The sequence below is a fragment of the Halovivax asiaticus JCM 14624 genome (assembly GCF_000337515.1).
GTDB lineage: Archaea > Halobacteriota > Halobacteria > Halobacteriales > Natrialbaceae > Halovivax > Halovivax asiaticus.
The window spans coordinates 57672-171733 of record NZ_AOIQ01000008.1; the positions used below are offsets into that span (position 1 = coordinate 57672).

Below are 114062 nucleotides of genomic sequence, written 5' to 3' on the forward strand. Positions count from 1 at the left end.
CCTTCAGATTTCCGAGGCTGAGAATCAGATCCCTACCGAGTTTCGAATCCCAGACGAATTCGGGGTAGTGCTTCGGCTGTCGATGCCACTGCTGTGCGAGACCTTTTTGTCTCGATGGTGGATTTCGTAGCATGGTGACTAAACCCGGATGGGTTTGGAAGCCACGTCTCGGGTGCTACTATCACCCGGGACATTTCTGAGACGCATGTCCCCTGCGCAGTCAATGGAGAGCGTGGCTTCCGTTCAGCCCGTCGAAGCGAACCACCATATAATTATCGACAACTAGTAGGAAAGGATCTCTGTTTCACCGGTGGCCGATTCGTGGAGCGACGAGTCGCGGGAAACAACTCCACCGACGCCACCCAGCACACCACGGAACGCAACGGCCCCGGTTTAGTGCTAATACGAAATTTGAGATGAAAACACCCCTAATTCCATTTTAATACACATCCACAATCACAAAGAGGATGTAGATGAGAGATAATCTATGCGCTGGAGAGATCCGAAAGACTTCGCGATAATTATGGGTAAAATCCTTGGAGCATTAGCTGGAGCGATGCTCCTGACCGGTCTTCTGACAGAGATTCTTCCGTATAATGATTACGCTCCCAAAACCCCAGAGAGGGTTGTAGCCGTTAGCGTGTTTTATGCTACTTGGCTGCTTTTGATGTTCAAGCTTCTATTTGGGCAGTTTATTCCGCTAAAGGCATTCAAAATGAGCGAGTCGTAGTATTTAGTTAGTTAACTCATCCCGTATTGAGGGTCAAGACGCTCTACTCACCAGTAGATGGTAGTCCACTGTCTACCGCTTCAAGCGCTTCAGTTGCGATATCACCGAGTTCACCGGCTTCAATGTGAGAATATCGTTCACGACTCAACTCTTCACTCTTGTCGAGGTATCGTGCGGCGACGGCCCCGCATTTATTCATCTGGTTGGTGTAGGGGCCTCGAATGCCCACGACGATCGAACTCGACGACGACCTCGCCGCGCGGATCGAGGGCCACTTAGAGGAGGACGAGACGATCGAGGAGTTCCTCACCGAACTGGTGGCGATCTACGAGCAGGAGGGGCGATTCCTCCAGGAGGGAGCGTGAGCGACGCGTACAATCACGCGCTGTCGGTCGCCGACCAGCGGGGCGAGCTACGGGTGTCGAGTCCCGCCTTCGACGACGGGGACCCGATTCCGGACACCCACGCCTACGAGGGCGGGAACGTCAACCCGCCGCTCGAGATTTCCGGCGTCCCCGACGACGCCACGTCGCTCGCCCTCGTCGTCGACGATCCCGACGCCGTCGACCCCGCCGGCAAGATCTGGGTCCACTGGCTGGTCTGGAACGTCGATCCCGAGCGGGACGACATCCCGCGAGCGTGGGAGCCGACCGACGCCGTCGAGGGCGAGAACGACTTCGGCGAGGTCGGCTACGGCGGCCCGAAGCCACCGGACGGCGAACACACCTACCGGTTCAAACTGTACGCACTCGACACCACCCTCGACCTGTCCGAAGGCGCGCTGGCCGAGACACTCGGGAACGCGATCGAGGACCACGTCGTCGCGCAGACCCAGGTGACGGGGACCTACGCGCCGTGAATCACGACATCCAAAAGTCACGCACGGTGGGGCACGCAGACGGCGGGCGACGTCGCCGGTGGCGGCTTTAGGACGGTGGCCGACGTAGTCGCCGACGATCCCCCATGGCGTCGTTCTTCATCGTCTACGGCAGCGAAACGGGACAGACCGCGAAGGTCGCGCGATTCGTCGAGCGCGTCCTCGCCGAACGGGGCCACAGCGTCACCAGAACCGACGTCCGGGACGCGACGACCCTACCGGAGATCGACTACGACGGAATCGTCGTCGCCTCGCCAGTCGTCAACCGCGCGCACGTCCCGGAAATCGTTGACTTCGTCGGCGAACACGCGACGACGCTCCGCGAGAAGCCGACCGCGTTCGTCCAGCTCTCGTTCGCCTCGATCCTCCCCTCGGAGTGGGCCCAGAGCGGGGCGATCGAGTGGGTGGACGCCCTCGCCCAGGGGACGGACTGGGTCCCCGACCGAATCGGGCTGTTCCCCGGTGCCGTGACCTACACCGAGTACGACTGGCCGACCCGCGCGGCCTTCAGGCTCGTCTCGGCCGTGACGACCGGCGACACGGACACCTCGCGGGATTACGAGTATACCGACTGGGACGAGGTCGAATCCTTCGCGGCCGACTTCGCCGCGTTCGTCGAATCCGGCGCAGACGCCCAGGCAACCGAGAGCGACGCAGCCGTCGTCGAGACGGCGGCGGGCGGCGGGTCGCGAACCGTCACAATCGGCACGCCAACCCGTGACGGTACCCCCGTCGAACCCGTGGTCGGCGAGGCGGCGGCCGGACGGGCTCGCCTGATCGCGACGATCGCCGGAGTGATCGGGCTCGCGGGGATCGGCTACTGGCTCGCCCGGCGTCGTCGACGGCCCGAGTCGTAATCGAGTGCCGTCGTTTCGTGGCGGGTCTCGACACGGGCCGAAACGGCCGCACGACGAGCGGTCCGAAATCCTCCCAGCCCTCGCATCGGCGGCAGGGTATTTTATCGGTCGGCCGCATGACTCCCTCCACCGGAGCGCCCACCCATGCCCCACACGATAGAGATCAGCGACGACCTCAGAGAACGACTCGACGAGCACACCGAGACGGACGAGACCTACGAGGAGTTCATCGCCGAGCTGGTGTCGATATACGAGACGGAGGGAACCTTTCTTCAGGAGGGATACTCGGAGTGACGGTGTTCTCGGCGTGCCTCACTCCTCTAGTAACCAGCCGAATCGCTTCTCCCAGAACGCCTCGTCCGGCGGCTTCTTCGATCGGCCGCGGGTCTTCCGATCGCGGATCTGCCGCTCGAGGACGTCGCGCACTTCTTTCAGCGCCTGCGTCGCCCCGTAGCCCTCACCGGAGGCGATGTAGAGTCCGCGGTCAGTGTGCAGCCTGATCCGTGCGAGCAAAAGCGGGACGCCCCGACGCTTCTCGTCGTGTTCGTGCAGGTGGACCTTCGCGTCCAAGATCGACATGCCGTGATCCCGGTCGTCGAACCCGTCGACCATCTGGACGATGTCCTCGTAGGTTGTGTCGTCGATCAGATCCGTCCCGTAGACCTGGACCGCCCGATTGCCCTCGGCTTCCCACGTCAACGAGTCGAGCACGTCCGTCGTCGTGACGATGCCGTGGGGCGACCCGTCGGTCGTGACGACGAGCGACGAGCCGCCGACGTCGAACATCTCGTCGACGGCGACCTCGAGCGTCTCGTCGGGGTGAATCGTCCGGACCGGCGACGCCATCACGTCTCGGACGGGCAAATCGAGCATCCGATCGCTCTCTCCCTCACGGGCGCCGAATCCGCCGTGGGTCCGACCGGTGCTGTCCGCGAGTTCGCCGCCGAACGGGTCGACGCCACCCGCGTCGCCACCCTGGCTCTGCACCTCGGCCCTGACCGTCAGGTCGGTCACGTCGTAGAGGCTCAACACGCCGACAGCGGCGTCGTCCTCGACCACCGGAAGGTGTGTGATGTGCTCCTCGCGAAACAGGGAGAGCGCGTCGCCCAGCGTCGAGTCCGGGTCGAGCGTCACGAGGTCCGCCGAATACGCCTCCGCGACCGTCGCCGCGTCGAGAAACGGCTGGACCGCCCGCAGGATGTCGTCGGCGGTGACGACACCGGCCAGGTGCTGCCCGTCGAACACGGGGAGCAACTGCGAGTCGCTGTCGATCATCAACTGCGCCACGTGGCGGACGTCCTCGTCCGGTGTGAGTCGCGGGACGTGCCAGACGAGCGATCCGATCGTCTGTCCGGGCTGGACGTGCGAGCGAGCGAGTTGGCGTCTGGTGACGACGCCGTCGAACTCGTCGCCGTGCACGACGACCCCGGTGACCTCGGAGTCCGCGAACGCCCCGGCGAGCTTCGAGACGGGTGTCTTGGGGTCGAACTCGACGTACTCGGTCGAAACGATAGCTTCGATGTCCATGGATCTGTAAGCGGGTCGTTCGGAAGACGGTACACCGCTCGATCGCTCCCGGCAGCAATGGCACTGCCAGTCGCTCTCGACGACCGGACCGTGCGCGCAATCGAATCGATCTCACGTGAGCCGGCCTCGATCACGATCGACGGTCCGATACCCGTCGTAAGCGGGTTCTTTCGTCCGCCGTCGGACTGATCGAACGATGTCGAGGAGCATATAACACGACCCCGTTCGTCCCGCTCTGGTAGTGCCACCCGAATTCGATCGCCGATTTTCCTCCGTGACACGTTCGGCGGTTTCTCCCCGTTACGAGCGGAACGGAGACAACAGAAATCGGTGCCCAACTCGGTCGCGAGACGTTCGTTCGGCCCAACACGTACCACTAGCAGTGATGAGGGTGGTCGTGGGCGGTTTGCGTATGAACTTCAACGAGTTCACGGGCGAGGTACAGCACCGACTCGAACTCCCGGGAACCGGAGAAACCGTGCGAGCGATCCGGGCGACGCTGTACCCGCTCGGTCAGCGTATTCCCGCCGAGAACGCAGCCGATCTCGCCGCGTCGCTCCCGATGGAGATCAAGTGGTACCTGACCGGTGCCGTCGACGAACACGGGCAGCGATTCGACTGGGCGGAGTTTCTGGACCGGGCCAGCGAGATCGAGGGGCGTGACAAGGCCACCGTCGCCTATCACACCAGAGTGATTATCGATCTGGTCCGCGAGCAGGTGCCCGGCTCGGACTTCGAACAGCTTCGAAACCAGCTTCCGGAGAGCGAGGACACGCAAAACTGGCGAAAGCTGTTCGAGGTCGTCGACGCCGGCGGGTGGAGCGACGCTCACGAGGCCCAGACAGGCGGCGGGCCCCAGCCGGAGCGGCAGTGAGCGAACGTGCAATGGTGGGTTTTCGACGTAGTTTCCCTGGGACCCGCGAATGACCGGAGACGCCGTCGACGCACGATCGGTTCGCCGCCGACAAGGACTCACGACTGTCGAGGGCCAACTCGACGTGAACGCGACGGGCCGAACGTTCTCCCGAAGGTGCGAGCGGGCTCGCGGCGGGCAGCACAATCGAGGGCTTCACGTATCCGTTAGTGAGTCGATCCGACGAATACGCGATCAGGCGATTATGCGACAGTACTCAACTAGCTGGACGAAGTAGGAGGGAAAAGATGACCGAAGTACTGGTCCAGGCGGTTTCGTACACGATGCTGGCGGTCGTCGCCGCACTCGTCGGTGGCGTGATCGCAATCTACCGGTCGCCGTCGGCGCAGATGGAGAGCAACGTCCAGCACTTCGCTGCCGGCGTCGTGTTCGCCGCCGTCGCCGCCGAGCTCCTGCCAGATGTCCACACTCGCGCCCCGAGCGTGGTGGTCGTGGGGTTCGCGATCGGCGTCGTGACCATGCTCGGCGTCCACCGGCTCGGAACGTACGTCGAGAAGCGAGGCATCGGCGGGAAGATCGCGGGCGCGGCCAGCCTGCTCGTCACCGTCGCTATCGACATGGTGATCGACGGCGTGCTCATCGGGGTGGCGTTCCTGACGGAACCGGCCACCGGCGTCCTCATCGCGGTCGCGCTCGCCATCGAGGTCCTGTTCCTCGGCGTCACCGGCGTCATCGCGTTGCCCGAGGAGATGGGGACGTTCAGGAAACTCGCCGTACCGGGAAGTTTCGGATTGTTGTTGCTCCTCGGCGTACTCGTCGGTGTGTTCGCACTCAGCGGCGTGTCGGGAACGCCGATTGCGCTCGTGCTCGCGTTCGGGTCCGCCGCGCTCCTCTATCTGGTGACGGAGGAACTCCTCGTGAAGGCCCAGAAGGTGCCGGAAACGCCGACATCGACGACGCTGTTTTTCGTCGGGTTTCTCCTCATCTTCCTCCTCGATATGGCACACTGAGAACGGCTGGAACGGACTCCTCAACGAGACGGACCGCGACAGTAGTTCGTTGCCATCGACGGCCACGCGGTTCGCCGCCCCCAACGATCCGTTTCGTATGCGCGGCCAGACGGAGACGCGCTTCCATCGTCGGCTCCGTTGGATTCCCTGTTGCCCGCCAGGTTCCGCCGGTGAACTGCCTCACGTATCTGGAGAGACGCCAGGGTGAGACGGTGCCGAGACCCAAAGGGTAAACAGGCCCCGGTCCGCCACTCGATCCATGCCACGCGAGCTTCGAGACTATCTCTCCGCGCGGGAGACGAAGGCCCCGACCGTCGCGCCCGACGGCCGCCTCGCCTTCCTCGCCGACACGACCGGGACGATGCAGGTCTGGACGAGCGAGGAACCGGATGTCTGGCCAACCCAGCGAACGTTCTACGAGGACCGGGTTTCCGTCGCAGACTGGTCGCCCGACGGCGGAACGATCGCGTTCGGAAAAGACAGCGGCGCCGACGAACACGATCAACTCTTCGCGCTCGATCCCGAGACGAACGAGGTTACCCGCCTGACCGACCGACCCGACGCGATCCACCTGTGGGGCGGCTGGGGCCCCGCGGGCGAAAAGATCGCCTTCACCGCGAATCGACGAGACAGCGCCGCCTTCGACGTCTACGTGATGGACGTCGACGACATCGAGCCGGAGAAAACGGGAGCCGACGAGGAGACTGCGGCCGACGGCCCGGAGCCACGACTCGTCTGCGAGGGCGAGGGGTTCTACAGGATCGACGACTGGAGCCCGGACGGGGAACGACTGCTCGTGAGTACCGCGAATTCCAGTGCGGACACGGACCTCTTCGTCGTCGACGTCGAGACGGGCGAGCGCGACCACGTTACGCCCCACGACGGCGACGTTCGATACACACACGCGACGTTCGGCCCGAGCGACGACGTCTACTGCCTGAGCGATGCGAACGCCGACACGATGGAGCTCGTCCGCATCGACGAAGCGGGCGGCGACATCGCGACCGTCGTCGGAAGTGACGACGACATTCTCGAGGCCGCCGCGGCTGGCGACGCCGCCCTCCCGGACGACGACACCGTCACGGCCGCCGCGCACGACCGCGACTGGAGCATCGACGGATTCGCCCTCGACGCCGACTCGGGCCGACTCGTCTACACGTGGAACGTCGAAGGCTACTCCGTGACGGCCGCCGGCCGACTGGCCAGCGCGACCGACGTGGCCGCCGTCCCGGTCGACCACCCCGCCGGCGTCGTCTCCGAACTGACGATCGGCGCCGACGGCGAACGCGCCGCGATGACGGTCTCGGCGACGAACCTGAACTACTCGATCTTCGAGATCGACCTCGCCGACGGCGGCGTCGCCGGACCCGAGGCCACGCAGTGGACGACGCCCTCGCCCGGCGGCGTCACGCTCGATCGGTACCACGAACCCGAACTGATCCGGTACGAGACGTTCGACGTCGACGGGCAACGCCCGTCTGCTCGCGAGATGGGGTCTCGCGTTGGAAGGGAAATTCCCGCGTTCCTCACACTCCCCGACGACTACGACCCCGGCGAGACGCCCGTCATCGTCGACATCCACGGCGGACCGAGCGCCCAGCGTCGCCCATCCTGGCGCAACCGGCCGATCCGGCAGTACTTCCTCGACGCCGGCTATGCGCTCTTCGAGCCAAACGTCCGCGGCTCGACGGGCTACGGCACGACCTACGCCGCGCTCGACGACGTCGAAAAGCGGCTGGACTCGGTCCGGGATATCGACGCCGCTGTCGACTGGCTCACCGACCACCCGGCGATCGATCCCGACCGGATCGTCTGCTACGGCCGCTCCTATGGCGGGTTCATGGTCCTTTCATGTATCACCGAGTACCCCGAGCACTGGGCGGCCGCCGTCGACTTCGTCGGCATCGCCAACTGGATCACCTTCCTCGAGAACACCGGCGACTACCGTCGCTCCCACCGCGAAGCCGAGTACGGCTCGCTCGAAGCGGATCGGGAGTTCCTCGAATCCATCTCACCGATCCACGCGGTCGATCGGATCGAGTGTCCGCTCTTCGTCCAGCACGGCGAGAACGACCCACGCGTCCCGGTCGACGAAGCGCGACAGATCGCCGACGCCGTCGAATCACAGGGGATCCCTGTCGAAACCTGCATCTTCCCCGACGAGGGTCACCACACCACCTCCCGTGAGAACCGCATCGAGCAGTTCGAGCGCATCGTCGGCTTCCTCGACGAGCACGTCTGAACGTGGCGAGGTGGCCACAGTCGGAGACAGCCGGTGACGACGGTCCGATTACTGGGCCGGTTCGGACGGGCACATCGAACGACGATCGATCAACTGGTCGGCGACCCTGACAACAAATTCACCGCGACCGTTTTCAATGGTGAGTAAGAATGACCATCCAATGACCTGGGATCTGGAGGAGCTGGGAGACGAGGCGGTCACCCTCCGGCGGGAGGACGGTCTCGTCCTGACGGCCGTGCGCGAAGAGACACCGCCGGACGAGGAAGAACGCGCCAGCGGTGCTGTGACGTGGCGATTTACCGTGGACGACGGACACGGCGAATGCCTCGCCGACCACGGCTGGGAGATCGTCGACGACGAACACCTCTGGGAGGTCCTGGACGGGTTCACCCACCGGTTCCGTCGGGATGCTGCGGACGAGGAAAACCAGACCGACGAGGCGGACGAGAAGCAGGACGAACGGGCTGACGACAGCCAGGACGACAGGACTGCCGGCGATCGAGATGAGGAGTCCGACGACACCCAGGGAACCGACGAACCCGAGTCGGCGACCGTCGATACCGAATCTGGCGCTGGTGGCGAGGACTCCGACACCCCGCCGGATCACACACCGTCTCCCACGCACGCCGAGGAAGACGGGTCAGTCACGACAGACAGGGCTATCGCCGATGGGCCCGCCCCAGCCGGACAGGCATCCCAAGCCGGGACGGGCGAAGCGACCACTGGTCACGACGAAGGGAGACCGAATGCAGGCGCCGAACGCGATGAGAACCGACGCGGCGGGAGCGTGTCCGAAGACAGCCATCGCGACGAGGCGACCGACACCGAAGACGTCACAGATCGTACTCACACCGAGGAGACGACGAGCGACCAGGCCGACCCGACGGCCGACGAGCACGAGGCACCCGGCGATCCAGCGCGTGCTGACCCACCCGCCGAGACAGGTGGGGACGAAGACACGGAACCGACCGATCGGGACGAGACGGGCGTTCGTGAGGCGAGTGTCCGGATTCGGCAGGCGCGGCCGGACGATGCGGACCGGCTCGCGGCCGTGTACCGGAGTGCGTACGCGCGGAACCGCGAACTCGGCTTCCCGGCGAAAGCCGAGTCGGTGACGCCGGCGATGCTCGGCGCGTGGATCGACGAGAACGGCGTCATCGTTGCGACGGTGGAAGACACAGTTGTCGGAGGCGTCCGACTCGAAGCGACCGCACCGGATCGTGTCAAGGTGAGTCGACTCGGTGTTCACGCCGACTGGAAAGCGCAGGGCGTTGGATCGAAACTGCTGGCGGCGGCTGAGGCAGCCGTCGACGCCGGAAACGCGGACACGATCTGGCTGACGACACCGCCAGCGCATCCGTTCCTTCCGGACTTCTATCGCGAGCGAGGATACGAACGAACCGACGAGTATCCGTTAGACGAGCGCGACTACGACGAGATCGTCATGGAGAAACGCGTCGGCGAGTGAGGAGTCACGGGTCGACCGGCGCCGGGCAGACGGCGACGAACAGCGCGGTCTCACACAGCCGGCAGGTCTGTGGTGCTTCCAATCTGGCGTACACCAGGCCACAGGTTTCACACGCGTAGAACTGGCGAACGGCTTCGGCTCCGGAATCGTCCATGAGGCCCGTAGGTCCCCAGTGACGGAAGCCTCGTGCCGTCGGTCGCCTGCTCGAACGAATCGGACGCCGACGGACGGCTGGCGCTGATCGAGAGTCGGACAGCGAACCGACAGGCGTATCGAAGGCGAGCGGGTGTGTCGAAGCCAGCGGAAGTGGCTCTGCGCTCGCCGTGTGAAAAGGGCCGACGCCCGAGGGGGGACACGGGAATGGGATGCGAACCTGGGGCGTTGCGGCCGGGCTATAGTCGGTGGTAATTCCTCAAAAAGGTTCGGCAGACGGATGTCTGACGGTGCGGTATCGACAATTCGTTACGGTTCGAAACATATACGCCGGATCGGTCGAACCACCCAGCGTGGCCGAGTCCAGCACCCAGTTCCGCGCACTGTATCTCGCCAGGTTCGCCGAGGGCTTCGGCTTCATCACGCTGATCACGTTACTACCGGCGTACATCAACCAGCTCGACCCGTCGGGGGTCTCCGTGCTGGGCCTCACGATCAGCGCCGGACTCGTCGTCGGCCTCTACACGACCGGGTTCACCCTCGCACAAACGGTCGCGGTGATCCCGCTGGCCTGGGGCGGTGATCGATTCGACAAGCGATCCGTCCTGCTCGCCGTCCTCGGTGCCGGCGTCCTGGTCTACGCCGCGTTCCCATTCGTCGATTCCAGCGCGTCGTTCATCGCGGTACGGGCCCTGCAGGGGATCGCCGTCACCGGAGCCGGCCTCATGACCCTCTCACTGGTCGGCCAGCTCGCTTCGGCCGAGACGCGGGGAAACCACATCGGGAAGGCCAACGCGGCGAGCTTCGCGGCCTCCATCGTCGGTGGTATGAGTGCCGGCGGGATCTACGATGCCGTCGGGTTCGGCCCCGTCTTCGCGATCATCGTCGTCATCATGGGCCTCGCCTGGCTCGTGGTCTATCACTTCCTCGAGCCCGACGAAACCCGCATCGAGGGGTTTCCGTTCAGCGACCTCGCGGTCAACCGCCGAATCGTCACCCTCTCGACCTTCCGTCTTCAGTACGCGTTCGCGGTGACGCTCGTCCGAACGTGGATCCCGATCTTCGCCGGCGTCGCCGCGGCGCAGGGTGGACTCGGATACGGGGGCGGACTGGCCGTCGCGCTCACCGTAACGAGCGAGAAGTTCACCAACATGTGCTGTCAACCGTTTACGGGGCGCCTCTCGGATAGCCACGGGCGCGCACTGTTCGTCTTCGCCGGCGGAGCCGCCTACGGCCTCGTGGCGCTGATCGTCCCGTTTTCGCCGGCGATCGGCGCGGCACTTGGACTCCCGGGAGAGGTAGTGATCTTCGGCGACGTCTCGCCGGCGTTCGTCCCGCTCGTCTGCCTCTCCGCCCTCCTCGGCGTCGCGGACAGTTTCCGCGAACCCGCGAGTATGGCGCTGTTCGCCGACGAAGGCACCGAGGACGGCGGCGTCGCCTCCAGTTTCGGCATCCGCGAACTCGTCTGGCGCCCGGGCAGCGTGATCGCCCCGCTGCTCGGCGGCTGGCTCATGTACGAAGTGAGTATGGCCTCCGTCTTCTACGTCGGCAGCGCGTTCGCGCTGACCGGCGCAGGGACCTTCCTCGCCGTCCTCGTCTGGCTCCACGGCCCGCGGGCGCTGACAGCGTGGTAGGGTGGGAACGGATCAGCAGCCGAAGCAATCAATCTCCTGCGACGGGCGTCGCCACGTCGTCCGTGACGACGTTGTCCGTCCAGGTCCCACGGAGGAACCACAGTCCCGTGACGATCGCCGAGGCGACGAACGAAATGGCGACGGCGTACCAGACGCCGACGACGCCCATCTCGAAGGCGACGACGGCGACGATCGCGATCGGGATCCGCCAGACCCACAGCTCCTGGACGGAGAGGACCATCGCGGCCTTCGTCGACCCGCTCCCACGGAGTCCGCCCAGGAGGATCTGGAAGACGCCGAGGAAGACGTACGACGGGCCGGCGATGAAGACGTAGGCGGCGGCGTACTCGATCACCACGTCCGCGTTCTCGGCGTCGGGCGTGATGAAGACGCCTGCGATGGCCTCGGCGTAGGGATAGGCGATCGCGATGACCACGACGAAGACACTGACGATGACCACCGAACTCAACTTGACGGCTCGCTTCGCCCGGTCGACCTGATCGGCTCCGAGGTTCTGCCCGACGACAGTCTCTGTGCCGCGAGCGAGCCCCAATGCTGGCATGAACAGCAACGAGGACAGTCGCGTGACGATCCCGTACGCGGCGACCGCCTCGGTCCCGGCGAGAGCGATGATCGCCGTCAGAACGGTGATGCCGAACGCCCGAAAGCCCTGCTCGGTGGCGGTCGGCGCGCCGATATCGAGGATTTTCCGGACGGTCTCGCGTTCGAGCCACAGATCGGACAGCGACGGATCGAGCCCGACGCGCCCCGAAAAGAGCAAGAACAAGCCGATGACCGCCGCGACTGCCCGCGAGAAGATCGTCGCGATCGCCGCACCGTCGACGCCCCAGCCGGTGAAGCCCGTCGCGGCGTACAGCGACGACTCGAGATCGGTCAGCCCGAGCCAGGCGAACAGCGGGTTGCCGTCGAATCCGAGGATCAAGACGGGGTCGATCACGACGTTCAGGGCCACGCTGATCGCCATCAGGTACAGCGGCGTTCGGGTGTCGCCCCAGCCGCGCGAGAGCGCGTCGAAGATGAAAAACCAGAACATGAAGGCGATCCCGACGAACATGATCCGGGTGTAGCCGACCGCGAAGGCGTAGGCGTCGCCGCCCGGATCCGCACCCACCATCTGCATGAGCCACGGTGTCAGGAGGTAGCCCACCGTGGCGAACGCCAGCGCGACGACCGTCACGAACGCGAGTGTCTGGCCGGCGATGTGACTCGCGCGAGCCGTCTTGCCCGCACCTTTGTTTTGAGCGATGAGCACCGTCCCCGCGACGGTGAGTCCGCCGCCGACGCTGATCATCAAGAAGACGACCGCCCAGGAGTACGACAGCGCCGCGATGGCGTCGCCGCCGAGCCGGCCGACCCAGAACGTGTCGGCCATGTTGTAGCCGACGTTCAGCACCTGCGAGCCGACGATGGGCGCCGACAGCACCATCAGGGGCTTGAACAGGTCGCCGTCGGTGACGTTGACTGACCGGTCCGTCTCCGAGCTCATTCGGCGTCCTCGTGCTCACTTGCCGCGTCGGCCGTCGCGGCCTCGGTACGATCGTCCTGTCCAGCGCCATCCGGAGCATCTTGTTCGTCACCGGTATCCGCGAACCGTTCGTCCGGCGGAAACGTAACCGCCGGTTCGTCGGGATACGTCGTCTCCGGTGCCAGGATTTCGGTCTCGATGTACTCCCTGGTCGCCACGTAGGCGTGTTCGCTGTAAGTTGCTCGCCCCAGCGTGAAGTGACGTACCCGCGCCCCGACGAACGCGCCCAGGAGGAAGTCGGCCGCGGTCGACGGGTCGTGATCGACGAACGCGCCGGTCTCGATACCCGTCGTCAAGATATCGACCAGCGTGTCGCGTAACGCCTCGTCGCTCTCCCGTAACTTCTCCTGGAACAGTTCGTTGTACGGTGCCTGCGCGCGCAGTTCCAGCATCGCCGTGTGATGGCCGGTTCCCTCGGCCGTCGAGATGTCGAACCACCACTCGACGTACGCGGCGAGGCGCTCCTCCGGTGGGAAGCCGTCGAGCGCCTCGGCACGGTGCCCGTAGCCGGCGAGCAGATACTCGATGAACGATGCGAGCAAGTCGTCGACGGAGTCGTAGTGGTAGAACAGCGACCCCTTGCTCATCTCGGTCCGATCGGCGATCCGCTGGGCGGTGAGGTCACTGTAGCCCTCCGCACAGAGCGCCTCGTACGTCGCCTGCATGATCGCGTCGCGTGCGTCGTCAGTCACTGACTGACTGGTTGGTCAGGGACCGGTATACCCCTTTCGGCTCGAAACATTACCGTGTCGTGCGCACACGGCACACGATCGAACGTTGGCCAGCCGATCGGCGAGGCTGGCCACTCACCGGACCCGACTGGGCGTCACTCCGCCTCGCCGGTCTCGATCGGAGCCCGGATGATGTTCCCCCACTCCGTCCAGGATCCGTCGTAGTTCTGCACGTCGTCGAACCCGAGCAGTTCGGCAAGGACGTACCACTCGATCGACGAGCGCTCGCCGACGCGGCAGTAGGTGACGACCTCCTGGTCGTCCTCGATTCCGACGTCTCGGTAGAGTTCGCGCAGTTCGTCGGGGTCTTTGAACGTACCGTCCTCGTTCAGCACCGAGGTCGTGGGGACGTTCTGCGCGCCGGGAATGTGCCCGCCGCGCTGGGCCGTCTCCTGCAGGCCCTCCGGCGCGATGACCTCACCGGTGAACTCCTCGGGCGAGCGAACGTCGACCAGCGGGACGCCAGTGTCGACCGCCTGCTCGACGTCGTCCCGGTAGGCGCGGATGTCCTCGAACGGGCCGGACGCAGTGTACTCCTGGGGCGAGAACTCGGGGACGTCCGTGGTCAGCGGATAGTCGTTTGCGACCCAGTAGGGCTTGCCCCCGTCGATCACGCGAACGTCGTCGTGGCCGTAGTACTTGTACTCCCAGTAGGCGAAGAGCGCGAACCAATTGGGGACGCGCCCGCCGCCGTAGATGACGACCGTCGAGTCCTCGGTGATCCCCGCCTGGGCGTTCAGTTCCTCGAACGCCTCCTTCTCCAGGAGGTCTCGCTGGACCGGATCGCTCAGGTCCTCGTCCCAGTCGAAGAATGTCGCCCCCGGAATGAGGCCCTCCTCGTAGGGTGTGTAGTCCGAATCCGCCGTTACCGTCGGGTTGTTGACTTCGAGCAGTCGGTACGCGGGATCGTCCGACTGAAAGTCATCGAGGTGATCCTCGACCCAGTCCGCCGTCACGAGTGCGGTCGTATCGTGGTCCGTCATGCAGTCGGTCCTACGGAAGCCAGTCAAATAGTGCTGTCAGTGGGGTCCGGATTCACCGCGGGCGCTGACGCCGGCGAGAGCGAAATGTCGGACGGACGGGCGCGGACCGGACCGCACGGCCCATCAGCACCGATTCGGAGACGTCCGGCCTTCCGGAAAGTGTTGCCGAGTCCGGCCACACAGTCGGGCGGCCAACCGCACGATCACTCTCGATCGAGGACGATCGATCGGCTGTAGGCGCTAATCGAGCGAGCACCGGGCGTCGCGGTGAGTACGCTCACCCCGACGAAGATACCGTAGGCGACGAGGACGCCGACGAACCCGTAGTGCATCCCGAAGGTGTAGACCGGTGGGATGACCTCGAGGAAGAACAGGATCGTCACGCCCGGCCCGAGCACGAGCGACGCGACGCCACCGGCGACCGTCGCACCACGCCAGTAGGCACCGAGGAAGACGGGGGCGGTCGTCGTCGCGAAGCCGACGACGGCGAACGCGATCAGGTCGAAGATCCCCGCCGGTTGGGCGAGGGCGAGCAGGACCGACAGGACCACGGTGGCGATCAGGAACCCCTGCGTCACCGCCACCTCGCGCTCGTCGCTCGCGGCCGGCTCGACGACGACCCGGTAGACGTCCCGGCTAAGCATCGAACTCATCGTGAGTGCGACCGAGTCGGCCGTCGACATGATCGCCGCCGTCGCCGCTGCCATCGCGATCCCGAACACGACCGGGGACGAGATCGCCTCGATGAACACCGGGATCACGTGGGTGGTCGGATCCGGGACCGAGACGACCCCCAGCGCCCACGCACCCAGCAGCGTCCCGAAGAGATAGATGGGGATCGCAACCAGCGCGAACAGCACGCCCGACCGGCGCAGCGTCGTCTCGTCGGCGGCCGAGAAGTACCGCTGTATCGTGTGCGGGTAGCCAGGGACGCCGACCGTGAAGGCGAGGGCGGCGGTCGCGATCGCGAGCGGTGTCCAGGTCCCATCCGGGCCAGGGAGAGTGAAGAGCGACGGTTCGACCGTCGCCGCCTCGGCCGCGATGGACGCGCTGTCGAGGCCGATCATCACGTAGCCGACGACGCCGGCCAGGACGACGAAGAGGACCGTCGACTGGACGACGTCGGACCAGACGACGCCGCGGTAACCAGCCAGATGGACGTAGACGATCATGAACGCGGCCATGACCAGAATAGCGGCCGTGTACGGAATGTCGACCAGCGTATCGAGGGCGACACCCCCGCCGATGAGCTGGCCAGCCAGCATCGCGATCATGAAGATGCCCGTGACGGCGAGGTAGACGATGCCCAGGGCCGGACTCTCGTATCGGTCCCTGACGTACTCCGCGGGCGTGAGTACGTCACGTTCCCGACCGATGCGATAGAGCGTCACGCCGACCGACGCGAAGACGAACGTGTAGAAGACGGCCGCGAGGCCGAGAAACGAGAACGCGCCGAGCCCGGTCCCGACCGTCCGCGCACCGATGCCGAAGACGGTGAACGCACTCAGGACGGTCGCGACGAGCGTCAGCGCGAGTGCGAGCGGGCCGACCGTCCGGCCCGCGACGTAGAAATCGGCGGGCGTTCGCTCGGTAAACCGGCCGGCGTAGACGCCGATCACCAGCATCAGGGCGAGGTAGCCGGCGAAGGTCACCTGCGCGATCGACGCCGTCACGCGTCACCACCCGTCGTGGACGAGCCACCGTCCGACTCGGGCGAGGTACCAACCGACCCGGACGAGTTACCATCCATCGGCGTCGACGCCGCGGACGCGTCCCCACCGGCGATCAGCGAGATCGCGAGCCAGGCCAGGGCGAGCAACCCACCCAGGACGGCGAGTTGAACCCACAACCAGCCGGGAATCCCCCAGTACAGTCCCGTCACCGATTGCACGACGAAGAGGTGGCCGATTCCCACTACGAGTACGACGATCCCCAACCCCCACCCGACCAGCCGCCTGCGCGACCGATCGGCCGACGATTCCACGTCCGTAGATGTGCCCCGCATCGAGCGTGTCTCGCGGGCCAGCCGAGAAAGGTGTTTCCACCGGCGACTGACCGCGAAGGCGGCTGTAGCGCTCTCGTCGACGGGAGCCACGGCGAATCGCCAATCGGAGTCACCAGGCTACCGACGATCGGTCGGACCGGACCCAGCCGGGCACCGTGGCCGGCTCCGGCGATCACCTCATTCACACCCCGACGGTCACCCCGACCGGACCCCCTCGAGGGCCGCCGATCGGGATCGATAGCCGAAGCCGACGGCGTCACACGCGAGACACGACCAGCGGTACTCGCCGTGGAAGCCCCGAATCGTCACGGTCGAATCACACGTCGGACAGCGCTTCGACCGACGTCGGTCACGTACCCGTTCTAGCACCTCACCAACCGTCCGTCCGTTCGCCATTTCACCAGTTTCAGGGACGCCCGCACCATATGCTTTCTCTCTCGGAGCCGCGAGTGGCCAGGAGCCACGCAGCCGGCTCTCGGCGGGACAGGACGGACGAGCCTCAGATCGAGAGCGTCGTCTCCGCCTCGCACGAACAGTTTGCCGCCGTGAGTTCACCGACGGCGGTGTACGATCCCGGCTGCGGGTCGTCCCACGTCACTTCGAACGTCCGGGTCTCGCCCGGGTCGAACTCCTCGCTGCCGAGCACCTGTGTGAACATTCGCCCGTCGGTGTAGCGCCAGATCTCCGTCCCGTCGTCCACGACGGCCACGTCCGCCCGGCACCCGTTACGAAACTGTGCCGTGACGGGATCGTCGCCCGTGTTTTCGACGGCGAGCGTGAACTGGACGGTCCCATCGGCCGACGCCGCGTCGAGCCTTCCTTCGAGTGTCATACGGGGGATTTCCGGTACGTGTTCGTAAATCTTTGCCACAGTTGGGCCGAACCGCGGCGGATCTGTGGTCGACGGTTCCCCAGTGTAGAACGCAGTCGAACGGTCGGTCCACGACTCACCAGCGACGGAGCGGTGGGTCGGTAACTGCACCGACCGCCTCGGCGGCCACCGATCCTCGGGTGGCGGGGACGGCCTAAACGCCACGCCTATAGGAACCCGCGGCGTAGCGTTCGGCGTGCAGATCGTCGGCTACGAACGGTCGGGACGCGGATCCTCGCTGCTTGTGAGTGACGACGGCGACCTCTCTCGCACGGCGCTCGAGCGTGACGCGACCCTCGAGTTCGGCCTCGGTGATCGCCACTGTGCGGGGACCATCGATTACGAATCCGGCGACCACGTCCCGTGCGATCGCGACGGGGCGCCGTACTGCGACGCGCACACATCGACGTGGGTCTGTGCGCGCTGCACGGGGACCTGTCTCAAAGACGAGATGGACTGTTACGCGGACCACGCCGTCTATCTCGCCGCGTTCGCCCCGACGACGTTCAAGGTCGGCGTCACCCGGCTGGAGCGACTCGAAACCCGTCTCAGAGAACAGGGCGCCGATCGGGCGGCCCACATCCACACGGTCTCAAACGGCCGGATCGCCCGGGAGCTCGAGGCCGAGATCGCGACCGATCTCACCGACCGGGTCCGGATCGAGCGCAAGATCGAAGGACTCGCCGCCGACATCGACGATGCGGCCTGGGAATCGGTGCTCGCGACGTTCGACCCGATCGAGTGCTTCTCGTTCGACTACGGCCTCTCGCTTTCGACACAGCCGGTCACCGAACTCGTGGGAACGGGTACCGTCGTCGGCCTGAAGGGGCGGCTCCTCGTCCTCGAACGGCGTGGAACGACCTACGCGGTCGACCTCCGGGAACTGGTCGGACACGAACTCGACGCGGACGATGCGACGGCCGACCGACAGTCCTCACTCGGCGCCTTTGCCGGTGACTGAGTTCGACCCGCGTCCACCGACCACTCCATAGCCATGACAACGTTTTTCCGACCCGCAGGTGAATTCGCGGGCATGTCGGACGATCCTACCGAGGATGCGACGGACGAGGGAACGGGCGAGGACGACGGCGAAGAAAAGTCGTTCCGCGAGCGCGTCGAGGAGATCCGAGAGAAACGCGAGCAGGAAGGCGGCGACGACGCCCCCGAGAGTCCGTTCGGCGGCGGCGGCGGTGGCGGAATGGGCGGCGGTGGCATGGGCGGCGGTGGCATGGGCGGCGGCAACCCCTTCGCACAGATGATGGGCGGCATGATGGGGGGCGGCCCGGGCGGCGGTGGCCCAGGTGGCGAGGCCGGCAACGAAGAACTCACCCGCGAAGTCCGTCAGCTCCGCGACGAGGTTCGCGACGCGACGCGACAGCTCCAGCGCATCGCTGACGCCCTCGAAGACGACTGACGCGAACAGCCGTTTCGGTATTTTCCGGTCGATCGTGACCCAGTGCTCGCCGTCGAACGACGTGTGTGAGCGAGGCTGTGTACTGATCGGCTCCAGGCACGTTCTCGCGTCGATCGAAACCGGTCACCGACGGTCTACAGCCGCCGTAGCGGTTACGAGCGAACGAGCAAGTTTCCGTCGTCGTCGTACCGGTGGCCGATCGACCTGAACTCGTTTCGCACGGCGTCCACGTCGAGTTCGCCGTCTTCGCCGAGGAACGGCGTCACCGGGTCGACCCCGTCCCATGCGAGCGAGTCGGGTTGCCAGGGTTCGCCGAGCGGCGACGCCACCGGTGTGGCCGCACCGGCGAAGACCGACTCGACGAGCGATGGCTTGTCGAGGAGACCGGCGATCGTCCGACGGAAATTCGGGTTCAACAGTGGGGCGTTGCGGGTGTTGTACCCGATATAGTAAAGCGACTGGCTGGGGCGTTCGTGCGTGACCAGGGGTGGCGCCGCGGTGTACGAACTCGCCATCACGGGATCGAGTGCCGACAGCGTCAGGTCGGCCTCACCGTCTTCGATCGCCGCTACCGCCGCCTCGGTGTCTTCCGTAACGGTCACTTCGAACGTGGTGATCGGCGTCTCCGGAAGCTCGGCAGTCGTCGTGAAGTGGTCACCGTTTCGGGAGAGGGTGAGGCGCTCGCCTTCCTCACGGTCGTCGAACGAGAAGAGGCCGCTCCCGATCGGGGGAACGTTATCCGTGACGACGGCGACCGTCGCGCCACTCGGCGTCTCCACGTCGACGAACTCGGCCGACTCGGTCCGGTCCCGCCAGAGATGGGCCGGCAAGATCGGGATCGTGAACGCTTGCTCTGTGGCGGCCCTCCCGGCTTCAGGCGTGATCCGAACGCGGTGGTCATCGAGACGGGTGACGTCCGCAATCGCCGTCGCCAGGCCCCGGTAGAGTGGTGCGGGAATCGGCGCCTCGGCGGAATCCATCGACGTGTCCGCCAGAAAGTCGTACGTGAACGCGACGTCCTCGGCGGAAACCGGCTCACCGTCGTGCCACGACGTCTCGCGGAGTGTCAGCGTCGCAGTGCCGTCATTCCACGTCCAGGAGTCGGCCAACCACGGGCGTACGTCGCCGTCGACGGTCGTGGCGAGGGAGTCGTAGAGGAGATCGTCGATCGGCGAACGTGAGTGACGACCCCCGATTCCGAGCGGATTGAAGTGACGCGTCACGCGTTCGTCGGTCACGACGGCCCGAAGCGTCCCGTCGGCGGCGGTCGACTCGATGTCCACGAACGCGTACCGTTCGGAGAGTGGGTGGCGGTCGAAGCCGACGAATCGATCACCGTTCCAGACGTGACGCGACGTCGGCCGACACAGCGGACTGAAGGGTTGGTTGGCGGCAAACGATTCGAGCGTGTCTTCGACGGCCCGTTCGCGAGCGGCTCCCGTTCGGCGTCGCTGTCGGTCGAGATTCGTATCGAACGAGACGTTCGAGAAACCGTAGGGATTCTGCCAGCCCCACTCCGCGTCGAACCGGGTGTGCAACAGTCCGTACAGTGCCGACGGATCGGCGAGTCGCGGCGTTCGATCGACGAAGAGATCGAACTCGTGATCGATCAGAATCCGGCGGAGAAAGCGCGATTGCGGAAGCGTCTCTCGCTCGACGTCGATGCCGGCGGTCTCGAGCGCTGACTCGAGCCGGTCCGCCACGGCGGCTGCCTGGCGGTCGTCGGCGGGACTGACGCTCGCGACCGAGAGCGAGAACTCGTCGGCCGGGTCGTCGCGAAAGAGGTTCCTGAGTCCGCGCATACAGCCGGACAGTCCGAGGAGGCCACCAGCCGTCGCCGTCCCGAGCACCGTTCGCCGAGAGAGGGGAGACTCGAGGGTAGTCGAATCCATTCAGTTCGTTCACCGTTCGACGGGCTGACTATAACAGTATTACGCCCGAGCACGACGTGTGGACGATCACCCGACAATTCGGGGACTAATGGCCGTGCCAGCGCTTCGAAACTCGAGTGTCGCTACCGGTGCCTTCGTTCGTCAGCACTGTCACCGGTCGCTCTGACCCGATCGGCGACAGCGCCAAGACGGTCGTAGGCGGGCTGGAGGTGGCTGTCGACATCGTATCGGCCGATCAAGCGACACGAGAGCCAGACGCACGTCCCCGCCAGGAGCAGGCCTCCCAGGACGTCGATCGCCCAGTGAATGCCCAGATACATCGTCGAGAGCCAGACGCTCACGGCCAGGACGCTCGCCGCTGGGGTCCACGCGGGGAATTGCGATCGAGACCTGATCGCGAAGATCATGACGGTCGCAGAGAGCGACGTGTGAAGCGACGGAAACACGTTCGTGTAGTGGTTGATCTCTCTGGTGAGGAGCTGATAGGACGGTTCGAACGTATAGAGCATCGTCTCGACGTCGCTCCCGAAGTATTGTCGTGGGCCAAAGGCGTGGAACAATACGTACAGCGTGACGCCGATCGTATAGTTGAGTGCGTACGCACCGAGCAGACGCCGCAATTTCGTCGAGTCTTGCAGCGTGAAGTACATCACGACCGGGAAGATCAGCAAGAACACGTAGCCGTAGATGTAGATGAACGAGAAGTACTGTGTGAGCTGTGTCGAGGCGATCGTCTCGAAGACGAGAATGAACCGGCCCTCGATGACGTAGAAGAGGTCACCGACCCGGAAGCCGTACTCCTGGGAGATGGTGACGAGATCCTGCCTGGCGAGTTTGTTCACGATCAACACGGGGACGAGCGCGAGCGTCACGGGCAACGCAGCACGGACACGCGGTCGCCAGTTGCGAAGCGCCTGGAAGAGGGTACCGAACCCGATAACCTGCCAGATTGCGATCGCCAGCAAGAGCGCGACGATGACGGTAACCCGACTCAGGATACTGACGAGCATCAGTTGCCCACCACCAGTTCGTCCGAGTCGTTGTACTCGAAGCTCGCCTCGCGGAACAGATCCCGTGCGGCCTCGACGTCCACCTCACCGTCGGTGCCGACGAACGGCGTCTCCGGATCGGCACCCTCCCACGCGTAGTCATCCATCGCCGACGTATCGACTTTTGGGACCGAGAGTGGTTGTGCGTGACCGTGGAAGACGGTCTCCGCGAGCCACTGTCGATCGATCAGGGAGGCGACGGCCCGGCGGAATCGATGGTTGCTGAACGGGTGTTTCTGGGTGTTGAACCCGATCTGGTAATACGCCCACCCCGGATCGGTAATTCGGGTGGCCGTCTCCATCTCCTGGGTCTCGCCGATGACGTCGGCTTCGATCGGCGTAACGAGGGCCGAAGCGTCACCAGCGTCGACCATCTCGATCGCCACCGACCCGTTGGAGGCGTTTCTGAGGACGAGCGACTCGACGGGAACGCCCGGAAGGTCCGGATCCTCGACCGAGAAGTGTTCGTCGAATCGACCGAGCGTGAGCTGGTCCCCCTGTACCCAGCTCTCGAACTGGTATGGACCGCTCCCAACGTGGCTGAGCGACTCGGCCATGAGTTCCTCACGGAGCCAAGTGGCCGTCGAGGCCGTCTCCTCGTCGAGTTCGTCGACGAGCGGTCGCCAGACGTGCTCCGGGAGGATCGGAACGGTGAGGACGGACGTCGCCACCTCTCGGGAGGCGTCGACGGTACATTCGACCGTCTGGTCGTCGAGTGCCGTCGCTGAGGTGACCGCGGATGTCTCCCGGCGAAACCGGGGCGCCGGGACCGGGGAGTCCGCTCGCCCGAGCGAGAGGTCGGTGAGGAATTCGAACGTAAAGGCGACGTCTTCGGCAGTGAGCGGTTCGCCGTCGTGACACGTCAGGTCGGGCCGCATCGTCGCCGTGAGCCGTCCGTCCTGCCACTCCCAGTCGCGAGCCATCCAGGGAGACAGCCCGTCACCCGACTGGGTCGCCAGCGAGTCGTACAGAAGCGAAGTGATTGCACCCGTATGGCGGTAGTGAGTGGCGAGGGGATTCAGGTTCTGCGTCGGTCGGGCATCCGTGACGAGGCCGTCGAACTGATCGACGTCGGCGGCCGGATCGAGATCGACGTAGCCGAGTCGGGTCCGAAACGACTGACGATCCCAGCCGGTGAACTCCTCGTCGTTGACGGCGTAGTAGGCCGCAGGCGCACAGACCGGGACGAACGGCTTCGTGGCAAGGAAGCTATCGAAGACGGACTCGATCGCGGTGGTCCGGTCGGTTCCGGTCGCGTGTCTGAGTTGTTCGAGTCGCTCGTCGAGATCGATGTTCGTCACCCCATAGGGGTTCTGCCACCCGGGCTCGTACGCGAACGTCGAGTGGAAGAGCTCGTACAGCCCGTCAGGTCGCGGTGTTCCGGGATACCGACCGACAAAGATGTCGAAGTCTTGGTCTATCAAGACCTTCTTTTCGAACTGGGCAGTCGTCCTGAGATCCGGAGTGACGTCGATACCGGCCGCCCGAAGTGACGATGCGAGGTGTTTGAAGATCCCATTGCTCTGGCGATCGTCGTCGTCCGGAACCGTCGTGATCGTCACCGAAAGCTGATCGCCCCACGACGCGACCTCGGTGAACAGTTCCGTGCAACCGCTGGTCGAAAGGGTAACCCCGGTCCCGACGGTCGCGAGAAACGCCCGACGAGAGCGTCGACCGCTCGAATGCGGTCCGGTTCCGGTCATGCTGTCTTACCTCGGTTGTGTCTTTCGGCCCATAACTACATTACGACAGGCAGATAGCCGTGCGAACAATTCACAGAGTCCGGCCAGTGAACGGCTATCAAGCCAATTTCCCCCCGCAGAACGACCACGTGGGCCACTCGGCCAGGAGGGGCCCGGTCCGACTCGCTCGCGCGGAGAGTTGCGGCCGAACGCGCGGGCCGGTCGTCGCCTGCGACCGGCTACCGGCCGAGATGTGCGCGGTGAGAGACGGTGGCGATGGCAACCGAACTGCATACTACCATCCCCGTACTCGTGTCGACCCTACCAGTCTTGTGGTTCGGCTCGCAACCCCAGACCCAGCGGGATCACACGGCCCCGGAGAACGAAACACCGATTTACGTGGCCCGTCGCGGTGTACGTGTGAGTATTGCTGCGGAACGCCTAGAGCGGCTCGAAGCACTCGCAGCCGCGGCCGCAGCCGAAGGAAACGACGATCGGGCCCGTTCGTACGTCCGGCTGGCGAGGCGAATCGCAGAACGCAACCGGCTCGCACTGCCGCGATCGTTTACCCGGTTCACCTGCGACGCTTGCGACGCTTACCTCCGACCGGGCGCCAACGCCCGTGTCCGACTTCGAGACGGACACGTCGTCGTCACCTGCGACTGTGGCGAACAGGCCAGATATCCGTACGAGTGACGCCACACGACGGCTAATCGGCGCCGCGTCGCGAGACGGGCCATTCAAACCCCGGCCGACCGTTCGTCCGGTCATGGACGAGACAGAGCGCACGTCGCGCGCACACGATCTCGACGTGACCGTCTGGGTCGGGAAGCACGGCATCGAGTCAGTCGTCGACGAACTGAACGACCAGCTGGCAGATAACGACCTCGTGAAAGTGAAGTTCTTGCGCGCCGCTCGGGCCGGAACCGAGACCGACACGCTGGCGGAGACGCTCGCGGACGAGGTGAACGCATCACTGCACGGGGTCCGCGGTCACACAGCTGTCTTCTATCGATAGATATCGCGCCGACGAGAGACTGCTGCTAGTCCCCGGACGGATCGGTCTCGGTCCGCTCGGCGGTCGTTCGTGCTCCTGGCGACGAGGGGCGATCGGGCTGTCCCACCGACGTAAGGACGACACCCGCACCCATGACGATCGCCCCGACGACGAATCCGGGACCGAGTCGCTCACCGAGGAGCGTCGCTCCCAGCGCGGCGCCGACCACGGGCTGGGTGAAGAAGAACACCGAGACGACGCTCGCGTCGACGCCTTCCAACCCCTTGTACCAGAAATACCAGGCGCCGGCAGTCCCACCGACCCCGAGGTACGCGACGGCCGCCAGGACCGACGGCGTGACCGGCCCGATCGACGCCTCCGTCGCGAGGAGTTCGACGGGGACCGCAAGTCCCGTTATCGGGACGGCGACGGCGCAGGAATAGGTCGCCGTCTCCAGTGCCGAATACCGCTGAACGAGTGGTTTTCCCCAGACGGTGTACGCCGCCCAGGTCGCACTCGCTAGCAGGAGCATGCCGACGCCGCTTACCCCACCACTGCGGAGCGTCGATGCGTCGTGCTGGCCGTAGAGGACGATCCCGGTGCCAAGCGTCGCCAGCACGATCCCGAGGCCAAGGCGGCGGGAGAGTCGTTCACCCAGGACGGAGACGCCGAGGAGAATCGTAAACACTGGCGTGAGGACGGTAACGAGTGACCCCTGACTCGCCGTTGTCATCGCGGTCCCGAGAAACTGCGTCACGATCGACGCCGCGACTACGGTTCCGAGCGCGACGAAGCCGCGGACGTCCGCCCGCGAGAATCGCCGCTTCGGGGCGGCGTATCGAACGACGACGAGCAGCGTCGCCGCGCCGACGGCGATCCGACAGAACGCGAGCGTCACCGGCGGGACCGCGTCGAACCCCCACTTGCTCACGACGTAGAGGCCGCCCCACAGCGCGGCGGCTGCCATCGGGGCCAGCGCGTAACCGACTCGCGAGTTACCATTCCGAACGCGCGCCATTGCGGAGACGAACCTGCGTGTCACGTCTCTATCGAGGGACCGGAGCCCGGTGGACGCTCTCGTTAGGATGTTAACCGGGTGGCGAACGCGGAACTGACCAGCGATCGGCAGTTCGTCACCACTCCGACTCCGGGCCGGCCGGCCGACCGCGGTCGGCGACGGACGCGAGTTCGGCGACCGTCGGCGCGAGTAATTTCCGTTCGGCCCGCCTGAGCGTCTTCGAGACTGCCGCATCGGAGATGTCGAATTCGACCGCGAGGTCGCCGAGCGTGACACCGCGTGGAACGTCGTAGTACCCGGCGTCGACGGCCCGATGGATCGTCTCCCGTTCGGTCGACGTCAGCCGACGGGCGCCCGACAGCACCGTCGTTCCGACCGACTCGGCCCGGAGGTTCTCCAGTGCCGTCGCCGGGTCCAGTCGGGTTCGCTCGCGGATCTCGTACTCGTCCGGTTGCTCGTCCAGTTCCGCGAGGGTCGACTCGGCGGCACGTTCGTCGTCGAACCCGATCGTCCAGCGCTCGCTGCCGCCTGCGTTCTCGAACGGGCCCGTGAGATAGCCGTCGTTCTCGCGGAGGGTCCCCATCACGTCCGTCGTCCCCATCGTCACCCGAGCGCGCGCCGCTGGCCCCTCCTTCGCGAGTAGGTCGAAGCTCAGCACCGCCTCGTGGTCGCGAACCACGGACAGTCCCCGTTCGACGTCGGTCCGACTGGCCCCTTCCGCCAGCACTCGCATCTCGAGCCGGCCCGTCCCGTGGTCGTAGTGCCAGTGCGGTGTGACGAACGCCACGTCGTGGGCCCCGCTCGCGGCGCTCAGCGGACAGTCACACTGGCGAACCGAGAGCGAGAGACCGATCATACCCGAACCCACGCGACGAACCCATAATCGAGTTGCGGTCGCGGCGACACCTGACGAGGCGACCGATCGAGCGTGTAGAATTTCCGAGAGGCAGTGCTCACGTACAATGGCAGTGGCGGCCCGGAGCGCGTGATCGCGCCAGCGATCCGCGCGACGACGGGGAAGGGCAGGCCGTCTATAGGGGAGTTACCGTGAGCGAGGGCGCTAGCCGAGCGAGCGGGCCGACAACTGACTCGGAGCGAACGAAGTGAGCGGAGAGGAAGGCGGAGTGCTTTTGATCGACCGTTTACCGAGTGACGGCACGCTGTGCAGTAGCGGAGCTACTGTCAGCGTGCCAGAGCACAGCGTAAAAGGTCGGTATGAATGCGGACGGCCACGCTTGCCCGGCGTTCCGGCCGGGGGAATCCCGGTTGCCTCCTCCACCCCGCAACCCGACGAGCGACAGGTGTCCGACGGTCCACTGCTCGCTTCCGCGCCTGATGGGCTGTCGCCGGCTAACCGCGATGGGACGTCCCTGCGGACGATCATCGCGGACCGCTGTCCCCGATGGACGAGGCTTCCACGTTGGCTCCCGGGGCCCCGGTCGGGCTGACCGGACGCCCGCGGTGTTCGGTCCCCGCTAAAGGCCATATCGCGGGTGACGAGCAGGGCCTAGCTGCCCGACCTAGTCCGGGCGATCCTAGGCAGGTCCGACTTAAGGACCTTTCGCCTCTACGATCACCAGACTGCGGCGACGTTCCCACTCCCGAACGGAGTGGTATCCGCGCAGGACATGCGGGCGTGTCACTCAGCGGCGACACGCAACCGACCCAACGCTGGTACCATCGGAAATCCGAGTGGAAAGAACCAACTGGCTGGATCACACAGGTGGACGTATGGGATTAGGCTCGACGGCGAAGAAGATCCAGCTCGTCTCCGAGAAGGCCGAGCAGATGTACAATCAGGTCCAGCAGCTCCAGCAGCGAATCATGAACCTGGAGGGCGAAGTCGACGAGACCCACGACACGGTCACCGATCTCGAAGCCGACGTCGCCGAACAGCGCGCGCTCCTCGAAGCGATCGCGGAGGACCGCGGCCTCGACGTCGAGGCGATTCTGGCCGAAGTCGCGACCGACGATGGAACGGAACCGGCGGGTGAGGACGACACGGAGACGGCACAGACCGACGGCGATGGAACGGCGGGAGACGGGACCGACGCCACGGCCGCGTCCGAACCGAACGCCTGATCGACCGCCGGGTGGGTTCCGCTCGATAATAACAGCTATCACCCGGGGCAAACGTTGCCTCGAACATGACCGAACACGATCGAGCGCTGTCGTCGGTGCTCGACACCGTGGGGAACACGCCGCTGGTCTGTGTGCAGGCCGGGCCAGCAGACGTCTCCATCTACGCGAAGCTCGAATCGTTCAACCCTGGCGCGAGCGTCAAGGATCGAATCGGCGCCTACATGCTAGAGCGATTGCTCGAACGAGGCGACGTCGGCGAAGGCGGCACCGTCGTCGAACCCACTGCTGGGAACACGGGGATCGGGTTCGCCGTCGCCGCCCAGCAGCTGGGTCTCGACGCCGTTTTCGTGGTCCCCGAGCGATTCAGCCTCGAAAAACAGCAACTCATGCGGGCGCTGGGTGCCGAGGTCATCAACACGCCCACCGACGACGGCATGGGTGGCGCGATCGAGCGCGCCCACGAACTCGCCGACGAGCTGGACGACGCGGTCGTCCCCCAGCAGTTCTCGAACCCGCTCAACACGGAGGCCCACTACGAGACGACCGGGCCGGAGATCTACGACGCGCTGGACGAGGTCGGCGCCGTCGTCGCCGGCTGTGGAACGGCAGGGACGCTCATGGGAATCGCCCGCTACGCGCGCGAACAGAACCCCGACACCTACGTCGCGGCGGTCGAACCCGAGGGCTCGCTCTACGGCGAATTCCTCGGCGAAGATCGATCGGAAGGCGAGTACAAGATCGAGGGAATCGGTACCCACAATACCGACACGAACGAGCTATTCGAACCGGAACTCGTCGACGAGGTCTACCCGATCCCGGACGAGCGCGCACACGAGGAACTCAAACGACTCGCCGCCGAGGAGGGCCACCTCGTCGGGTCGAGCGCCGGTGCGGCGAGCGTCGCGGCCCGACACGTCGCGTCCCGAATCGCCGACGGCGAGATCGACGCCCCGCACGACTCCGTCGTCACGGTCTTTCCCGATTCCAGCGAACGCTACCTCTCGAAGGGAATCTACGGCTCGTTCGAGGAGTGGAGCGGGTGAGCCGCCCCGAATCAGCGCCTCGTCGGCTCGCCCGAATTGCAGGACATCTCTGACACGCCCGAACGGTTACGGCCATCGCGGACGATGGACACACATGCAACTTCCGGTGACCGACTCGTGACCGCCAGCGCAGACCCGGGTTCAGGACCGCGAACCGTCTACATCACGACCGGGATGGTCGAAGCGTTGCTCGAACTGGCGAGTGTCAACGATCCCGACCCGGTCTCGACCGGCATCTCGACCGTCCCGGCCGGCGAGCTCGACGGCGACCGCGTCGAATCGTTCGACCCGGCACAGCCCGTCTTCGCCGAGTATCTGCTCCCCGATCCGGGGAACTCGCTCACGCACGTCTTCGGCGTCGAACTCTCGACGCCGAACCGGAGTACGCAGGGCCGGTTCGTCTCGCATCCCGACGGCGTCCTGGACGTGACGCTCCGCGACGATCTCGGCGCGGTCGTTCTCGTAGCCGTCCCGCCGTGGGAACCCGACGAAACGTCCCTTCGTGCCTTCGATCGGTCGGGCGACCGGCTGACGCTCAAGGTACTCGACGCCGAACCACCGGAACGGCCGTTCGAGGACTGAATCGACGCCGCCAGCCGCGAACCCACCGCCTTACTCCAGGTAGCCCAGGCCGCGGAGCTGTTCGGCGATCTCCTCGAACTCGGATTCGGTGAGTTTGCCGGAGCGCTGGTGCTGGATGACGATGCTCCGAAGCAAGAAGCGGACCAGATCGCTCGTCGACGTAAAACTCGTTCCCTCGATCGTCTCGTCGACGCGTTCGGCGAGCTCCTTCGGAATCGAGACCGTCGTGTACTCGGTCATGGCGGGATATCGCCGTGGATTCCCAAAGAGATGTCGACAACCGGCGTTCACAGACCGCCGCGGAATCCACCCCGTCTGCCGACCGACGGGTCGCCGTCGACCGGCGTCGCGCAGCGTAGCGGTTTTTTGTGGGGAGTCCCCTACCTTCGACCATGGGAGTTCGGCCGCCACAGGGAGGCGACGATACGGAGCCCGAAACGATCGAATTCGGCATCGCCGCAGTCGACGCCCGATTGCGCGACGCCGACCTCGACTTTCCGGCCTCGGCCGACGCCGTCGACAGTGCGCTCGGCGACCGGCCGGTCCCGTACGACCCAGCCGGTTCGACGGTGTCGCTCTCGGAAGCGCTCGCCGAGGTGGACGCGAACTCGTTCGACTCCCGGCAGGAACTATTGAACGGACTGCATCCCGTGTTCGAGGCGTATCGAGCCAATCGTGGCGCGTCGCTGGTCGGCCGGCTTCGTGGTCTCTTGCCGTTTTGAGTGGAGGATCGGGTGGCCGCGTTGACGGATTGGGTAACTGCGTCGCCGGATCGGGCAACTACGCCGTCGGTTCACTTACTCGTCGTCGCGATCGTGCTCCCCGTGAGCGGGTCGATCGGCCGAGTGCGTCCGTTCGACGCGACTGAGACGCTGGAGTTGCCGGCGCTGATCGCGGTGCAACGAGACGATCATATCGGAGAGGACGCCGAACATGAGCAACTGCACGCCGAGCAATATTGCGGCCGCGCCGACGAGGGCGAGGATGTTGTGACCGACGTCGTTGACGAGCCACTGCGTGAGGACGAACAGCGCGACGGTCGCGCCGACGACGATGCTGGCGAGCCCGAGACTCCCGAAGAAAAAGAGCGGGTTGTTGGTCCGGGCCAGCGAGTACAGCGAGACGATGATCCGCCCGCCGTCGCGGACGGGGCGTAAGTTCGTCTCCGAATCGTCCGGCCGGGCGCCGTAGCTGATCGGGACGACCGTCGTATCGATTCCCTGCTTGACACACTCGACGGCCAGCTCGGTCTCGATCGTAAAGCCGTCCGCCGACGGCGAACAGCGTTCGAACGAGTCGACGGTGAATGCCCGGTAGCCCGAGAGGATGTCGGCGTACTCGGCGCCGTGGATCGTCGTGAACGAGCGGTTGATGAGTCGGTTGCCGACGCGATTGAGACGGGTCATCGCGTCCGGGTCGATGTCGGCGAATCGGTCGCCGATAACGTGTTCGTAGCCGCCGGCGAGCGGTTCGAGCATCCGTTCGGCGTCCGCGGGGTCGTACGTCCCGTCGCCGTCCAGCATGAGGACGTAGGCCACCTCGACGTACGCCATGGCTTCGCGAATCGCTTGCCCCTTTCCCTCACCCGATTGTTCGACCACGCGAGCGCCTGCCTCGCGGGCAATGTCTCTGGTCTGGTCGGTCGATCCACCGTCCATCACGAGGACGTTGTCGTACCCTCGCGCTCGAAAGTCGCTCACGATGTCGCCGATGGTCGCCGCTTCGTTCAACGTCGGGAGGAGAATGCAGACGGACGATTTCGGAACGCCGGGCGACTGCGTTGGCGCCGGCTGGTGGGCGCGCGTGCTCGCTCCGGCCGCCTCGGGGGACATTGGCGGGACCTCGGGCCGGCGACCCAAAAAGGCTACTGGTCGGTGGGTGCCCGCCGGGAACGGCGTCGTCCGCGGCCAGGACGACATTCGCCGATCACGACTCCCGCCGGTCACTCGCGGGCTGTCGATCGAGACGCTCTTGTTCCGTCCCGCCGTCGTCCGCCTCGCCGACCGGCCGTGGCTCTTCCTTCGCGGCTGGCGCCCATCGAACGTCGATCCGGAGGCGCTCCTGATCCCCGCGGACCATCCCCGACCGTTCTAACACTTCGACCTCCGTCGTGACGTCGTCGGGCGGACGCAAGGCAACGGTCTTGTTTCCGACAGGGATCGACACCGTCTCGCCGCCCCGCTCGAACTCGTCCGCGAGTTCGCGAAAGAGCGCCGCGACGTCCGTGCGCCCGAGTTCCCGGCTGTCGTCGGTTCGTACGACCATAGCCCCTAAAACGGGCTTCTCGGGTAAAATGGTACAGGGTGAGTGTGACGGGCAGTCGCCGGCACGCAACGGGGCAGGACAGTTCGCTCTCACCGACCCACTCGCGGCTTGTCCACCGACCGATGGGTGTCAGTTCTGCAACGCGTCGACAGTTGCCACGGCGAACGGAACGAGCATCTCGGCCCGGGTGAGCCCGCCGTGCATCCCGCGATTCGAGCGATCGTCGGCCCGCCAGCACAGGCCGCACTCGCGATGGATCGCGACGAGGTCACCGCACCGGCGTTCGAAGCGTTCGGTGGGCTCACCCACGCCGAACAGGCCCGAATCGACGGCCTCGGCGCACGTGTACACTCGTCCGTCGACGGCGTCTTCTAGTTCGGCGTGGGCTGCATCGAGCTCCTCGGGTTCGACGTGAAAGTGCGTGTTCCGTGGACTGCCCGTCGGGCGGCGAGGTCCTCCGGCCGCGTCGCGACGGAATCGGCCCTGAAGGGTATCCCAGTGTGACCACTCAGTCACGTCGACGTTTTCGGCGGGCGGCGTGTCGACGAGGCCGTGGTCGGCCGAGACGACGAGGAGCGTGTCCGCGGCGGCCGACGGCGAGAGCGCATCGACGAGATCGGCCTGCAATCCGGTGAGGACGTCCGCCATCGTCTGTCGGGCCGACCGGCTCGTCAACCCTTCCTCGTGGGCGACCGCGTCGATCGACGGCTCGTAGCCGAAGACGAACGTCGGCCCGGACGCCGCCTCGACGCGGTCGCGAAGCCGAGTCGCGAACGTCTCCCGTTCCTCGTAGCCGGTCCGTCTCGCGCCGTCGAAGATCGCCCGGCTGTACGGCGAGTCGGCGATCGACGCCGGGAGGACCGTCTCGAACGAGACGTCGGTCTCGACCGCGCGGGCCGAGAGCGGGTCGGCGTCGAAGAGGGCCGTCCCGTCTAGCGACGGGTCGACCTCGTCGATGGGCGTCCCGTCGAGCGTGGTAAACGGTAAGGTGACGACGTCGCGATCGATCGGCGCCAGATACTGGAACCAGCCGAGGAGTCCGTGTTCGACGGGGTTCGTCCCGGTAGCGATCGACGTGAACGCCGCAGCCGTCTCCGAAGGATAGATCGACGTGAGCGGACGGACCGCTCCCGACTCGGCGAATCGACGGGCGAGCGTCCGGCGCGTTTCGAACCGCGTCCACTCGTCGTAGCCGAACCCGTCGAGCAAGACGAAGACCACCGTCTCGACGTCGGTCTCGGCGCCGCAAAACGCTTCGTCCGGCAGGGTACGCTCGAACGCCGGGTTCAGGAGAGCGAGTGCCGACTCGGCAGCGTTCGTCACGCAGTCGCCGCCGTAGGCCGGTTCGACGACTCCCTCCTCGCCCCTGGCACACAGCTCGTCGACCAGTTCGTGCCGACGCATGCCACAGTCGAACCCGTCCGACATCCTAACACTTTCGGCGACGATAGCCGACCGGTTCCGCAGCCACTTCCAGCGTTCGCGAGACCCTCACTCGTGGCGATCGACCACGACACCGAGCGATTCGAACGCATCGAAGAAGTCCGGGAAGGAGACGTCGACGTGCTCGGCGCCCCGGATCGTCGTCTCACCGTCGGCAACCAGCGCGGCGACGGCAAGCGCCATGACGATGCGGTGATCGCCGTGGCCGTCGACCGTCGCCCCGGTGAGCGTCGACTCGTCGCCGTGGACGGTCAGCGAGTCACGCTCTTCGGTCGTCTCGACGCCGAGTTTCGCGAGTTCGCTCGCCATCGCATCGATCCGATCGGTCTCCTTGTACCGGACGTGCTCGGCATCGACGATGCTGGTCTCGCCGTCGGCGACCGCACCGAGGACGGCGAGCGTCGGGAGCAAGTCCGGAGTGTCGGCGACCGAGACCTCGATGCCAGACAGCGGCGCGGGGTCAATCGTCAGCGTGCCGTCGTCGCGATCCCACTCGACCGGCGCACCGAACTCGGCGACGTGTTCGACGATGGCGCTATCTCCCTGGGCACTGGGTCGTGCGCCCGTTATTTCGAGCGTCCCCTCCCCCGTTCCCGCAGTAGCACCGCTCGCGTCCCCGCCGGCCACGGCACCCGCCGCGAGGAGGTACGAGATCGAGGAGAAGTCACCGGGGACGGCGTACGTGTCGTCGGCCGGGTGGTACGACTGGCCGCCTGCGACAGCGAAGCCGTCGGCCGTCTCACGCGTCTCGACGCCGAAGTCCGCGAGGAGTTCGCGCGTCACCTCGACGTACGGTGCGGACTTCAGTTCGGTTTCGAGGCGAAGGTCGATGCCAGCGTCGGTGAGTGCGCCGGCGACGAGCAGCGCCGTCACGTACTGCGAGGAGACGTCGCCCGGAATCGAGACCGTCCCGCCCGCCATCGACCCGTCGACGATCAGCGGCGCCTGGCCGTTTCCGCGGGTGCTACGGGCCGTCGCACCGAGTTCCGAGAGCGCGTCGAGAAGCGGGCCCTGCGGCCGGGATCGGAGCGACTCGTCACCGGTCAGGACCGTCGTCCCGTCGGCGAGGGCGGCAATCGCCGTGACGAGACGCATCGTCGTGCCCGAGTTCGCACAGTCGATCACGTCAGCGGGAACTGCGGGTGTTCCTTCGAAGCCCTGAATCTCGAGCGCACCGTCCGTCCGTCGCTCGACGGCTCCGCCGAACGCCTCGACGGCGCGGGCTGTGGCCCGGGTGTCGGCGCTCCAGAGCGGGTCCGCGACGACGGCGCGCTGGCCACAGCCCGCGGCGAGGATCGCCCGGTGCGTGTAGCTCTTCGACGGCGGAGCGGGAACCGTGCCACCGACGGGACCTGGGGAGATCGTGACGTCCATACAGACGGTGTCGGCCGGTTCGCCTATCACGGTACCGGTCGCGACAACGGGGGGTCGCCACAGCCGAGCGGTGGCGAAGACGGGTCCGACGTCGGGCCGGCCCGATAGCCCCCTACGATTCGAACGGGACCGAATTCCGTCCAAATAGACCGTATCGACCCACGAACCGGCACGATTCCGCCGGGAAGCGGGGGATTAAGGTCGATCCCGCGAAACGGACGGGTATGCCTAGTGAGCTTGCTGCCCTTCGATCGGCGCTCGCGACGACCGGCGTCGACGGCTACCTGATCGACGCGGCTGGCGACGAACCCGAACAGCGCTACGTCTCCGGATTCAGTGCACCTGACCCGTTCCAGACGCTCGTCACCGACGACGGCGTCCACCTCCTCGTCTCGGGCCTCGAATTCGGTCGGGCCCAAAGCGAGGCCGACGCGGATTCCGTCACCAACACGGCGGCGTACGACGCACAGGACCTGCGGGACGAGTACGGCCCTCGCGAGGGACGGCTCCGGACGATCGAGGCATTCCTCGCCGACCACGACGTCGCCTCGATCGCGGTCCCTCAGCACTGCCCCATCGGAACGGCCGACGGATTGCGCGACCTCGGCGTCGACGTCACGGTCGAAGCCGACGACGTCGTGGGCGAGATCCGCGCGACGAAGTCCGGCGCCGAAATCGACGCCATCCACGAGACGCAGGCGGCGAACCAGCGGGCGATGTCCGTCGCCGAGGGGCTGATCGCAGCCGCCGAGGTTCGCGACGGCGTCCTCTACCACGAGGACGAGCCACTGACGAGCGAGCGCGTCACGACCGAGATCGAGATCGCGCTCCTGCGCGAGGGCTGTGCGTTAGACGAGACGATCGTCGCCTGCGGCGCCGACGCCGCCGATCCCCACGACCGCGGGAGCGGCCCGCTCGAAGCCGGCGAGTCGATCGTGATCGACATCTTCCCACGCGACAAGGAGACTGGCTACTTCGGCGACATGACCCGGACGTTCGTCCGCGGCGAGCCAAGCGACGAACTCAGTCAGCGGTACGACGTGACCTACGAGGCGTTCGAGGCCGCCCTCGACGCCATCGAGCCGGGCGTCACCGGCGACGAGGTCCACGGGATCGTCTGTGACGTGATCGAGGACGCGGGCTACGCAACCCTGCGGAGTGACCCGGAGACCGACACCGGCTACATCCACGGCACCGGCCACGGCGTCGGCCTCGACATCCACGAGGGACCGCGCCTCTCGTTCGGCGGCGAGGAGCTCGAACCCGGCCACGTGGTCACCGTCGAACCCGGGATCTACGACCCCGCGGTCGGCGGCGTCCGGATCGAGGACCTCGTCGTCGTCACCGAGGATGGTTACGAGAACCTCACGGACTACCCAATCGCCATCGAGCCCGAAGATCGACGCTGATCGGACCCACGACCGACAGTCCAGTCACGGCGACGCCCACCCGGCCATCTCACAAACAGTAATGGCGGTTGCCAATCGAATGTACGTATGCGCGATCGAATCGATCCAGCACTGTGGTTCCCCGAACGGGCGCCGAAACGGAGCGAGGCCCTCTCCGCAGGGAGCGGCGTCGCGCTCGGCCTCCTGTTTGTACCGATATTGGAGTCACCGTGGTGGCCGGGCATCGGCGCCGGGTTCGTCGCTGTCCTCCTTGCGCCCGGTCCGATTGCCAACACTGCACTCGGGGACACCATCGGTCGCTGGTTCCGGGCGATCGGGGTGGGTGGTCGGTTGACAGTCATCGCGCTGTATTGCTGTGTGATGGTCGTGACCGTGGTTCTCATGCCCGTTCCCTTCGCGGAGGTTACAAGCACGTTGCTCGGTGGACTCCTCGGAATTACGGTGTACGTCGCTTCGTTCTTCGTGTGGGCCAGATCGGGCCCCAAGACCCTGCAAGAAGGAACTCGCTGAGCGGTGTCACGGTTCGTGTGGCAGCGGAGCAGGGTACCGACACCCTGCATCGACCGAACTCCTTTTGCGGGGGCGCCGGATACCACCCGCCAATGGACGTACTCGTCGTCGGCGCCGGCGCGATGGGACGCTGGATCGCCGACGTACTCGACGCGGACGTGGCCGTCGCCGACGTCGACGAGGCCGTGGCACGGAAGACGGCCGCGGCCGTCGACGCCCAGGTCGTGCCGCTCGACCCGGCCACGGGAACCGGCGAGGCCGACGGTGATGCGGATGGTCCGTCGGCCGAATTCGACGTGGTCTGTCTCGCCGTCCCGATGGCGCTCGTCGAGGAGGCGGTCGCGACTCACGCAAACCGTGCTCGCGGTGCAATCGTCGACGTCACTGGCGTGATGGAACCCGCGCTCGAAGCGATGGCCGAGCACGCCCCGGACCTGGAACACTGCAGCCTCCACCCGCTGTTCGCTCCCGAGCGAGCGCCGGGCTCCGTCGCCGTCGTAACCGAAGGCCGGGGGCCGCTAACCGACGGCATTCTGGCGGACCTCGAAGCCGCCGGCAACGACCTCGTCGAGACGACGGCCGCCGAGCACGACGCGGCGATGGAATCCGTCCAGGCTGCGACACACGCGGCCGTCCTCGCGTTCGGACTGGCCGCGGAACGCGTCCCGTCGACGTTCGAGACGCCTGTGTACGCCGCCCTTCGTGAGCAGGTCGAGCGGCTGACCGGTGGGACACCGCGCGTCTACGCGGACATTCAGGCGCGATTCGACGGCTCGACCAGCGTGGCCGCGGCCGCCGAGCGGGTGGCGAGCGCCGACCACGACGAACTCGAAGCGATCGTCGCCGAACTCGGTGACCGATGGGCCGGCGACGGAGGTGATGGCGCGTGACGGATCGGCGCGAAGCGGTCCGTCAGAACGCGTTGTACCTCCAGCACGTCCGCCCGATCGACCCCGAAGAGATCGCCGAGTACGTCGAGGGCCAGGCGCACCCGGCCGTGGTCCGCCAGCTCCTTCGCGAGGAGGCACCCGATCTCGGCCTGATCGAGCGCGACGACGGCACCTTCGTCCCCGTCTCCGACGAACCGGTTCCCCAGCGCACGGACGCGATTCGCGAGTTCCCCCCTCGATACGTCCGGCGGCTGGACGACTGGCTGGCCGAGCGCTACGGGCCGAACTGGCATGAAGGAGCCTCGGGCGACCTTCTCCGCTCGACGCTCCGCCGGACGAAGGCGCAGTACCTGGAGGGTGGCCCCGTCACTTACGACGAGGACGTCGCGGCGAGTTACGCGATCTACCACCTCCCGGGCTACTACGCGGCGATCCAGTACGCGCTCGACGACCTCGCCGAGCGGGGTCTGTTCGAACGGCACCTCCGGGTGCTCGACGTGGGCGCCGGCGTCGGCGGGCCCGCCCTGGGCCTGTTCGACTACCTGCCAGACGACGCCCTGATCGAGTACCACGCCGTCGAGCCCAGCGCCGCCGCGGACGTCCTGGACGCGATGCTCGAAGAGACCGGCCGCAACGTCCACGCGACGGTCCACCGGACGACGGCTGAGGACTTCGAGCCGACCGACGGCACCGACGACGGGACGTACGACCTGGTCCTGGCGTGTAATGTTCTCAGCGAACTCGACGAACCGGTCGCGGTCGCCCGGCGGTACATAGACGCCCTCGCCGAGGACGGCTCGCTGCTCGCGATGGCGCCAGCCGACCGCGAGACGGCCATCGGCCTGCGCGAGATCGAGCGCGCCCTGGAAGACGGGAGTTCGGGAGGGAGAGCCGACGACATCGACGCCGACGAACACCGAAGCGTCACCGTCTACGGCCCCATGGTCCGGCTGTGGCCGGGTGAGCACCCGACCGATCGCGGCTGGTCGTTCGACGTCCGCCCCGACCTCGCCGTTCCCTCGGTACAGTCACGGCTCGACGACGCCGCGGACGACCCCGATCACGCGCCTGGCGAGTTCGAGAACGTCGACGTGCAGTTCGCCTACAGCATCTTGCGGACGGACGGAACGCGACACACCGACGTCTCGCTCGATACGGGCCAGTGGGCGAAGATGGCCGAGATGGACCGCCACGTCTCGAACCGCATCGACCTCGTCGCGGCCAAGGTGAGTCGGTCACTGAGCGAGGGCGGAGCGTTGTCGGAGGAAAACGCGACCCAGCGCGGTGGTCAGGCCGACGACCCGAATCCGCTCTTCAAGATCACGGACGGCAGTGAGTCGCGCGACCACTACGCCGTCGTGACGAAAGAGACGGCGCTCAACCGACCCCTTATCGAGGCCGACTACGGCGACCTGCTCGCGTTCGAGTCCGTCCTGGCGCTGTGGAACGACGACGAGGCGGCGTACAACCTCGTCGTCGACGAGGAGACGATCGTCGACCCGCTCGCGTGACCGGATCAGGCGGCCGATGGGCCGTCCGGCGACCGGCCGACTACCTCGGGCCCACCCGCGACCGGTCACCGACTCGGGCACGCCAGCGACAGGTGGACCGGTTGGGCGACCGGAAAGCGCCAAGCGAGTCGAGACTCCGACGCGCTTTTCGCAGTCCGCGTGAACGACACCTGTATGGACGACGAGCTGGAGATCCTGGTGACGAACGACGACGGCATCGACGCGCCGGGAATCCAGGCCATGGCGGACGGGCTCGCGGCCGTCGGCGACGTCACGGTCGTCGCGCCGGCGGACGACCAGAGTGCCGTGGGGCGGCGCCTCTCGGAGGAGGTGACGGTCGAAGAACGGTCGGACGGCTACGCCGTGAGCGGGACGCCCGCAGACTGTGTCGTCGCCGGTTTCTCCGAACTGGTCCCGGATCCGGATCTGGTCGTCGCGGGCTGTAACGAGGGGGCGAATCTCGGCGCGTACGTCCTCGGGCGCTCCGGGACGATCAGCGCCGCCGTCGAAGCCGCCTTCTTCGGCGCGCCGGCGATCGCCACCTCGATGTACGTCCCCGTGGGCGAGGGGACGCTCGACGACGTTCAGACGACGCCAGACGACTTCGCCGAACCGGCGCGAGCGACGCGGCACCTGGTCGAGCAGTCGATAGCAGGCGGCGTCTTCGAGGAGGCCTCGTATCTGAACGTCAACGTCCCGATGGACGCCGGCGCGGACCTCCCGATGGACGTCACGTACCCCTCGACGCGCTACGAGATGACCGCCGAGCGCGACGGGACGACGATCACGGTCGAGGATCGCGTCTGGGAGTCGATGGATCCGGAGACCATTCCGGACCCGCCGGGAACCGATCGGCGCGCAGTCGCGGAGGGGCGGATCAGCGTCTCCCCGCTGGTCGCACCCCACACCTCGGGGTCGCTCGACGCACTGGAGTCGATCGTCGCCGCGTATCCGTGACGCAGGTGACGAAGAACGTCCGAGCGACCGCCACCAGTGGTCGCGACGTGATCTGTCGGCCGAGTCCCGGACTGGAAAACCGCGTGGCACCGCCCTGCCCCCGCAAGCAGGGCGTTGAATCCGGCCACCGGCGTCGTGTATATCGACTGGTGACACCCGCCACCGATATGTGAGTCCGGGCACAAGGGAAAGGTAGGAGGGCGTCGAAGGACGACCAATTGCGAACGGTGATCTCATACATGGGACTCAAGAACATCTGGTCACAGTTGTCCGCCCGATTCGCCGGCGACTCCATCGACGAGAGCGAGTCACGGCCGGCGAATCGCGAGGCGGACGACGAGGAGACGTTGAGCTACGCCGAACAGGTCGAGTACGGCGTTGACGAGAACGACCTCGCCGACGAGGATCGCGTCCTGCGGCTCCTGGTCAAGCGCGGCGGGCGGGTCGATCGCGAGACCGTCATCGAGCAGACCGGGTGGACGTCGGAGCGACTCGAGAGCGTCGTCTCCGAGATGGAAGACGACGACCAGATCAGTGCGATCACCGTCGGTCGACAGCGCATCATCTGCCGACGCGGTTTCGAACCCAAAGGCTATCGCTCGCATCTGAACGAGTGAACCATCCGAAGCGACCACCAACGCCGAGGACCCGACCGACGCAACGCCGGGCCACTTCTGCACCTGGTGTCGATAGACTTATTTCACACATTTCGTATAACTATCATCATGGGAGGAATACGCGTTCGGACGGTAGTCGGAGTACTCGCACTGTGTCTGCTCACAGCCGGGTGCCTCGGCCCACTAAGCGATACGAGCCCCGAGGAGACGGAATCTGAACTGACCGGCGATTACTCGACGGAGGAGTTCGATGCCCTCCTCTCGGCTGCGACGACGGCAAACGAGGAACTGGACAGCTTCTCGTTCGATATAGCGATGGAGATGAGCGGTGCGGGTGAGCAGGTCACGATGGACGCATCCGGCGCCACAGACCTCGCAGCCGAGGAGATGAGGATGGACTTCGATACGAGTGGGATGGGGATGGTCGGCCCCAGCGAATTCGTCATGTACATCGACGGGCAAGACGCGTTCGTCGACGCCGACGGTGAGTGGATGCAAATGCCAGCCGACCAGGCAAATCAGAACGTCTGGGACGTCGAGGGACAGCTCGCTATCGCCGAAGCTCAGTACGAACACGGTGACGTGCACGTCGATGAAGGACCGGACATCATCGAGGTCACGACGACGCTCGACAGCGACGAGATGGCCGCGTTCATCGACGAGGCCGAATCGGCCGACCCATCCGTCGCCAACGCCGGATCCGTCGAGTGGCGAGACGTCGAGATCGTCGAGCGCTTCGACGCCGAGAGTAACCGCCTCCGATCGACCGAGATGACGGCCGAGCTGATCCAGGGTGAACAGACTCTCAAGTACGCATTCGAAATGCAGATCGACGACACCAACGAAGAACTCGATACGGCCGTCCCCGACGAGGGACGCGAGGAAGCCGAGTCGGCGAGCGGTTCGACGGTCTGAGCACTCGAGTTTCGAGACAGCCTGCGTTTTTCGATCGACGTGAGCACACGTCGGTACAGCGAGCAACACATCGACTCACAGTCCAACCGGCAGCAATCGACGTTAGTTACCACAACCCTCTTTGTTAGCCCCGTCTAATTCCGTCCCGTTCAAATGGACGAGACTGGGGCAGCGATGCGACGAGCGTGGGCTGGTCTCCAGCGACGGACCCAACCCGAGCGAACGAGGGGGCGTCGACGATGAGCGGCTTCGTCGACATCGTCTGGATCGCGTTCGTCGCCCAGCTCCTCGCGCTCCCCGGTGAGAAGGGGCAACTCGTCATCGCCAGTCTCGCAACCAAGTACAATCCGTACATGGTCGTCGCCGGCGCGGCGACGGCGTTCGGCGGCTGGACCGCGATCGAGATCCTTCTCGGAAGTGCCCTCGAAGGGGCCCTTCCCGCCGGCTATCTCGACGCCATCACCGCCGGCCTGTTCGTCGTCTTCGCCGTCTGGATCCTGTACGCCTCGAACGGGAACGAGACCAGCGACGCGCAAGCCGACGGGGCAGACGCGGCCAGCGACTTCGCCACGACCGACGGTGGCGTCCAGGCCGGTGCGAATCCACACACCGATGGTGGCCACGCCGGCTCACGGCTCGAATCGGTTGTCCCTAAGGGGTACCGCGGATTCGGTCCGGCGTTCTCCCTGATGGTCGTCGGCGAGTTCGGCGACAAGACCCAGCTCGTCACCATCGGGCTGGCCGCCCAGTACGGCGTGACGTCCGCGATCTGGATCGGCGAGATGCTCGCGATCGTCCCGGTGAGCCTGGCGACGGCGCTGCTCATCGACCGGAGCGCCCACCGGGTCGATCGGACGTGGCTCCACCGGATCGCGGCCGGGATCTTCCTCCTCTTCGCCCTCGACATCGTCGCCAGTTACACGATCGGGGTCTCGTTCTTGCCGCTGTGAGTTATCGGGGTGGTCACGCGTCCCTCCAGCGGGCATCCTTCAGGGGAATCGTCCGCGGGTGAAAGAGCAGTCGAAAGTGCGTCGAGTGATGGCAGTCACCGACACAAGCGGCACTCATCGGGACCCGATTCAGACCGTCGCGACGACGTCACACGCCCCAGATGGCGACGATACCGATCGACGTGACGACCGAGAGCAACAGCTGGAGCGGGCCGCCGACCCGAAGGAAGTCGGTGAACTCGTACTGCCCAGGACCGTACACCATCAGGTTGGTCTGGTAGCCGACCGGTGTCGAGAACGACGTCGCCGCGGCGAACGTCACCGCGAGCAAGAACGGGTACGGTGCGGCGCCGAGGCTCGTCGCGGTATCCACGGCGATCGGCGCCATCAAAACGATCGTCGCGACGGGCGTGATGACGTTCGCGAGCACCCCGGTCGCGAGATAACACAGGAACAGGATCCCCGCGTGCGGGAGGTACGATGCCGTCCCGCCGAGCGCACCCGCGATGACCGCCGACCCGCCCGTCGCCTCGAGTGCGATCCCCAGCGGTAAGACGCCGGCGAGGAGGAACACCACGTTCCACGAGACCGCGTCGTAGGCATCGCTCGTCGAGAGACAGCCGGTGACGACCATGCAGAAGACGCCGGCCAGCGCCGAGATCACGATCGGGACCAGTCCCAGTGCGGCCGCGCCGATCACGCCCGCCATGATCGCCACCGCGACCGGCGTCTTCGGCGAGAGGGACGCCCGTTCAGTCGAGTCGTCTTCGAGCAATCGGTCGAGGACGTCCTCGTCGACGACGACCAGGTCCGCCCCGTCGCCGAAGTAATCGACGGTCTCGGGAACGGTCTGGACCAGGAGTAGATCACCGGGCTGCAGCCGCTGTTCGCCCAGGCCAGTGCGGAGCAACTCGCCGTCGCGGCGGATCGCGAGCACCGTCGTCCGGTAGACCTCTCGGAGGTGTGAATCGGCCAGGCGCTCGCCGGCGAACGACGATTCCGGTGGGACGACGGCCTTCGCGAGCACGTCGTCGCTCGCGGCCGCCTCGAACGTCTCTTCCGTAACCGATCGACGGACCAGTTGCGATAGTCCCTGATTACCGACGAAGCGATTGACCGCTTGCAACGTTCCATGGACGGTGAGGACGTCGTCCGCCTCGATCCGTGTGTCCGGGCTGACCGACGCGAACGAGACCGCGTCGTCGGCACCCGAACCGGCCGAAGCCGGCGGCGAATCGGAGTGTTCCGCGATGGCCCCGGCGTGTCCGGGACGATCGGTCGTGTGGGTGTCACCGGTCGCATCGGCCGCCGTCAGTGGGTGTTCGGTCGGTGGCTCGCTGGCGGCCGTCCCGCTCGACACCGCCTCATCGTACGTCAGTTCGGGGCCGTCCTCGCGTCGCAACTGGAGGATGCGTATCTTCGCCTCCGATCGCGATTCGAGCTCGCCGACGGTCGACCCGATGGCGGATGCGTCCGGGCGCACACGAACCTGGGTGAGGTGGTCCTGGAGGTCGAACTCGTCGACGAGGTCCCCCTCGATGGGCGCTCGTCCGGGTGTCAACCAGCGGCCGACCGTCATGAGGTACGCGAGTCCGACCACGAGGATCACGACGCCCAGCGCGCTGAACTCGAACAACCCGATGGGGTCGCGGCCGACGAGTTCCACGGCGAACTCGCTCGCGAGCAGGTTCGTCGACGTCCCGATGAGCGTCAGCGTGCCCCCGAGGATGGCCGCGTACGAAAGCGGTAGGAGGAGTTTCGAGGGCGACATTCTTGTCTTCTGCGCGAGTTCCGAGATCATCGGGATGAAGACGGCCACGATCGGCGTGTTGTTGACGAACCCCGCGAGGGGACCGGTGGTCACGATCGTGGCCGCGAGCGCACGCGTCTCGCTGCCGCGGGCGAAGCGCGCGAGCGAGAGGCCCAGTCGCTGGACGAGACCCGTTTGTTGGATGCCCGCGCTCAACATGTACATCGCGACGATGGTGATCGTCGCCGTGCTGGCGAAGCCGGAGATGGCGTCGCCAGCCGACACACCGGTCAGCGGTTCGAGGACGGCGAGTGAGACCAGCACGCCGATCGCAGTCACGTCGGTCGGGATGGCCTCCGTGACGAACAGGACCAGCGTGACAGCGATCAGGGCAAAGACGACGAGGGCACCGGTCGAGAGGACGGGATCGGTCATCGATCCGAACCCGGCCATCGACACCGCTGCCCAGCCCGGCACGGCGTCCGGAGCGGACGGGGTTGCAGGCTCAACGATTCGGCGTGACGAGCGAACGAACGCACAGGAGACGGTGCGCGCGGGCCCCCAAAACAGTTTGGGTGCACGACTGTCGCCGAACCCGACCCGTGTGCGGGGCTCCGATTGTTCCCCTCACAACTGACGACTCCGGTCGATGATGTTCCCCCTCACGACTGACGTTCCACTCCCCACGTATCTTCACGCGTAACGATCCCGTGGCCGCTCTACCAGCCTGGCCGCACCTCCCGGCCGGGTCGGCCCTCGCACTGCTGTCCTGCGATCCAGCGGATGTGTGGACCAGCTATCCCGGCGGTAGGCATCCGATACGGGCGCGGACGATCAGCTGGAGCGGTTCCGCGATCCCTCAGCGACAGACTCTCCCGTCAGCGACGGAATCCACCCGTATTTCGACCGGACGAAACCGTCATTACTGACGGCTGGCGAGCGGAAAACCTGGGTTTCGCGTGGAACGATATCGTCCATTTATAGACACGACTCACCCGGGAAGTGAGGGAGACATGACCCACTCATCATCCGGGCGAGACGGACAGCGAAGGCGCAGGAATTCGTCGCGACGGCGCTTCCTGCAAGTGACTGCCGCAACCGGAGCGGTCGCGAGTATCTCAGGCGTCAGCGTCGCGCAAGACGACGACAACGAGACGGACGACAGCGACGCGAGCGACGCGCAGGCCGACGAGATCGTGACCGACGGCCCGACGATCGGTCTTGAACTCGTCGGCGAGGGCTTCACCTCGCCGGTCGGATTCGAGGTCGCACCGGACGACGAGGACCGATACTTCGTCGTCGATCAACTCGGCCAGATCCACGTACTGGAAGGGGCCTCGAACGGCGATGGCGGCCCGCTCCAGCTTCGGGACGAACCGTTCCTCGACGTGAGCGACCGGATAGTGGAAGTAAGCGGCGGCACGGGCGAGTTCGACGAGCGAGGGTTGCTCGGACTCGCGTTCCACCCGGACTTCCAGGAGAACGGGCGGTTCTTCGTCCGCTACAGCGCGCCACCGGATGAGGACACGCCTGACGACTACGACCACACGGCAATCCTCTCGGAGTTCACCACCGCTGACGACGAGCACTCGACCGCGGACCCCGAGTCCGAAGAGATACTGCTCGAAGTGCCGGAGCCACAGTTCAACCACAACGCCGGCGCCGTGCTCTTCGGGCCGGACGGCTACCTCTACGTCCCCCTCGGCGACGGTGGAGACGCCGACGACACCGGTCTCGGCCACGTCGAAGACTGGTACGACGAGAACGCAGGCGGCAACGGCCAGAACACGACTGACACCCTCCTCGGCGGGATCCATCGGATCGATGTCGACGCCGATGGCGACGGTGACCGGCCGTACGGCATCCCCGACGACAACCCGTTCGTCGATAGCGACGAGGGGTTCGACGAGTACTACGCGTGGGGGCTTCGCAACCCGTGGCGCGCTTCGTTCGACAGCGACGGGAACTTCTACGTCGCCGACGTGGGGCAGAACCTCTTCGAGGAAGTCAACATCGTCGAGAACGGCGGCAACTACGGGTGGAACGTCAAGGAGGGGATCGAGTGCTTCAGCACCGAGAACCCGGGCGAACCCGGCGACGAGTGTCCGAGTTCGACCCCCGAAGACGTCCGCGGCGGCGAGCCGTTACTCGACCCGGTGATCCAGTATCCGCACCTGGTGGGCGACGAGGTCCTCGGCATCTCGATCACCGGCGGCTACGTCTACGAGGGCGGCGCGGTCTCCGAACTCGAGGGGATGTACGTCTACGGCGACTGGAGCCGTTCGTTCGGGACGCCGAACGGCTCGCTGTTCGCCTCGCCGGTCGAGGAGTACGAACCTTCGTCCGACCGAACCGAGGACGAGCTCTGGGAGATCCAGGAACTCTCGGTCAGCGATTCGGCGAACGATCGGATCAACCGCTTCGTCCTCGCGTTCGGTCGCGATCACGACGACGAACTCTACGTCCTGACGACCGCTCGCTACACCGACGGCGAGACCGGTGAAGTCTGGCGCATCGTCCCCGATGGCGAAGGCGAGACCATCGAACCGCACGAGAACGCCGTCGGCGGCGAGGAGGAAGACGAAGCAGACACCGAAGACGAGGAAGACGACGAGATAGACGATGACGCAGCCGGCGACGATGGAGTGGACAACGAAACCGATAACGAATCCGTCGACGGGGCCGGAAACGAGAGTGGAGACGTCGGGAACGAATCCGAGGACGACAGCGGCAACGAGTCAGTGGGGAACGAATCCGACGAGTGATCGGGTACCCGTTCGAACCGCACGCCCGAGATCGGCCGCGGAACACGTGATCCGACCGGACCCGGCCGCGACGAGCTATCGGTAGTGGAAGCCCCGACTGAACCGGCTTCATCCCACAGCTTTCGCCGTGGGCTTTCCCCGCATCGCAGGACACTTTCGAGAGACGCCAATGCACCGGCTGCTGTCTTTCACCGCAGTAGCAGATCCCACGGATCCCCGACTCCTCACCCGTCAGCCCCCGCCGTCCGAACGATCCGTTCCTCGTCCGTCTCTCCGCGTTCCTCGGCGACGACGTACTGCACTTCCACCAGGAACGACGCGTCCGTCTTCTCGCGGATAGCCACGTAGATCCGGTCGCTCAGTTCCGGATCAGGCCCTGGATCGAACCCCTTGACCACGACGATCACGCGCTCGACCGACCGTGCCGGGTAGTCGTCGTCCAGCACGACCGTCACGTCGTCGTTGGTCACCTCGTTGTACTGCGGGTCGTCGAGGATTCGCTCGACTTCGTCCTGGGCGGTCGCCTCGAGTTCCGTCGTCTGGAAGTCGTTCAGCGTCAGTCCGGCGAGGGGTACCGCAAGCACCAGCAGGCCGACTCCGAAGACGCCGATGTACCGCATCGTCGCCCGTCGGGTCGGCGAGACCTCGAAGAGCCCCTGCGGGCGGTAGCCAGCGACCCAAAGGGTCACCAGCGCCGCCAGGTTGATCGAGAGCAGGTTCACCGTCACGAGGATCAGGGCGCCGAGCGCGGCGCCGTTCATCCCCCAGGCGGTCGTGATACCGACGGCCGCCGCGGGTGGGATGAGCGCGGCGGCGATCATCACGCCGACGATGGCCTCGGAGAACCCGCGGGTGAGACTCAGGATGCCGGCGACGCCGGCGCCCAGGGCGACCAGCACCGAAAACAGGTTCGGCGAGACGCGCTCTTCTAACTCCGCGACGAGGACGATGTCCACGCCGGCGGGTTCGAGGCCAGCCAGGCGAGCGAGCGTCGCGAGGCCGATCGAGGCGAGGACGACGACGCTCACGCCGAGGACCTGGTACCGAAAGCCGCCGCGTCGAAGGGCGTCGTCGCCAGTGACGATACCGACGCTGGCCGCGAGCGCCGGACCGAGTAAGGGCGCGATGACCATCGAGCCGACGACGACCGCCGGGGAGTCCGCGAGGAGGCCGGCCGTCGCGACCACGGCGCTGATCAACAACATGACGAGGTAGATCGACAGCGCGGGCGTGAATTCGTCGGCCTTCGTCCGCAGCACCTGGCGGGACGTGCGGGCCCCGCCCGCACCGCTCGCGCTGTACTGATCGCGGACCTCGTCGAACGCCTCGGAGACGACCGTCTCGGCGTTGACCACGACGACGTGGGCGTCTTCGAGGTCCACCTGCGCCAGGTCGTCGAGCACCGGTTCGACCGCGTTCGTCGGGACCGGGAACCGGACGACGGAACTGTACCGGGCCCCGCTGGTCTCGTCGCTCATGACGTAGTTGATTCCCGCGTCGTCGAGGACGCCGAGGACGGCCCCGCGTCGCCCCTCGGGGATCGCGATTTCGACGTATCGCATCGTCCCGACTAACCACGAAGCGACGGTTAGTACCACGTTGAGACGGCTTCACGGGTCAGGACCGACGCGGATCGGGCAGCGATCCGAGACTCGAATGGGGTATTTTTTGAATTGGCGGGTCGAAGATCACGGCATGGCAGCCGACGAAACCGAGAACGAGTCCGACGAGACCGAACACGAAGGCGAGCGCGTCATGGACCGGGCTGACGGTGCGGCGATCCTTCGCGAGGTCGCCGACGGGGTCGAGGACGGGCGAATCGAGATCGAGGGTGAGAACGGATTCACGGCGGAAATTCCGGAACAGTTCGAACTCGAGGTGGAGTACGAGGTAGCGGCCGACGAAGCCGAACTCGAGGTCGAACTGGCGTGGCCCATGGAGGACGGTGACGCCGTCTCCGCCGAAGAGTAAGAAGTCCGACTCACGTCCAGTCGAGTTCTGTTGGCACACGAATAGCTTTTGGTTACTTCCACACAAAATTATATTATCGTGCCCACGAGTACGTTCAGATCGACCGTGAGTCAACCGTCGAAGGTACGAACACGACTGGACGAAGGTGACGAGGCCCTCGCTCGCCCATTCGGACACCCGATTACGATCAACGAAGTCCACGCCGCGCTCCTCGGGACGGTGGGACTGTTGATCGGGTACAGCGTCCCGGTCCTCGGACCGCTCCTGCCGCTGTACGCAATCCTGGGCCGCCCACGATTTCACTCGCTTCCGCACGACCACGTCGAGTACCCCCGTTCAATCGGCCTGCGGACGGTTCGCCACGAACCGTGGTGGGCACTCGCGAGTTACGTCCCGCTGTATTTCGTCGGCGCGTTCGTCTGAGCGATCGACCTGGATCCCGGTTGCAGAAACCAGTCGTCACCCGCCGTTGCCCAACGATTGCGAATAGCGGAGTTGGTTTTCGAGGGCGCGTGGATGAAGTCATAAAAGGCCCCGTCCCACGCCGCACACAGGTTTTCGACCCCGTGTTTGTGAGTTACACACATGGACAGGAGAACGCTCCTCGCTGGCGCCGCCAGTTTCGGCGTGGCTGGGTGCATCGCCACCCCTCGCGGAGCGCAGTCGGAATTGGCAACAGGCCAGACCGGCCTCAGGATCACCAGTGGGTCCCACGACCCGGGACCCGACGCGGTCGTCGGCGTGAACGACTCGATCACCGCGACTGCAACCGCAGTCGATCCCGAGGGACGGCTCGACACGATCGAGTGGATCGACGGGCGCAACGTGCTGGTCTTCCAGACTGACGACGTTTCGGGCACGGAAGCCACCAGCACGGTCTCGTTCGACGAGGTTCCCAAGTGGCTCCGTGCCGGCTACCCCACGATGGTCACCGCGACGACGACGGACGGTCGCGAGACCGCCCGCGTCGATATCGAGGGCCCGGCAGTGCGTCGCCCGTACGCGGTCGATATCGTCGACACGACCATGCCGCTGTCGGGTGGCGACCGCTTCGACGCGACGATCAGCGTCGAGGACGTCGGCGATCTCCAGCACGTCGGGCCGTCCGAACAGGAGATTCGCCTGCGCGTCGGTGGCGACCGCACCACGGTCGACCGAACGACGGTGGATCTCGGCTACGGGCAATCGACGACGATCGTGCTCGGCTACGACACGTATCCGGTCCAGCAGGCCGTCGAGTTTCCCGTTCGCGCGGAAGGGCCCGACGACGCCGACGAGATCGACGTCCAGGTCGGCCCGGCGGAAGACACGACGCCGCCCGAGCAAGACCTTCGGGTCTCGATAACCGACGTCGACGACGATGGCGTCCGCGGGGGTGAATCGCTCGAGATTACCGCCGCCTTCGAGAACACGGGCGACACGCGCATCAACACGGTCGCGCAACTCGTCTCCGTCGGCAAAGGGGCAGTCGTCAACGAAGCGCAGGTGGTCCTCGACCCGGGCGAGACGCACGAACTCGTCTTCACGTACAAGACCTACCCGGTGAAAACCGACGTCACGTTCGAGATGGCGGTGTGTACGCCCTACGGGTCGGATACCGTGACGGTGTCGGTCGCCGCTGCGGGGTCCGACCCGGACCGCGACGGGCCGTTCGGCGTCGCCATCTTTCAGGTGAACGACCCCGTCGCGGGGGGCGACCGTCTCGAGGTGGCTGCATCGTTCGTCAACAGCGGCGACGACCGCGGGTCGTTCACCGCCGAGCTGGTCGTCGGTGACGAAGTGGTCGACACGCGCGAGATCGAGATGGCGGGCCAGTCGACGGCCATCCGCACGCTGGGATACGACACCTACCCGGTGACGAACGACGTGACCTTCCCCGTGACGGTACGCACGCCCGACGACTCGGCAACCACGCAGGTCGAGGTCTTCGGCACCGACCACGAAGGCCCGGTCACCGCGTCGATTACGGGCACGACCGCGCCGGTGACCGGTGGCGAGCGCCTGGACGTCTCCGCGACGGTGACCAACGACGGGACGGCCACCACCGACGCGGTCGTCGAACTGGTCGTCGGGGGCGAGGTGGTGGACGCGAAGACGGTATCGCTGGGTGCCGGGTCGTCGCAGTCGATCACGCTGGGGTACGACACCTATCCGGTCAAGAGCGATTCCACGTTCGAGGTGACGGTTCGAACGGCGGACGGGAGCGTCGCGACGCCGGTGACGGTGTACGGCACGGACGGCGACGGCGCTGACGAGTCGTCGGAATCGGGTGACGAGTCCGACACCAAATCCGACGGGTCGGACGACGGTGGGTCCGCCTCGTTCGGCGTGTCGATCGACGGCACGAACGCGCCGATCACCGGCGGCGACCGGCTGCACGTCTCGACGACGATCACCAACGCGGGCGATGCCGATGGGTCGGCGACCGCCTCGCTGGTCGTCGGTGGCGAGACGGTCGCTTCGCGGGGCGTGTCGGTCCCCGCGGGCGGGTCACAACCGTTGACGCTTGGCTATTCGACCTACCCGGTCCAACAGGACGTGAGCTTCCCCGTGACGGTGCGCGTCGACGGCGCGAGCGCGTCCACGTCGGTGTCCGTCCGCGGGGTGAGTGGGAGTGAGTCCGATGCCGGAAACGGCGAAGGGTCGGATGACAGCGCCGACAGCGGGTCGACGGACGGTGGGGGTGACGAAACGACCGGCGAGAGCGGTGGAGCGACCGACGGCACGAGCGATAGCAACGCAAGTGGATCATCCGGCGGCGAGAGTGACGGAACGGACCCGGCCAACGGCGAGTCTACCGATAGCGGAGACGGCGAAAGCGGTACGGGGGACACCGGTGAAGCGAACGGCGGATCGACCGACGAGGGTGGCGAAACCGGCTCCAGCAGTAGTGACACGGGTGTCGATGAGGACGATGCAACGGAAACCGACTCGAGCACGGACGGAAACGAGTCCAGCTAGCAGGCAGGCGAAACCGACAATCCGGCGGCTCACGGTCGACGTCGATCGTGCCGAGGCACCGCTTCGGCCCGCACCGATCGAGCACCGCGCAATCGAGGGCCCGCACCGATCGTAAGTCGCTCGTCAGTGTCGTCGCCAGTCGCTGTTTCCGAGGGAAACTGGTAAATGGCGAGCGATTGTCTCGATCCCCATGGAAACGTTTGACAAAGGCGGACCCGAGACGATCGACTGGGAGATTCCGCCGGAATACACGGTCGCGTCGGCCGTCGAGGAACACGCTGCGACGGTCGGGGATCGGGTCGCCCTCTCGTTTCTGAGCGAGACCGGTGATCGAGCGGAGCGGACGTACGCCGACATTCGGGACGAGATGCATCGCTTCGCGAACGGGCTCGACCAGCTGGGCGTCGGTATGGGCGACCGGGTGATGCACCTCTTTCCCCGCCACCCCGACGCGTTCGCGGTACAACTCGGCGCCCTCTCGGTCGGGGCGTTGCTCGTTCCCTGCTCGGCGATGTTGCAGCCCGCGGACATCGAATTTCGCGCGACCGACTGTGCGGCCGAGACCATCGTCGTTCACGAGTCACTCACCGACATGGTCGAACCCGTTCTGGCCGAGAGCCCGATCGAGCGGGTGATCGTCCTCGACAGGACAGGCGCGGTCGCAGACGACCGGTGGACGACGGTCGAGGCCGTGATGGACGACCAGTCGACGGCGTACGACGGCCCCGACGTCGGCGCCGAGGACCCGATGTCGATCAACTACACGAGCGGGACGACGGGCAAACCCAAACCCGTCCTGCACAAACACCGCTGGCAGTACTGCTTCAACCGGGTGAACGCCCGCCACTGGTGGGGGATCGACGAAAAGACGGACCTCGACGACGAACTCCTGTGGGCGACGACGGGCACCGGCTGGGCGAAGTGGTTCTGGAGCCCGGTCGGCGTCGGCCTCACGACCGGTGCGTCGCAGTTCATCTACGACGGCGACTTCGAACCCAAGCGCTTCCTCGAAGTGCTCGAAGCCGAGGGCGTCACCAGACTCTGTGCGGTGCCGACCCAGTACCGAATGTTCGCCAGCGCCGATCTGGAATCCTACGACGTCCAGGTGACCGACGCGCTCTCGGCCGGCGAGCCGCTCAACCGCGAACCGATCGAGCGGATCGAAGCCGCCTGGGGCGTGACGCCACGGGACGGCTACGGCCAGACCGAGACCGTCGCGCTGGTGTTGAACACGCCCGAGATGGAGGTCAAGCCCGGTAGCATGGGAAAACCGTCGCCGGGCATCGAGACCACCATCCTCGACGTGGACGACGAGGTACCCGTCGAGCCGTGCGAGATCGGCGAGATCGCGGTCCCGATCGACTCACCGGCCATCTTCGACGGCTACTACGAGAAGCCCCACCTCGACGATCGGACGTTTTCGGGCGAGTACTACCGGACCGGCGACCTCGCGTCGATGGACGAGGACGGCTCGTTCTTCTTCGAGGGCCGGGCCGACGACATCATCATCTCGGCGGGCTACCGCATCGGCCCCTTCGAGGTCGAAGACGCACTCGTCAGTCACGACGCCGTCGCCGAGGCCGCCGCAGTCGACAGCCCACACGACGAACGAGGCAGCGTCGTCAAGGCCTACATCGTGCTCTCGGACGGAGCGACAGCGAGCGACGAGCTGAAAACGGAGTTACAGGAGTTCATGAAAGCGGAGACGGCGCCGTACAAGTACCCGCGCCGGATCGAGTTCGTCGACGAACTCCCAAAGACCTCCAGTGGCAAGATCCGACGGATCGAACTGCGAGAGAAGGAACGAGCGCGGTTCGGGTAAGAGTCAGTCAGCAAGACAGAGGCGAGCGGTCGGGCAACTCGTTCGTTGACGGTCGCGCTCGGCGTTTCCGTAGAATTCGGCGGGATGTCGGAAAATGATCCCGGGGATCAGCCACCAGTCACGACAGATAGACGGAGTGTTCGACCGTTTGAGTCTCCTCCAGCGGGATGCCGGTCTCGAACGTGCTTCGGAAGTGAACCATCCCGGACCCGCCGTCGGGAACCTCGGCGTCGACGGCGACGAAGTGTCCGGCGCCGGTGCCGTTGCAAACGCTGACGCCGCGATGGATTTCGCTCGAATTGGTCGGCCCCTGATCGGTCCAGGAATCGCAATTACCCGCCATGGTGTCCCAGATGTCGAGCAGCGTCAGGACGTTCCCGGCGGTGCCCGCGAGTTTGCCCAGCCCCTTCGCCATGAACGGGGCCCACTTCGTCACCCAGTCCTCGTCGGTGAGTTTGTCGAGGGCGTACCCTTCGGGGCTCTCCGGCGGGGCGAAGAACGCCTCGATAGTGGCGTCCGTCAACGAGGTCCGCTGGTCGGGTTCGGACTCCTTGACGTCGTCGTGGGCCCACAGATTCGACTGGACGTTGAATCCCCGCTCGTGACTAGCGGTCCGCAGGGAGACGTCGCCGGTCGCCTCGATCTCGTAACGCTGACGGGTCACGAGTGCGGCAGGAACGTGGAGCGGATACTCCTTATCCAGAGCAACGTGCCAGTCGGGGAACTGGTCCTCCATCACCTCGTAGTAGTGACGGCCGTTGCTGTCGAGCGTGTCCTTTCGCGCGCCGAGGCAATGGCCAGCGAACCGGAACTTGTGCACGTCATAATCGCTGTATTCGTGCGTTTCGTCCCAATTGATCGTCTGGGTCGCCGCCGCGTGATACGTCCAGTTGGGATTGCCCCACTGGTTGGTCTCGGTACCCGGCTGGCGAGCCCCGTAGTACTCCATCTTGCTGTATGGTTCGAGGTCGGTCATCCGGAGGATCGGACTCCCGGAGGAAGCGAGTCCGCGAACCGACGGGGCCGCGCCAGCGACGACCGGTATCCCGGCCGCCACGGCCGATTTTTTAAGAAAGCCGCGTCGACTGCTGCCATCATCTGAGGGTTGATCTGGCATGCATCTACACATTCACAGAGCCCGATAAATAAGTTGGTGCTAGTAATTTTTAACGCCAGTTTGTATAGGTAGCCACCATAGATTGGTTGATACCGCGCCGGTATCGCCCCCGTGTCCCGGGGCCGGTACAGAAACGACGAAGTCGTCCGTAGTCCGACGACTCCCCCGATTGGAATGCGATGCGTGCTCACCCGCGAGCCCCATCGGCGGCCCGGCGAATGGGCGCCAAAGGGTCCGTCGTGCGGGGTGCGGAACGAAATACCTCGACGGTGTAGCGGCCGGTCCTCCCTGGTGGAACAATGGAAGTCATCGCTCCGCTCGATCACCACGAACTACTAGTCGTCATCGTCCAGCTGACGGTGTTGCTGCTCGTCGCGAGAGTTCTCGGCGAGGCGTTCGCTTCGATCGGCCAGCCGGCGGTGGTGGGAGAGTTGCTCGCGGGCGTCCTTCTCGGCCCATCCGTTCTCGGACTGGTTGCACCGGGCGTCTACCGATCGCTGTTCGCCGTGTCCGAGGCCCAGTTCCACCTGCTCGAAGTCGTCTCCTGGCTGGGCCTCATCATGCTGCTAATCGTCACCGGTCTCGAAACCGACCTCGACCTGATCCTCGCCAACGGCCGAACGGCACTCGTCCTCTCACTTGGCGGCATCGTCGTGCCGTTCACCACCGGCTTCGCGCTCGGGTGGGTCATGCCGGCCGCGTTCATCGCCGCGCCCGGACAGCGGCTGGTGTTCAGCCTCTTCGTCGCGACGGCGATGAGTATCTCCGCGATTCCGGTCATCGCGAAGGTCCTGCTCGAACTGGACGTCATCAGGCGGGACGTCGGCCAGTTGATCCTCGCGGCCGGCATGATCGACGATACGATCGGATGGATCCTGCTCGCCACCGTCGCCGGACTCGCCCGGACGGGTGGCGTGGACCTCGGCACGGCCGCGACGACCGTGCTCTCCGTCCTCGTCTTTCTAGGACTCGCGATCACGGTCGGTCGGCGCGCCGTCGCGACGACGATCAGGTGGGTTGACAACGTCGTCGGCGGCGACATCGCGCTGTGCTCGACATTGATGCTCTTCGCGCTCGCCGCGGGCGCTGTCACCCAGTTCATGGGACTCGAGGCGATCCTCGGCGCGTTCGTCGTCGGCGTGCTGGTCGGCCGGGTCAACCGGTTCGAGCACCGCGTTCGACGCAGCTTCGAGACGGTTACGCTCGCCGTCTTCGCGCCCCTGTTCTTCGCGATCGCGGGGCTGCGGACGGATCTCGTCGCGCTGGCCGATCCGACGGTGTTCGGCGTCGGGCTCATCGTGCTCGGCGTCGCCTGCATCGGGAAGTTCGGCGGGATCGTCGGCGTCGCACGTCCGGCAGGTCTCTCCTGGTGGGAGGCCATCTCGATCGGCGGTGGGATGAACGCCCGCGGAGCGATGGAGATAATCGTGGCGACGATCGGTCTCGGACTCGGCATCCTCACGACCAGCACCTACAGCATCATCGTCGCCGTCGCCATCGTCACCTCCCTCATGGCTCCCGCGATCATGCGCTGGTCGATCCCGAAGATCGAGATGAGCGAGGCCGAACGGGCGAGGATCGAACGCGAGCAATACGCCAGGGAGAGCTTCGTGGGGAGCCTGACGCGAGTGTTACTGTCGACGCGAGGCACTGTCGACGCCCGCTACGCCGCCCGACTACTCGGGCCACTGCTTCGAGAGACGGAAGCCGACCTCGACGTGTTGTCCGTGACGGGGCGATCGGAGCCGAGCGGCAGCGGTGGGCGGCTCCGTCGCTGGCTCCGCCCGCGACGACTGTTCGAATGGGGAACGAACGTGCGCCGAGGCGACCACCCGGAGCGCGGCGAACGGAACGACGAGTCGGCTCCCGCAGACGGCTTCGACGATATCGACGCCCAGCTCGCCCGGTGGAATCGGTCCGGGCGGCGACTCACACGCGATGCCGACGGCAACGTCTCGGACGCCATCCTCGAGACCGCGTGCACTGACTACGACCTCGTCGTCTTCGGCGAACGGACGCTCGGACGAGGGCTCGACGAGCCGCTGTTCAGCGAGTCGATCGATCGCGTCGTCCAGGAGGTCCCCTGTCCGACGATGGTCGTCAGCACGTCCGACCGGGTACAGCGCGACCCGGCGCTGATCGACGAACCCATCCGACGGATTCTGCTGCCGACGGTTGGCACGCAATCCAGCCGTCACGCCGCCGAAGTGGCGTTCGCGATCGCCGTGGCCGAACGGGCGCTAGTCGAGGTCGTTCACGTGATCACCCATCCCGATCCGAGCGACCAGTTCGCCGGTCCTCCCGACGTCTCCCGGGAACGGGAGATCGGGCGACAAATCGTCGATCGCGAGGCCGAACTCGGGCGAAAACTCGACGCGAAGGTGACGACGACGGTCACGCGAGCGAGCGATCCCGGCGAGGCGATCGTGGAACTGGCCGACGAAACGGGGGCCGACGTGATCGTGATGGGGTCGAGCACGCGACGGATCTCCCGACGGGCGTTTTTCGGCCCCACCGTCGAACGCGTGGCGACGACGGCGGCGTGCCCCGTCGCCGTGTTGAGTTCAGTGTAACGTGACGCGTCGACGCGGCCGAGTGGGAGACGCCCCACCCGCGAAACACCGCGACGCCAAGTCGCTCGGGCGACGATCGCCGACTGCCGCGTCCTCATGCCGGCGGGCCAGCGCCACGTCGCGTACCGCACGGCGTCCGAACGGTGTGTGGCGACCGTCGTGGGGTCCGCGGCCGACGCGTCGTATATTTCGGCGCCGATGTCCCGTGAAACGGGGCCGGACCGGTGCGTGACGAACGATGTCGGAACGGCTTCGATCACCGGTCCGTCCAGATCATGCCCTCGACCGCCGCGGTCAAGACGACGTCGCCGTCGCCGTTCTCGCAGACCACGTCGGAAGTGAACTCGTATCGGTCGTCGCGTTCGACCACAGTTTCGTACGTCGACCGGCACGTGATCGGGTCGCCGGTGTAGACGGGCCGGTGAAAATCGATGTCCATCGAGCTGGCCAGTACCTCGTCCTCGCTCCCCAGTTTCGTGGGTAACGTCGCCGTCAACAGCCCCTGAACCATCACCTCGCCGTCCTCGTTCGGCTCCGTGTGGCGGGCCTGATCGTCGCCCGAGACGGCGCCGAACTGCCGGACATCGTCGACGGTGAAGGTCCGCTCGAACGATCGGGTCTCCCCTTCGACTGGTTCGGTCATCCTCCGCGGGTTCGCCTCGGATCACGAAAAGCGTTGAGATGGTGGTGGTGCTCGTCACGTCCAATATGGAGTCCCCGTCGGTCACCGTGCCGTCGCCCAGAAGCGGACGGTTCGCGGGACCATCGCCTTCAGGTCCGGTCGATCACTTTCGAGGGGTTTGTCCTCGTAGTCGTCCGGATCGGCGGTGCCCGGTTCGAGGAGTCGCTGCACGTCGAAACCGGCCGCGACCGCCGCGTTGTGGAGCGTACTGACCTTCCGGTCGAACGCGACCATGTCCGCCTCGTAGTCCTCGTCGATGACGATCTCGCGCCGCGGGTCGGCGTGATAACTCTGGGTCAGCGTGTTCGTCTCCGGATCCATTCGTTCGTACATCGGGTGCGGCACGTCGAACACCAGGAGGCCGTCGTCCCTGAGAACGCGGTGGGCTTCCGCCAGACAGGCCTCGAGGTTCGGCACCATCTGGTAGACCCAGCCGGAGAAGGCCACGTCGAAGGACGCGTCCGGAAGGGGCAGATTCGTGACGTCGCCGCGGACGAACCGCGCGTCGACCCCGTAGTGGTCCCGAAGGTGGCGGGCGTGTTCGAGCTGCGCCGCGGAGAAGTCCACGCCGACGACGGTGTCGGCGCCTTCCATCGCCGTCCCGACGCTCCCCTGGCCGCCGCCACAACCCAGTTCGACGACGTCGATTCCCTCGACCGTCGGGAGGAGGTCGGGCTGACTCCCGCCGGGCGGGTCGTCGGTGAACGGACACGGCGCCGGCGGGGCCTCGCCCTCGGCCGTGTTCGCGTTCCACAGCGCCTGGAAGTCCTCGCTCCACTCCTCCCAGAGCTGGCGATTCTTCGCTCGCGTGTCGGTCATGGAAAGCTGTCTATACGCCGATGTTTTAGCTGTTCCGGGACCGACGGGAAGCTGGGTTGCCCTCCTCGCCCGTCACCGATCCACCAGGAGGGCGTCGAATGCCTCGTGGTGGTCGGTGATGCGGGCGCGGCGCGCTGCCTCCGACAGTCCCCGACACTCCGTATCGAGGTGGCGTGCCAGTCGAATTCGTGCGAGGAGTTCGTAACATCGCCGCCGGGGCGTGTCGGCCGTACTGGTTCCGTAGGCCTCCCAGAACGCACGCCGGAGCGTCTGACGGGAGTCCGGATCGAGTCGGTGGCCCGCTGTGAGGAGCGACTGTGCCATCACCGCATCCCAGAGCGGGTCGAGCGCCGTCGGCAACTCCCAGTCGAGGACGGCAGCGGTGATCTGCTCGGCACTCGGATCGACGCAGAGGTTGCCGAGTCGATAGTCGCCGTGGACCAGCGCAGGAGTCACGTCGGCGAAGTCGCTCCGGTCGATGAGGTCCGTTCCGAACGCTTCGAGCGAGTCGCGTCGCGTGTCAAACGGCGAGTCCGCCAGCTCGGTGACCTGGCGGTCGAGCGACTGACGGAGGAGGTCGTCGAACGGCGTCGGATCGACGACGGTGAGCGCATCAGCGTCAGGGGCGTCGGCGACGAGGGTATCGTCAGCGGAAGCGTCCGTATCGAGGCCGATCCGACCGAACTGCGGGAACGTGATCTGGTGAAGTTCGCACAGGTGCCGACCGGCCTCCCGACAGAGGCGCTCGGCAGCCTCGTGGGAGAGGTCGCCGGCCCACTCGGCCTCGCAGTCGGGGACGTACTCGTAGACTGCGTACGGGTACTCCAGCGGGTCCGTCCCGGTGCCGTGGACGCGCGGGACGGGAAGGTCCGTCTCGGCGCGAACACGTCGCATCGTCGCCGGTTCGGCCGGAAACGCGTCGGGAAACCGCGTCCCGACCTTGAGAAAGAGATCGGTCCCGTCCGCCAGGGTGACGCGATACGTGTGATTGTTCCCCGCCTCGATCGTGGAGATGGTGTCGACGGCGGGGTCCGGGTCGCAGGCGGTCTCGACGGCCGTGGAGAGCGCATCGCGGGCGAACACGGATACCAGGTTCGACGGCTACGTGGTATACTTGTTGGGAAGGTTGGACGTGAAAAGGTGAGCGGCTCCTGGTCCACGCCGAGAAACGTCATCACCAGTTCTCCCGCGACTGCCTGATCGACTCCGTCGCTCGATCTGCCCACTCCGTCGTGTGTCCGATTTATCATCACAGGCGTGGTGCGACCGTTGCAGATGAACGAGATACCCGCTTCGTCGTCCGGTTTGAGTTGTCGCGAGACTGGTTCCCACCACGGGCGCTCCGCACGATCGAGACGACAACGGCTCGCGGCCAGAGGGAGGGCCGAGTGATGTGTACCCGACTCGTCTATCTCGGCCCCGAGGGTCGCGTCCTGACGGCGCGGTCCATGGACTGGAAACGGGATATCGGGACCAGCATCTGGACGTTGCCGCGCGGGATCGAGCGGACCGGCGAGGTCGGCCCGGCGTCGATGGACTGGACGGCCGACTACGGCAGCGTCGTCGCGACCGCCTACGACGTCGCCACGACCGACGGCCTGAACGAGGCCGGCCTCGCGGCCAATCTGCTGTGGCTGCCCGAATCCGCGTATCCGGCGTGGGACGCCGAGACGCCCGCGCTATCGATCTCGCTGTGGGCGCAGTACATGCTCGATTCCTTCCCCACTGTGGCCGACGCCGTCCAACACGTCCGCGACGAGGACTTCGTCGTGGTGACCGACCAGGTGCCCGGCGAGGATCGGTTGGCGGCGCTGCACCTGTCCCTATCGGACGCGACCGGCGACAGCGCCATCATGGAGTACGTCGACGGCGAGCTCGTCGTGCACCACGATCGCGACTACCAGGTGATGACGAACTCGCCGACGTTCGACAAGCAACTCGCGCTGGCCGAGTACTGGAACGAGATCGGCGGCACGGTCATGCTCCCGGGCACGAACCGGCCGGCCGACAGATTCGCGAGGGCGCGATTCTACGTCGGCGCGATTCCGCAGGTCGAGGATCGCCGGGAGGCGACCGCCAACGTCTTCAGCGTGATCCGCAACGTCTCCGTGCCCCACGGCATCGCCACACCGGATGCGCCCCACATCTCCTCGACGCGCTGGCGAACGGTCGCGGATCACAAGGACGGGATCTACTACTTCGAGTCGGCGCTCATGCCCAACACGTTCTGGCTGGACCTAGACGAGGTCGATTTCGGCCCCGACGCCGACGCTCGGACGCTGCAATTGGGGCCGGAGCAATCCAACACGTTCGCCGGCGACGTGTCGGACGAACTGGTCGCCACCGAGCCGTTCTCGTTTCTCGGCCAGCAACCCGCGTCGGCCATCGGGGACGGCGGCGAGGAGACGACCGGGTAGGTTCGGTGGCGTGGACAATGGATCTGAACGGGCCGCCTCGCGGCTAACGTGGCCATCGTCTCGGATTCGACCGGGAACGCCTTGGGAACCACGTGCCGGGGTTCTGCGATAGCTAGGTGTTGCAGGGTAGGTACAGTACCACGGCATTGTTCAGATAAGCGAAGGTGGCCGGCACAAGAGGTCACGGGCGGGAATAAAAGGGGCTGGCGCTCGCGTGGCGGCGAAGCTGCCACGTTGATGGCGGTCGGTTCACCGACCGCCCACTCGACGAACCCCGACGAAGTAAGGACCGCAGGGAACGAACGAAGAGAGTGACCGAGGACCGTGGTTCGAAAGGCGCCAAGCGCCTTTCGTCATCACGAGAGAGCGACGCTCTCTCGAACGACAGCGAGTCGTGGGAGTCGAGAGCGGCAGGGGCTTTTAAAGTTGAAACGGCGATCTGATTACTCGGAGTATTATCTGAACAGCACCCAGTACCACCGTCAGTGGTCTTATCACACAGGACCGGCTTTCGTCCCGTATGAGCCTTGAGGAGACAGTCGAGTATCTCTCGGAAGAGTTGGACATCGAACGAAGCGAGCACGTCCGAGAAACCGGAGAAGCGGTTGCGGAGCTTCGCGACTAGTTACTCTCTGATTGTCGCCCGTTCGTGACCAACCCTATGCAGTTTTTCGGAGGGTTTTCATCACTATCTAAAGCGAGATGAGGGCGAAGGTCCGAGCAGACAGAGAATACCGTACCCTGACATTGAAATATTAATTTCCCGTCCTGTCCAATAATTATATTATCCAGTAGCACGTAGCCCACGCTGGAAGCCGGCGTCTCCATCGGTCGCAGGGGACTGCGCTGAGAAATGTCCCGGGTGGTGGTGCACCCGAGACGCTTGGCTTCCAGACGAGCGCCTGGTTGCCATGTTCCGAAAGACACCTTCGAGACAAAAAGGTCTCGCACGCCGCTGGTTTAGAGAGTCGTATCGCTATCCGTCGCCGACCTTCGTTTTCGGGGATTGGGGGCCGAGTCACGTCGATCAGCTCAATCGCCAGAGTTGCGAGGTGCTCGGATGAAATCCGTCGAGCGAGAGAACGACGGAGACAGCGATAGGACTCGTGAGCGGGAGTGCTACCGGTGTGATCGGGACGTGGCACCGGCGCTGCTCTTCCGGATCGACGTGGCGCCGCCGGACGCGCTGGCGGACTACGCCCACTCGGTCCGGTTCTGCTGTCAGGATTGCGTCGCTGCGATGGGGATGCTGGAGTTTACCGAGGAGTGGAAGGAACAGGCCGGGTTGGTATAGGCCGACAGATTTCAGTCAACCGGTCGACCTACTGCGTTTTCGAGAGTGGATGGGTGTGACGGACTGTGACTCGTTCGTCCCGGGTCTCGAGTGATGCCTGTATATGATCTTGTGGGAAAATCTTAATTTGTTTGTGAGTCTGTATCCGCTATGATTTCCATAATTGGCCTCATCCTCAACTTCGCAGGTGCAGTGATAATGGCAATTCCGACAATGGAGAGTATCTTTAGTAGAATTCATAGATTTCCTCCCCTCTCAAAAATCACCAAAGTAGAAAATAGGCTTTACAAGGGTGAACCAGTCCAAGAGACTGAGACAGGATTTGATCATTTATCTAAAGCAGTTATGGATACACCCCAACCATATTACAGTACTGAGGTTGACGGCCTCTTCAAAGATTATTCAGCAGAATTCGAGACACAAGGTATAGAGTTCAACATGGAATATACCGACTTCACACCCCATAAAATCGCGAAAACGGATGGTGATACGTTAGACACCCATGAATATAATCTCTTGCTGAGGCCCAAAGAACCAGAAAAGTTGAAAGGAAGTTATCCCCATACAGAAGAGAACGAAGTACCTCTCCTACAAACAACAATTCCCGATGGGCGTTTGCCAGATGTCATCATCAATTACAAAAAGGAACTAACTGTGAGGTACGGACTCTATCTCCTAGCTCTTGGGTTTCTGCTTCAATTGGTCTCACACATTCCATTTGGAAGCATTAGTACTCTAATGTTGCAATCGACTTGATTCTCGGCACGTGAGGGCAAGCGACATCTTACATCCCCTTGCCAAGTTGTTCACGGACATCATGACGGATCTATTCGAGTTTGTCTTATGTTCCTCACTCAAGCGAGACCGATCCGTGCCAACAGCTTCTTCCAAACAGAATGGACCGATCCGTTCGATTCTGTTACGTTGGAGCATGTACTTCTTCGCTATCGGAGACGAGATATCTTCTACAATTGTTTCGCGTCTCTGTTTCCAGAGACCGACAACGCAACCGTCGAAGGTCCAAGTTGCGACGCATCGGTCATCGCTACGACGTCGCTTCTACGAAGCTCAAGCAATCAGTAGTCGACCTCGAACCGAACGACACGCTGTCCCGTCGCCTCTGCTCGATCGAGTCTTCCATACGTCTGTCTGGAGACTTCGGCACCGTAGCCGTTTCTCGGTCGTTTCCGGGTTTCGGATTCTCGCGTCTCTCCAGGGGCTCCTGTTGCTCGATCACCTCGACGAGCGCCAGCTCGTGCTCGAGGGCGATCTCGTCCGCCATCGCCCAGCAGTGGTGCCACATCTCCGAGCCTACGGAACACTGGCGAGCCATCCAGATAAGCGCCTCTGCGATGATCAGATCGTCCTGTGGATGCCTGTGCATCGAGGCGGTCTGGCTGCTTTCCGATTAAAATGTTCGCCGTCAGAATCAATGGCTGAAGAGAACAGAACTATTGTAGAATGAGAAATTCCTAAGACTCAAGATATTGTATCTGCTATTGATGACAGAAAATTGGCCACCTGATGGATACACCGAACCTGAACAATACATCGCTAACGACCGACGGATTATGAGTATTGGACTGGCTCTATTCTTCCCCGTGCTGGTTCTGTCTAGCCCATCGTTGGGCCAAGGATCATCAGCTCTCGGGTCCCATATACTCGAATTTGGAAATAGTACTGGGCTGATTGAATACTTTCCACTATACCTACTCTCAGTCGCCTTCGTTTACCTTGTCTGGCTCCTAGGCTCGATGGCTCTCACCATCTTAGTCCATGAAGGGATCCACTATGGTATTAGCTACATCTATGGAAATAACCCGGAATTTGAGTGGAGTAGTACATTTGGAGTGAGAAATCCCAGCGTAGTGGCGTACTCTGTTGGAATGGGGCGTTTTGAGAGCCTTCTGTCTATGATTGGACCGTTCGCCACTCTGAGTGTCCTTTCTGGAGCAATAATGCTGTCCACAAGTGGAATTTTGGCGGGAACTGCAGCGATTATGTTTTGTACGAATACAGTACCTTCGTGTTCAGACATATACAATTCATGTCGGATTGCTCTAATGCCCAGAGGGGCCAAGTTTGTAAATTTCAAAGAGAAGGGTGAACTTCGCTCGGAATTTGCAATCCCAATCGGGGAAGGGACAGGAGAGGCGTCTACTCTCAAAAACCAACAATAACAACCCACATTCCCCTATACTGTGAAGTCAAATCCGACTCTCGACCCTCCTAAGCCGATTTGACGATCTCGCCTGTCGAGGTCCCACCACGCCCTACTACTGTCCTCACCTCACTGAGCCAGCGGTCTACAGCCATTCTGGCTGACCACCAGCGCGGCGCGCGTTCTGCGCGCCGCAAGGTTACCCCGCCCCCCCTTAGGGGCTCTGCTCCTCAAATGTGAGTGCTTCTTCGCCCCCTGGTATCTTTTCCTGCTCAGCTATCTCTGACAGGTAAAACTCCTTCAATAATAGTTCGACATAGATAGAGCCGGTCACCCTCATAAAGCTCAATAGTAGGAATGTAAAAGCTGCAACTGTGATTAAAAGCAAAGTTGATAGCTGAATAATCTCATTTCCCGGGTTAAATAGCAAGAGAACCACATACATGAAGAAGGCGATCACATAGGACATTTTTAGATTGGTTATTAAGATGTATAATGACCTCTGTCGGCGGGTACGACGGCTCATTGTCGGCTCCAAGTGCATGACTAATAGATCATATATGTCATGATCCTCAACTTTCTCGAAATCAATCTGGAATTGTGATTCGATATGGGTTCTAAAATCCATATCTAACCGTTCAGTGACGCCGGATCCATCTCCTATGACCTGGACATAGGGGAGATAGGAGATTATTTTCCGAAGGATTGATTTGAAAATCGAGAATATTCTTTTGGTATACGAACTAGGCGCAGTATCCTCTTTACAATCAGTAAGAGATTCAGTTAGAAAATACGAGAACGGTCCTGGTGCTGGGAATACAGCTATCCGAAACTGATCTACCATTTCGCCAGACAGGAATAAAATAAAAACCACAAGGAACACCGATGCAGTAGTGCTCGAAAATATGTTGGGGTAATACAGTAATAATGCAGTGATAGCTGGACCAGCTAGTATCGCTCCTGGAATTACCTTAGTCAAAAAATCATGGAGTGTGAACCCAGGATGGGAATCAATCATTGGGTTTTGTAGATTGTGTTATCAAAAGCGTATAACTACGCGTATAAATGAATTTTGCCCGAAGGTCCCATTCGACTGTTTCATCTGCAACAGCCACCTGTGAAGCCGGCATGCGTTCTGCGCCGCAAGGACACCACCTACTTTGGGATACGACTAACACGGAAATTGACCCGCAGTGGACACAGATTCGGATAATACAGCAAGGCGGAAGACTGATCGCTATTTCTCGACTCGCTTTAACTCGAGTCGGCCAGTATTCCCCCGGTCCGGACCAGTGTAATAGATCCCAGAGAAACTGTCTTCCTCTGGATTGTAGTCGAGCATCGTCGTTCCGTAATGCGAATTTATCTCATCGTGATGGGGGCGGCCAGGGTTATCGTAATTGTACGTCAGTGTGGGCCACTGCCCCTCCACCAAGATCGTCGCGCCCTCACTCTCCGACGGTGAATCCGGGCCTTCTAGATAGACCAAGATCTCATCCCACGTCTGGGAGATGGTTACTGTTGCTTCCATCGGCGTGAGTCCTTCGTGCTCTATCTCGGCGGTCCTGCTTGGTTCGGCATCTTCATACGAGGTGTACAAATGGCCCTTCCACTTTCCGTTGAAATCAGGGACAGCTACCAGCCCGGCTTTACGGATAATTTCCCAATTCCAGATTCTCGTTGCAAAGAGACGATACACGACAAGAGAGGTAAACGCGAACGACAGCGACCCCATAGCGATCTCGTACTTGCCCAGCAGTCGTTGGACAATCCACCCACTCCCAAGACTGGCCGCGAAAGCGATTGCACCGAGGTAGAGGTAGATCTTCCACCGATCGTTATCAGTTGAATAGCTGTGCATGTTTCTTTTTGTCGTACCAGTCGTCCCACATTTCACTGAGTCGGTCTATTAAGGTCTCTGCCTCTGAAACTGTCCATTGGGTGTTGCTGGAACCGAACAACTTCTCCATTTCCGAGACCTGGTCGAACTCTCCGAGCTCAGTATCGCCAAGAAACTCGAGCGTTTCGTGGAATCGGTCAGCGCGATTCGAGCGCTTGAGGATTTCTTCGGGGACATTATAGGTCAGACATTCGATTCCGTAGGAGTGCGCACCGATTGACCAGAACGAATCAAAGTGGTCGTTGTAGTAGTCGCGGGCGTTTTTGAAGATCCGAACAGTCTCCTTATAGTTCGAGTGCATGTCACACCCGTTATCGTAGTGGAGACCGGGATAATTCACGATCTTTTCTCTGCTATAACGCGGTTCGAAAGCCATACCAGAATCGAATTCGTCCTCGCCATATGCAGGATAGGCAGTATAACGGCGATGTTCGATACATGGAACAAGATCAACGTCGACGTTGAGTCGTCCACTCTCATTGCTAATCTCGATAGCTTTTCCAGACCAGCTAATGACACTCCGATCGAACTTCTTCGTCAGCCAATTCCAGATATCCTCACAGAACTCGTCGTACCCGTACTCGGCGGGAGAGTGAAACGTCTCGTATCGCTCTTTATCGTCATCACTGAGTTCGGACAGGTCTTTTGACCAAGCCGAAGTCAGTTTCGCGATAATGTCCACGTCGCTGCTGCCTCGAGTGTAGGTGTAGTTCTTGTACGACCCTTGGCGGCGAATCTCATAGGTTCCGTCGCTCTGTTCCGCCGGGGATCGGTCCAAGCGCAATAGACGTTCGATCTTGTCGCTCGCTTCTTTCGAACCTTTGTCAGCACCAGTCTTCTTCCAGATGTCGAATTGAGATTCAGGAATTGGCATCTATCGCTTGCCTCCAAACCTCCCGTCCCCATTAGCTACAGATCGCCCGTACAGTCTACTTTCGAACATGCGGCAATCGTTGCTTGTTCTGGACCGTATTTAAACTGGTGCTAGCGGGGTGAAAGTGAAGCTGTGTGCTGTTCTTGATGCCCTTCAAGCTCCCCCGACTACTCCGTCGGTGGGCGGAGGGAAGTGGATCGTCGCCGACGCCGAAATCGCACGTGAGAGTGGTGTCAATGGGTTTGGCAGCGGTCTGGGAGCCGGTACGAAGTGCTGCGGGGGTCCTGCACGGTGCACCTGGTAGAGTTCGACCTCTGAGTACTGACCGACCAGCTCGCCCTCGAGGGCGTCGTAGTGCTCTGATAGTACGACATCGTGTCGAAGTCGCTGCGTAAGATGGCCGAACCCTCGAAAAGTTTTATTTTGAGAGGACTCGACAATTCGCCTCGGTCACAAACTTGCACGCGGCGAAAAACAGTGGACTCGTCGGGATTTGAACCCGAGGCCTTCCCCGTGCCAGGGGGATGATCTACCACTGATCTACGAGCCCGCCTTCGCAGCAGGAATTTTCCCGCGGGTGTAGATAAACCCCTCGAAAGCGCGAGACGGGCGCCAGTCCGTCACACGGCCTCGACCTGACACCGTGTCCTGCCACCCGATTTCCCGTCGTCCCGTTCTAGAAACCCTTTTGCCCCACAGCCCACAACGACGCGTTGGGAATCGCACGGCCGCAAATCTGACCCGTCGCGCCTCGCGTCCACCTCGGGCGTGATCTATCTCGCGCGACTCGAGATTGCGGAAGTGCGCCCGGCACGGAGCCGGATCTTCGCGGTCAGTGTGGTTCCTATCCTCAGCCAATGGCACGAATGCACACCCGCCGTCGCGGCTCGTCCGGTTCGGACAAGCCGACGGCAGACGACCCACCGGAGTGGAGTGACGTAGACGAAGACNTGCGCCCGGCACGGAGCCGGATCTTCGCGGTCAGTGTGGTTCCTATCCTCAGCCAATGGCACGAATGCACCCCCGCCGTCGCGGCTCGTCCGGTTCGGACAAGCCGACGGCAGACGACCCACCGGAGTGGAGTGACGTAGACGAAGACGCGATCGAAGAGCGCGTCGTCGAACTGGCCGAGCAGGGCCACGACCCCAGCCAGATCGGCATGAAGCTGCGCGACGAGGGCGTCACCGGGACGCCGGTCCCGGACGTCTCGCTCGCGACGGGCAAGTCCATCACGGACATTCTCGACGAGAACGACGCCGGCCCGGAGCTGCCGGAGGACCTGCGCAACCTGATGAAGCGCGCCATCCGCCTGCGCGAACACATGCAGGAGAACCCGCAGGACCACCAGAACAAGCGCGCACTGCAGAACACGGAGTCGAAGGTCCGCCGACTCGTCCAGTACTACAGCGGTGACGAGATCGCGGCCGACTTCACCTACAGCTACGACGTCGCCGTCGAGCTGCTCGAAGAGTAAATGACTGCAACGGGCCGCACCACCGAGGCGCAGCCGGCCGCCATCGAGAGCGCCGGCTTCGTCACACTGCTCGCTCGCCCCGACGGCGACGCCCTCGCCGCGGCCGGCGTCCTCGCACGGGCGCTCGCCGCCCGCGAGACGCCGTATCAGGTGAGCCTCGGTGAACGGTCCGAACGCGCGACACGCGTCGCGACGGACGACGACGCGGTGACGGTGGCCCTCGGGCCGCTGGCCGACGAGAACGACCCAACCGACGACGGGACAGACATCGGGGGCAACCCCGACGTTCGGATCCTTGACCCCGAAGCGGGGTCGCTGACAGGACAGGCCGTCGCACTCGTCGACGAACTCGACGCCGACACCGAGGGTGCAGCCGACCGTGACGGCACGGCCACCGCCGGCCCAGACCCGGCCCTCGCACTCGCGGGGACCATCGCGGCCGGCCACGCCGAAGCCGACGCGGAAGCCGTCGCCACCGTCGTCGAAATCGCCCGCGAGGCGGGCCGGCTCGACCGACAACCCGGCGTCGCGATTCCGACGGCCGATCCCGTCGACGGGCTCGCCCACTCGACGCTGGTTCGCGCCGCGTGGTCCGGCGACGAGGCCGCCGTCGCAGAGGCGATCGGCGACGCCAACGGGCGCCAGCTGGCCTCGATCGTCGCGATCGACGCCGTCGGACACGGGCAGGCCACGGAGCGCGCCGCGACCACGATCGATCGGTTCGTCCGGCCGGACGGCACGCCGGACGGCCCGCTCGCAACCGCTGGCGGCCTGGCCGACGTCCTCACGGCGACGGCACACACGTCGCCCGCTGCGGCCATCGCCCTCGCGATCGGCCACGGCGGCACCGACGCCGCGCTCGACGCCTGGCGGACCCACGGCGAGGCAGTCCACGCCGCGATCGACGGCGCGGACGCCGAACGCCACGACGGCGTCTACGTCCTGCGACTGGACGAGGAGACGCCCGACCTCGCTCGCACGGACGCGATCGAATCCGTCGCCGGGCTGGTCGCCGCGACGAGCACGCCGGAACCACTGGTGTGCGTCGTCGGCGACGACCGCCTCGGCCTCGCGACCACGGACGAACCAGTCGGCCCGCACACCGACGATATCGCCGACGCCCACGGGCTCCCGTGGGACGCCGGACACCGTACCGCGACAATTCGCCTCGACGTCGACACCGAAGCGACGAGTGAGAACGACGAACGCGCGACCGACACGGACGTCGACGCGATCGTCGAGACCGCACGGGGGCGACCATGACGCGGCGCGCGACGATCCGGACGGCCCACGCCGAGCCGGAGACGATCGCCGCCGCGCTCGCGCCCGACAACACCGACGAGATGGCAACGCGCGTCGAGCCCGCCGGCGACGACACGGCAGCGACCGACGCTGGCGACCGGGTCGTCGTCACGACGATCGAGCGCGACGCGACCAGTGGGTTGCAGGCCACTGTAGACGACACGCTCGTCAATCTCGCCGTCGCCGATCAGGTCGTGTCCCTCGCCCGCGACGAGCCGGACACCAGACCGACGTCAGGTACCGAATCGACGTCGGGCGCCGAATCGCCGACCGAAGCCGAATCGACAGCCGACCAACCAACGACAGACACCAACGATACACTATGAGTGAACGATCAGTTTCACGTACGAAGCAAGAGAAGCGGTGGTACACCGTGCTCGCTCCGGAGATGTTCGACCGGACGGAGCTCGGCGAGACCCCCGCGGACGAAGCCGAACAGGTATACGACCGAACCATCGACACGACGCTCGGCGACTTGACGAACAACGCCAGCGAGAACAACATCAAGCTCACGTTCCGCATCACGGACGTCGGCAGCGACTCGGCGTACACCGAGTTCGTCGAACACTCGCTCACGCGGGACTACCTGCGCTCGCTCGTCCGGCGCGGCGCCTCGAAGATCGAGGCCTACGTGACCGTGCTGACGACCGACGACTACCGCGTCCAGATCCAGCCCGTCGCGTTCACGACCAAGAGCGCCGACGCGAGCCAGGAGCAGGCCATCCGCGAACAGATGGTCGAGATGGTCGAGTCGGCCGCCGCCGACCGAACCTTCGAAGAGCTCGTCGACAGCATCGTCCACGGTCGCCTCTCGTCGGCGATCTACGGCGAGGCCAAGACGATCTACCCGCTTCGACGCGTCGAGGTCCAGAAGACGACGCTCGTCGCACACCCCGAAGAGGTCGCCGAAGAGGAAGCGACGTCCGTCGACCTCGACGAGAGCGACGTCGAAACCGACGACTGAGCGGTTCGCGCGGAGCGTTTCGTTTTCGAGTACGTCACACCGGCGAGCGGTCGCGTCGGCCAACCCAGTCGACTCGGCGAGTCATCGAACGACATCCCACACACACACACACACACACACACACACAACGGACGAGACCCGATTCGGTCATCGTGGCGTGGCGCCAGGAACTACCGAGACACTTACTCAGTGACGACGACCGTCCCGACCATCCGGACGCGACCGTTGCCGTCGGTCTCGTGTGGCACGCAAAAGTACTGGTACTCGCCGGGGACAGAAATCGTGTGCTCGAACGTCTCGCCGACACCGATGGCGCCGCCCTGATCGTCGAACCAGGCGTCGCGGGCGGCCGACTCGGATTCGTAGCCACCGGAGGCGAAGTAGTCCGCCTCGCTGGTCTCGAAAACGCCGCCGTACGCCGTGACGGTGTGGACGGACCCGCTCGTGTTCTTCCAGCGGATCGGCTCGCCGACGGTCGTCTCGTAGGTCTTGGGCGTGAACGCGTTGCGGTCCATTCCGATGTCGTACTCGTCGCCGAACAGGGCACTCGCGGCGTCGCCGATCGCCGCACAGCCCGATAGCGAGACGAGGCCGACCGATCCCGCACCCGCGAGGTACGCGCGCCGTCGCATACCAGGAGTTCGGACGGTGGGCGTTTAACCCGCGCGGTTCGCACCCACGCGCTGGGAATGGACGACGATGGAGGAGTCACCCACTCACCCACCCTCACGCCGAGACGGAACACGTAAGGTCGGTGCCGCGCCACGGAGACGTATATGCGACCCCGGTTCGTCGGTCGGCTGGGCGTCGCCGACGTCGTCACGATCGGAAACGCGGCGCTCGGCTTTCTGGCCGTCGTCTTCGCGTTCGTCGACGTTCGGCTCGCCGCTCGGCTCGTCCTCCTCGCAGCCGTCCTCGACGGGCTCGACGGCGTCCTCGCCCGCCGCTACGGCGGGACGGCGGCCGGTCCCTACCTCGACTCGCTGGCCGACGTGGCCTCCTTCGCCGTCGCGCCCGCGACGCTCGCGTACGTGGTCCTCACGCGCGGCTTCGACGTCAGCCAGACGAGTCCGAGCGTCGAACTGGCGGGGATCGCCGTCGTCTGTGCCACGTTCGTCGCGATGGCCGTCGCCAGACTCGGGCTCTACACCGCCTACGACACCGCATCAGAGTGTACGGAGGGCGTCCAGACGACACTCGCCGCGACGATCCTCGGCGCGGCCATCCTCGCGGGCGTCGACGAACCCGCCGTCGTCCTCGGACTCACCGTCGCCTTCTCCTACCTGATGGTGTCGACGATTCGTTACCCGGAGCTACTCGCCCGGGATGCGCTCTTGATGGGCGTCGTCCACGTGCTCGCCGTCGCGATCCCCTCGTTCGCCGGCCGGACGTTCCCCTACGGCCTCTTGACCCTCGGCGTCGCCTACCTCGTCTTCGGCCCCTGGCTCTACTGGCGCGGCGGCGCGTTCGCCGCCCGGGTGTATGGAAACGCTTAGGGGGATTTGTACCAGAACGGCGGGTATGAAGACGCCCAGCTATCGGCGGTCACCCGACCGCGCGGAGGTGCGGGCATGAGCGACGGGGACGACGCCGACGACGAATCGGCGGACGACGCAGCCCCCGTTGGCGAGTTCGAGTCGGCACTCGCAGCCGTCAGCGAGCGGGTCGACGAGCTCGAAGCCGCCCTCGAGGCGGCCGAGACCGAGCCGGACCTCGACGCGGTCGAAGCCGATCTCGCCGACGTTCGTGAGGAGTACGAGGCGATCGACGAGATTCCAGAGCCACCGGAGGAACCGGACGACGAGGACGAAGAACCTCCGGAAGATCCCTACGAGGACGTCAGAGACGACCACGACGAACTCGGCGACGCGCTCGACGACGTCGAATCGGGGATCGAGGACCAGCGTGGCCCCTACGGCGAAGACGTCCGCGACGAACTATCGAGCGCCCGAAGCGATATCGACTCGACGCGCTGGACCGCAGAAGGAGTCGACGACCTCCGCACCGTCGTCGCTACCGCCCGCGCGGAGATCGTCGAGACGCTCGGCGCCGACGAGGCTGCGATCGAGCCCGTCGACGAATCGGCGTTCGACGCGTCCGACGGCGAGCCAGCGGCCGACGACGCTGCCGAGGCCGATCGTCCGGCAGCGGACGATCCGGGTGCGAGGCGTGCCGCCATCGACGACCGAATCGACGCGGCGATCGACGGACTCGTGGCGACGCTCGACGATGCGGACGAGGCGGTCGAGGCCGCCGGACTCGACGCTGACGACGACGCGGCGACGATCGCGACGCTCCTCGAGATCGCGGACGACCTCCAGTCCGGCGTCGACGACGCGACCGCCTGGGACGACCTCGAAGTGCGCGAACAGCTCCGTCGGGAGGGGTTCTACGACGTCCTCGATCACGTCAAGGACTTCCCGCCGGAGTGGCACGCGCTCAAGGTCCACCAGCGCCAGGAAAACGTCGAGATGATCCTGCTCGCGCTCGAGTCGCTCGACTCGGATTATATGGAGAAACACTGCTTCGAGGCACTGGAGCGGTTGGCTGATCCGGCAGCCATCGACACCATGGTCCAGAAGGCAAATCGTCGCGACGAGAACGCGATCGCCGTCCTCGGCGCGATCGGCGAACCAGACGACGCGGCTGTCGACACCCTGCTCGACTACGTCGACACCGGCGACGTCGCGATGCGGACGACCACGATGCGCGCCCTCGGTCAGCTGGGGACCGACGAGGCCGTCCAGCCGATCGCGAACCAGCTCGCGGACGACGACGAGACGATCCGCAGTCGCGCGGCTCGCTCGCTGGGACTCATCGGCGATACGCGAGCCATTGCTCCGCTCGCAGACGTGCTCGCGGACGACGAGAGCGACACCGTCCGCGCCAGCGCCGCGTGGGCACTCCGACAGATCGGCACCGAAGACGCACTGGCCGAGGTCACCCCCTACGCCGACGATCGGGTCTACCTCGTCCAGGCCGAAGCCCAGAGAGCACAGTAAGGCGTCCGATTCGTCGCCCCGTGTCGAGACGGTCCCCTCCACCGCTTCGATCCACTCGTCGACGCCACTAGGACCCGCCAGTCGCCACTGTTTCGATCCGCTAGTTTAAGTCGGAAGCCGCGGCCACCCGAAACCGTGACCCGACGGGCCGCAGCAGTCCCCGCCACGAAGCCGAACCACGCACGGCGAGCGACGTGTATCCTCCGGGTGAGCCTCAGTGTGCTCGTCTGTCTCGCGGCCTGCGTCGGCGCCGCACCCATCGGGACCGCAACCGACGGTGGCGGGCCTGGAATCGTTCAGGCAGTGAGTACATCCGGGCCGGACGACCCGAATCCGATCGTCGAGCGATCGCTTCGGGCCAGCGTCGCATCGACCAGCGGGCCGAACTGCAGTGTCGTGACGAACAGCCAGCGCCACCGCGCTTCGTCGCCCCGGATCGTCGAACTCTATCCGAACCCACCGACGGACGGCAACGTCGGCGAGTACGTCGTCGTCGACCATGCGAACGCAAGCACGCCGCTCACCCTCTCCGACGGGTACACCACGGCGCGAGTTCCGACCGATCGACCGGCCGGGCGGGTCGCCGTCAGCCTCGATCCGAACGTGACCCGGGAACTCACCGACTACCCAGTCGTCAAGTTACAGGACCATCTCAGATTTGCCGCGGATGGGGAGACGCTTACCCTGTCGGGCTCGAACGGGACGGTCGACCGAGTGACCTACGACGACGCACCCGAGGGAGCAATCTGGTACCGAACAGGAACGCCTGACGGCAACACGACGTCGACCTCGTCGCAAGCGATTCGCCGCGGCGAGTGGTGGTCACAGGGACGAACGTGTTACCCCGTTTCCACGTTCGACGTCGACGACGCGACGACGTTCGTCCTCCCCGACTCGCCGACGGTCGTCACCGAGACCCTCGCGAGTGCGAAAGAGCGGATCCGACTGGCGGGCTACACCTTCACGGACGGCGACGTCCAGCAGGCACTCCACGATGCGATCGATCGGGGCGTCGATGTCGAGATCCTCGTCGAGACGAGCCCGGTGGGCGGCCTTCCCGAAGCGACGCGTCCCCTGTTGACGGAACTCGACCGAGCTGGGGCGACTGTTCGCACGATCGGTGGGGAGGGTGATCGGTACGATTACCACCATCCGAAGTACGCCGTGGTCGACGACACCGTCCTCGTGACGACGGAGAACTGGAAACCGGCCGGCGTCGGCGGCGAGTCGAGTCGTGGCTGGGGCGTCGTCGTGTCTGACCCCGAGCTGGCCGACGCGCTCGGCGCCGTGTTCGACGCCGACGCAAGCGGACGCGACACCGCCACCTGGTCGGAGCGACTCCCGTCGCTCGAGTTCGTCGACGACGGGGCGCCAGAATACGCCGAGACAGATACCAGTCAGTCGTTTCCGGAGCGACACGAACCCGCAGTCGCCGACGTCGACGAGGTCGAACTCCTCCTCGCCCCCGACAACGCCGGCACACGGCTCCGAGAACTGATCGACGGCGCCGACGAATCCATCCAGATCGTCCAAGTTGACATCGGTGAACCCGACTTCGTGTTGCTCGAGGCGGCGCTCGCTGCGGCTCACGACGGCGTCGACGTCGACCTGCTGCTCGACGGTACCTGGTACGTCGACGAGGAGAATCGGGCGCTCGCCGACCGCATTGAGGCCGCCGCGGCGAGCGAGGATATCCCGATCGACGTGCGTCTCGCAGACGGAGGCGACCGGTTCGAGAAGATTCACGCGAAAGGAGTGATCATCGACGGCGAGACGACCGTCCTCGGGAGCATCAACTGGAACGACAATTCGCTCACCGAAAATCGCGAGGTGGCACTGGTCCTCCACGGGACGGAACCCGCAGCGTACTACGCGTCGGTCTTCGAGGGAGACTGGAGCGACGGGTCGGAGTGGTCGCTACCAGTCTCGCTCGCCCTGGTCGTCCTGGCCGGACTCGCCGGGGCGATTCTGCTCGGGCGGCGCTACATCGGGTTCGACGACGGGCCGACGGCGACTGGACCGGTCCGAGAGACACCATCGACAGCCGCGAGGCCGGTGACGATCGAGCGTCGAGAACGGCCCGACGACGATCGAGATGGCGAGACGCCACCGGACGATCGGCTCCCACCCGCCCCTTAACTGCTACAGTGAGACAGCCTGCCGCCTACCACCTGGCCGATCGAATCAATTCCATGCACGATCAGTCGACTGACCGCTGGGATGGCTCCGTCCCGCGTCCCGTAGATCTCCGCTTGCTCGCGGTCGTCGGAGGACTCGCCGCACTCGCTGCATCGGTCAACGTTCCGTTCGGTGGGCTCTCGCTCGCCGTCATCGCTTTCGGAATTCTCGCGACCGGTGGCGTTATCGCACACCTTCGCGGGCGCCACCGCCTCCACCGGATCACGAGCGGACTCGCCGAGCGGTGGGACGAGGACGGGACCGGCGTCGAGGCGGTCGAACTCGCAGCTGGCCGGACGCGAACGACCTGGGTCGTCAGGACCACCGCTGGTCCGGTGACGATCTCCGGACTCGCCCTCGCGCCGGTGTCGAAGGTCGCGATCGAGTGGCGCGGGACGACGGACGTGCTTCCGGCCGCCGACGCCGAGGACCGACTCGACACGCTCGCGACGGCGTGGTTTGGTGAAGTCAGCGACGGGACTGCGACCGTCACCGGCTGAGCCACTCAGGTCGTGAGGACGTCGCCAGCCGTCGGTACGAAGCAGGCCGATTATTCATCACGGAGGATCCGGTCGACGATCGCGGTCGAATCGCCGTCGAGTGCCGACTTGACGAGGAGGTGGCCACCGAGTTGTGAGGGGCTGATGACCGAGTCTGCACCCGCACGCTTCAGTTTCTTCACATTTTCACGATCCGTGGCCGCGGCGACGATCCGGGCTTCGGGACGAAGTTCGCGGGCGGTCAGGATCGCCAGCGCATCGGTGGCGTCGTCGTCCGTCGCGACGACGATCGCCAGCGCACGATCGATGCGAGCGCGTTCGAGTGGCGCTTCGTCGCTTGGATTGGCGGACAGGACCGGCACGCTCTCGTCCAGCGAGAGTGACTCACCAACGTCCAGGTCGCGAGAGACGACGGCGAACGGCGTCCCAGCGTCGGCGAGTTCGTCGATGATCGATTCGGTCAGGTCCCCGTGCCCGAGCACGAGGATGTGGTCGTCTAGCGTCTGCAGTTGTGAGTCGGTCATCTTTCCGAGGGTTTTCGAGATGCGGGCCTGGATCGCGGGCCCGACGAGAGCACCGATCGCGATACCGAAACTGGCGACACCGAGAACGAGGACGGACATGGTAAAGAGCAGCCCCTGGGTCGAAGCGCTATTCGGTGTAATGTCGCCGTAGCCGACGGTACTCGACGTGATCAGCGTGAAGTAGAAAGCGTCGAGGATCGTGTCGATGCCGTCGAAGTGTTCCCGAAGGTGGTAGCTACCGAGCGTGCCGTAGGCCTGGACGGCGACGAGTGCGGCGCCGGCCGCGAGCTGGGTAGTCGCCAGCGATAGGCTGGCGTCGAACCGCTCGCGGGTGAGGAGCAACACCGGAATCGCAAGCAGCGAGAGGGCGATCAGGGGAGCGGAGTACGGACTCGACTGTAAGAAGCCCTGGGCGGCCGTCAACGGCATGAGCAACAGCGTCGCCCACCAGCCGGCGCGCAGGCCGCGGCGGAGAGCGAGCACGCTGGCGACGATCACGAACCCGGTGAGCGCGCCGGTGAATCCGGCAGCCTCCTGGACGGCGTCCGGAACGTACGGAGCACCCTGGGCCGTGACCGCCCCGGTGCCGATGTTGAAGAACGCGGTCGCGATCGACAGCACTGCGACCGCCAACGCGAGTCCGACGGTACCACGCGTCGTCAACAGGTACCGCCAGTCCGTCGGCGCGGTCGGCCCGTCGGTCTCCTCGCGCATAGCCACTGCTGGGACGGGGACGCTGATAAATCCAGCCGATGCCGGTCGATTCGCCGAACGAAATGCGATCCCAGCTCGTGGCTGCGAATTAGAGTGGCAACTACTCTCGCGTTCGGGGTAGAGAGCTCAGCAGCTCACCCGCTCGAACACCCGGACCATCTCCAGTCTGATCACGACCGTCGCCGTCTCGGTCGCGAAGCGAACCTCGCCTGGATCGCGCGACGTCTCGTCGGGACGGGTCGCGAACAGCGCATCGAGGGCGTCCGGATCGATAAATTCGTACAGCGGCGTCTCCATCGACGTCGGTGAGCAGCCCTCGAACTGGGCGAGGGCTTTCGCGACGGCGACGCTCGGCGGTTCGTCGGTCGATCGACTGTACTCCACCCACCCACGGCGCATCCCCAGCTTCGGGCCGCAGTCAGTAGTATTGGCCTCTCTCATGTCTCTCTGCCGTCTGTCCGACGGGCTAGATACACCGCCAACGACCGCCCCCTTATCGCTTCCGTCAGACACCGAGGGGTGAGAACTCCGTGCGTGAGTATGACACTCACTCGTGTAGATCGCTGTCTGTCGGCTCGTCGTGACGGGTTACATCTCACAGTCGGCAAGCAGCGAGTCGAGCCGCTGCGGAGAGAGTGACGACTGGGCACCGACCGTCCTGGTGGCGAGCGCCCCGCAGGCGTTCCCAACTCGAAGCGCCCGTTCCACGTCACCGGCCTGTAACCAGTTCGTGAGAAAGCCGGCGACGAACGCATCGCCTGCACCCGACGTATCCGTCGTGTCGACGTCGAATCCGGCGTGGTGTGAGGTTGCGTTGGGGGCGTGGACGACCGCGCCGTCGTCGCCGTCCGTGACGACGACAGTCCGTTCGCCGAACGCCCGTTCACCGGCCGCAGTGGCGCGGATGGCGTCCGCCTCCCGGCTCGAGAGGAAGAGCACGTCGACCAGGTCGATAGGAGCCTCGATCGAGCGCTCGGTGAGTTGCCGACCGGGATCGTAGCTGACGGACACGCCCGCCTCGGCAGCCAGCGACGCGATGGCCTCCGTCGTCTCCGGGCGATTGCCCGTGAGGTGAACGTGGTCTGCCTGCCGAACGAGGGCAGGATCGACGTCCGACGGGCCGACAGCCTCGTTCGCGCCGTCGTCACCGAGGACGGAGACGGCGCCAGATTCGTCGACCACGAGGTACTTGCGAGCGGTCGTCGCGTCGGGAATCCGTCGAATTCCCGTACAGTCCACGCCAGCCCCCTCGAGGGTCGCCACGGCGTCACGGCCGCACTCGTCGTCACCGACGCTGCCGATCAGGTCGACATCGACGCCGAGTCCGGCGAGCCCGACCGCGACGTTCGCAGCGCTCCCACCGCATCCACAGTGTCGGTCACGAATCGTCGCCTCACCGTCGACGGGAGGAAGCGAATCGACGCGGAGGGTAACGTCCCAGTTGACGTGGCCAGCGACGAGACAGCGGTCCATTCACCACGGAGAACGGTCGCTCCCGGCTTAGGTGTCCCGCCCACTCACACTTGATGGGAACGGCCGGCTGGATCGGAGGCTGTGAGAACGGTAGCTGACCGGAAACGAAGATCGCGAACGCCTCAACCGGAGATCGTGAACAGGAGCAGGTTGTGAACGCCGGGGCCGAGACCCACGGCGGCGACGAAGCCGAGCGCGATGCGGCCGGCGCGTGGGCGATCCCGGACCAGATCGGCGAACAGCCAGACGACGACGAGCGCGAGCGTCAGTTTCACCAGGACGAACAGCCAGCCGGCGCCGATATACTCGGCCGTGGGGAGGTCCCCGGCCAGTCCGAGGATGGCCGTCGAAAGTGGAACCTGTTCACCGGCACCCAGCACGTCGTAGCCGATCGCCGTCGACGTCCCGTCTAACACCTGGCCGAAACAGACCAGGGCGCCGGTGAGACCGGTGACAGCCGCGACCTCCGTCGCCCACAGACTCAGCGCGAACCAGCCGATCGCCGTGACGATGCCGGTAATCACGACGGCGACGACGGGCCAGAACGGCGTGAACGTCCCGCCCTCGACACCGGTCATGATCGCGGCGGTTGCGAAAACCGACAGGAACGCCGTTCCGCAGATGCCGACGAACCGGGGGATCGACCGGTAGAGCCCGCCTGCGTGGAGGATGTTCGCGACGATCCAGACGAATCCCGCCAGGATCGCCGTCGTAACGTAGACACTCGGAGCCTCGAACAGTGGCGCGATCGGCTCCGGGAACGCACTGACCGGGTCCCGTCCCAGCACGTACAGCGTGGACCCGAACATCATCCACGGGACGAAGGCGAGCACCGTGCGGTCGGTCACGGGCGGGTCGATCGCCCACAGCAGCGCACCGACGCCCGCAATTCCGAGCAGTAACACCACGGTAAAATACCACGGTGGTATCGCGAATCCCTCCGGCAGTACCATGCACTAACAGGTACGTAGCAGGGTCAAACAAGTTGCGGTTACGACCGATCGGCATCGATACCAGTCGATCGCCGTCCCACTCCGTCGAATCGACTACGAAGAGCCATCATCCGACCAGTGGTGAGGGTAACCGGCCGTCGCGGACGATCCCGTCGGCTTTTGGTGGCTCGGGGAGAGCCCCCGACCATGGACCGCACGGCGCTCGCCCCACGGATCGATCACACCGTTCTCGGACCGGAGACGACGGCGTCAGAGACACGACGCGTCTGTCAGGAGGCAGTCGATTACGGCATGAACGCCTGTCTCCCACCGTGTTACCTCCCGGACGTTCGCGAGACGTTCCCCGACCTCACGATCGCGACGGTCGTCGGCTTTCCGCACGGACAGCAGGCGCCGGCCGTGAAAGTCGAGGAGGCCGTCGCCGCCTGGCGTGCCGGCGCGGACGAACTGGACGTCGTCTGTAACGTGGGCCGACTCCTGTCGGGAGACACCGAGTCGGTCACGGACGAACTCGCCGAGGTCGTCGCCGCCGTCCCGATCCCGGTGAAGGTGATCGTTCAGGCGCCGCGGCTCACGCCCGACCAGCTCCGGACCGCCTGTGAGGCCGCCGCCGAGGCCGACGCCGCGATGGTCAAAACGGCGACCGGGTTCGCCGACGGTGGCGCGACCGTCGACGACGTCAGTCTCATGGCCGAATACCTTCCAGTCAAGGCCAGCGGCGGGATCGGCTCCTACGACGACGCGATGGCGATGATCGAGGCCGGTGCCGAACGCATCGGGGCCTCGAGCGGCGTCGCGATCGTCGACGGCGCACCGTCGGAAGCCTAGTGGACCACGCCCGGGTGAAAAACGAAGGTCGCCGGGATGGAGACGGCGGCGACGAACGGAAAAACGGACAGCAGGTGATCAGTCGTCGAGCGGGGCCGCGCTCGAGAGCGCTTCGTCGATCGGGGCATCGGCCATCTTCTCGACGAGCGCGTCGATGACCTCCTCGCGCTTGCCGCGGACGAACTTGATCGAGCCGACGACGAGGTGGCCGCCGCCGGAGATGCCGGCGCCCGGAACCTCAGCTTTGAGTTCGGCGACCATCTCGGGGATGTCCAGTCGGACGCCGTCACTGCGAAGGACGGCGAAGTCGGGACCGTAGCCCACCGTGATGACCGGATCGCCGGTCTCCTCGACCTGCACGTCGTGGATCTCGCCGGTCGTCTTGCCCGGGGCAGGGTAGGTGAAACGATGGGTATAGTTCTCGACGTCGATCCGGTAGAGGTGGGCGCCGTTGTCGAGTGACTCGTGTTCGAGGTGGGGCGTCGCGTCGTCGAGTTGCGTCTGGATCGCCTCGGTGGCGCTCGACTCGAGCGACGAGACCACGGCTCGGTGATGGTCGGGATCGGTGTCGATCCCCAGGACGTCGGTGATCAACGGCGTCCCGGCGCTGTATCGGAGCCAGTGGGCCGCGTAGTCCAGCGCCTCGCTGACGTCGCGGAGATGCTCCTCGTCGTAGCCCGCCTCGACCGCGAGGTCGATGTACCTGCCCATGGCGTCGGCCTTCGAACGGTCGGCGAGCCCGGCGACCGCAGGCAGGTGCTCGATATCGTTCGACAGGTCGGGGTAGATCATCCGGGCGAGTTCGACACAGAGCATCCCGGTCGTGATCCGATAGTCCTCGTCGTGGAGGTACGGGTTCACGTGGGCGTCGAGCAGGTCTTCGACGGCGTCGGGGTCCGGATGGTGGTGATCGATCGCCAGGATCGGGATGTCGTAGTGAGCGAGCGTCTCGTAGGAGGGGACGTCCTCGGCGGTCGACCCGTTGTCGAGCATCAACAACATGGGGAGTTGCTGGCCGTGTTTGTCCCGGTCCTCCAGCGCGAACGTGAGGTCGCGCGTCGAATCTTCGAGTTCATAGTACGGCGCCTTCGATGGCAGGCGTTTGAAGAGGTGGCGCGGCGCCTCGGGCGACTCGTGGACGTCGGCGATGAAGCGTTCGAGAGCGAGCTGGAGCGGGACTGCGGCACACATCCCGTCGCCGTCGGCGTGGTGACGCACGCGGATCGGGCGCCCTTCGAGAACGGTCCGGCGCAGGGTTCGAGCGACCTCGGCCAGCTCCTCGCGAAGCGGCTCGAGTGCGGGCCAGTCGATGAGCGGGTCGACCTCGTGTGGCGCGGCACGTTCGTCCCTGGCGCGTTCCAGCCGGTCGCTGGCGTCCGCCGCGTCCTCGCCGTCGAGGACGGTGAGTCCGTCGACTTCGAGCTGGATCGCGTCGTTTCGCCGTTCGACCGTCGCGTTGATGCGGGCGACGTCGCCGACGTCGACGGCGGGATAGGCCCGAACGCCTGCTTCTTCGAAGGCTGCGGCCGGGACGACACCGTGTTCGTCCGCGACGTGGAAGATCGTCGGCCCGCCCGTCTGCTTGATCTGGACGATCTCGCCCTCGACGTGGATCTGCTCGCCGATGTTCGCGTCGAGTCGATTCGTCCCGGTCAGTGAGACGTCGTGCTCGACGGCGACGAGTTCGTACTCCTCGACGTCGGCGGGGGCGAACGAGAGGTCGCCGTTGTCTCTGACCGTCTCCAGTTCGACGACCAGTTCGTCGTCGACGCGGTACGTTCCTTCGAGAACGGACTCGTGGACCAGTCCGGAAACGTGCTCCGAGAGATCGACGAAGATACCGTAATCGACGATACCGTTTATCTCCGCGAGATACGGCGTCTCGGGCTCGACCTCCTCGGCAGTACACTCCGGGTCGAGCTCGTAGACGACCGACTCGCGTGGCTCGCCGGCGTCGCCGGCGGTCTCGCGTGTCATCGTTGCCGGTCGTTTGCGACCGTCGCGTATAACCCTTATCAAGCGCCTTTCCGAAACGCCACAGCCCGCCGGCTCTCGACCTGGGCACCCCATCGCCACCCAGCCTCCAGCACCACCAGCACCACCAGCACGGCGAGAAACCGGCCCGCACGGGGAAGGAGGCCGAGCCGATCGAGCTGACAACCCGGCTATTCAGGCGTACGGTCGCCAGGGTTGCCACTACACTTTTAGGCCACTGTGTCGAATCCGGGCCATGAGTCGTCTCACGGGGCCAGCCACCGAGTCGGACCCGAGATCGGACGACGACCCGGCCACCAGCGTCATCGTACACGACCGCGAGCTGGGAGCGGGAGACGACCTCGCTGGGGCACTCGAGGAGCAGCAACCGGACCTGACCGTCGACTTCGAAGCCAGACCGGAAGTCGTGCGAAGACGGCTCCGCTCCGAATCCGTCGGGTGCGTCGTCCTCGTTTTCGACGGGGCAGAGCGGCCAGACGCGGGTGAGTCGACGTCGGCGGACGATCTCGTTCCGTCGACCGTCCTCGAAACCGCGAGCGAAGAACGACCGGCTATCCCGGTCGTCCTGTACGGTCGAGCGATACCGAGTGCCGTTGCGGCCACTGCCGTCGAGAACGGAGTGAACGACGTCCAGCGCGTCCCGGCGGCCGAATCGGCCGATCGATTCCTGCACGACGGCGAGGACAAGGCCGACGAGATCACGCCCATCGGCGAACTCGCCTGTCGGATCGCGTCACTCCTCGACCATCGTCGGCAGGCAGCGACGGCAGTCGACGAGCGTGACCGGCTCGAATCGATCGCCGCCCGATTTCCCGGCATCGTCTATCGATGTCTGGCGACGCCGGAGTGGCCGATGGAGTACGTCACCGGCGAGGTCGAACGGCTCGCCGGCTACACCACAGCCGAACTCGAATCGGGCGCCATCACCTGGGGGAGTGACGTCATCCATCCGGACGACCGCGAACGCGTCGCTGACGTGGTCTTCGAGGAACTCGAATCGACCGGTGCCTTCGAGTTCACCTATCGGATCACGACTGCAGGCGGGACGACCAAGTGGGTCTGGGAGCGTGGCCGCCAAATCGAGCCCGCCCCGGACGCCACACCGCGACTTCAGGGATTCATCATCGACGTCACCGACAGGCGCGAGCGGGCCGACCAGTTACAGGTCATCAGTCACCTGCTCCGCCACAACCTCCGCAACGACATGACGGTCGTTCGCGGCTACACCAGTAAGATCGCCGAGGAGAGTACAGGGTTCGAAGAAGAGACGACGACGATGCTCGACCGAATCGACGGCCTGCTGACGACCGTCGACAAGACGCAGCCGATCGTGGACGTACTAACGACGCCACACGACCGGGAGATCGTCGCGATCGACAGTGCGATCGAACGAGCCATCGAGACCGTCGGCTCCAGACACGACGTCACGCCCACGGTGGTCTCGATCGAGTCGGCGACGGTCACGGCGATACCCGAACTCGAACGCGCGTTCGTCGAGGTGCTCGAGAACGCCGCCATCCACACCGGTGAGGACACGCCCTGGATCGCCGTCCGTACCACGGTGACCGACGAGACGGTCGACGTGGTGATCGTCGACGAGGGCCCCGTGATCCCGGACATGGAACGCGACGTCCTCACCGGCGAGCGGACGCCCGAACCGCTGTTTCACGGCACCGGACTCGGCCTCTGGCTCGTCGAACTGATCGTTCGGCGCTCCGGCGGCTCGCTCTCCTTCGACGAGACGGCAGACGGCGGCAACGTCGTCACGCTGGCGCTTCCTCGGCTGGAGTGAACCCCTCCCGGCCGGCCACCAGTAGTCCGCATCCGGAACGTTTAGCAACGGCAAGCACGGAGGGACGGGCATGGGGCTGCTCTCCGGGCTCTTCCGCTCGAGCGAGATTCTCGGGATCGCCGAGGAGACCCTCGAGTTCGTCCTCGAGTCCTCCGAAGCGACGCACCCGAACGAGTACATGGGCTTTCTCAGAGGGACCGAGGCGAGCCGACTGGGACTCGACCGGGACGGGCTCGTGATCACCGACGTGCTGGTGATCCCCGGGACCAGCCAGAACAGCGTGAGCGCGACCGTCAAGACGAATTCGATTCCGAACGACACGAAGGCGCTGGGGAGCATCCACTCGCACCCGAACGGCGTCTTGCGACCGAGCCAGGCCGATCTGGCCACGTTTACGCGCGGATCGGTCCACGTCATCATCGGTGCGCCGTACGGACGGCACGACTGGCAGGCGTTCGACTCGGACGGGAAGCCGACGACGTTGCACGTCATCGACGTCGAGGTCCCCGACGAGGACGACTTCTTTCACTTCACCCAGGAAGACATCGACGAGGAACTCAAATGGAACTGAGCGACGGCGACGAGACGGACGGCAGTATCGACGGAACGTCGGCGGGCAGCCGGGACACCTCCCGGACAGCGGACCGGGACGACGACCAGACAGCGGATCGAAGTGGCGATGACGAACCGGACAGGACGCTCGTCGTCGCCCAGGGAACGTTCGACATCCTTCACCCCGGGCACGCCCACTACCTGCGCGACGCAGCCTCGATGGGCGACGAACTGGTCGTCATCGTCGCGCGTCGCTCGAACGTCGATCACAAGGCCCAGCCGATCTGTCCGGCGACACAGCGACGGGACATCGTCGACGCTCTGGAACCGGTCGATCGGGCCATCCTCGGCCACGAGTCGGACATCTTCGTGCCCATCGAGGAACTCGATCCCGACGTGATCGCCCTCGGCCACGACCAGCACCACGACGAGGACGCCCTCGCCGACGAACTCGCCGGACGGAACATCGAGTGTGACGTCCGCCGGGCCAGCGGGGCCGAACCGGCTGACGACGAACTCTACTCCAGCCGACAGATCGTCGAACGGATTATAGCGCGACGCAGGTGAGCCGTCGACGAACACCGCCAGGGAGCCGAGACTGTCACGTTCGGCGCACGACCAGTACGATCACGCCGACGACGAGCAACCCGATCCCCCACCACAGCGAGTCGCCGGGCAGGCCGATCAGTGCGAGGGTGACGAGTCCCGAGGAGACGAGGGACCAGCCGATAGTCGTTCGATAGGTCATTGTCCGTCCTTCACCGTCGAGCAAGGTAGAAGGCAGGGGGAGTTCGCAGGCACTGAGTCGGCGTCGATGGAAGACGGCGGAGAGCGGAACTCGATTCGATTTTACGTGTGAAAACGGGCGGTGTTTCAGAGGTAGCCTGCGTCGACGAGTCGCTCGACGCCCTCGCGGAGGCGCTCCTCGCTGGCGGCGTAGGAGAGGCGAGCATAGCCGGGTGCGCCGAAGGCGCTGCCGGGGACGGTCGCGACGTGGGCGTCTTCGAGTGCGCCCTCACACCACTCGGTATCCGGTGACTCCACAGGTAGCATCATGTAGAACGCACCGTCCGGCGTCGGCACGTCGACACCCGCGTCGGCGAACAGGTCGAGCAGGAGGTCGCGTCGCTGCTCGAATGCGTCGACCATCTCGTCGACGGCCGTCTCGGTGTGTTCGAGCGCCTCGACGCCGGCGTGCTGGACGAAGTTGGTGGCACAGGAGACCGAGTGGCTGTGGAGTTTGCCCGCCTGGTCGATGAGCTCCTCCGGCCCGGCGAAGTAGCCCAGCCGCCAGCCGGTCATCGAGTAGGCCTTCGAGAAACCGTTGACCGTCACGGTGCGCTCGGCCATCCCGTCGAGCGAGCCGAGGCTGGTCGGGTCGGTGTCGTAGGTGATCTCGCCGTAGATCTCGTCGGCGACGACGGTGACGTCGTGCTCGACGGCGAGGTCGCGGACGCCCTCCAGCGCGGCGTCGGTGTAGACGGCGCCCGTCGGGTTCGACGGGGAGTTGACGATCAGCAGCTCCGTCGAGTCGCTGATCACGTTCTCGAGGTCGGGAAGGGCCGGTTCGAGGCGGAAGTCGTACGGCGAGAGATCGACGCGGACGAGTGAGCCGCCGGCGAGTTTCACCATCGCCTCGTAGGAGACCCACGCGGGGTCGAGCAGGACGACCTCGTCGCCAGCGCGGGACGACGTCCCGCGAGCAGACGGGCCCTGCCCGTCAGCGCCGTCGATGAGCGTCTGGGTGATCTCGTACAGCGACTGCTTGGCACCGGGGGTGACGATCACGTTCTCGGGACCGTAATTCAACCCGTCAGCCTGCAGTTTGTCGGCGATCGCTTCGCGGAGTTCGGGAATTCCGTTCGAGGTGGTGTAGCCGGTGTGGCCGGCGTCCATGGCATCCTGGCCAGCCTCGACGACGTTCTCGGGCGTGGGGAAGTCGGGTTCGCCGACGCTCAGGTCGACGACGTCGGCGCCCTCGGCCTCGAGTTCGGAGGCGAGCGCCGAGATGGCGAGCGTTGCGGACGGTTCGACTCTCGTGACGCGATCTGCGTAGTGCATGGGCATAGAGCTGGTGTGGTGGTTTCGTTCGGCTGTCAGGGGTCGGGTAGTTCGGTGAGTAAGTCGAGTGCGCCGTCGACCGCTTTTTTGGCGTTCTCGACGCGTTCTCTGGCTTCGGCGGCGGACATCCCCGGTCCGGTGACGCCGAGCGTGACCGGCGTGTCCCGTTCGAGGCTCACGTCGGACAGGCGCTGGGCGGTGGCGTCCGTGATCACCTGATCGTGGTCCGTATCGCCGGTGATGACCGCCCCGATGACGGCGACCACGTCGATCTCGTCGCGACGCGCCAGCCGATCTGCCGCGAGGGGCGCGTCGTAGACGCCGGGCACCGAGACGGCCGAACCGACCGTGGCACCGGCGTCGTCCGCGGCCTCGCGGGCCGCCGCCTCCATCTCCTCGGTGATCGGCCGGTTGAACTGCGCGACCACCAGTCCGAGCGTGGGCATACGCGAGGGGTCACGTGGACCGGTAAAAGAGGTACCGTTCTCGTTCGATCTCGTCGGTCACGATCGCCGTCGGCAGCCCCAGTTCGGCGTCGACCGAATCAAGCCGGGTTCTTACCCGCCCGTTTGCACTTCTCGTACTCGCGTTTTGCGCGTTCGTAGGCGTGTCGCTTCTTTTTCAGTTGCTTCTTGTTCACCTTCCCTTTCTCGTATTTCTTTTCGTACTTCTCGTACTCACGTTTCGCGCGCTCGTATTCGCGCTTTTTCTTCTTGCACTTCTTTCCGTCGTCAGGCGCCTTCGTAAACTCCAGAATGTCACCGTAGACGACCGTATCTTCCACCTGGGCGACCGCCCGGAACTCGTAGGTCGTGCCGGTCTCGAGATTGGTGGCCGTCGCGCTGAACGGTCCGGTTTGGGTGAGGACCTGCTCGTCGGTAAACGTCCACACCTCAGTTCCCTCGACGCGATACAGGAAGTAGACGGTCACTTCCTCCGCACCCTCGAGTTCGAGCAGTTCGCCGTTGAGCGTCGCGGTCGAGCCGTTGACCTCGGTTGCTGGCTTCGTTTCGACCGCTAGATCTTCCGGCGCCAGCTTGGTGAACGAGAGGGTGGCCCCGAGGAAGCGGTCGCCGTTCGCGACCATGACGGCCCGAAATTCGTACGTGGAACCGAGTTCGAGGCCCTCGATTCCGGCGCTGAAGTCGCCGGGTTCGTCGAGCGTCTGAGACTCGGTGGTTATCCACTCGTCCGCGCCGAGTTCGCGCCACTCGAAGAAGACGTCGACCGTCTCGAAGTCGCCGAGGTCGATCAACTCACCGTTGAGTACCGCCGTCGAGCCGTTGATCTCCGTCGCCGGCTGTGTCTCGACGCTAGGAACGCCGGCTTCAGCTTTGGTGAACGAGACGATAGTTCCTTCCTCGCGCGCGCCATTAGCCACGACGACTGCCCGGAATTCGTACGTGCTTCCGGGCTCTAAGCCCGCGATCTCGGCGTCGAAGTCGCCGGGCGCGTCGAGCGTCTGGGTCTCGGTCGCGGTCCATTCGTCCGTGCCGAGCTCGCGCCACTCGAAGAAGACGTCAACCGCGTCGTAGTCGCCGAGGTCGATCAACTCACCGTTGAGTACCGCCGTCGAGCCGTTGACCTCCGTGGCCATCTGGGTTTCGACGATGGGTGCACCGGGTTCGGCTTTGGTGAACTCGATGATGGCCCCTTCGTCGCGCGTGCCATCGGTCACCGCGACCGCCCGGAATTCGTACGTACTGCCGGGCTCTAGGCCCTCGATTCCGGCGCTGAAGTCGCCGGGCGCGTCGAGCGTCTGCGTGTCGGTGGCGATCCACTCGTCCGTGCCGAGGTCGCGCCACTCGAAGAAGACGTCGACTGTGTCGTAGTCGCCGAGATCGAGCAGTTCGCCGTTCAGCGTCGCCGTCGAGCCGTTGACTTCTGTCGCCGGCGACGTAATGACCTGCGGGACGCCCGGCACCGTCTTGATGATCCGAAGCGTGGCCCCTTCGACCCGTTCGCCGTTCGCCAGCCCGACCGCCCGGAACTCGTACGTGTTGCCGGGTTCGAGGCCCTCGATTCCGGCGCTGAAGTCGCCGGGCGCGTCGAGCGTCTGCGTGTCGGTGGCGATCCACTCGTCCGTGCCGAGCTCGCGCCACTCGAAGAAGACATCGACCGTGTCGAAGTCCCCGAGATCGGTCAACTCACCGTTGAGCGTCGCGGTCGAGCCGTTGACCTCCGTCGCCGGCGTCGTTACGACGTCGGGGATGGCTGCATCGCAACTAATGTCGAGCGTGGTGATATCGAGACCGATCGCGATATTGTCGGTCTCGAGCGAGTACGTTCCGTCCGCGAGCGCCCCCCACGTTGCCGACCCGCCGGCGGGAACCTCCATCGTCTCCTCGTACGCATCGGGACCAGTGACGGTCACCATCACCGAGACGTCGTTGGGGTTCGTTACCGTGATCTCCCCGTCCTCGTCGACGCAGGCCGCGTCCACTTGCAGGTCCACGAGATCGCAGTCGCATCCGGTAACCGTCGCCATCTGCAGATTGACGGCGGTCTGGGCGTACAAACAGCCGTCCACCGTCGCGTTGGTGAGCACGTTGATCGCCGTCTGGGCCAGGACGATCCCTGCGAAGTCCGCGTCCGTTCCGATCTCGACGCCGGGACCGCCGGCGACCACCCAGACGATGTTTTCGGGCTGCGCGCCCCCTTCCAGATTGATAGTCACCCCGCTCGCCACGCTGAGGCCGCCCGCGACCTGGAAGATCCAGGTGTCGTCTGGACCCCCGTCGAGGGTGATATCTCCGTCGATCGAGAGGCCGGTATCCCATTTGTACACGCCCGGAGTCAGTGTTTCTCCGTCAAGATTGCCGCCGCCTAAATTTGTAAAGTCCGGCGGGACGCGTCCGTACGCGTCGGTGAACGCGGATTCCATATCGCTTACGGCCGTAGTCAATCTGGACGGGGTCGGCTCCGAGTAATCGGCCGCGTACACCCGTCCGTCCACCTGCGTCGACGTCGAGTAGGCGCCAGTGGTTGAATCCAGCGTCAGATCGAATCCAGTGATGGCGGTCGACGCGATCGGACTGACGCCGATATCCCCCGCGACGTCGGAATTGGGGACGCTGTCTATCCCCGATTTGGCCAGGATCGAAAAATCACAGGCTGTCCCGAGATCCACCGGTGCCGGGCCGTCTTGTTGGATCTGGACCTGGTTCGCGGGCGGGCCGCCTGTATCGCTTCCTTCCTGAGCGGCACCCAGACTACCGGCGAGACCAGCAGTGAGCAGCCCACTCGATATGACCACACGTCTTCTGGAGGGGGTGAGACCCATATCCGATGGCCACTGGTGCGTTATATTGTTAATGCCGAGTTGGCCCGATTGCACTTCATCATCGGTTTTCTAGCTATTTTTCGAATTTGTTCACTCCGTACATTCACCCGCTCGCGGCAATCAAACGGAGTCCGTAGTACGTGGTGATACAGCGTTACGTGGATATTTCGCTGCGAGTAGTTCACTGACACATCGGGACGGGAGAGCGTCGAAACAGACGGCACGGGAGAGTCAGACGGACGATTCGGGAGGCTGTTTGAACACACGTACCACTCGTCCATCGTTCCGTACACGCCGTGCGACGCGTGGCAAGCGGTGAGAGCCGTGGGACGGTCGCCACGGGACCGTCCCGGTCCAAACCGAGTGAGAATTCTTAAGCGCCGACCGCCGAAACGGCCACCCAATGACGACGTTACGGACGCCAGGACCCACGCTCGGGGTCGTCGGTGGGGGACAGCTCGGACGGATGCTCGGCGAGGCGGCGGCACCGCTCGGCGTCGAGCTGGTCGTGCTCGATCCGACGCCCGACTGCCCGGCCGCTCCCGTCGCCCGGGACCAGCTAATCGCCGATTTCGACGACGAGGAGGCCATCCACCAGCTCGCCGAGCGGTCGGACGTCCTCACGTTCGAGATCGAACTGGCCGATCAGGACGCGCTGGAACGGGTGAGCGCCGAGACGGGCGTGCCGATCCATCCGAAGCCGTCCACACTGCGAACGATTCACGACAAACTCGTCCAGAAACGCGAACTCGAGGACGCGGGGGTCCCCGTCCCACCGTTCCGTGCGGTCGAGGACGCCGACGACATTCGCGACGCCATCGACGACTACGGCGCGCCGGTCATGCTGAAGGCCCGCACCGGCGGCTACGACGGCCGCGGCAACGTCCCCGTCGAGTCGAAAGCCGACGCCGAGGACGCGCTGGACGCCGTCGCCGGTCCCGCCATGGTCGAGTCGTTCGTCGACTACGAGCGCGAGGTGAGCGTCATCGCCGTGAAGGGTGCGACCGACGACGCGACCGGTGAAACCGACGACGGTGCGAGCGGATCCGGCGCAACCGAGGTGGCGACCTTCCCCGTTGGCGAGAACGTCCATCGCGAGGAGATCCTCCGCGAGACGATCGTCCCGACGCGCTCGAGCGACGCGGCACGGGAGCGGGCTCGGGAGGTCGCGCTAGACGTGCTCGACGTGATGGACGGTCGTGGCGTCTACGGGATCGAGTTCTTCGAGACCAGAGACGGTGAAATCCTGCTCAACGAGATCGCCCCGCGCCCGCACAACTCCGGGCACTGGACCATCGAGGGCGCCGAGACGTCGCAGTTCGAACAGCACGTTCGCGCCGTGCTGGGATGGGCGCTGGGCTCCACGACGCTGCGATCCCCGACCGTGATGGCCAACCTGCTCGGCGACGTCGAAGAGGACACGCCCGCCGCGCTCGCGAACGTCGACCGCATCCACGAGGCCGACGGCGCCCACCTCCACTGGTACGGGAAGGCCGAGGCGCGGCCGCTCCGGAAGATGGGACACGTGACGGTGACCGGGACCGACGGCGACGACATCGAAACGCTGCTCTCGCGCGCGACCGAGCTTCGGCAGGACGTGACGTTCGCGTAATCGGTCGCTGCTCTCTTTCACCGTACAGCGGTCCCAGCGCGGAACCCGTACCTTTCATTGCCCGTGCCTGCAGATTCGCTCGTATGAGCGAAACGGCCGTCTCCGAATTGATCGATCGGCTCAACGACGAGGCCACGCAGGATCGTCCGGCCGCCGAAACGCCCGACGTGGGGATCGTCATGGGGAGCGACTCCGACCTCGAGACCATGATGACCGGGGGTCGCCGCCGCGGCGCCTACGACGCGTTCGTCGACGAGCTCGGGTTCGACGAGCAGACGGATTTCGAAGCGCCACCGGCGGAGCGCTTTACCTTCGAAACGTACGTCACCTCGGCCCACCGCACGCCCGACCTGATGACGGCGTACGCCGAGACGGCCGAGGACAGGGGCCTCGACGTCATCATCGCGGGCGCAGGTGGCAAGTCGGCTGACCTGCCTAACATGACCGCCTCGATCGCCTACCCGCTGCCGGTGATCGGGGTCCCCGTCCAGGAGAAGTCCGTCGACAGCGTCATCGGCATGCCGACGGGGGCGCCGTTGGTCGCCGTCGACGCCGGCAAGTCGTTCAACGCCGCGCTCTCTGCGGCACAGATTCTCGCTCGCCAGCACGACGAGATCCGCGACCGACTGGTGGCGTACCACGACGAGCTCCGCTCGGGGGTAGGAACCGTCTCCCGCGACCTCCACGACCGCGGCACCGAGGCGTTCGCCGCCGATCGCGAGGAGTAGGCCCCACGATCGCGGCGTCAGCCCGTCCCGCCGATGGGATCGACGGAGCGTACCGAACGGACCGAATCGGGCGCGCACGCCCGTCTGAGGCTTTGAGAATTCTTAAATAGGGTTATACCCAAGCCAAACGCGAGATGAGTACCGCGTGGATAGCGATTAGTGCGATGGCCCTCATCGGGGTCGGCTTGCCGATCGGCATGATCACGTTGTCGAGCCTGCTCCGGCCGAGCGTCCCCGAAGACGGCAAACGCCAGACCTACGAGAGCGGGGAGATCCCGACCGGCGGAACGCGGTTCCGCTTCAACGTCCAGTACTACATGGTTGCTCTTTTGTTCGTTATTTTCGACGTTGAAACCGCGTTCATCTTCCCCTGGGTCGTCACCTACCGTGACGCCCTCGAAGGCGGGCCGTCGGTGGTCGCCGTGCTGGCCCCGATGCTCGCGTTCCTCGGCATTCTCATCGTCGGGCTGGTCTGGGCCTGGCGCAACGGTGCCGTCAGCTGGGCGCGTAGTGAGACAACCGACTGGCGATCGACACAGAATCAATGAGTTCACACGACACCTACGACACGACAGGGCCGCGGGACGTCGCGTCGAAGACACAGCAGGCCCGAATGGGAGACGTCGACGACCGGTTCAACTCTCGACTTCGGGAGCTGTTCGGGTCGACACCCTTCATCCTCACGAAGTTCGACGCCTTCCTGAACTGGGCGCGCAGTGCCTCGATGTTCGTCCTCCAGTTCGGTATCGCCTGCTGTTCGATCGAGATGATGGGGACGTACATGCCGGGCCACGACCTGGACCGCTTCGGGACCGGCGTTCCCCGCGCCTCGCCCAGACAGGCGGACCTGCTGATCGTCCCCGGGACGATCGTCTCGAAGTTCGGCCCGCGGATGAAACGCCTCTACGACCAGATGCCCGAGCCCAAGTTCGTCGTCGGGATGGGCTCGTGTACGATCTCCGGCGGCCCCTTCCAGGAAGGCTACAACGTGGTGAAAGGCGCCGAGGAGATCATCCCGGTGGACATCCACGTCCCCGGCTGCCCGCCACGACCGGAAGCGCTGATCTACGGCATCCGCAAGCTACAGGATCGCGTCCAGCACGGCGAATCCGCCCCGGTCACCGTCAAACCCTACGAGCTAGAGGAGTTCGGCGACCTCGATCGCGACGAGGTCGTCCGCGAGCTCGCGAACGATATCGACGAGGAGACCCTCGTCATGCGATACAACTGGGGTGACTCACCGTGAGTCTGGAAGCACCACACGAGGATCCGCTCGCACGAACGGACGACCGGGAGTCGCTCGAATCGATCCTCGGCGATCACGCCATCGGCTGGGAAGAACACGTCAACGCCCAGGGCGTCGTGATCCGGCCGGACGAGGTACAGTCGTCGCTGCGAGCGCTGCGCGACGAGGGCGGCTTCGACCACCTCTCATCCGTCACCGCTCAGGAGTACGCCGACCGCTACGAGAGCATCTACCACCTGTCGAAGTACGACGACCGCACGCAGGAGGTCAGCGTCGTCGTGCCGACGGCCAAAGAGGAGCCGGTCAGCCAGAGCGCGGACGCCGTCTACCGCACCGCCGACTGGCACGAGCGAGAGGCCTACGACCTCGTCGGGATCGAGTACGAGGATCACCCCGACCTCCGACGGATCCTCCTGCCGGAGACCTGGCAGGGCCACCCGCTGGGACTCGACTACGATCAGGACAAACCCCAGCTCGTCAGCCTGTCGGAACACGCCAACCCGATCGCCGAGCATCACCACGACGAGGAGGGAGAGACGATGTTTCTCAACATCGGTCCGCACCACCCGGCGACCCACGGTGTGCTCCACCTGAAGACGGTGCTCGACGGCGAAACGGTCGTCGACGTCGACCCCGACATCGGCTACCTCCACCGCTGCGAGGAGCAGATGTGCCAGCAGGGGACCTACCGCCACCAGATCATGCCCTACCCAGACCGCTGGGACTACGTCTCCGCGGGCCTGCTCAACGAGTGGTCCTACGCGCGAGCGATCGAAGACATGGCCGACATCGAGGTACCGGAGTACGCCCAGGTCGTCCGGACGATGGGGGCGGAACTCTGTCGGATCGCCGCTCACCTGATCTCGATCGGTGCGTTCGCACTGGACGTCGTTGGCGACTTCACCGTCACCTTCCAGTACGCCTGGCAGGATCGCGAGGATGTCCTCAACATTCTCGAGGACCTCACCGGCCAGCGGATGATGTTCAACTACTTCCGGCTCGGCGGGGTCGTCTGGGACCTGCCCGAACCTCGCGAGGACTTCTTCGAGTCCATCCGGACGTTCCTCGACAGCTTCGAGGGCTCGGTCGACGAGTACCACGACCTGCTGACGAACAATGAGATCTTCCAGCGTCGCTGTATCGGCACCGGCCACCTCGACGCGGAAACCGCGAAGAGTTACGGCTGCACCGGCCCCGTCGCCCGTGGCTCCGGGATCGACTACGACCTGCGCCGCGACGACCCCTACGGCTACTACGAGGAACTCGACTGGGACGTCGCCGTCCAGGACGAAGGCGACAACTACGCGCGCATGCTCGTTCGCATGCAAGAACTCGAGGAATCGGCGAAGATCGTCGACCAGTGCGTCGACATCCTGGAAGACTGGGATGAAGACGACCGGGAGATCCAGTCGAACGTTCCCCGGACCCTCAAACCCGACGCCGACGCGGAGGTCTACCGGGCCGTCGAGGGAGCCAAGGGCGAACTCGGCATCTACATTCGCTCCGACGGTTCCGACAAACCGGCGCGCTTCAAGATCCGGAGCCCGTGTTTCAGTAACCTGCAGGTGCTGGGCGAGGCCGCCAACGGCGAGTACGTCGCCGACCTGATCGCCACGCTCGGCAGTATCGACGTCATCCTCGGGGAGGTGGACCGGTAATGGTGCCCCAGACAGTGGCGACGGCCATGCCGCTCCCCGATGCGATCAGCGATCTGTTCGGACTCGGCGACCTCGGCTTGATCGGCCAGGCGATCACCGCGTTCGTCGCCGCGTTCCTCATCGCGAACGTGTTGCTCGTGATGGCGGCGTTCGCCGGCCCGTGGGGCAAGCGAAAGATTTTCGCTGACTTCTCGGATCGCTACGCCATCACCGAACACGGACCCTGGGGTCTGTTCATCATCCCGGCGGCTGCGATCCAGCTCATGTCGAAAGAGCTGATCGTGCCGAAGGGCGTCGACCGGCCCGCCTGGGACATCGCGCCGATCATCATGGTCTTCTCCGCGATCTTCGGGTTCGCCGTGATCCCGATGGGGAGCGGGATCCACCTCGCCGACCCCGAAGTCGGTCTGCTCTTTGCGTTCGCGATCGCCTCGCTGTCGACGCTCGGGATGATGATCGCCGGCTACGCTTCCGACAACAAGTTCGCCCTGATGGGCGGCCTGCGTGCGACCGCGCAGAACATCGCCTACGAGATCCCATTGATCGTCACCGGCGCGTCGGTGATCCTCTACACCGGGTCGTTGCAGATGAGCGAGATCGTCGCCGTGCAGGCCGAGACGCTCGTCCAGCTCGGACCGATCTCGATCCCGGCCTGGTTCGCGTTCGTCAACCCGTTCGCGTTCGTCCTGTTCCTCGCGGCGGGGATGGCCGAGGTCGGCCGGAACCCGTTCGACGTCCCGGAGGCCCCGACCGAGATCGTCGCCGGCTACCAGACGGAGTACTCGAGCATCTACTTCGTGCTTGTCTACCTCTCGGAGTTCCTGCACATCTTCCTCGCCGGCGCGATTATGGCGACGCTGTTCCTCGGTGGCCCGGCAGGGCCCGGTCCGGCCGCGCTGGGAATCGTCTGGTTCCTGGCGAAGGTCGTGGCGTTCTTCCTGCTGACCCAGTGGTTCCGGACGGCGATGCCCCGCGTCCGGATCGACCAGCTGATCGAGATCGGCTGGAAGGGGCTGCTGGTGCTCTCGTTCGCGAACCTGCTACTGACGGCAGGGATCGTGGGGGTGTTCTTCGCATGATCGGACTACTCAAATCACTGGCGACGACGATGAAGCACGCACTGGACGGCGAAGTGTACACCGTGGCCTACCCCGACGAGGTGCCGAAGGTCTCGCCGCGCTTTCGCGGGGTCCACAAGTTCAGCCAGGAGCGCTGTATCTGGTGTCGCCAGTGCGAGAAGGTCTGCCCGAACGACACCATCCAGATCGTGATGGACGACAAGCGAAACGGCGAGCAGTACAACCTCCACATCGGCCAATGTGTCTACTGCCGGCTGTGTGAGGAGGTCTGTCCGACCGACGCCATCCTGCTGACCCAGAACTTCGAGTTCACCGGGGACACGAAGTCCGAACTCGTCTACAACAAAGAACAGCTCAAGGCCGTCCCCTGGTACAAGGACATCGACCCGCTGGAGGTGCGCGAACCCGACCGTGGCGGCTGGGTCGGCGAGGGCGACGGGGAGGTGGACTACCAATGATGGAGACCGCCGCCTTCGCCCTGTTCGCCGCCGTCACGCTGACCAGTGCGGCTGGCGTCGTCCTGTTCCGGGACCCGTGGCACTCCGCGCTCATGCTCGGCGTCTCGCTGCTCTCGGTGGCCGTCCACTACGTGATGCTCACCGCCGAGTTCCTCGCGGTGATCCAGGTGCTCGTCTACGTCGGTGGCGTCCTCGTGCTGATCTCCTTTGCCGTCATGCTCACCCAGGCCGGTGAGACGCCGCCGGAGACGGCGACGGGAGACGGGGAGGTGACCGGCCGATGAGCCGACCACGACTCGTCTCACTGAGTTCACGACTCGTGCCCGGGCTCCTTGCGATCGCCCTGTTCGGCGTGTTCGCCGCCGTCGTCGTCGGGACCGACTTTGCCGGCTACGTCGGCTTCCCCGACGAGCTCTCGGTCACCGCCGAGATCGGCTACGCACTGTTCGACTTCACCGAACTGCAGGAGACGAACACGGAGTCGTTCCTGGTCTCGTTCCTCCTGATCGCGGTCGTCCTGGACGCGGCGCTCGACGCCTCGCTCGTGCTCGCGACGCGCGAAGGCCCCGACGAGTCGGTTCGCCCGAGCGCGTTCGACGGCCCGTCGACCAGGTCGACCGACGACACCGAGGCAAACGGGACGGCCGCGACCGACGGCGGTGCAGTTGACGGAGCAACGAAGATCGACGGCGAACCGGCGTCAGAGGCCGAGACAGCGTCGCCGACAGCTGGCGACGCCACGACCGACGGAGGTGACGGAGCATGATGGCTATCGAGGGCTACGTCCTGCTCTCGGCCGGCCTGTTCTGCATCGGGCTGTTCGGCATCCTGACCCGTCGCAACGCGCTCATGTTCCTGATGGCGGTCGAGCTGATGGTCAACGCGGCCGTGATCAATCTGGTCGCGTTCGCGCTGTACCACGGCACGCTGACCGGACAGGTGTTCGGGCTGTTCGTCCTCGGACTCGCGGCCGCGGAGGTCGCGATCGGCCTCGGGATCATCCTTGTACTGTATCGCAACTTCGGGACGATCGACGTCTCGGTACCGACGACGATGAGGTGGTAATATGGAAGGATTGTTTACATTCGCGCCCGCAATCGTGCTGTTCCCGCTGGTGGCGTTCGCGATCACGCTGCTCGTGGGCCGCTATCTCCCCCTCGGCGGCGCGATCCCGGGCATCGTCGCGACTGGCGGATCGCTCGCGCTCTCGCTGGTGATGGCCGCGGCCGTCGCCGGCGGCGAGACGACGAACGAACTGGTGTATACGTGGTTCGAGACGCCCGAGATCACGTTCCACTTCGGCCTGCTGATCGACCCGCTGTCGGCGGCCATGCTGGTCGTGGTCTCGCTGATCGCCTTCCTCGTCCACGTCTTCAGCCTGAGCTACATGAACGCCGAGGGCGAGACCGGCCTGCCGCGATACTACGCCGGCCTCGGGCTCTTTACGTTCAGCATGCTCGCGTTCGTGGTCGCGGACAACCTGCTGATGTCGTTCGTCTTCTTCGAGCTGGTTGGGCTGTGTTCGTTCCTCCTCATCGGTTTCTGGTACCGGACGAAATCGGCGCCCTCCGCGGCGAAGAAGGCGTTTCTCGTCACGCGCTTCGGGGACTTCTTCTTCCTCATCGGTGTCGTCGCCATCGCCGCGTCCTACGGCACACTCTCCTTCGCCGGTGACGCGTCGTTCGTCACCGCGGCCGAGTCGGCGATCGACTCGGAGACCTTCTTCGGCTTCGACGCCGACACCTGGGTGACGATCACCGGTCTCCTCGTCCTGGGCGGCGTAATCGGCAAGTCCGCCCAGTTCCCGCTGCACACGTGGCTGCCAGACGCGATGGAGGGTCCGACGCCGGTGTCGGCGCTCATCCACGCGGCGACGATGGTCGCCGCCGGCGTCTACCTCGTCGCCCGGATGTTCGGCTACTACGCGCTGTCGCCCACGGCGCTCGCGGTCATCGCGTTCGTCGGCGGCTTTACGGCACTGTTCGCGGCGACGATGGGCTGTGTCAAAGACGACGTGAAACAGGTGCTCGCGTACTCCACCATCAGCCAGTACGGCTACATGATGCTCGCGATGGGCGTCGGCGGCTACGTCGCCGGCGTCTTCCACCTGCTCAACCACGCCGTCTTCAAGGCGCTACTCTTCCTCGGGGCCGGCGCGGTCATCATCGCGATGCACCACGAGCAGGACATGTGGAAGATGGGCGGGCTCAAAGAGCAGATGCCCGTTACCTACTACTCCTTCCTCGCGGGTTCGCTCGCGCTCGCGGGCATCATCCCGTTCAGCGGCTTCTGGTCGAAGGACGAGGTGCTCTACGATGCACTCATCGTCGGACTCTCGGAGCCACTCATCCTCGCCGCGTATGCGATGGCCTTACTCGCCGTGTTCTTCACCGGATTCTACACGATCCGGATGGTCCGGCTGACGTTCCACGGCGAGCCCCGGTCGGAGGCTGCCGAATCACCCCACGCGATCGGCCTGCCAGCGAAGATTCCGCTGGCCGTACTCGGCGTCCTGGCGCTCGTCGGTGGGGCGATGAATCTGAAGCCGCTCGAGGAGCTCGCCGGCCTCGAGGTTGCGTTCCTCGAACGATGGCTCGACGGACAGGGTGTCGGCTCGGTCGACGGGCTGACCTACCACGCCTACAGCGAGACGGTCCACTACGGCCACGAGTACATCGGCGGTCCTGAGGGGACGGTGATCCTCTCTGCAGCCCTCTCGCTCGGCCTGGCGCTGGCTGGCGCCGGGCTCGCCTGGACACTGTACAGCGGCCCGGAGCCGACGCGCCACACCGAGCGCCTCGGCTCGCTTCGCGACCTCGCCGTCGCCAACTACTACCAGGACGAGTACCAGGTCTGGCTTGCACGTGGCCTCACGCTGCCGCTGGCCCGGGCGAGCGACCGGTTCGACCAGACAGCTATCGACGGCGTCGTCGACGGTGTCGGTAGCGTCAGCCGCTTCGGCGGCGAGCGACTCAGACGGCTCCAGACGGGGCAGGTGACCGACTACGCGGCGCTCGTGATACTCGGTGTGCTCGCGTTACTGGTCGTTCTCGGTATCAACGGAGGCTGGTTCCTGTGATGATCGAGCTGTTACTCGCGGTCGTGTTCGTTGGCGCGGCCGTCACGTTCCTCGCGCCGAATCGAATCGCCGGCAAACTCGCGTTCGCCATCAGCCTGCTGCCCGCCGGCATCTCGCTGTGGATGCTGACGGCGTTCGACGGGAGCGGCAACGCGTTGCTCTCCGGCGGTCAGTTGGCGTTCGAGTCCCAGGCCGAATGGTTCCAGGTCGGCGAGTACGCCGTGAGCTGGTTCGTCGGACTGGACGGCATCAGCCTGCCGCTGGTCGTCTTGACGACGATCCTGACCTCGCTCGCGATCCTCTCGTCGTGGACGCCGATCGACGAGCGCCAGTCGCAGTTCTACGGCCTCGTCCTGTTCATCGAGGCCAACCTGCTCGGCGTCTTCGTCGCGCTCGACTTCCTCCTGTGGTTCGTCTTCTGGGAGGCCGTCCTCATCCCGATGTACTTCCTGATCGGCGTCTGGGGCGGGCCGCGACGCAAGTACGCCGCGATCAAGTTCTTCGTCTACACGAACGTCGCCTCGCTCGTGTTATTCGGGGCGTTCGTGACGCTCGTCTTCGCCCTCGGGGGCGACGGCGGCGTCTCGAGTTTCGCGTTGCCGGAGATCACGCAAGCGATGCACGCGGGCGGCATTCCGGACGGAACCTCACTGTTCGGACTGGGTGCCACGGAACTGTCGGCCGCGATCTTCGTCGCGCTCTTCCTCGGCTTCGCGGTGAAGGTACCCATCGTCCCGTTCCACACCTGGCTCCCCGACGCCCACGTCGAGGCGCCGACGCCCGCGTCGGTGCTGCTGGCCGGCGTCCTGCTGAAGATGGGGACCTACGCCCTGCTGCGATTCAACTTCACCATGTTCCCGGAACAGGTCGAGACGTTCGCGATCCCGATCGCCGCGATCGCCGTGATCAGCGTCATCTACGGCGCGATGCTCGCACTGGCCCAGACGGACTTAAAGCGGATCGTCGCGTACTCCTCGGTCTCGTCGATGGGCTACGTCATCCTGGGACTCGTCGCGTTCACGCAGTTCGGTATCGGCGGCGCGACCTTCCAGATGGTGAGCCACGGGCTGATCTCCGGGCTCATGTTCATGGCCGTCGGCGTCGTCTACAACGCGACACACACCCGAATGGTGACGGACATGTCCGGGATCACGGCGAAGATGCCAGTCGCGAGCTGGATCTTCGTTGCCGGCGCGTTCGGCTACATGGGCCTGCCGCTCATGTCCGGCTTCTACGCCGAGTTCAGCATCTTCTACGGCGCCTTCGGCTCCGAGTTGCTCTCCTACGCGCCGCTCTTTACCGGCGTGGCGATGTTCGGCATCGTCATCGTCGCCGGCTACCTGCTGTTCGCGATGCAGCGGACGTTCTTCGGGCCGTTCGCCCTGGAGACGGACTACGAGCTCGATCGCGCGCCGCTTCACGACGTCGCGCCGATGCTCGTCCTGCTCGCGCTGATCGTCGTCCTCGGGGTCGCCCCCGACACCATCTTCGGGATGATCACCGACGCGACCGACCCGATCGTCGCGGCCTACGGAGGTGAGGCGGCGTGATCGAACCCGTCCAGCTCCCCGACGCCGCGGCGCTCGGCCCGGCGCTCGTCCTGGGACTGACGGCGCTCGTCGTCTTCGTGTTCGACAGCGCAAGACCGCACGAACCGGACCGAGGGCTGCTCGCGGGGACGACCGCCGCGGGCTCGCTTCTCGCACTCGGCGTCGGCGTCTGGTACATGATCGCCGGCGTCGGCGTCCCCGAGCCCGACGGGGCCGGCGTCATCTCCCTCTTCGACGGTCAGCTCGTCGTCGACCAGCTCGCGCTGTTCTTCATGCTCGTGACGGCGATCGTCACGGCGCTGGTCGCGATCGCGAGCTACGACTACATGGACGGCCACGCCCACCAGGGCGAGTACTACTCGCTCGTCCTGCTCGCGGCGACCGGCATGGCGACGATGGCCGCGGCCAACAGCCTCGTCACCGTCTTCCTCGCACTCGAACTGGCGAGCCTGCCGTCGTACGCGCTCGTGGCCATCCTGAAGGACAATCGCGGGAGCGTCGAGGCGGGACTGAAGTACTTCCTGCTCGGCGCGCTCTCGTCGGCCATCTTCGTCTACGGGATCAGCCTGGTCTACGGGGCGACGGGCGTCCTCCAGCTCGATCTCGTCGCCGAGGCGATCACAGGCGAGACGGGCCAGCACGTCCTCACCGGCAACGCCCACGACGTCGCGGGCCACGACGGCCTGCTCGGCGTCGGGATCGTGTTGCTCCTCGTCGGAATCGCGTTCAAGACCGCGAGCGTCCCGCTTCACTTCTGGGCGCCGGAGGCCTACGAGGGCGCACCTGCACCGATCGCGGCGTTCCTCTCGTCGGCCTCGAAGGCCGCCGGCTTCGTGATCGCGATTCGCGTGTTCACGACCGCATTCCCCGTCGAGGCGACGGCGGGGCTCGTCGGGTTCGACTGGTCGGTCGCGTTCGCCGTCCTCGCGGTCGCGACGATGACGATCGGCAACTTCGCCGCGGCCGTCCAGGAGAACGTCAAGCGGATGCTCGCGTACTCCTCCGTCGGTCACGCCGGCTACGCGCTGATCGGCCTCGCCGGCGTCGGGGCCGGGGCGAACGAACTCGTCCTCGGCGCCGCGCTCATGCACCTGTTCGTCTACGCGTTCATGAACACCGGCGCGTTCCTCTTCGTCGCGCTCGCCGAGTACTGGGGCGTCGGCCGTACGTTCGCCGACTACAACGGACTCGGTCGACGCGCACCGATCGCCTGCGTCGCGCTGACGGTGTTCATGTTCAGCCTGGCCGGAATTCCGCCCCTGGGCGGGTTCCTGAGCAAGTACCTCCTCTTCTGGGGGTCGCTCCAGGCCGGCATGCTGTTCGTCGCCGGTGCGCTCGTGGTAAACAGCGCACTCTCGCTGTACTACTACTCGCGACTGGTGAAGGCGGTCTGGTTCGAAGAGCCGGTGACCGACCACGGGTCGCTCGCCCAGCCGGTGGGCCTCTACGCGGCCCTCATCGCAGCCGCCGTGATGACCGTCGTCGTCCTCCCCGGCTTCGGGCCGATCGCCGACTCGGCACTCGACGCGGCGACGGCAGTGCTCACCTCCTGATCGGCGCTCGAGCACTGAACCCGGGTAGCTTTTACACGCGTCGGCCGAACTCCGCCCATGGTCCGTCGGCTGATCCTCGGGTGTGGCGACGTCGGTGAGCGTCTCGCCGAGTCACTTGGGGCAGAGCCGACGTCAGTCCTCGGCATCGACGCCGATCGAACCGTCGTCAATCGACTCCGCGACCGTGGCGTCCCGGCCAGGCGGGGAGATCCGACGGAGCCCGCGACGCTCGACGACCTCGACCCGCCGGGGACGATCCTCGTCGCCGGCGATCGGGCAGACGAGAATCTGGCGGTGGCCACCCTGGCTCGTGACCGATTTCCCGAGGCCCGACTCATCGTCTACGCCGGCGCCGATCCAACGCAGACGGTCGTCGAGCAGCTCCAGACGATCGCCGACGACGTGGTGGAGGGCGCACGGGCGCTCGCCGATCGCGTCCTCGAAGAGGGAGCGAGTCCGGCGGCCGAGCGGGCGAGACGGCTCCGGTCGGCGCTCTCGGCGATCGACGGTCGACTTGCCGTCGTCACACACGACAACCCGGACCCGGACGCCATCGCCAGCGCGATCGCTCTCGTCGCGCTGGCCGAATCGGTCGGTATCGACGCCGACGCCTGCTACTACGGGGAGATTTCACATCAGGAGAATCGGGCGATGCTCAACGTCCTCGACCTCGAAGTCCGCCACCTCGAGGCGGCCAGCGCGATCGATGCCTACGACGGCGTCGCCCTCGTCGATCACTCCCGGCCCGGGATCAACGACGGGTTGGCGACGGACGCCGACGTGGATATCGTCATCGACCACCACCCACCTCGCGGCCCGGTGGCGGGCTCGTTCGTCGACATCCGGCACCTGGCCGGGGCGACGAGTACGGTCATGACGGAATACGTCGACCGCTTCGGCGTCGGCTTCGATCGACAGACGGCGACGGCGCTCCTCTTCGGGATTCGCATCGACACGAACGACTTCACGCGCGAGACGACGGCACTCGACTTCCGCGCGGCCGCGGCGCTCAGCCCCCACGTCGATCAGACGGCACTCGACCGCATCGAACGGCCGACGGTCGACGGAGAGACGGTCGACACGATCGCCCGCGCGATCAAAAACCGGGAGCGATACGGCGACGTCGTGGTCTCGAGCTGTGGGCAGATCGCGAGCCGTGACGCCCTCCCCCAGGCCGCCGACCGATTGCTCTCGATGGACGGCGTCGACACGACGCTCGTCTACGGGTTCATCGACGACATGGTCTACCTCTCGGCTCGGTCTCGCGACGACGAACAGGACGTCGGCGAAGTGATTCGCGACGCCTTCGAACCGATCGGCAGCGCCGGCGGTCACAGCGACATGGCCGGTGCCCAGCTCGAAATCGGCGTCCTCGGGAGCGGCGACGCCGACGGAACCGACGGCGACGGACCGGATCACGCCGCCGTCATCGTTTCGGCGGTCGAGGACGTCGTCGAACACCGCTTTATCGAGGCGATCGACTCGATCCCCGACGTACCGAAAGGCGGCTACACGCGCGAGAGTGAGTTGCTGTTCGACCCGGCCCGTTCCGGCGTCGTGTCCCGCGACGAGGGCGAACGGTCGACCTAGCGAGTGCGTCGTCGGGTTGGATCGCGGTCAGGTGGTTCTTGGAAACGACCGGTCTGAGAGCGGTCGAACGGGAGCGCGAGTGACAGTGAAGGTGATCGAGAGAGGAGCAGGTTTTTGCGCACGCGACGTGTTCGGCGACGTATGGAGGAGGCGTGGCGCGGGAGCAAGCCCCAGGTTGGCGAGTATATGACCCAGGACGTCGCGACGGTCGCCCCGGAGGCGACGGTCGAGGAGGTCGCGGTCCGCATCGCCGAGAGCGACAATCACAGCGGCTATCCCGTCTGCGATCGCCGGCGCGTCGAAGGGTTCGTCAGCGCACGCGATCTGTTGCTCGCCGACGACGGCGAGCCGATCTGGAAGGTGATGTCGACGAACCTCATCGTCGCCCACCCCGAGATGAAAGTGACCGACGCCGCCCGCGTAATTCTACGCTCGGGAATCCAGAAGCTCCCGGTGGTCGACGACGCGGGCAACCTCGTCGGTATCATCTCGAACGCGGACGTGATCCGCAGCCAGATCGAGCGCGCCACGCCCGAGAAGGTCGGAAAACTCATCCGGACGCTGCAGAATATCCACGGCGTCAACTTCGAGCGCACGCGGCGGACAGTCCCGCTCGACGACCTCGTCCCCACCCAGGGACGGGTCTACGCCGACGAATTAGAGGGCCGGCGCTACGAACTCGAACACGGCCTCGCCGAACCCCTCGTGGTCATCGACAACGCCGGCGCGATTCTGCTCGCCGACGGCCACCACCGCGTCCTCGCCGCGGATCGCCTCGACATCGACGAGATGGACGCCTACGTCATCGAGACGGGCGAGCCGCTCGATCTGGGCATGGCCCGGACGGCCCAGAAGGAGAACCTGACCTCGATCGACGACATCGAGGTCGTCGACTACGCTCGCCATCCGCTCGTCGAGACGACGAAGCGATTACAATCCGAAAGCGAGTGACAACGAGCGTCGCCTGTGGAGCGACCGGCCGTCGGGCCCCGTTCGACGGAAATGGTTATACGCCAACCACTCGTTGGCGCGAGTGAATGACCAACACGGACACGGCCAACGACTCGGCCGACCGAGCGGCCGTGGAGACGGTCCCTTCGGGTGACCGGACCGGTGGTGACGGCGAATCGACATCGCCGGAGTCGGCGCCACCGGCGTCCCCCTCGACCGACCCCATCGTCGAGGCTCGCGGGCTCACGAAGACGTACGGCAGCGGCGACGACGCGGTCACGGCAGTCGACGACGTCGACCTTGCGATCGAGCGCGGGACGGTCGTCGGCATCCTCGGGCCGAACGGGGCGGGCAAGACCACGACGATCAAACTCCTGCTCGGGTTGATCCTGCCGGATGCGGGCGAAGCGCTGACCGATGGTGTCGACGTTATCGACTCGCCCAGAGTGGGCTATCGTGCGGTCGGCGCGATGTTAGAGGGCGCACGCAACGTCTACTGGCGCCTCACCGTTCGCGAGAACGTTCGCTACTTCGCGCGACTCGGTGATCGGCCGGCCGACCCGGATCGGATCGACGCGCTGATCGAGCAGGTGGGCCTCACCCAGAAGGCCGACACCACGGTCAACGAACTCTCCCGGGGGATGAAACAGAAAACCTCGCTGGCGTGTACGCTCGTCCGAGAGACGCCGGTGGTCTTCCTCGACGAACCGACGCTCGGACTCGACGTCGAGAGTTCGCTCGATCTGCGCCGTGAGCTCCGGACGCTCGTCGACGAGGAGGAGCGGACCGTGATCCTCTCGAGCCACGACATGGACGTCATCGAGGCCGTCTGCGACCGCGTCGTGATCATGAACGAGGGTCGCGTCGTGGCCGACGAGACGATCGACGACCTCCTCTCGGTGTTCCGAACGCAGTCCTACCGCGTCCGCCTCGACGGGACACTCACCGCCGAGACGAAATCGACACTCGAGTCGACCGTCAACGCGACCGACTGGGTCGAACAGGGGGAGACGACGCAGTTCGACGCCCCGGCGGTCCAGGGTGACGCGTTTCACGAGATGCTGGCGACGATCCGCACGTCGCAGGCGGCGTTCCGGTCCGTCGACCTGCTGGAACCGGACCTGGAGGAAATCTTCCTCGACGTGACCGACTCGGAGGACGACGAATGAGTCACGGCACTGGCGGAGCGGAACGCACTCGAGAAGAGACAGCCGAAGACGAGCAGCGTCGAACGACAGCCGAACCCAAGTACCGCCGATCGCCCGTCGCGTCGCTTCGCCGACTCACGACGGCCATCTTCGAGAAGCAACTCGTCCTCCTCAGGCGCTACTGGGTCAACACGGCTGCGATGCTCGTCACCACCTACTTCTTCTTCGCGATGATCTTCTACGGCGGACAGGCCGTCGCCGGCCCGGCCATCGAGGATTCGCTCGACGGAATCGTCGTCGGCTTCTTCCTCTTTACGGCGACGCTCTCGGCGTTCTTCGGGACGGCGGCGAACATCCAGAGCGAGGCCCAGTGGGGCACGCTCGAACAGCTGTTCATGTCGCCACACGGCATCGGCCGCGTGATGGCGGTCAAGTCCGTCTGGAACGTCGCCCTGAGCGTTGCCATCGCCCTGATCCTGCTCGTGGTCATGCTCGTCACGACGGGGCGGACGCTGACCGTCGACGTCCTGACCATCTCGGTCGTGACGGTGCTTGCGGTCTGTTCGGTCCTCGGCGTCGGCTTCGTCTTCGCCGGACTCTCGCTGCTCTACAAGCGCATCGAGAACGTCCAGCAACTCATGCAGTTCGCGTTCATCGGGCTCATCGTCGCACCCGTGACGAACGCCCACTGGGCCGTCGGCCTGCTCCCGCTCTCGATGGGGAGCGCCATGTTACAGACCTCGATGAGCGACGGGCAGGTCCTCTGGACGTTCCCGCTCGCCGATCTCGGGTTGCTCCTCTTCACCGCCGTGGCGTACCCGCTCGTGGGCTATCTCGTCTTCCGCCTGTGCGTTCGTCGGGCACGGCGGCTGGGTGTGATGGGCCACTACTGACGGTCGACGCCACTGTCTTTGCTCCCGGGACGACGCGGGATCGCTGGCCCGAACCACACCGTCGCACCGTTCCCGAAGGCTAATGTCGATACCTGTGTAACCTCGGGTCATGTACGACGAGGAGGAGCTCTCCGAGATCCGGGAGGCCGAGTCCCGGTGGGAATCGGAGACACTGGATCCGGTACTCGATCGCTTCGGCGAACGCAAGGATCGCTTCGCGTCGGTCTCGAACCTCGAGGTCGATCGGCTCTACACGCCCGACGACGTCGCCGACCTCGACTACGACGCGGATCTGGGCTTCCCGGGCGAGGAACCCTACACGCGCGGCCCGTACCCGACGATGTATCGCGGGCGAACGTGGACGATGCGCCAGTTCGCCGGTTTCGGCACCGCCGAGGAGACCAACGAGCGCTTTCACTACCTGATCGACCAGGGCCAGACCGGGCTCTCGACGGCGTTCGACATGCCCTCGCTGATGGGGCTTGACTCCGACCACCGGATGAGCCAGGGCGAGGTCGGCAAAGAGGGAGTCGCCGTCGACACGCTTCGGGACATGGAGATTCTCTTCGACGGGATCGACCTGGACGAAGTCTCGACGTCCTTCACGATCAATCCCTCCGCGCCGGTCATCTACGCGATGTACGTCGCCCTGGCCGACAAACAGGGCGTTCCCCGCGAGGAGATCCGCGGCACCCTCCAGAACGACATGTTCAAGGAGTTCATCGCCCAGAAGGAGTGGACCATCCCGCCGGAGCCCTCCCTCGACCTCGTCACCGACGTCGTCGAGTTTAGCGCCCAGGAGACGCCGAAGTTCCACCCGATCTCGGTCTCGGGCTATCACATCCGCGAGGCCGGCTCGACCGCGGTGCAGGAACTCGCCTTCACCCTGGCGGACGGCTTCGGCTACGTCGAAGACGCGATGGATCGCGGCCTCGACGTGGACGACTTCGCCCCGCGCCTGTCTTTCTTCTTCAACTGCCACAACTCGTTCTTCGAGGAGGTCGCGAAGTTCCGCGCCGCCCGGCGCATCTACGCCCGCGTGATGGACGAGTGGTACGATGCAGAGCAGGCGGAGTCGAAGCGCCTGAAGTTCCACACCCAGACTGCGGGTCAGTCCCTGACCGCCCAGCAGCCGCTCAACAACGTCGTCCGCGTGACGATCCAGGCGCTCGCGGGCGTGATGGGCGGCACGCAAAGCCTCCACACCAACAGCTTCGACGAGGCGCTGGCGCTCCCGAGCGAAGACGCCGTCCGCGTCTCGCTGCGCACACAGCAGATCATCGCCGAGGAGTCCGGCGCCGCCGACATCGTGGACCCGCTCGGCGGCTCGTTCGCCGTCGAGAGCCTCACCAACGAGGTCGAGGAGAAGGCGATGGCCTACATCGAGGAGATCAAAGACCTCGGCGACGGCTCCGTTCGCGACGGCATCCTGCAGGGCATCGACGACGGGTTCTTCCTCCGAGAGATTCAGGAAGCCTCCTACGAGTACCAGGAACGCGTCGAACGTGAGGAGGAGGTCGTCGTCGGTGTCAACGAGTACACCCTGGAAGAAGACACCAGTCCGGACCTGCTCCACGTCGACGAGGAAGCCACGAAGGAACGCCAGCTCCAGCGCCTGGAAGCGGTCAAGGACGAACGCGACGACGAGGCTGTCGCGGACTCGCTCGATACCCTCCGTGAAGCGATCGAGGCCGGCGAGAACACGATGCCCTACATCGTCGACGCCGTGAAGGCCTACGCCACGATGGGCGAGATCATGGAGGTCTTCGAGGAAGTTCACGGCGCCTACACGGAGCAGATCGGATTGGCCTGATATTTATCGCGCTCCTGTTGTCGAAATCGGTCCAGGAATAGGCGGCCAACCACCATCAGGCAGTGGAATCGACCCGGGACGCGGAGCGTTCACGAACCACCTCTTCCGCCCCAACGCGGATATCGTTCGGTAATTTTATATTCGTCCACATGTGAATGTGTGACGGGATGACAGACGAACGATCCGCTTCCACGGAGACGAGTCGACGACAGGTACTGCGTAATCTCTCGGCAAGCGTCGCCGGCGCCGGTGCACTGGCTGCAGTTGGCGGAAGTCGCGGTGCCGAGGCCGAAACCGAAGCCGAGACCGAAGATATTCCCGATCAATGTGAGTGGGAGTATCGATGCCACGGACGCTACCTCCAGAAACGGATGTGCTGTGATTTCGGCGACTACCAGTGCGATCCGTGGGAGACCACCAACATCCCGTGTTGAGGCCGACACCCGAGAGTATCGCACGAACGTAGTTCGGTCGTGAGCAAAAACCGGGAACGGCGGCTACCGCCACCTAGTCGGATCCCTGTCCCCGGTCGACAGTATCGACGCTACCACCGACGCGTAGCGTCCCCTCTCGATTCGCCTCGGGAACGCGCGTGATCGTCATCAGCGTGTAATAGTGATCGAACGCGGTTTCGTCAGCCCAGTCGGGGAACGTCTCCCGGCGCTTGCGAGCGAATTGCTCGCGGAAGTCAGGCGTCTCCTCGCCGGAGTCCGGGTCTCTCGCCGGGACGATACAGCGACCGCACGGCGTCACGCCCTCGAACCGCACGCCGTCGACCTCGAAGGCGGGTGCGTCAGCGCCGACGAATCGGTCCTCCCAAAAGGGATCGACGCCGCCGATCTCGACGTTCGCTCGGAGTCGCCGTCGGACGCTCTCGACAGAGAGATCGCCGAACCAGTCGGCGACGGTCTCGATCGTGGCCGTGGATATCACCGACGGGCCCATCGACCGACGGTCGACGTAGCCGAGCGAACGGTCGCGTTCGATGGTCACGTCGAGCCCAAAGTACTCGCCGAACCACGACGCCGCATCCCGTCGATCCGATTCGGCGTCGAGGTCGAATCGCCGTCGCGCCCCGTCCGGCGTCTCGACGGTGAGCGTGTACGAATCCGGCTCGAACGACGTCCGGAGGGTGTGGACGGCGGCCGTCCGCTTGCCGTTTATCACCGCGCCCTCGTTGTCGTACAGCGCGAACTCACGGTCGTGAACGAGTGTCCCACCGGAGGTGAACGCCGACGACTCGACGTCGATCCCATCGAGCGCTTTCACCGGGTAGACGCGCAGGCGGTCGAGCGTGGCCATTACGGGATCGTCTAGGACGGAAGGGATTAGTCGTTCGCGTTCGGCCGGTGGTGGTGCGATAGAACGGCTGATCACTCGCCGTCATCGTCGCTCACTCAGACGGATTTCGTGCGACGAGTTCGACGCGGCGGGCATCCAGGTCCTCCACGTAGTGGGCGACGATCATGTCGTCCACGAGAGTCCGCAACTCGCCTGGCTCGAACCGGTATCGTGTCGCAACGCCCGGCCCCGCCCGGGCTTCGCTGACGAGGTGGTGCTCGTAGCAGAGGACGCCACCGGGGACGAGCGTCTGCCGGATCGCATCCAGCCGGTCGCGCGTGTCGAAGAAACTGATCGTCACCAGATCGTACGCACCCGATGGAAAACAGTAGTCGTCGACGTCGGCGAGGAGCCAGTTCACCGACACCCCGCGGTCGTCCGCCCGCCGTCGGGCAGGATCTAGCATCGCTCGCGAGATGTCGATCGCGTCGACCGTCCACCCCCGCTCGGCGAGGGAGATCGCGTTGCGACCGTGGCCGGTCGCGACGTCGAGTGCCCGACCGGGCGACAGCGCCCCGATCACGTCGCTGAGAACGGGTGACGGAGCCACCTCGCTCGCAGCTGCCTCATCTGACTCCTCATGGCAGCCGATCTGATCGCGAGTCACAGGTGGCCTTCGATCGCCAGGGGCGTAAGCATCTCCCGTAGGGTGTGCATCTCCCACTGGGTATCCCAGTCCGCGCTCCCGCGCGACTGTGGAATCCGACGCGATCCAGAATTCGATGGAAGGGAGAATGTTTATCGGGCTCATCGGTGAAGAGTTTCGTGACTATGAGTGACGATACCGCGGTCGAACTCGAGGCCCGTCTCGAGGAACAGGAATCCTTCGAGCCGCCGGCGTCGTTCGTCGAGCAGGCGAACGTCGCTGACGAGGGCATCCGCGAGCGGTTCGGCGAGGAGTGGCCCGAGTGCTGGACGGAAGCGGCCGACCTGCTCACTTGGGACGATCCCTACGACGAAGTACTCGACGACGGCGACGCGCCACACTACGAGTGGTTCACCGGCGGCTCGCTCAACGCCTCGGCCAACTGCCTCGATCGCCACGTCGCGAACGGCGCGAAAAACCGTGCGGCAATCAAGTGGGAGGGCGAACTCGGCGAGACGCGCACCTACACCTACGGCGACCTGCTGAACGAGGTCGAGGCGTTCGCCGCGAGCCTCCGAGCCCTCGGCGTCGAGGAAGACGACGTGGTCACGCTCTACCTCCCGATGATTCCGGAGTTACCCATCGCCATGCTCGCGTGTGCGCGCCTCGGCGCGCCCCACTCGGTCGTCTTCGCCGGTTTCTCCGCCGACGCGCTCGCGACGCGGATGAATTCGGCCGAGAGCGAGTACCTCGTCACCTGCGACGGCTACTATCGCCGGGGCGACGCACTGAATCACAAGGAGAAGACGGACAAAGGGCTCCGGGGGGTCGAGGGCGACGTCGAGACCGTCGTCGTCGACCGGCTCGGCGACGAACTCACGCACTTCCTCGGCAAGCACGCCCACGACTACGACGAACTCGTCGAGGCCCACGAGGGCGCGTCGGTCGAACCCGTCTCTCGCGACGCCGAGGATATGCTCTTCCTGATGTACACGTCCGGGACCACCGGCGAGCCCAAGGGCGTCAAACACACGACGGGCGGCTATCTGGCCTATACCGCCTGGACGAGTCGGGCGGTCCTCGACGTCGAGCCCGAGGACACCTACTGGTGTGCCGCGGACATCGGCTGGATCACCGGCCACTCCTACATCGTCTACGGACCGCTCGCACTCGGGACCACGACGATGATGTACGAGGGGACACCCGACTACCCCGAGCGCGACCGACTTTGGAAGTTGATCGAGAAAAACCGAGTCGACACCTTCTACACCGCCCCGACCGCCATCCGTTCGTTCATGAAGTGGGGGACGGAGTACCCCGAGCGCCACGACCTCTCGAGCCTCCGCCTGCTCGGTACCGTCGGCGAACCGATCAATCCGCGTGCCTGGAAGTGGTACTACAAACACATCGGCGGGGAGAACTGCCCCATCGTCGACACCTGGTGGCAGACCGAGACCGGCGGCATGATGGTCACCACCCTGCCGGGCATCGATACGATGAAACCCGGCTCCGCGGGCCCGCCGTTGCCCGGCGTCGACGCGCAGGTGGTCGACGCAGACGAGGAACCGGTCGAAGCCGGTGAGGCAGGCTACCTCACCGTCCAGAAGCCCTGGCCCGGAATGCTCCGCACACTCTACAACAACGACGAGCGCTTCATCGACGAGTACTGGCGTGAGTACTCCGACCCCGACGCGGACGAGTGGGTCTACTTCCCCGAGGACGGCGCGAAACTCGACGAGGACGGCTACATCACCGTCCTCGGACGCGTCGACGACGTCCTCAACGTCTCCGGTCACCGCCTGGGTACCATGGAGATCGAAAGCGCGATCGTCGGGGTGAGCGGCGTCGCCGAGGCCGCAGTCGTCGGCGGCACGCACGAGGTGAAAGGTGAGGCGGTCTACACCTACGTCATCCTCGAAGACGGCCAGGAACCGACCGACGAGATGCGCGAGCGCGTCGTCGACGGCG

110 protein-coding genes, 1 tRNA gene, 1 other RNA gene and 1 pseudogene (1 of these 113 only partly in view) are annotated in these 114062 nt (G+C 65.1%); 69 read left to right on the forward strand and 44 right to left on the reverse strand.

The features are described 5' to 3' along the window. The first annotated feature begins 487 nt into the window (after positions 1–487). Entirely contained in the window at positions 488–730 is a 243-nt protein-coding gene (locus C479_RS04140) for a hypothetical protein (protein WP_049907067.1), read from the forward strand. A gap of 43 nt (positions 731–773) precedes the next feature. Here the strand turns inward: C479_RS04140 and C479_RS17025 are convergent. Then, positions 774–911: pseudogene (locus C479_RS17025) on the reverse strand (site-specific integrase); the annotation flags it as partial. Positions 912–951: 40 nt separating this feature from the next. Here C479_RS17025 and C479_RS16465 point away from each other — a divergent pair. The 4 genes from C479_RS16465 to C479_RS16470 all read left to right on the forward strand — a co-directional run bounded on the left by C479_RS16465 (position 952) and on the right by C479_RS16470 (position 2758). After that, on the forward strand, positions 952–1095 hold the full coding sequence (locus C479_RS16465) for a DUF7557 family protein (RefSeq protein WP_007698308.1): 144 nt from the start codon (positions 952–954) through the stop codon (positions 1093–1095). Continuing rightward, on the forward strand, positions 1092–1589 hold the full coding sequence (locus C479_RS04145; RefSeq protein WP_007698309.1) for a YbhB/YbcL family Raf kinase inhibitor-like protein: 498 nt from the start codon (positions 1092–1094) through the stop codon (positions 1587–1589). Before C479_RS16465 ends, C479_RS04145 begins: the two co-directional genes overlap by 4 nt. 104 nt (positions 1590–1693) lie before the next feature. Then, complete coding sequence (locus C479_RS04150; RefSeq protein ID WP_007698310.1) at positions 1694–2464, forward strand: flavodoxin domain-containing protein; 771 nt, start codon at positions 1694–1696, stop codon at positions 2462–2464. 144 nt (positions 2465–2608) lie between these two features. Then, positions 2609–2758, forward strand: a complete 150-nt coding sequence (locus tag C479_RS16470; protein WP_007698311.1) for a DUF7557 family protein — start codon at positions 2609–2611, stop codon at positions 2756–2758. Positions 2759–2776: 18 nt separating this feature from the next. On the opposite strand, the gene C479_RS04155 is transcribed toward C479_RS16470, so the two are convergent. Continuing rightward, positions 2777–3991 carry a CBS domain-containing protein gene (locus tag C479_RS04155; RefSeq protein WP_007698314.1) on the reverse strand — a complete coding sequence of 405 codons (1215 nt, stop codon included), beginning with the start codon at positions 3989–3991 and terminating at the stop codon, positions 2777–2779. A gap of 412 nt (positions 3992–4403) precedes the next feature. Between C479_RS04155 and C479_RS04160 the strand changes: the two genes are divergently transcribed. The 4 genes from C479_RS04160 (at position 4404) to C479_RS16630 (ending at position 9585) form a co-directional block, all read left to right on the forward strand. Further along, the gene (locus C479_RS04160; RefSeq protein WP_007698317.1) at positions 4404–4865 is read left to right on the forward strand and encodes a DUF2267 domain-containing protein; all 462 of its coding nucleotides are present in this window, start codon (positions 4404–4406) and stop codon (positions 4863–4865) included. A gap of 287 nt (positions 4866–5152) precedes the next feature. Then, on the forward strand, positions 5153–5875 hold the full coding sequence (locus C479_RS04170) for a ZIP family metal transporter (RefSeq protein WP_007698320.1): 723 nt from the start codon (positions 5153–5155) through the stop codon (positions 5873–5875). 259 nt (positions 5876–6134) lie between these two features. Beyond that, positions 6135–8117, forward strand: coding sequence for a S9 family peptidase (locus C479_RS04175; RefSeq protein WP_007698328.1), 1983 nt, complete (start codon positions 6135–6137; stop codon positions 8115–8117). Between the two features lie 160 nt (positions 8118–8277). Further along, positions 8278–9585, forward strand: a complete 1308-nt coding sequence (locus C479_RS16630; RefSeq protein ID WP_007698332.1) for a GNAT family N-acetyltransferase — start codon at positions 8278–8280, stop codon at positions 9583–9585. A gap of 4 nt (positions 9586–9589) precedes the next feature. On the opposite strand, the gene C479_RS16210 is transcribed toward C479_RS16630, so the two are convergent. Next, on the reverse strand, positions 9590–9739 hold the full coding sequence (locus C479_RS16210) for a hypothetical protein (protein WP_161607159.1): 150 nt from the start codon (positions 9737–9739) through the stop codon (positions 9590–9592). A 352-nt stretch (positions 9740–10091) separates the two neighbouring features. On the opposite strand from C479_RS16210, the gene C479_RS04185 reads away from it, so the two are divergent. Continuing rightward, positions 10092–11372, forward strand: coding sequence for an MFS transporter (locus C479_RS04185; protein ID WP_152415799.1), 1281 nt, complete (start codon positions 10092–10094; stop codon positions 11370–11372). A 28-nt stretch (positions 11373–11400) separates the two neighbouring features. On the opposite strand, the gene C479_RS04190 is transcribed toward C479_RS04185, so the two are convergent. The 7 genes from C479_RS04190 to C479_RS04220 all read right to left on the reverse strand — a co-directional run bounded on the left by C479_RS04190 (position 11401) and on the right by C479_RS04220 (position 17469). Beyond that, positions 11401–12879, reverse strand: coding sequence for an MATE family efflux transporter (locus tag C479_RS04190; protein WP_007698339.1), 1479 nt, complete (start codon positions 12877–12879; stop codon positions 11401–11403). Further along, positions 12876–13610: a TetR/AcrR family transcriptional regulator gene (locus C479_RS04195; protein WP_007698342.1), complete on the reverse strand. Its 735-nt coding sequence runs from the start codon at positions 13608–13610 to the stop codon at positions 12876–12878. The genes C479_RS04190 and C479_RS04195 overlap by 4 nt, the downstream gene beginning before the upstream one ends. A 134-nt stretch (positions 13611–13744) precedes the next feature. Further along, positions 13745–14632 carry a sulfurtransferase gene (locus C479_RS04200; RefSeq protein WP_007698345.1) on the reverse strand — a complete coding sequence of 296 codons (888 nt, stop codon included), beginning with the start codon at positions 14630–14632 and terminating at the stop codon, positions 13745–13747. Between the two features lie 203 nt (positions 14633–14835). Further along, entirely contained in the window at positions 14836–16305 is a 1470-nt protein-coding gene (locus tag C479_RS04205) for a sodium:solute symporter family protein (RefSeq protein WP_007698348.1), read from the reverse strand. Next, positions 16302–16637 (reverse strand): hypothetical protein, encoded by a 336-nt coding sequence (locus C479_RS04210; protein ID WP_049907081.1) that lies wholly within the window; start codon positions 16635–16637, stop codon positions 16302–16304. Before C479_RS04210 ends, C479_RS04205 begins: the two co-directional genes overlap by 4 nt. A 195-nt stretch (positions 16638–16832) precedes the next feature. Continuing rightward, positions 16833–17033 carry a hypothetical protein gene (locus C479_RS04215; protein ID WP_007698353.1) on the reverse strand — a complete coding sequence of 67 codons (201 nt, stop codon included), beginning with the start codon at positions 17031–17033 and terminating at the stop codon, positions 16833–16835. A gap of 103 nt (positions 17034–17136) precedes the next feature. Beyond that, on the reverse strand, positions 17137–17469 hold the full coding sequence (locus tag C479_RS04220; protein WP_049907082.1) for a BsuPI-related putative proteinase inhibitor: 333 nt from the start codon (positions 17467–17469) through the stop codon (positions 17137–17139). A gap of 235 nt (positions 17470–17704) precedes the next feature. On the opposite strand from C479_RS04220, the gene C479_RS04225 reads away from it, so the two are divergent. Together C479_RS04225 and C479_RS04230 are read left to right on the forward strand one after the other, a co-directional pair. Beyond that, positions 17705–18469: a DUF2797 domain-containing protein gene (locus C479_RS04225; RefSeq protein ID WP_007698359.1), complete on the forward strand. Its 765-nt coding sequence runs from the start codon at positions 17705–17707 to the stop codon at positions 18467–18469. A 72-nt stretch (positions 18470–18541) separates the two neighbouring features. Next, the gene (locus tag C479_RS04230) at positions 18542–18922 is read left to right on the forward strand and encodes a hypothetical protein (RefSeq protein WP_007698362.1); all 381 of its coding nucleotides are present in this window, start codon (positions 18542–18544) and stop codon (positions 18920–18922) included. A 152-nt stretch (positions 18923–19074) separates the two neighbouring features. Here the strand turns inward: C479_RS04230 and C479_RS04235 are convergent, their stop codons facing one another. The 3 genes from C479_RS04235 to C479_RS04245 form a co-directional block, all read right to left on the reverse strand. Beyond that, positions 19075–20814 (reverse strand): ABC transporter substrate-binding protein, encoded by a 1740-nt coding sequence (locus tag C479_RS04235; RefSeq protein ID WP_007698364.1) that lies wholly within the window; start codon positions 20812–20814, stop codon positions 19075–19077. Positions 20815–20936: 122 nt separating this feature from the next. Further along, complete coding sequence (locus tag C479_RS04240) at positions 20937–21824, reverse strand: phosphatase PAP2 family protein (protein ID WP_007698365.1); 888 nt, start codon at positions 21822–21824, stop codon at positions 20937–20939. After that, complete coding sequence (locus C479_RS04245; RefSeq protein ID WP_007698366.1) at positions 21824–23566, reverse strand: ABC transporter substrate-binding protein; 1743 nt, start codon at positions 23564–23566, stop codon at positions 21824–21826. Before C479_RS04245 ends, C479_RS04240 begins: the two co-directional genes overlap by 1 nt. Before the next feature lie 399 nt (positions 23567–23965). Between C479_RS04245 and C479_RS04250 the strand changes: the two genes are divergently transcribed. Both C479_RS04250 and C479_RS04255 read left to right on the forward strand, forming a co-directional pair. After that, positions 23966–24241 carry a ribonuclease P protein component 4 gene (locus C479_RS04250; RefSeq protein WP_007698367.1) on the forward strand — a complete coding sequence of 92 codons (276 nt, stop codon included), beginning with the start codon at positions 23966–23968 and terminating at the stop codon, positions 24239–24241. A 73-nt stretch (positions 24242–24314) separates the two neighbouring features. Continuing rightward, positions 24315–24563: a YhbY family RNA-binding protein gene (locus tag C479_RS04255; protein WP_007698370.1), complete on the forward strand. Its 249-nt coding sequence runs from the start codon at positions 24315–24317 to the stop codon at positions 24561–24563. A 25-nt stretch (positions 24564–24588) separates the two neighbouring features. Here the strand turns inward: C479_RS04255 and C479_RS04260 are convergent, their stop codons facing one another. From C479_RS04260 to ffs, 3 genes are all read right to left on the reverse strand, one after another. Continuing rightward, a complete protein-coding gene (locus C479_RS04260; protein WP_007698373.1) occupies positions 24589–25560 on the reverse strand; it encodes a DMT family transporter in 972 nt (323 codons plus the stop codon). A 115-nt stretch (positions 25561–25675) separates the two neighbouring features. Beyond that, entirely contained in the window at positions 25676–26416 is a 741-nt protein-coding gene (locus C479_RS04265) for a helix-turn-helix domain-containing protein (RefSeq protein WP_007698374.1), read from the reverse strand. 363 nt (positions 26417–26779) lie between these two features. Beyond that, positions 26780–27091: signal recognition particle sRNA (ffs, locus tag C479_RS15750), an RNA gene on the reverse strand. Between the two features lie 200 nt (positions 27092–27291). Here ffs and C479_RS04270 point away from each other — a divergent pair. From C479_RS04270 to C479_RS04280, 3 genes are all read left to right on the forward strand, one after another. Beyond that, positions 27292–27642 (forward strand): DUF5798 family protein, encoded by a 351-nt coding sequence (locus C479_RS04270; protein ID WP_007698376.1) that lies wholly within the window; start codon positions 27292–27294, stop codon positions 27640–27642. Between the two features lie 65 nt (positions 27643–27707). Then, complete coding sequence (locus C479_RS04275; RefSeq protein ID WP_007698378.1) at positions 27708–28685, forward strand: PLP-dependent cysteine synthase family protein; 978 nt, start codon at positions 27708–27710, stop codon at positions 28683–28685. A gap of 174 nt (positions 28686–28859) precedes the next feature. After that, positions 28860–29267 (forward strand): hypothetical protein, encoded by a 408-nt coding sequence (locus C479_RS04280; protein WP_049907083.1) that lies wholly within the window; start codon positions 28860–28862, stop codon positions 29265–29267. 30 nt (positions 29268–29297) lie between these two features. On the opposite strand, the gene C479_RS04285 is transcribed toward C479_RS04280, so the two are convergent. Then, the gene (locus C479_RS04285; protein WP_007698383.1) at positions 29298–29507 is read right to left on the reverse strand and encodes a ribbon-helix-helix domain-containing protein; all 210 of its coding nucleotides are present in this window, start codon (positions 29505–29507) and stop codon (positions 29298–29300) included. Between the two features lie 152 nt (positions 29508–29659). Here C479_RS04285 and C479_RS04290 point away from each other — a divergent pair, with 152 nt between their 5' ends. Then, positions 29660–29989, forward strand: coding sequence for a DUF5789 family protein (locus C479_RS04290; RefSeq protein WP_007698391.1), 330 nt, complete (start codon positions 29660–29662; stop codon positions 29987–29989). 75 nt (positions 29990–30064) lie between these two features. Here C479_RS04290 and aglJ read toward each other — a convergent pair whose 3' ends face one another. From aglJ to aroA, 4 genes are all read right to left on the reverse strand, one after another. Beyond that, the gene (aglJ, locus tag C479_RS04295; protein WP_007698393.1) at positions 30065–31099 is read right to left on the reverse strand and encodes an S-layer glycoprotein N-glycosyltransferase AglJ; all 1035 of its coding nucleotides are present in this window, start codon (positions 31097–31099) and stop codon (positions 30065–30067) included. A 94-nt stretch (positions 31100–31193) separates the two neighbouring features. Further along, entirely contained in the window at positions 31194–31532 is a 339-nt protein-coding gene (locus C479_RS04300) for an amphi-Trp domain-containing protein (protein WP_007698396.1), read from the reverse strand. Between the two features lie 129 nt (positions 31533–31661). Continuing rightward, on the reverse strand, positions 31662–32936 hold the full coding sequence (locus C479_RS04305) for an alkaline phosphatase family protein (RefSeq protein WP_152415800.1): 1275 nt from the start codon (positions 32934–32936) through the stop codon (positions 31662–31664). An 87-nt stretch (positions 32937–33023) separates the two neighbouring features. Next, on the reverse strand, positions 33024–34349 hold the full coding sequence (gene aroA / locus C479_RS04310; protein WP_007698405.1) for a 3-phosphoshikimate 1-carboxyvinyltransferase: 1326 nt from the start codon (positions 34347–34349) through the stop codon (positions 33024–33026). A 224-nt stretch (positions 34350–34573) separates the two neighbouring features. Between aroA and C479_RS04315 the strand changes: the two genes are divergently transcribed. The 8 genes from C479_RS04315 to C479_RS04350 all read left to right on the forward strand — a co-directional run bounded on the left by C479_RS04315 (position 34574) and on the right by C479_RS04350 (position 42108). Continuing rightward, positions 34574–35758 carry a M24 family metallopeptidase gene (locus C479_RS04315; protein WP_007698408.1) on the forward strand — a complete coding sequence of 395 codons (1185 nt, stop codon included), beginning with the start codon at positions 34574–34576 and terminating at the stop codon, positions 35756–35758. Between the two features lie 87 nt (positions 35759–35845). Next, on the forward strand, positions 35846–36268 hold the full coding sequence (locus C479_RS04320) for a hypothetical protein (RefSeq protein WP_007698411.1): 423 nt from the start codon (positions 35846–35848) through the stop codon (positions 36266–36268). Positions 36269–36360: 92 nt separating this feature from the next. Further along, entirely contained in the window at positions 36361–37158 is a 798-nt protein-coding gene (locus C479_RS04325; protein WP_007698432.1) for a prephenate dehydrogenase/arogenate dehydrogenase family protein, read from the forward strand. Then, positions 37155–38669, forward strand: a complete 1515-nt coding sequence (locus C479_RS04330; protein ID WP_007698435.1) for a small ribosomal subunit Rsm22 family protein — start codon at positions 37155–37157, stop codon at positions 38667–38669. The genes C479_RS04325 and C479_RS04330 overlap by 4 nt, the downstream gene beginning before the upstream one ends. Before the next feature lie 174 nt (positions 38670–38843). Further along, positions 38844–39626 carry a 5'/3'-nucleotidase SurE gene (gene surE, locus C479_RS04335; RefSeq protein ID WP_007698437.1) on the forward strand — a complete coding sequence of 261 codons (783 nt, stop codon included), beginning with the start codon at positions 38844–38846 and terminating at the stop codon, positions 39624–39626. Positions 39627–39865: 239 nt separating this feature from the next. Then, positions 39866–40243: a helix-turn-helix transcriptional regulator gene (locus tag C479_RS04340; protein WP_007698440.1), complete on the forward strand. Its 378-nt coding sequence runs from the start codon at positions 39866–39868 to the stop codon at positions 40241–40243. Positions 40244–40351: 108 nt separating this feature from the next. Then, entirely contained in the window at positions 40352–41158 is an 807-nt protein-coding gene (locus C479_RS04345) for a DUF6612 family protein (RefSeq protein ID WP_007698443.1), read from the forward strand. A gap of 239 nt (positions 41159–41397) precedes the next feature. Continuing rightward, on the forward strand, positions 41398–42108 hold the full coding sequence (locus C479_RS04350) for a TMEM165/GDT1 family protein (RefSeq protein WP_007698444.1): 711 nt from the start codon (positions 41398–41400) through the stop codon (positions 42106–42108). A gap of 148 nt (positions 42109–42256) precedes the next feature. Here the strand turns inward: C479_RS04350 and C479_RS04355 are convergent, their stop codons facing one another. Continuing rightward, positions 42257–44311: an SLC13 family permease gene (locus C479_RS04355; protein ID WP_007698445.1), complete on the reverse strand. Its 2055-nt coding sequence runs from the start codon at positions 44309–44311 to the stop codon at positions 42257–42259. Between the two features lie 632 nt (positions 44312–44943). On the opposite strand from C479_RS04355, the gene C479_RS04360 reads away from it, so the two are divergent. Then, positions 44944–46623 (forward strand): PQQ-dependent sugar dehydrogenase, encoded by a 1680-nt coding sequence (locus tag C479_RS04360; protein ID WP_007698446.1) that lies wholly within the window; start codon positions 44944–44946, stop codon positions 46621–46623. Between the two features lie 224 nt (positions 46624–46847). Here C479_RS04360 and C479_RS04365 read toward each other — a convergent pair whose 3' ends face one another. After that, positions 46848–48185 carry a TIGR00341 family protein gene (locus tag C479_RS04365; protein ID WP_007698447.1) on the reverse strand — a complete coding sequence of 446 codons (1338 nt, stop codon included), beginning with the start codon at positions 48183–48185 and terminating at the stop codon, positions 46848–46850. Positions 48186–48318: 133 nt separating this feature from the next. Here C479_RS04365 and C479_RS04370 point away from each other — a divergent pair, with 133 nt between their 5' ends. The 4 genes from C479_RS04370 to C479_RS04385 all read left to right on the forward strand — a co-directional run bounded on the left by C479_RS04370 (position 48319) and on the right by C479_RS04385 (position 53377). Continuing rightward, positions 48319–48594: an amphi-Trp domain-containing protein gene (locus C479_RS04370; protein ID WP_007698448.1), complete on the forward strand. Its 276-nt coding sequence runs from the start codon at positions 48319–48321 to the stop codon at positions 48592–48594. Positions 48595–48699: 105 nt separating this feature from the next. Continuing rightward, entirely contained in the window at positions 48700–49017 is a 318-nt protein-coding gene (locus C479_RS04375) for a hypothetical protein (protein ID WP_007698449.1), read from the forward strand. Between the two features lie 162 nt (positions 49018–49179). Continuing rightward, the gene (locus C479_RS04380; protein ID WP_083893798.1) at positions 49180–51555 is read left to right on the forward strand and encodes a hypothetical protein; all 2376 of its coding nucleotides are present in this window, start codon (positions 49180–49182) and stop codon (positions 51553–51555) included. Positions 51556–51745: 190 nt separating this feature from the next. Further along, positions 51746–53377 (forward strand): acyl-CoA synthetase, encoded by a 1632-nt coding sequence (locus C479_RS04385; RefSeq protein WP_007698451.1) that lies wholly within the window; start codon positions 51746–51748, stop codon positions 53375–53377. Between the two features lie 118 nt (positions 53378–53495). Here C479_RS04385 and C479_RS04390 read toward each other — a convergent pair whose 3' ends face one another. Then, a complete protein-coding gene (locus C479_RS04390; RefSeq protein WP_152415801.1) occupies positions 53496–54494 on the reverse strand; it encodes a hypothetical protein in 999 nt (332 codons plus the stop codon). Between the two features lie 299 nt (positions 54495–54793). Between C479_RS04390 and C479_RS04395 the strand changes: the two genes are divergently transcribed. Next, entirely contained in the window at positions 54794–57067 is a 2274-nt protein-coding gene (locus C479_RS04395; protein ID WP_007698453.1) for a cation:proton antiporter domain-containing protein, read from the forward strand. 256 nt (positions 57068–57323) lie between these two features. On the opposite strand, the gene C479_RS04400 is transcribed toward C479_RS04395, so the two are convergent. The 3 genes from C479_RS04400 to C479_RS04410 all read right to left on the reverse strand — a co-directional run bounded on the left by C479_RS04400 (position 57324) and on the right by C479_RS04410 (position 59651). Continuing rightward, on the reverse strand, positions 57324–57710 hold the full coding sequence (locus C479_RS04400; protein ID WP_007698454.1) for a hypothetical protein: 387 nt from the start codon (positions 57708–57710) through the stop codon (positions 57324–57326). An 81-nt stretch (positions 57711–57791) separates the two neighbouring features. Then, complete coding sequence (locus C479_RS04405; RefSeq protein ID WP_007698455.1) at positions 57792–58568, reverse strand: class I SAM-dependent methyltransferase; 777 nt, start codon at positions 58566–58568, stop codon at positions 57792–57794. Positions 58569–58640: 72 nt separating this feature from the next. Further along, entirely contained in the window at positions 58641–59651 is a 1011-nt protein-coding gene (locus C479_RS04410; RefSeq protein WP_007698456.1) for a phosphotransferase family protein, read from the reverse strand. A gap of 308 nt (positions 59652–59959) precedes the next feature. Between C479_RS04410 and C479_RS04415 the strand changes: the two genes are divergently transcribed. The 3 genes from C479_RS04415 to C479_RS16010 all read left to right on the forward strand — a co-directional run bounded on the left by C479_RS04415 (position 59960) and on the right by C479_RS16010 (position 63035). Beyond that, positions 59960–60985 carry a linear amide C-N hydrolase gene (locus C479_RS04415; RefSeq protein ID WP_007698457.1) on the forward strand — a complete coding sequence of 342 codons (1026 nt, stop codon included), beginning with the start codon at positions 59960–59962 and terminating at the stop codon, positions 60983–60985. A 1060-nt stretch (positions 60986–62045) separates the two neighbouring features. After that, positions 62046–62279, forward strand: a complete 234-nt coding sequence (locus tag C479_RS04420) for a hypothetical protein (RefSeq protein ID WP_007698462.1) — start codon at positions 62046–62048, stop codon at positions 62277–62279. Between the two features lie 150 nt (positions 62280–62429). After that, entirely contained in the window at positions 62430–63035 is a 606-nt protein-coding gene (locus C479_RS16010; protein ID WP_152415802.1) for a hypothetical protein, read from the forward strand. A gap of 289 nt (positions 63036–63324) precedes the next feature. Here the strand turns inward: C479_RS16010 and C479_RS04425 are convergent, their stop codons facing one another. Further along, the gene (locus C479_RS04425; RefSeq protein ID WP_007698464.1) at positions 63325–63663 is read right to left on the reverse strand and encodes a hypothetical protein; all 339 of its coding nucleotides are present in this window, start codon (positions 63661–63663) and stop codon (positions 63325–63327) included. Positions 63664–63781: 118 nt separating this feature from the next. Here C479_RS04425 and C479_RS15755 point away from each other — a divergent pair, with 118 nt between their 5' ends. Then, positions 63782–64459, forward strand: a complete 678-nt coding sequence (locus tag C479_RS15755) for a DUF3267 domain-containing protein (RefSeq protein ID WP_083893800.1) — start codon at positions 63782–63784, stop codon at positions 64457–64459. A gap of 195 nt (positions 64460–64654) precedes the next feature. Here C479_RS15755 and C479_RS16015 read toward each other — a convergent pair whose 3' ends face one another. The 4 genes from C479_RS16015 to C479_RS04445 form a co-directional block, all read right to left on the reverse strand. After that, positions 64655–65458, reverse strand: a complete 804-nt coding sequence (locus tag C479_RS16015; RefSeq protein ID WP_152415803.1) for a hypothetical protein — start codon at positions 65456–65458, stop codon at positions 64655–64657. Between the two features lie 219 nt (positions 65459–65677). Continuing rightward, positions 65678–66301 carry a Cap15 family cyclic dinucleotide receptor domain-containing protein gene (locus C479_RS04435; RefSeq protein WP_007698466.1) on the reverse strand — a complete coding sequence of 208 codons (624 nt, stop codon included), beginning with the start codon at positions 66299–66301 and terminating at the stop codon, positions 65678–65680. After that, positions 66282–67214: a nucleotidyltransferase domain-containing protein gene (locus C479_RS04440; protein ID WP_007698467.1), complete on the reverse strand. Its 933-nt coding sequence runs from the start codon at positions 67212–67214 to the stop codon at positions 66282–66284. The genes C479_RS04435 and C479_RS04440 overlap by 20 nt, the downstream gene beginning before the upstream one ends. Before the next feature lie 478 nt (positions 67215–67692). Continuing rightward, positions 67693–67764, reverse strand: a tRNA-Ala gene (locus C479_RS04445). Between the two features lie 316 nt (positions 67765–68080). On the opposite strand from C479_RS04445, the gene C479_RS17055 reads away from it, so the two are divergent. From C479_RS17055 to C479_RS04465, 5 genes are read left to right on the forward strand one after another with little or no spacing between them, the layout of a single operon-like run. Then, entirely contained in the window at positions 68081–68305 is a 225-nt protein-coding gene (locus tag C479_RS17055) for a hypothetical protein (protein ID WP_394295139.1), read from the forward strand. Next, on the forward strand, positions 68221–68688 hold the full coding sequence (locus C479_RS04450; protein ID WP_007698468.1) for a 30S ribosomal protein S15: 468 nt from the start codon (positions 68221–68223) through the stop codon (positions 68686–68688). The genes C479_RS17055 and C479_RS04450 overlap by 85 nt, the downstream gene beginning before the upstream one ends. Beyond that, positions 68689–69951 (forward strand): hypothetical protein, encoded by a 1263-nt coding sequence (locus C479_RS04455; protein ID WP_007698469.1) that lies wholly within the window; start codon positions 68689–68691, stop codon positions 69949–69951. It abuts the gene before it with no gap. Next, positions 69948–70316: a KEOPS complex subunit Pcc1 gene (locus tag C479_RS04460; RefSeq protein ID WP_007698470.1), complete on the forward strand. Its 369-nt coding sequence runs from the start codon at positions 69948–69950 to the stop codon at positions 70314–70316. Before C479_RS04455 ends, C479_RS04460 begins: the two co-directional genes overlap by 4 nt. Continuing rightward, on the forward strand, positions 70313–70954 hold the full coding sequence (locus tag C479_RS04465; protein WP_007698471.1) for a 30S ribosomal protein S3ae: 642 nt from the start codon (positions 70313–70315) through the stop codon (positions 70952–70954). Before C479_RS04460 ends, C479_RS04465 begins: the two co-directional genes overlap by 4 nt. Before the next feature lie 182 nt (positions 70955–71136). Here the strand turns inward: C479_RS04465 and C479_RS04470 are convergent, their stop codons facing one another. Continuing rightward, a complete protein-coding gene (locus C479_RS04470; RefSeq protein ID WP_007698472.1) occupies positions 71137–71586 on the reverse strand; it encodes a cupredoxin domain-containing protein in 450 nt (149 codons plus the stop codon). 144 nt (positions 71587–71730) lie between these two features. On the opposite strand from C479_RS04470, the gene C479_RS04475 reads away from it, so the two are divergent. The 4 genes from C479_RS04475 (at position 71731) to C479_RS04490 (ending at position 76634) form a co-directional block, all read left to right on the forward strand. Then, positions 71731–72450 carry a protein sorting system archaetidylserine synthase gene (locus tag C479_RS04475; protein WP_007698473.1) on the forward strand — a complete coding sequence of 240 codons (720 nt, stop codon included), beginning with the start codon at positions 71731–71733 and terminating at the stop codon, positions 72448–72450. 75 nt (positions 72451–72525) lie between these two features. Then, positions 72526–73956, forward strand: coding sequence for a HEAT repeat domain-containing protein (locus tag C479_RS04480; RefSeq protein WP_007698474.1), 1431 nt, complete (start codon positions 72526–72528; stop codon positions 73954–73956). A 207-nt stretch (positions 73957–74163) separates the two neighbouring features. Next, complete coding sequence (locus C479_RS04485) at positions 74164–76095, forward strand: phospholipase D-like domain-containing protein (protein ID WP_007698475.1); 1932 nt, start codon at positions 74164–74166, stop codon at positions 76093–76095. Positions 76096–76148: 53 nt separating this feature from the next. Then, a complete protein-coding gene (locus C479_RS04490; RefSeq protein WP_007698478.1) occupies positions 76149–76634 on the forward strand; it encodes a hypothetical protein in 486 nt (161 codons plus the stop codon). A gap of 50 nt (positions 76635–76684) precedes the next feature. Here the strand turns inward: C479_RS04490 and C479_RS04495 are convergent, their stop codons facing one another. The 4 genes from C479_RS04495 to C479_RS04510 all read right to left on the reverse strand — a co-directional run bounded on the left by C479_RS04495 (position 76685) and on the right by C479_RS04510 (position 80298). Further along, positions 76685–77872, reverse strand: coding sequence for an NAD-binding protein (locus C479_RS04495; protein ID WP_007698480.1), 1188 nt, complete (start codon positions 77870–77872; stop codon positions 76685–76687). 126 nt (positions 77873–77998) lie between these two features. Beyond that, entirely contained in the window at positions 77999–78313 is a 315-nt protein-coding gene (locus C479_RS04500) for a HalOD1 output domain-containing protein (protein WP_049907069.1), read from the reverse strand. Positions 78314–78460: 147 nt separating this feature from the next. Further along, on the reverse strand, positions 78461–79345 hold the full coding sequence (locus tag C479_RS04505) for a carbohydrate kinase family protein (protein ID WP_007698490.1): 885 nt from the start codon (positions 79343–79345) through the stop codon (positions 78461–78463). A gap of 122 nt (positions 79346–79467) precedes the next feature. Next, complete coding sequence (locus C479_RS04510; protein ID WP_007698493.1) at positions 79468–80298, reverse strand: DUF63 family protein; 831 nt, start codon at positions 80296–80298, stop codon at positions 79468–79470. A 186-nt stretch (positions 80299–80484) separates the two neighbouring features. Between C479_RS04510 and deoC the strand changes: the two genes are divergently transcribed. Continuing rightward, entirely contained in the window at positions 80485–81126 is a 642-nt protein-coding gene (gene deoC, locus C479_RS04515) for a deoxyribose-phosphate aldolase (protein WP_007698501.1), read from the forward strand. Between the two features lie 78 nt (positions 81127–81204). On the opposite strand, the gene C479_RS04520 is transcribed toward deoC, so the two are convergent. After that, the gene (locus tag C479_RS04520; RefSeq protein ID WP_007698503.1) at positions 81205–83103 is read right to left on the reverse strand and encodes a DHH family phosphoesterase; all 1899 of its coding nucleotides are present in this window, start codon (positions 83101–83103) and stop codon (positions 81205–81207) included. A gap of 253 nt (positions 83104–83356) precedes the next feature. Here C479_RS04520 and C479_RS04525 point away from each other — a divergent pair, with 253 nt between their 5' ends. The 3 genes from C479_RS04525 to C479_RS04535 all read left to right on the forward strand — a co-directional run bounded on the left by C479_RS04525 (position 83357) and on the right by C479_RS04535 (position 86032). Beyond that, complete coding sequence (locus C479_RS04525) at positions 83357–84913, forward strand: PAS domain-containing sensor histidine kinase (protein ID WP_007698506.1); 1557 nt, start codon at positions 83357–83359, stop codon at positions 84911–84913. Between the two features lie 70 nt (positions 84914–84983). Then, positions 84984–85484: a Mov34/MPN/PAD-1 family protein gene (locus tag C479_RS04530; protein ID WP_007698509.1), complete on the forward strand. Its 501-nt coding sequence runs from the start codon at positions 84984–84986 to the stop codon at positions 85482–85484. Beyond that, entirely contained in the window at positions 85475–86032 is a 558-nt protein-coding gene (locus C479_RS04535) for an adenylyltransferase/cytidyltransferase family protein (RefSeq protein WP_007698511.1), read from the forward strand. The genes C479_RS04530 and C479_RS04535 overlap by 10 nt, the downstream gene beginning before the upstream one ends. A 34-nt stretch (positions 86033–86066) precedes the next feature. Here C479_RS04535 and C479_RS16475 read toward each other — a convergent pair whose 3' ends face one another. The 4 genes from C479_RS16475 to C479_RS04550 form a co-directional block, all read right to left on the reverse strand. Then, a complete protein-coding gene (locus C479_RS16475) occupies positions 86067–86213 on the reverse strand; it encodes a hypothetical protein (RefSeq protein ID WP_007698513.1) in 147 nt (48 codons plus the stop codon). Positions 86214–86338: 125 nt separating this feature from the next. Continuing rightward, on the reverse strand, positions 86339–87532 hold the full coding sequence (locus C479_RS04540; RefSeq protein ID WP_007698516.1) for a pyridoxal phosphate-dependent aminotransferase: 1194 nt from the start codon (positions 87530–87532) through the stop codon (positions 86339–86341). A 29-nt stretch (positions 87533–87561) separates the two neighbouring features. Further along, a complete protein-coding gene (gene ribH / locus C479_RS04545) occupies positions 87562–87972 on the reverse strand; it encodes a 6,7-dimethyl-8-ribityllumazine synthase (RefSeq protein WP_007698519.1) in 411 nt (136 codons plus the stop codon). 98 nt (positions 87973–88070) lie between these two features. Beyond that, a complete protein-coding gene (locus tag C479_RS04550; RefSeq protein ID WP_241430159.1) occupies positions 88071–90782 on the reverse strand; it encodes an ice-binding family protein in 2712 nt (903 codons plus the stop codon). Between the two features lie 430 nt (positions 90783–91212). On the opposite strand from C479_RS04550, the gene C479_RS04555 reads away from it, so the two are divergent. The 19 genes from C479_RS04555 (at position 91213) to C479_RS04645 (ending at position 110601) form a co-directional block, all read left to right on the forward strand. Then, positions 91213–92421, forward strand: coding sequence for a 5-(carboxyamino)imidazole ribonucleotide synthase (locus C479_RS04555; RefSeq protein WP_007698526.1), 1209 nt, complete (start codon positions 91213–91215; stop codon positions 92419–92421). 83 nt (positions 92422–92504) lie between these two features. Continuing rightward, positions 92505–93149 carry an AIR carboxylase family protein gene (locus C479_RS04560; RefSeq protein ID WP_007698528.1) on the forward strand — a complete coding sequence of 215 codons (645 nt, stop codon included), beginning with the start codon at positions 92505–92507 and terminating at the stop codon, positions 93147–93149. A gap of 134 nt (positions 93150–93283) precedes the next feature. Then, positions 93284–93697 carry an NADH-quinone oxidoreductase subunit A gene (locus tag C479_RS04565; protein WP_049907070.1) on the forward strand — a complete coding sequence of 138 codons (414 nt, stop codon included), beginning with the start codon at positions 93284–93286 and terminating at the stop codon, positions 93695–93697. Beyond that, entirely contained in the window at positions 93694–94395 is a 702-nt protein-coding gene (locus C479_RS04570; RefSeq protein WP_007698532.1) for an NADH-quinone oxidoreductase subunit B, read from the forward strand. Before C479_RS04565 ends, C479_RS04570 begins: the two co-directional genes overlap by 4 nt. Beyond that, entirely contained in the window at positions 94392–96053 is a 1662-nt protein-coding gene (locus C479_RS04575; RefSeq protein WP_007698534.1) for an NADH-quinone oxidoreductase subunit D, read from the forward strand. The genes C479_RS04570 and C479_RS04575 overlap by 4 nt, the downstream gene beginning before the upstream one ends. Beyond that, positions 96053–97132 (forward strand): complex I subunit 1/NuoH family protein, encoded by a 1080-nt coding sequence (locus C479_RS04580; RefSeq protein ID WP_007698537.1) that lies wholly within the window; start codon positions 96053–96055, stop codon positions 97130–97132. Before C479_RS04575 ends, C479_RS04580 begins: the two co-directional genes overlap by 1 nt. Continuing rightward, the gene (locus C479_RS04585) at positions 97129–97590 is read left to right on the forward strand and encodes a NuoI/complex I 23 kDa subunit family protein (RefSeq protein WP_007698540.1); all 462 of its coding nucleotides are present in this window, start codon (positions 97129–97131) and stop codon (positions 97588–97590) included. The genes C479_RS04580 and C479_RS04585 overlap by 4 nt, the downstream gene beginning before the upstream one ends. After that, complete coding sequence (locus tag C479_RS04590) at positions 97590–97874, forward strand: NADH-quinone oxidoreductase subunit J (protein WP_007698542.1); 285 nt, start codon at positions 97590–97592, stop codon at positions 97872–97874. Before C479_RS04585 ends, C479_RS04590 begins: the two co-directional genes overlap by 1 nt. Next, a complete protein-coding gene (locus C479_RS04595; RefSeq protein WP_007698545.1) occupies positions 97871–98356 on the forward strand; it encodes a hypothetical protein in 486 nt (161 codons plus the stop codon). Before C479_RS04590 ends, C479_RS04595 begins: the two co-directional genes overlap by 4 nt. Then, positions 98353–98655 carry an NADH-quinone oxidoreductase subunit NuoK gene (nuoK, locus tag C479_RS04600; protein WP_007698548.1) on the forward strand — a complete coding sequence of 101 codons (303 nt, stop codon included), beginning with the start codon at positions 98353–98355 and terminating at the stop codon, positions 98653–98655. Before C479_RS04595 ends, nuoK begins: the two co-directional genes overlap by 4 nt. 1 nt (position 98656) lies before the next feature. Next, the gene (gene nuoL / locus C479_RS04605) at positions 98657–100669 is read left to right on the forward strand and encodes an NADH-quinone oxidoreductase subunit L (protein WP_007698551.1); all 2013 of its coding nucleotides are present in this window, start codon (positions 98657–98659) and stop codon (positions 100667–100669) included. Then, entirely contained in the window at positions 100666–102219 is a 1554-nt protein-coding gene (locus tag C479_RS04610) for a complex I subunit 4 family protein (protein WP_007698554.1), read from the forward strand. Before nuoL ends, C479_RS04610 begins: the two co-directional genes overlap by 4 nt. Next, positions 102219–103772 carry an NADH-quinone oxidoreductase subunit N gene (locus tag C479_RS04615; RefSeq protein ID WP_152415807.1) on the forward strand — a complete coding sequence of 518 codons (1554 nt, stop codon included), beginning with the start codon at positions 102219–102221 and terminating at the stop codon, positions 103770–103772. The genes C479_RS04610 and C479_RS04615 overlap by 1 nt, the downstream gene beginning before the upstream one ends. 57 nt (positions 103773–103829) lie before the next feature. Further along, positions 103830–105362: a DHH family phosphoesterase gene (locus tag C479_RS04620; protein WP_007698559.1), complete on the forward strand. Its 1533-nt coding sequence runs from the start codon at positions 103830–103832 to the stop codon at positions 105360–105362. 141 nt (positions 105363–105503) lie between these two features. Further along, positions 105504–106313, forward strand: coding sequence for a CBS pair associated ParBc domain-containing protein (locus C479_RS04625; protein ID WP_007698562.1), 810 nt, complete (start codon positions 105504–105506; stop codon positions 106311–106313). Between the two features lie 86 nt (positions 106314–106399). Beyond that, positions 106400–107482 (forward strand): ABC transporter ATP-binding protein, encoded by a 1083-nt coding sequence (locus C479_RS04630; protein WP_007698565.1) that lies wholly within the window; start codon positions 106400–106402, stop codon positions 107480–107482. After that, complete coding sequence (locus tag C479_RS04635; RefSeq protein WP_007698577.1) at positions 107479–108354, forward strand: ABC transporter permease; 876 nt, start codon at positions 107479–107481, stop codon at positions 108352–108354. Before C479_RS04630 ends, C479_RS04635 begins: the two co-directional genes overlap by 4 nt. Before the next feature lie 109 nt (positions 108355–108463). After that, the gene (locus C479_RS04640) at positions 108464–110167 is read left to right on the forward strand and encodes a methylmalonyl-CoA mutase family protein (RefSeq protein WP_007698579.1); all 1704 of its coding nucleotides are present in this window, start codon (positions 108464–108466) and stop codon (positions 110165–110167) included. Between the two features lie 167 nt (positions 110168–110334). Then, positions 110335–110601, forward strand: coding sequence for a hypothetical protein (locus C479_RS04645; RefSeq protein WP_152415804.1), 267 nt, complete (start codon positions 110335–110337; stop codon positions 110599–110601). 73 nt (positions 110602–110674) lie between these two features. Here the strand turns inward: C479_RS04645 and C479_RS04650 are convergent, their stop codons facing one another. Both C479_RS04650 and C479_RS04655 read right to left on the reverse strand, forming a co-directional pair. Beyond that, positions 110675–111469: an MOSC domain-containing protein gene (locus C479_RS04650; protein ID WP_007698583.1), complete on the reverse strand. Its 795-nt coding sequence runs from the start codon at positions 111467–111469 to the stop codon at positions 110675–110677. A 91-nt stretch (positions 111470–111560) separates the two neighbouring features. After that, entirely contained in the window at positions 111561–112115 is a 555-nt protein-coding gene (locus C479_RS04655; RefSeq protein WP_007698586.1) for a class I SAM-dependent methyltransferase, read from the reverse strand. Between the two features lie 164 nt (positions 112116–112279). On the opposite strand from C479_RS04655, the gene acs reads away from it, so the two are divergent. Beyond that, positions 112280–114062 carry the 5' portion of an acetate--CoA ligase gene (gene acs / locus C479_RS04660; RefSeq protein ID WP_007698590.1) on the forward strand. Its footprint extends 194 nt past the window's final position, so 1783 of the gene's 1977 nt are visible here — the first part of the coding sequence; it begins with the start codon at positions 112280–112282; its stop codon lies beyond the right edge, outside the window.

Bases quoted from the DNA above. Each gene is read 5' to 3' on its own strand.
- C479_RS04140 (WP_049907067.1), top strand. From the start codon at position 488: ATGCGCTGGAGAGATCCGAAAGACTTCGCGATAATTATGGGTAAAATC.
- C479_RS16465 (WP_007698308.1), top strand. From the start codon at position 952: ATGCCCACGACGATCGAACTCGACGACGACCTCGCCGCGCGGATCGAG.
- C479_RS04150 (WP_007698310.1), top strand. From the start codon at position 1,694: ATGGCGTCGTTCTTCATCGTCTACGGCAGCGAAACGGGACAGACCGCG.
- C479_RS16470 (WP_007698311.1), top strand. From the start codon at position 2,609: ATGCCCCACACGATAGAGATCAGCGACGACCTCAGAGAACGACTCGAC.
- C479_RS04155 (WP_007698314.1), bottom strand. From the start codon at position 3,991: ATGGACATCGAAGCTATCGTTTCGACCGAGTACGTCGAGTTCGACCCC.
- C479_RS04160 (WP_007698317.1), top strand. From the start codon at position 4,404: ATGAACTTCAACGAGTTCACGGGCGAGGTACAGCACCGACTCGAACTC.
- C479_RS04170 (WP_007698320.1), top strand. From the start codon at position 5,153: ATGACCGAAGTACTGGTCCAGGCGGTTTCGTACACGATGCTGGCGGTC.
- C479_RS04175 (WP_007698328.1), top strand. From the start codon at position 6,135: ATGCCACGCGAGCTTCGAGACTATCTCTCCGCGCGGGAGACGAAGGCC.
- C479_RS16630 (WP_007698332.1), top strand. From the start codon at position 8,278: ATGACCTGGGATCTGGAGGAGCTGGGAGACGAGGCGGTCACCCTCCGG.
- C479_RS16210 (WP_161607159.1), bottom strand. From the start codon at position 9,739: ATGGACGATTCCGGAGCCGAAGCCGTTCGCCAGTTCTACGCGTGTGAA.
- C479_RS04190 (WP_007698339.1), bottom strand. From the start codon at position 12,879: ATGAGCTCGGAGACGGACCGGTCAGTCAACGTCACCGACGGCGACCTG.
- C479_RS04200 (WP_007698345.1), bottom strand. From the start codon at position 14,632: ATGACGGACCACGATACGACCGCACTCGTGACGGCGGACTGGGTCGAG.
- C479_RS04210 (WP_049907081.1), bottom strand. From the start codon at position 16,637: ATGCGGGGCACATCTACGGACGTGGAATCGTCGGCCGATCGGTCGCGC.
- C479_RS04215 (WP_007698353.1), bottom strand. From the start codon at position 17,033: ATGGCGAACGGACGGACGGTTGGTGAGGTGCTAGAACGGGTACGTGAC.
- C479_RS04220 (WP_049907082.1), bottom strand. From the start codon at position 17,469: ATGACACTCGAAGGAAGGCTCGACGCGGCGTCGGCCGATGGGACCGTC.
- C479_RS04230 (WP_007698362.1), top strand. From the start codon at position 18,542: ATGTCGGACGATCCTACCGAGGATGCGACGGACGAGGGAACGGGCGAG.
- C479_RS04235 (WP_007698364.1), bottom strand. From the start codon at position 20,814: ATGGATTCGACTACCCTCGAGTCTCCCCTCTCTCGGCGAACGGTGCTC.
- C479_RS04240 (WP_007698365.1), bottom strand. From the start codon at position 21,824: ATGCTCGTCAGTATCCTGAGTCGGGTTACCGTCATCGTCGCGCTCTTG.
- C479_RS04245 (WP_007698366.1), bottom strand. From the start codon at position 23,566: ATGACCGGAACCGGACCGCATTCGAGCGGTCGACGCTCTCGTCGGGCG.
- C479_RS04255 (WP_007698370.1), top strand. From the start codon at position 24,315: ATGGACGAGACAGAGCGCACGTCGCGCGCACACGATCTCGACGTGACC.
- C479_RS04260 (WP_007698373.1), bottom strand. From the start codon at position 25,560: ATGGCGCGCGTTCGGAATGGTAACTCGCGAGTCGGTTACGCGCTGGCC.
- C479_RS04265 (WP_007698374.1), bottom strand. From the start codon at position 26,416: ATGATCGGTCTCTCGCTCTCGGTTCGCCAGTGTGACTGTCCGCTGAGC.
- C479_RS04270 (WP_007698376.1), top strand. From the start codon at position 27,292: ATGGGATTAGGCTCGACGGCGAAGAAGATCCAGCTCGTCTCCGAGAAG.
- C479_RS04275 (WP_007698378.1), top strand. From the start codon at position 27,708: ATGACCGAACACGATCGAGCGCTGTCGTCGGTGCTCGACACCGTGGGG.
- C479_RS04280 (WP_049907083.1), top strand. From the start codon at position 28,860: ATGGTCGAAGCGTTGCTCGAACTGGCGAGTGTCAACGATCCCGACCCG.
- C479_RS04285 (WP_007698383.1), bottom strand. From the start codon at position 29,507: ATGACCGAGTACACGACGGTCTCGATTCCGAAGGAGCTCGCCGAACGC.
- C479_RS04290 (WP_007698391.1), top strand. From the start codon at position 29,660: ATGGGAGTTCGGCCGCCACAGGGAGGCGACGATACGGAGCCCGAAACG.
- aglJ (WP_007698393.1), bottom strand. From the start codon at position 31,099: ATGTCCCCCGAGGCGGCCGGAGCGAGCACGCGCGCCCACCAGCCGGCG.
- C479_RS04300 (WP_007698396.1), bottom strand. From the start codon at position 31,532: ATGGTCGTACGAACCGACGACAGCCGGGAACTCGGGCGCACGGACGTC.
- C479_RS04305 (WP_152415800.1), bottom strand. From the start codon at position 32,936: ATGCGTCGGCACGAACTGGTCGACGAGCTGTGTGCCAGGGGCGAGGAG.
- aroA (WP_007698405.1), bottom strand. From the start codon at position 34,349: ATGGACGTCACGATCTCCCCAGGTCCCGTCGGTGGCACGGTTCCCGCT.
- C479_RS04315 (WP_007698408.1), top strand. From the start codon at position 34,574: ATGCCTAGTGAGCTTGCTGCCCTTCGATCGGCGCTCGCGACGACCGGC.
- C479_RS04320 (WP_007698411.1), top strand. From the start codon at position 35,846: ATGCGCGATCGAATCGATCCAGCACTGTGGTTCCCCGAACGGGCGCCG.
- C479_RS04325 (WP_007698432.1), top strand. From the start codon at position 36,361: ATGGACGTACTCGTCGTCGGCGCCGGCGCGATGGGACGCTGGATCGCC.
- surE (WP_007698437.1), top strand. From the start codon at position 38,844: ATGGACGACGAGCTGGAGATCCTGGTGACGAACGACGACGGCATCGAC.
- C479_RS04340 (WP_007698440.1), top strand. From the start codon at position 39,866: ATGGGACTCAAGAACATCTGGTCACAGTTGTCCGCCCGATTCGCCGGC.
- C479_RS04345 (WP_007698443.1), top strand. From the start codon at position 40,352: ATGGGAGGAATACGCGTTCGGACGGTAGTCGGAGTACTCGCACTGTGT.
- C479_RS04350 (WP_007698444.1), top strand. From the start codon at position 41,398: ATGAGCGGCTTCGTCGACATCGTCTGGATCGCGTTCGTCGCCCAGCTC.
- C479_RS04355 (WP_007698445.1), bottom strand. From the start codon at position 44,311: ATGGCCGGGTTCGGATCGATGACCGATCCCGTCCTCTCGACCGGTGCC.
- C479_RS04365 (WP_007698447.1), bottom strand. From the start codon at position 48,185: ATGCGATACGTCGAAATCGCGATCCCCGAGGGGCGACGCGGGGCCGTC.
- C479_RS04370 (WP_007698448.1), top strand. From the start codon at position 48,319: ATGGCAGCCGACGAAACCGAGAACGAGTCCGACGAGACCGAACACGAA.
- C479_RS04380 (WP_083893798.1), top strand. From the start codon at position 49,180: ATGGACAGGAGAACGCTCCTCGCTGGCGCCGCCAGTTTCGGCGTGGCT.
- C479_RS04385 (WP_007698451.1), top strand. From the start codon at position 51,746: ATGGAAACGTTTGACAAAGGCGGACCCGAGACGATCGACTGGGAGATT.
- C479_RS04390 (WP_152415801.1), bottom strand. From the start codon at position 54,494: ATGCCAGATCAACCCTCAGATGATGGCAGCAGTCGACGCGGCTTTCTT.
- C479_RS04395 (WP_007698453.1), top strand. From the start codon at position 54,794: ATGGAAGTCATCGCTCCGCTCGATCACCACGAACTACTAGTCGTCATC.
- C479_RS04400 (WP_007698454.1), bottom strand. From the start codon at position 57,710: ATGACCGAACCAGTCGAAGGGGAGACCCGATCGTTCGAGCGGACCTTC.
- C479_RS04405 (WP_007698455.1), bottom strand. From the start codon at position 58,568: ATGACCGACACGCGAGCGAAGAATCGCCAGCTCTGGGAGGAGTGGAGC.
- C479_RS04415 (WP_007698457.1), top strand. From the start codon at position 59,960: ATGTGTACCCGACTCGTCTATCTCGGCCCCGAGGGTCGCGTCCTGACG.
- C479_RS04420 (WP_007698462.1), top strand. From the start codon at position 62,046: ATGAAATCCGTCGAGCGAGAGAACGACGGAGACAGCGATAGGACTCGT.
- C479_RS16010 (WP_152415802.1), top strand. From the start codon at position 62,430: ATGATTTCCATAATTGGCCTCATCCTCAACTTCGCAGGTGCAGTGATA.
- C479_RS04425 (WP_007698464.1), bottom strand. From the start codon at position 63,663: ATGCACAGGCATCCACAGGACGATCTGATCATCGCAGAGGCGCTTATC.
- C479_RS15755 (WP_083893800.1), top strand. From the start codon at position 63,782: ATGACAGAAAATTGGCCACCTGATGGATACACCGAACCTGAACAATAC.
- C479_RS16015 (WP_152415803.1), bottom strand. From the start codon at position 65,458: ATGATTGATTCCCATCCTGGGTTCACACTCCATGATTTTTTGACTAAG.
- C479_RS04435 (WP_007698466.1), bottom strand. From the start codon at position 66,301: ATGCACAGCTATTCAACTGATAACGATCGGTGGAAGATCTACCTCTAC.
- C479_RS04440 (WP_007698467.1), bottom strand. From the start codon at position 67,214: ATGCCAATTCCTGAATCTCAATTCGACATCTGGAAGAAGACTGGTGCT.
- C479_RS04450 (WP_007698468.1), top strand. From the start codon at position 68,221: ATGGCACGAATGCACCCCCGCCGTCGCGGCTCGTCCGGTTCGGACAAG.
- C479_RS04455 (WP_007698469.1), top strand. From the start codon at position 68,689: ATGACTGCAACGGGCCGCACCACCGAGGCGCAGCCGGCCGCCATCGAG.
- C479_RS04460 (WP_007698470.1), top strand. From the start codon at position 69,948: ATGACGCGGCGCGCGACGATCCGGACGGCCCACGCCGAGCCGGAGACG.
- C479_RS04465 (WP_007698471.1), top strand. From the start codon at position 70,313: ATGAGTGAACGATCAGTTTCACGTACGAAGCAAGAGAAGCGGTGGTAC.
- C479_RS04470 (WP_007698472.1), bottom strand. From the start codon at position 71,586: ATGCGACGGCGCGCGTACCTCGCGGGTGCGGGATCGGTCGGCCTCGTC.
- C479_RS04475 (WP_007698473.1), top strand. From the start codon at position 71,731: ATGCGACCCCGGTTCGTCGGTCGGCTGGGCGTCGCCGACGTCGTCACG.
- C479_RS04480 (WP_007698474.1), top strand. From the start codon at position 72,526: ATGAGCGACGGGGACGACGCCGACGACGAATCGGCGGACGACGCAGCC.
- C479_RS04490 (WP_007698478.1), top strand. From the start codon at position 76,149: ATGCACGATCAGTCGACTGACCGCTGGGATGGCTCCGTCCCGCGTCCC.
- C479_RS04495 (WP_007698480.1), bottom strand. From the start codon at position 77,872: ATGCGCGAGGAGACCGACGGGCCGACCGCGCCGACGGACTGGCGGTAC.
- C479_RS04500 (WP_049907069.1), bottom strand. From the start codon at position 78,313: ATGAGAGAGGCCAATACTACTGACTGCGGCCCGAAGCTGGGGATGCGC.
- C479_RS04505 (WP_007698490.1), bottom strand. From the start codon at position 79,345: ATGGACCGCTGTCTCGTCGCTGGCCACGTCAACTGGGACGTTACCCTC.
- C479_RS04510 (WP_007698493.1), bottom strand. From the start codon at position 80,298: ATGGTACTGCCGGAGGGATTCGCGATACCACCGTGGTATTTTACCGTG.
- deoC (WP_007698501.1), top strand. From the start codon at position 80,485: ATGGACCGCACGGCGCTCGCCCCACGGATCGATCACACCGTTCTCGGA.
- C479_RS04520 (WP_007698503.1), bottom strand. From the start codon at position 83,103: ATGACACGCGAGACCGCCGGCGACGCCGGCGAGCCACGCGAGTCGGTC.
- C479_RS04525 (WP_007698506.1), top strand. From the start codon at position 83,357: ATGAGTCGTCTCACGGGGCCAGCCACCGAGTCGGACCCGAGATCGGAC.
- C479_RS04530 (WP_007698509.1), top strand. From the start codon at position 84,984: ATGGGGCTGCTCTCCGGGCTCTTCCGCTCGAGCGAGATTCTCGGGATC.
- C479_RS04535 (WP_007698511.1), top strand. From the start codon at position 85,475: ATGGAACTGAGCGACGGCGACGAGACGGACGGCAGTATCGACGGAACG.
- C479_RS16475 (WP_007698513.1), bottom strand. From the start codon at position 86,213: ATGACCTATCGAACGACTATCGGCTGGTCCCTCGTCTCCTCGGGACTC.
- C479_RS04540 (WP_007698516.1), bottom strand. From the start codon at position 87,532: ATGCCCATGCACTACGCAGATCGCGTCACGAGAGTCGAACCGTCCGCA.
- ribH (WP_007698519.1), bottom strand. From the start codon at position 87,972: ATGCCCACGCTCGGACTGGTGGTCGCGCAGTTCAACCGGCCGATCACC.
- C479_RS04555 (WP_007698526.1), top strand. From the start codon at position 91,213: ATGACGACGTTACGGACGCCAGGACCCACGCTCGGGGTCGTCGGTGGG.
- C479_RS04560 (WP_007698528.1), top strand. From the start codon at position 92,505: ATGAGCGAAACGGCCGTCTCCGAATTGATCGATCGGCTCAACGACGAG.
- C479_RS04565 (WP_049907070.1), top strand. From the start codon at position 93,284: ATGAGTACCGCGTGGATAGCGATTAGTGCGATGGCCCTCATCGGGGTC.
- C479_RS04570 (WP_007698532.1), top strand. From the start codon at position 93,694: ATGAGTTCACACGACACCTACGACACGACAGGGCCGCGGGACGTCGCG.
- C479_RS04580 (WP_007698537.1), top strand. From the start codon at position 96,053: ATGGTGCCCCAGACAGTGGCGACGGCCATGCCGCTCCCCGATGCGATC.
- C479_RS04585 (WP_007698540.1), top strand. From the start codon at position 97,129: ATGATCGGACTACTCAAATCACTGGCGACGACGATGAAGCACGCACTG.
- C479_RS04590 (WP_007698542.1), top strand. From the start codon at position 97,590: ATGGAGACCGCCGCCTTCGCCCTGTTCGCCGCCGTCACGCTGACCAGT.
- C479_RS04595 (WP_007698545.1), top strand. From the start codon at position 97,871: ATGAGCCGACCACGACTCGTCTCACTGAGTTCACGACTCGTGCCCGGG.
- nuoK (WP_007698548.1), top strand. From the start codon at position 98,353: ATGATGGCTATCGAGGGCTACGTCCTGCTCTCGGCCGGCCTGTTCTGC.
- nuoL (WP_007698551.1), top strand. From the start codon at position 98,657: ATGGAAGGATTGTTTACATTCGCGCCCGCAATCGTGCTGTTCCCGCTG.
- C479_RS04620 (WP_007698559.1), top strand. From the start codon at position 103,830: ATGGTCCGTCGGCTGATCCTCGGGTGTGGCGACGTCGGTGAGCGTCTC.
- C479_RS04625 (WP_007698562.1), top strand. From the start codon at position 105,504: ATGGAGGAGGCGTGGCGCGGGAGCAAGCCCCAGGTTGGCGAGTATATG.
- C479_RS04630 (WP_007698565.1), top strand. From the start codon at position 106,400: ATGACCAACACGGACACGGCCAACGACTCGGCCGACCGAGCGGCCGTG.
- C479_RS04635 (WP_007698577.1), top strand. From the start codon at position 107,479: ATGAGTCACGGCACTGGCGGAGCGGAACGCACTCGAGAAGAGACAGCC.
- C479_RS04640 (WP_007698579.1), top strand. From the start codon at position 108,464: ATGTACGACGAGGAGGAGCTCTCCGAGATCCGGGAGGCCGAGTCCCGG.
- C479_RS04645 (WP_152415804.1), top strand. From the start codon at position 110,335: ATGACAGACGAACGATCCGCTTCCACGGAGACGAGTCGACGACAGGTA.
- C479_RS04650 (WP_007698583.1), bottom strand. From the start codon at position 111,469: ATGGCCACGCTCGACCGCCTGCGCGTCTACCCGGTGAAAGCGCTCGAT.